The organism is Streptomyces sp. NPDC056373 (assembly GCF_042262425.1).
GTDB lineage: Bacteria > Actinomycetota > Actinomycetes > Streptomycetales > Streptomycetaceae > Streptomyces.
Genome location: NZ_JBHJPX010000010.1, coordinates 66,282 through 177,055 on the forward strand (window position 1 = coordinate 66,282; position 110,774 = coordinate 177,055).

Here is a 110,774-nt window from a genome sequence, read left to right on the forward strand (position 1 = left end):
CGCCCCCCAGAGCGGCGTGGGGGGGGGGGGGCGGCTTTAACTTGTGTTGGTTTTGGTGGGCGCGGGGGGGGCGCCGGGGGGGGGGGGGGGGGCCCCCCCCCACCCCGGGTCACGACTACTTCGCCTCGGAGTCGCCGTCGGTCTTCTTCGGCTCTGCGTCCGTCTTCGCCTGGGTCGCCTCGTCGGCCGGCTCATCGGCCGTGTCCTTCTTGCCGAGGTCGACGGCCTTGTCGTCAGCGGGGGCGTCGGCGGCGGAGTCGCCGGTCTCGGTGAGGGAGGAGGCGTCGTCCGGGACGATGTCGGGGTCGGACTTCAGGTCGTGCTCGACGCCGTGGACGATGCGGTTGTACTCGTCGTCCGTGAGGACGGCACCGATCGCGTTCTTGGCGAAGAGGAGTTCGACGCCGGGACCGGCGTCGACGAGGACGGTGTCCTCATTGACCTCCTTGACCGTGGCGTACATGCCCCCGATGGTGCGGATGCCGCTGCCGGGCTGCATTTGGTTCCGCATGTCCACGGCCTGCTGCTGCTTCTTCTTTGCCGATCGGGTCATCAGGAACATGGCCCCGATGAGCACGATGAACGGGAGGAGGGTCAGGAGACTCACGGGTCGGTACTTCCTTCACACGACCGCGCTGTGAGCGGCCAGATGGTTGGGGGTGTGTACGCCGCCGTCAAAGGCGGCATCGGCGGAGTCTAAGCGAGTCCGCGTGCATGGAACAACGCTCAGCATGGCACCGGGGTTCCTGGTCCGGCCAGTGACCTCGCCGCGAGCGCACCGCCCCGGAGCCGTGGCGGCCGCGTCACGCCCCGAACAGGTCCTGTTGTCCGTTTCCGGAGGTCTGGGAGCGTGGCGGGGTGAGGCCGAGATGCGCCCATGCGGCGGGCGTGGCGACCCGGCCGCGGGGGGTACGGGCCAGCAGCCCCTCCCGTACGAGGAAGGGCTCGGCGACCTCCTCCACGGTCTCACGTTCCTCCCCCACCGCGACAGCGAGCGTGGAGAGGCCGACCGGGCCGCCGCCGAACAGCTTGAGCAGGGCTTCCAGCACGCCGCGGTCGAGGCGGTCAAGGCCGCGCGCGTCCACCTCGTACACCGCGAGGGCGGCCGCCGCGATGTCCCTGGTGATCAGCCCGTCGGCCTTGACCTGCGCGTAGTCGCGGACGCGGCGCAGCAGGCGGTTGGCGATACGGGGCGTGCCGCGGGAGCGTCCGGCGATCTCGGCGGCGCCCTCGGGCCGGACCTCGACGTCCAGGAGGCCGGCCGAGCGGTGGATGACCCGCTCCAGTTCGGCCGGTTCGTAGAACTCCATGTGCGCGGTGAAGCCGAAGCGGTCGCGCAGCGGGGGCGGGAGCAGGCCGGCCCGGGTGGTGGCGCCGACCAGGGTGAAGGGGGGCAGCTCCAGCGGGATGGCCGTGGCACCGGGGCCCTTGCCGACGATGACGTCGACGCGGAAGTCCTCCATGGCCATGTACAGCATCTCCTCGGCGGGCCGGGACATGCGGTGGATCTCGTCGAGGAAGAGGACCTCGCCCTCCTGGAGGGAGGAGAGGATCGCGGCGAGGTCGCCGGCGTGCTGGATGGCGGGGCCCGAGGTGATGCGGATCGGGGCGCCCATCTCGGCCGCGATGATCATGGACAGGGTGGTCTTGCCGAGGCCGGGGGCGCCGGAGAGCAGCACGTGGTCGGCTGTGGCCCCCCGCGCGCGTGCGGCGCGCAGCACGAGGTCGAGCTGTTCGCGGACCTTCTCCTGGCCGATGAACTCGTCCAGGTCCTTGGGGCGCAGGGCTGCCTCGACGGCCTGGTCCTCACGGTCGGCGACAGAGTCCACCAGCCGCTCTCCGGCGGTGGTGTCGGTCGTGTCGTCCCAGTTCATAGATGTGCCTCAGAGAATCGTGGATCAGCGGGCTCGGTTCAGCGTCTGCAGGGCCGCCTTCAGCAGCTGCCCCACCTGGGGCGTGCCCTCGACGGCCTCGGCCTGCGGGGTCACGGCGGCGACGGCCTCGTCGGCCTCCCGGGTCGCGTAGCCGAGGCCGATCAGGGCCGCGTGCAACTGGTCGCGCCAGCCGCTGCTGACCGGCGCGCCGACGGCGGGTGCACCGACCGGCGCGCCGAGCCGGTCCTTCAGCTCCAGGAGCAGTTTCTGCGCTCCCTTCTTGCCGATGCCGGGGACGGCGGTGAGGGCCTTCTCGTCGGCGGTGGCGACGGCCCGGCGCAGCGCGTCCGGGGTGTGCACGGCCAGCATCGCCTGGGCGAGTCTCGGTCCCACGCCGCTCGCGGTCTGGAGCAGCTCGAAGACCTGCCTCTCGTCGTCGTCCGCGAAGCCGTAGAGGGTCAGGGAGTCTTCCCGTACGACCAGGGAGGTGTGCAGCTTGGCCGGCTTGCCCATGCGGAGCGTGGACAGCGTGTTCGGGGTGCACTGGACGGCCATGCCGACGCCGCCGACCTCGACGACGGCGGCGTCCGGAGCGAGTGCGGCCACTGTGCCGCTGACGAAGGCGATCATGCCGTCCGGCCTTTCGGTGCTTTGGCGGTGTGCAGGGCGACGGCCTGCTGAAGGCGGTTCTGCGCGGGGGCGCGCCAGATGTGGCAGATGGCGAGGGCGAGGGCGTCGGCCGCGTCGGCGGGCTTGGGCGGGGCGCTGAGCCGGAGCAGGCGGGTCACCATGGCACCCACCTGTGCCTTGTCGGCCCGGCCGCTGCCGGTGACGGCGGCCTTGACCTCGCTCGGGGTGTGCAGCGCGACGGGGATCCCGCGGCGGGCGGCACAGAGCATGGCGACGGCGCTCGCCTGGGCCGTGCCCATCACGGTACGGACGTTGTGCTGGCTGAAGACGCGCTCGACGGCGACGAACTCGGGGCGGTGCTCGTCGAGCCACTGCTCGATGCCCTGCTCGACGGCGACGAGGCGGTGGCCGAGGTCGGCGTCCGCGGGCGTGCGGACGACGCCGACGCCGATCATCGTGAGCGGCCGCCCGGCGACGCCCTCGACGACGCCGACACCACACCGGGTCAGTCCCGGGTCCACCCCCAGTACGCGCACGCGCCGCCCTCCCTTTCGCTCACCTGTTTGTGCAGGCTATCGGGTGCCACCGACAACGCGACGGGCCGACGGGGTGTGTCCCGTCGGCCCGTTGGCTCGGTGGAGTCCGGAATGTGGAGTCCGGAGTTACGCGTCGACCTTCTCCATGACCTCGTCGCTCACGTCGAAGTTGGCGAAGACGTTCTGCACGTCGTCGCTGTCCTCGAGCGCGTCGATCAGCTTGAAGATCTTCCTGGCGCCCTCCTCGTCCAGCTCCACCTGGACGGACGGCACGAAGCTGGAGTCGGCGGAGTCGTAGTCGATCCCCGCGTCCTGGAGGGCGGTGCGGACCGCGACCAGGTCGGTGGCCTCGCTGATGACCTCGAAGGTCTCACCGAGGTCGTTGACCTCCTCGGCGCCCGCGTCCAGGACGGCCGTGAGGACGTCGTCCTCGCTCAGCTCGCCCTTGGGGACGATGACGACGCCCTTGCGGCTGAACATGTACGACACCGAACCCGGGTCGGCCATCGAGCCGCCGTTGCGGGTCATGGCGACGCGGACGTCGGAGGCCGCGCGGTTGCGGTTGTCGGTGAGGCACTCGATGAGCACCGCGACGCCGTTCGGTCCGTAGCCCTCGTACATGATCGTCTCGTAGTCGGCGCCGCCGGCCTCGAGGCCGCCGCCACGCTTGACCGCGGAGTCGATGTTCTTGTTCGGGACCGACTGCTTCTTGGCCTTCTGGATGGCGTCGTAGAGAGTCGGGTTGCCCTCGATGTCGACGCCGCCCATGCGGGCCGCGACCTCGATGTTCTTGATCAGCTTCGCGAAGAGCTTGCCGCGCTTGGCGTCGATCACGGCCTTCTTGTGCTTCGTCGTAGCCCATTTAGAGTGGCCGGACATCTGCCTGTCTCCTTCGCGTAACCCATCTCAGCAACGAACGCAGGAATCCTACAAGGACTCGGCTGTCCGGTTCCCCCGCACCATGTCGACGAACAGGGCGTGCACCCGGTGGTCGCCGGTCAGTTCCGGGTGGAACGACGTGGCCAGCACGGTGCCCTGGCGGACCGCGACGATATGGCCGTCGTGCTCGGCGAGCACCTCCGCCCGGGCGCCGACGGACTCCACCCAGGGGGCCCGGATGAAGACGCCCTCCACCGGGTCGCCCTCGACGCCCTTGACTCCGACGGCCGCCTCGAAGGACTCGTTCTGCCGCCCGAAGGCGTTACGGCGCACGATCATGTCGATCCCGCCGATGGTCTCCTGCCCGGAGCGCGGGTCGAGGATCTTGTCGGCGAGCATGATCATGCCGGCGCAGGTGCCGTAGACGGGCATGCCGTCCCGCACGCGTGCGCGCAGGGGCTCCATCAGGCCGAACAGGACGGCCAGCTTGGAGATGGTGGTGGACTCGCCACCGGGGATGACGAGGCCGTCGACCTCGGCGAGTTCTTCGGGGCGCCGCACCGGCCTGGCCACGGCATCGGCCGCGGCCAGGGCGACGAGGTGCTCCCGTACGTCGCCCTGGAGGGCCAGGACGCCTATGACGGGGGTGTCGCTCATGGGTTCCTGTGCCTTACCAGCCGCGGTTGGCGTAGCGCTCGGTCTCGGGGAGGGTGTCGCAGTTGATGCCGACCATGGCCTCGCCGAGGTTGCGGGAGGCGTCGGCGATGATCTTCGGGTCGTCGTAGAAGGTGGTGGCCTTCACGATGGCGGCGGCGCGCTTGGCGGGGTCGCCGGACTTGAAGATGCCGGAGCCGACGAAGACGCCCTCGGCGCCGAGCTGGCGCATGAGCGCGGCGTCGGCGGGAGTGGCGACGCCGCCGGCGGAGAACAGCACCACGGGGAGCTTGCCGAGCTCGGAGACTTCCTTGACCAGCTCGTACGGGGCGCGCAGCTCCTTGGCTGCGGCGTACAGCTCGTTGTTGTCGTAGCCGCGCAGGCGGGCGATCTCGTTCTTGATCTGACGCAGGTGGCGGACGGCCTCGACGACGTTGCCGGTGCCGGCCTCCCCCTTGGAGCGGATCATCGCGGCGCCCTCGGCGATGCGGCGCAGGGCCTCGCCCAGGTTGGTGGCGCCGCAGACGAAGGGGGTGGTGAAGGCGAACTTGTCGCTGTGGTTGACCTCGTCGGCCGGGGTGAGGACCTCGGACTCGTCGATGTAGTCGACGCCGAGGGACTGCAGGACCTGGGCCTCGACGAAGTGACCGATGCGGGACTTGGCCATGACCGGGATGGAGACGGCGTCGATGATGCCCTCGATCATGTCCGGGTCGGACATGCGGGCCACGCCGCCGTCCTTGCGGATGTCGGCGGGGACCCGCTCCAGGGCCATGACGGCGACGGCGCCCGCGTCCTCGGCGATCTTCGCCTGCTCCGGCGTGACGACGTCCATGATCACGCCGCCCTTGAGCTGCTCGGCCATGCCGCGCTTCACACGGGCGGTACCGGTCTCGGGAGCCTGGTTTTCGGAGATGGACACGGGTGACCTCGCTGAGGGAAAGGGGGTTTCTGCAGCACCGAGGAAACGTGAGAGGACCAGGCCACAGCAAGGGCCAATGGGAACGCCGTGGATCCTTTTGCGAGCCACGGCCGGGAAACGCCCGGTGGGACGGGGCTCAGGCGGCCCGGTCGACCAGGGCCACCGGAGGCTCGTCGTCCATTTCGAAGGCCATCGGGAAGGGCGCGTGACCGGCCAGGCGGAACCAGCGCACCTTGCGGTGCCGGCGCAGGGCCCGGGCAGCGCGTACGGCGTCGTTGTGGAAGCGCCGGGCCATCGGCACCCTGCGGACGGCCTCGGTGAGTTCCCGGGCCGCTTCCTCTCCCCCGGGTGCCTCCCGCACCGCCTCCACCTGAGGGGCCTCTCCGAAGACGGCCCGCAGCGCCTGGCTCAGTTCGCTCTCGGCGACCTCCCGCTGGTCCTCCTCGGCCTGCCGGGCGGCGTGTGCGGCCTCGTACAGCACGATCGAGGCGGCCGGGTCCAGGACCCCCGAGGTCGCGAGTTCCTGGGCCACCGAGGCCCGGCGCAGCAGCTGCGCGTCCAGGGCGGCCCGGGCGGCGTCGATCCGGGCGTGGAGACGGTCGAGCCGGCCGGCGGTCCAGCTCAGGTAGAGCCCGATCGCGACCAGGGCGACGGCGATCCAGATGAGAGTGGTGGTCACGGGCGGCAAGGCTAGCGGCAGGAGGGTCCCCGCCGTTCGCCCAGCCCCGCCCGTGGTCAGCCGTTGCGGTCCTCCGCCAGGGGCGGGATGGACATGAGGGTCTTGAAGTGTCCCTTGGGGTGGCCCTCGCCGACGAGTTGCCGCTCCGCCTCGACCCAGGCGTGGGCGGCGAAGGGGTGGGTGCGCACCCCGGTGCACCAGGTGGGCCAGGCGCCGCGCATGCGGCACAGCAGGGCGGTGGCGATGGAGCGCTGCAGGCAGCCCTGCCCGGCGCAGCGCAGGCTGACGGACACGACCTCCTCGCGGGCTCTGAGCGCCTGCGCGAGCGTCGCGGGGGCGGCGCCCCGGCGGGCGAACTCCAGGACGGTGCGCAGCCGGGCGGGTCTGACCCTGGCCAGCAGCCGGGCGACGCCCACGGCCAGCAGGGGCAGGAACCTGCGGTGCACAGGCAGACGGCGCCGTTCGGCCAGCGCGACGGGCATGCTCAAGAGATCACCAGTTCCGAGCCTCGCAGCCGCTCGATCACGGCGCTCACGTCGCGTTCGGCCTGCTGGGAGTCGATCCCGTACCGGCTCGCGAGGCCGGTGGCGATGGCGGCGGGCTGCTGCCCGTCGAGCAGTTCGCGCAGCACGTGGGCGCCGGTGTTGTTCAACTGCCAGTAACGGCCGGTTCGTTCGTTGAGCAGCACCGTGCCGTCGTCGGTGTCGGTGGTGCTCACGTCAGGGTGCAGGCGCACGGGCGTCGAACCTCCAGGCAGGGGTGGGGCGGGTGGCGGCGCGCAGCCAGGTCTCGCAGCCGATCAGGGGTTCCAGGGCGATCCTCATGGAGTTGTCCGGCTGGGGTGCGAGCAGCCGGGTGCGCAGTGCCTCGGGGTCGATCAGGCCCCGGGCGGCCAGGGCCGAGTCGTCGAGCATCTCCAGGATCGCGGGCAGGTTGCGGCGCAGCCCGCTGTTGGCCTCGTCGCTGAACTCGCCCTTGGTGGAGCGGCCCAGCACGGGCTGCGGGACGATGCCGCGCATCGCGTCGGCGAGCAGGGGCTTGTAGCGCCAGGGGCCCGCGTGCTCGTGGGTGCGGACCGCCAGGACCGCCTCCACCACGCGGTCGTCGAAGAAGGGCGAGTCGAGCTGTACACCGTCGTCGGCGAACACGCGGGCCAGTTGCCGGTACCAGGGGGCGGCGGTGCGCACGGCGAGGAGCGACTGGTGTTGTGCCAGGTCGCCGGAGAGCGGCTGTACCCGGGTCGCGGTGTCCCGCAGGGCCTCCCGGGCCGCCTCGATCGCGGTGCCGGTGGCCCAGGACGGTGCGCGCAGGGTCCACAGGCCCCACCCGAGTGCGGGGCGGCGTCTGGGCGGGGGCGGGTCGGTGAGCCGGTCGGCCTGGCCGCGCCACCAGGCGGCTTCGTCACCGGGGCGGGTCAGCGCGGCCAGGGTCGGCAGGACGGGCCAGCGGCTCAGCGCGGCGTATCCGCGGACGTGCCGCAGGGCGGTCAGCGGACGGCGGCGGAGCAGTCGGTGGAGGTAGCCGGGGAACGGGGTGAACAGTTCGTCGCCGCCGTGTCCGGCGAGGTGCCTGCGCGATCCGGTGCCGGCCAGCAGGCGGGCCGTGTGCCGGGTGCGGGCGAGGGTGCGGGCGAACGGGTAGGGGCCCTCGGTGTCCACCGGCTCGTCGAAGTCGGTGAACAGGGAGGGGAGTTCACCCGGCGGGACCACGAGGTGCTCGGCGCGGTCGAGGGCGCCGATGGCGTGGCCGGCGAAGGCGGCGTCGTCGTTGCCCGCCTCGGCCTCGCCCCAGCGGAACGTCACCAGCTCGGGCGTGCTCCGGGCGGCGAGGAAGCACAGCGAGGTGGAGTCCATGCCGCCGGACAGGTCGGTGCTCAGCCGGCCTCGCTCGGGCGCGCGGTGTTCGAAGGCCGAGGTGAGAGCCTGCCGCACGGCCTCGGTGCCTGCCGTCAGGGTCAGTTCGGGGGCCGGCGGCCGCCACCAGCGTGTCTCGCGTATCCGCTCGTGTTCCCACACCAGGCAGTGGTCCGGGGCAAGGGCGGATATCCCGGCCCAGAGGGGCCGGTCGCCCAGCGGGGGCGGCAGGAACCCGCCGGTGGCCACGCGCAGGGCCAGGGCCTGTTCGTCGATCCCGGCACCGGTCATCGCGGCGAGGACGTCGGCCCGGTCGGCTGCCACCTCGACCTCGTCCACCCGGGTGCGGAACACCCGGCGCAGTCCGGTGGCGCTGCCCTGGAAGCGGACCTCCCCGTGGGCCGAGACGACCATGTGGCAGGAGCCGGGCAGGGACGTGGCGAGGGCGTCCGCGTCGGACACCGTCCGTATGCGGGCGGCCAGTTCGGAGAGCCGGGCGGCGGGGAGGGGGCAGACCCCGACCACCGCCACCCGCACCGGGCCCGTGGTGACCACCGTGATCTCGCCGGTGGACCAGCGGCCCACGAGCCACGGCCGCCCCGAGGCGTGCGTGTACTCCTGCGGCGACGCCCACGGCACGGCCGCGCGAGCGGCCGCCGCCGCTGCCGTGTCCGGCAGGACCACGAACCCGGTGCTGCTCATCTGCTCATCTCTCCGAGCGTGCTCGTGCCGGCGAGAGCCGGCGCGACGACTGTCAGAAGCCGCCCGAGTAGTGACCGAAGATGTCGTTGCCCCAGCCGATGAAGCCCAGGGTGTCCTCGTTGAACTCTCCGACCTCGGTCAGCGTCGGCGGGGCATAAGGCTCGGCGGTCGTGAGCTCGATCTGCTCGTCCACAACATCTCCTCCCGTTACAAGGGGCAGCCGGTCAGCTACCCATTGCACCGTACATTCGGGAGTGATTCATGATCCATCGGTTTTCACTCAAGTCCCGGCAGTCACTTCGCACACCCGAGCGACACGGAAAGATCACGGGTGATCTGCGCAATCGATCATCCGGCCCAGGGGCACCCGCACGCCCGACCTGCCCCTTCGGCATGGCCTGAAATAGACCCCGACCCGCCCTTTCGGCATGGCCTGAAAAAGACCCGGCGCCCGCCCCGGCGTCCGCCCGTCAGTCCCGGGCGAACCCCAGCCGCCCCCACAGCCCGGTCGTCCGCTCGTCCTCGGCCACCGCCGCCGCTCCCGCCGTGACCGTCTCGTAGACCGACAGGATGTCCGCGCCGACGGTCGACCAGTCGAAGCGCCGCACGTGGGCGCTCCCCCGCTCGCGCAGCTCCGCCAGCCGTTCCGGGTCCGCCAGGAGCCGTACGGCCGCGTCGGCCAGGGCGTCGGCGTCCTCGTTGGGGAACAGCTCGCCGGCCGCTCCCCGGTCCAGGACCTGGGCGAAGGCGTCCAGGTCGGAGGCGAGGACGGGGGCTGACGCGGACATGGCCTCGACGAGGATGATGCCGAAGCTCTCGCCGCCGGTGTTCGGTGCGACGTACAGGTCGACGCTGCGCAGGAAGCGGGCCTTGTCCTCGTCGCTGACCATGCCGAGGAACTCGACGCGGGCGCGCAGCTCGGCCGGCAGGGACTCGACGGCCTCCTTCTCGTCGCCGCGCCCGGCGACCAGCAGCCGGGTCTGCGGACGCGCCGCGAGGATCTTCGGCAGCGCCTTCATCAGCACCGGGAGTCCCTTGCGGGGCTCGTCGATACGCCCGATGAAGCCGATCGTGTCGCCCTGCCACTCGGCCTTGGGCTCGGCGTCGGCGAAGAAGTCGACGTCGACGCCGTTGGGGATCACGACCGCGTCGCCGCCGAGGTGCTCCACCAGCGTGCGGCGGGCGTACTCGCTCACCGCGATGCGGGCGCTGATCTTCTCCAGGGCGGCCTGGAGGATCGAGTACGCGGCGATCATCGCGCGGGAGCGCGGGTTGGACGTGTGGAACGTGGCCACGATCGGCCCCTGGGCGGCCCAGCAGGTCAGCAGCCCCAGGGACGGCGAGGTCGGCTCATGGATGTGGATCACGTCGAACGCACCGTCGTGCAACCAGCGGCGCACCCGGGCGGCGCTCAGGAAGCCGAAGTTCAGCCGGGCCACCGACCCGTTGTACGGCACCGGCACCGCACGTCCGGCCGAGACCACGTACGGCGGCAGCGGGGTGTCGTCGTCGGCCGGGGCCAGGACGGACACCTCGTGGCCGAGGCGGATGAAGTACTCGGCGAGGTCACGGATGTGGAACTGCACGCCGCCCGGGACGTCCCAGGAGTACGGGCAGACGATACCGATCCTCACGTGGATCCCTTCGCTGGATCGAGGTCGGCGAGCCACAGGCGCTGCAGCATGTGCCAGTCCTCCGGATGGTCGGCGATCCCGGTGGCGAAGGCGTCGGCCAGCGCCTGTGTCATGACGGACGTCTTCTCGGCGCGCGTGCCCGGCTCGGGGACCTCGACGGGCGGGTGGACGCGCCCCTGCATCACGGGCGAGTCGTCGTACCAGAGGGTGACGGGCAGCAGCAGGGCGCCGGTCTGCTGGGCGAGCAGGGCGGGCCCGGCCGGCATACGGGCCGTGGCGCCGAAGAAGTCCACCTCGACGCCGGAGGCCGACAGGTCACGGTCGGCGACCAGGCAGACCAGGCCGCCGTCGCGCAGGCGTCGGGCCAGGGTGCCGAAGGCGGTGCCGCCGCTGTGCGGCAGTACCTCCATGCCGAGGCCCTCGCGGTAGGCGACGAACCGGTCGTAGAGCGTCTCGGGCTTCAGGCGCTCGGCGACCGTGGTGAAGGGGATGCCGAGCTTCGTGGTGACCCAGGCGCCGGCGAGGTCCCAGTTGGCGAGGTGCGGCAGGGCGAGTATGACGCCCTTGCCCGCGGCCATGCCCTCGGTGAGGTGGTGCAGGTCCTTCGGCTCGAAACCGCCCTTGATCCGCTCCCTGCTCCAGGCCGGGAGGCGGAAGGACTCCATCCAGTAGCGCAGGTAGGAGCGCATGCCCGCGCGGGACAGCTCGGCGAGGCGCTCGGGGCCGGCGCCGGGCAGCACGCGCGCGTAGTTGCTCTCCAGACGCTGGACGCCCTTGCCGCGCTGCTTCCAGGCCAGGTCGGCGATGCTCCGGCCGAGCCGTGCGGCGACGGGCTCGGGGAGCTTCTTGACCGTGCCCCAGCCGAGGCCGTACAGCGCGTCCGTCAGCCGGTCCTGAGCGCTCACGTGGCCGCCTCGCTCCCGTGAGAGGCGTTCCGCTGCTCGTCCTGGCCGTCGGGCTCGGCCGCCGCCTCGGCCTCCGCGGACTCCCGGCGGACCGTGACGACCCGCTGGATCAGCGTGACGAGGCTGCCCACGGCGACGATCCACAGCGCGACGGGCAGCAGGTACTGGATGCCGGGCACACCGAACTTGTGCAGGCCCGCGAACCCCGCCGCGACCAGGGAGATCACCAGCCGCTCGGCCCGCTCGACGAGCCCGTTGACCGCCACCGGCAGGCCGATCGACTCGCCCCGGGCCTTGGTGTACGACACCACCTGCCCGCTGGCCAGACAGAAGATCGAGACGGCGCACAGGACGAGGTCGTCGCCCCCGCCCGCGTACCAGAGGATGAAGCCGCCGAAGATCGCGCCGTCGGCGACCCGGTCGAGCGTGGAGTCCAGGAAGGCGCCCCAGCGGCTGGAGCGGCCCAGCTGACGGGCCATGTTGCCGTCGACGAGGTCGGAGAACACGAACAGCGTGATCACGACCGTGCCCCAGAAGAACTCGCCCATGGGGTAGAAGACCAGCGCGCCCGCGACCACACCGGCCGTGCCGATGAGCGTGACGGTGTCGGGGCTCACGCCCCGCCGGATCAGAAACGCGGCGAACGGTGTGAGGACACGCGTGAAGAATGCACGCGCGTACTTGTTCAGCATGGCCTTCCCGAGGGTCGGTGTCGCCGTCTGGCCCCTGCTGGCCACCGGCTGGCCCATCGTAGTCACGCGCGCGCGTGGGCGAGGGGCGGGCACCCGGACCCCTTTCGGGGGAACTCGCGAGCCCCCGGCTGGGCGGCGCGCTCACGTCGTTCGTATGGACGCGCCGTGACGGGAGTGGGAAGGTCGAATGACCGCGGGCGTCGCCGGAGCCGCACCGCACGCGGGTTCCGCGTGTCCGCGCCCACAGGGACCTCACCGTGCACGGGAGGCAGGATCATGGGCGACAAGGCACAGACACACCCCGGGGCCGCCGGCAGGGCACAAGCGGCCGACCACCCTCAGTCCGTACGGAATGTGGTGCTGGTCGGCCACTCCGGATCGGGCAAGACCACGTTGGTGGAGGCCCTCGCACTCACGGCGGGGGCGGTGAACCGGGCGGGCCGCGTGGAGGACGGCGGCACCGTCTCCGACTACGACGACATCGAGCACCGGCAGCAGCGCTCGGTGCAGCTTTCCCTGGTGCCCGTCGAGTGGGACGGCATCAAGGTCAATCTCCTCGACACCCCCGGATACGCCGACTTCGTCGGCGAGCTCAGGGCCGGTCTGCGCGCGGCGGACGCGGCCCTCTTCGTCGTCTCGGCCTCGGACGGCGTGGACGGCTCGACCCGCACGGTGTGGGAGGAGTGCGCGGCCGTGGGCATGCCCCGGGCCATCGTCGTCACGCACCTGGAGTCGGCGCGTTCCGACTTCGAGGAGATGACCCGGACCTGCGCGGAGGCCTTCGGCGCGGACGACCCCGACGCGGTCCTGCCGCTCTACCTGCCGCTGCACGGCCCCCAGGCCCCCGACGGGCACGCACCCGTGACCGGGCTGATCGGGCTGCTGTCGCAGAAGCTGTTCGACTACTCGACCGGCGAGCGCAAGGAGTCCGAGCCGGGCGAGGACCAGCTGCCGCTGATCGAGGAGGCCCGCAACCGGCTCATCGAGGGGATCATCTCGGAGAGCGAGGACGAGACCCTCATGGACCGCTACCTCGGCGGGGAGCCCGTCGACGTCAAGACACTCATCGACGACCTGGAGCGGGCCGTCGCGCGCGGGGTCTTCTTCCCCGTCCTGGCCGCCGCCCCCGCGGGTGAGGGCGCCCGGCAGGGGCTCGGCACCCTGGAGCTCCTGGAGCTGATCACGCGGGGCTTCCCGACGCCGCTGGAGCACGAGACGGTGCAGGTCACGACCATCGACGGCAAGCCGCGCGAGCTCAAGCCGTGCGACCCGGACGCCCCGCTGGTCGCGGAGGTCGTGAAGACCTCCTCGGACCCGTACGTCGGCCGGCTGTCGCTGATCCGCCTGTTCTCCGGCACCCTGCGCGCCGACCAGACGGTCCACGTCTCCGGGCACGGTCTCGCCGACCGCGGACACGAGGACCACGACGTCGACGAGCGGATCGGCGCCCTGTCCACGCCGTTCGGCAAGCAGCAGCGCCCGGTGTCGCACGTCATCGCGGGCGACCTGGCCTGTGTGGCGAAGCTGGGCCGCGCCGAGACCGGCGACACCCTGTCCGCCAAGGACGACCCGCTGCTCGTGGAGCCGTGGCGGATGCCCGACCCGCTGCTGCCGCTGGCCATCCAGGCGCACAGCAAACCGGACGAGGACAAGCTCTCCCAGGGCCTGGCGCGGCTGGTGGCCGAGGACCCGACGATGCGGCTGGAACAGAACCAGGACACCCACCAGGTGGTGCTGTGGTGCCTGGGCGAGGCGCACGCCGACGTGGCCCTGGAGCGACTGCGCAGCCGGTACGGCGTCCAGGTCGACGTCGTGCCGCACCGGGTGTCCCTGCGCGAGACGTTCGCGACCAGCTCGGCCGGCCGGGGCAGACACGTCAAGCAGTCCGGCGGGCACGGGCAGTTCGCCATCTGCGAGATCGAGGTGGAGCCGCTGCCCGGCGGGTCCGGCATCGAGTTCGTCGACAAGGTCGTGGGCGGCGCGGTGCCCCGGCAGTTCATCCCGTCGGTGGAGAAGGGCATCCGGGCGCAGGCGGCCCGAGGAGTCGCGGCCGGGTACCCGCTCATCGACGTACGGGTGACCCTCCTGGACGGCAAGGCGCACTCGGTGGACTCCTCCGACGCCGCGTTCCAGACGGCCGGTGCGCTCGCGCTGCGGGAGGCCGCGGCCGACGCGAGGATCCATCTGCTGGAGCCGGTGGCCGAGGTGTCGGTGCTGGTCGGCGACGACTTCGTGGGCACCGTGATGAGCGACCTGTCGGGGCGGCGCGGCCGGGTGCTCGGCACCGAGCAGACACCCGGCGGGCGCACCCTGATCCGGGCCGAGGTGCCCGAGATCGAGATCGGCCGGTACGCCATCGACCTGCGGTCGATGGCGCACGGCACGGCGGGGTTCAGCCGCCGGTACGCGCGGCACGAACCGATGCCCCAGCAGGTCGCGGACCGGGTGCGCGAAGAGGAGCGCAAGGCCTCCTAGTTGGCGCCCGGCGCCACCAAGTGCCCCCCGGTGGGCTCCCCTCCGCGGGGGTGGACGGCTTGACAGGCCGCCCGCCCCCGCACGCCGGTGCGGACGGATACGCTGATGACCTGATCAACAGGTGTGCGCGACGCGGAAGTCGGGAAGGCCGCAGATGCGGATGCGGCAGCGATGGGGGCGGCAGTGACGGACGGATTCGACTTCAGCCCGGGAGCTCAGGTTCCGCTCGCGGGTGCGAGCGGCCAGACGGCGGCGACCTACGCGCTGGCCGCGGCGGCGTACCGGGACGACGAGGTCACCAAGATCCTGGCCGCCGACAACGAGTGGCACCAGTCGAAGGTGACCCCGCCGCGCTCCTGGGCGAAGATCTTCCGCCCCAGGCTCGGCGAGGCCTTCTCGCGCGCGGTGATCGACCGGATGCTGGGTGCCGGGCGCAATCCGGTCATCCAGTCCTTCGGCATCGAGCCCCAGGTCGTCGTGGAGCACTGCCTGGCGGCCCACCGCATCCGTCGCGACCGCGACAACTGGCTGTCGGCGATCACGGTGATCTGCGGGCTCCTGTTCCTGCCGGGCTTCCTCGTGTGGCTGCTGGTGTTCACCCTGCGCACCACCATGGCCAAGCGCGAGGACAAGCGGGCGGGCGCCCTGGCCACGACGCTGCTGGTCGCCGTGAGCGCGCTGGCCGTGCTGTTCCTGGTGCGCATGCCGTTCACGGGGTTCTGGGCCCTGTACGGGCGCGCGGCGGTGATCATGCCCGTCGTCGGCTGGTTCTGGGCCAAGTACATCTGCGAGCGGACCGCCCGTGACCTGCGGGAGCGCTGGTCGAGCCTGCTGTCGGGCGGTGGCGTCGGCGCCAAGATCCCCGAGGCCGTCCCCGGCAACCCCGGTGACGCGGCCGAGCAGGTCCGCAAGGAGCTGGCCCGCCTTGCCGCCGAGCAGCGTTCCAACTCGGTCTTCTACGCCGGCCCCAAGGGCATACTCGGCATGGGCACGCGGTGGGGCAGCTGGCAACTGGCCGAGGAACTGGTCTCCGCCGAACCGGGCAAGGAGTTCCACCCGTTCCGCAGCTGGGACGTCATCGTGGCGATCCAGGGCGGTCTCGGCATGCTGGAGCGTACGTCCATCAACACCGGCGGTTTCCCCAAGCCGTCCATCACGCACTGGGTGGTCACGCCGATCGGCGAGAAGGCGACGGAGGTGTCCCGGCCGAGCGGCACGGACGTCGACGCGTACACGGTCCGCACGCACGCCATACAGGACATCTGCAACAAGCAGCAGTTCGGCAGCGGCGACCGGCACTACCTGGGCGTGCAGTGGACCCTGTGGGACGGCCACCTGGTGATCACCATGCTGATCACGGTGACCGTGCTGCACGACACGCTGCGCATCGAGGTCACCGGGCACGCCCTGGGGCCGGTGAACTCCCTGTTCAACGAGAAGCCCGCCGCCAAGGAGAAGACCGTCCAGAAGTCGCTCCGGTTCTGGGAGACCCGCACGGTGAAGCTCCCGCTGATCGACGCCGACGAGGTCGTACGGCTGGCCGCGCGCGCCCCGCTGACCTGGTATCCGCCGGTGCTGAACTGGCTCGGCGGCAAGCTGACGCTGCCGGAGCCGTTCGGCCTGCGGCACGCGTGGGCCGACCAGCCGTGGCGGCACCGGTTCATGGCCGACGACGCGCTGCGGGCGGCCACGCCGGTGCTGCGGGTGGTGCACACGGCGGCGCTGAAGGTGCTGCGGGAGAACGGGGTGGACGTGGAGAAGTTCGGGTCCAGGTCGGCGGCGCTCAGCGGGGCGGTGCAGGAGGCTTCGCCGAAGAAGGCGGATGTGTACGACGCGTAGTCGATCGTCTGCGGGCCGGTGGGGGCCGGTGTTCCCGGGGGCTGCGCCCCCGGCCCCCTCCCATCGGCCTGAACGGCCTCGTCCTCGAACGCCGGACGGGCTGGGGGGTGCCACCCCCGCCGGAATCAAGCGGTCGGCCAGGCGTCCGCCAGCATCTTCCTCGTGTCGGCCAGGAGCTGTGGCAGCACCCGGGTGTGTCCCACCACCGGCATGAAGTTCGTGTCCCCGCCCCAGCGGGGCACGATGTGCTGGTGCAGGTGTGCCGCGATGCCCGCGCCGGCGACCGTGCCCTGGTTCATGCCGATGTTGAAACCGTGGGCGCCGGACGCCGTGCGCAGGGCCGTCATCGCCTGCTTGGTGAGTTCGCCGAGCTCGGCGGTCTCCCCCGCGGTGAGGTCGGTGTAGTCGGCGACGTGCCGGTAGGGCACGGTCATCAGGTGGCCGCCGTTGTACGGGTAGAGGTTGAGCACCGCGTAGACCTGCTCGCCGCGCCGGACGACGAGCCCGTCCTCGTCGGACTTGGCCGGGATCGAGCAGAAGGGGCAGCCGTCGCCGGCACCCGGGCCGGTGGGCTTGTTCTCGCCCTGGATGTAGGCCATCCGATGCGGCGTCCACAGACGCTGGAACGCGTCCTGCGTCCCCACTCCCAGCTGCTGCTCCGGCTCACTCGTCATGCAGTGCAGCATATGGCGTCGACCTGGGGGGACGGCAAAGGCCCCCGGGATCTCCCCGGGGGCCTTCGCACCGTGTGATCAGACCTGGTCGCGCTCCTCGACGACCTTCAGGATCTTCGCGATGGCCTCGTCGAAGGGGATGCCGTTCTCCTGCGAGCCGTCGCGGTAGCGGAAGGACACGGACTCGTGGGACATGTCCTCGTCGCCCGCGATGACCATGAAGGGCACCTTCTGCTTCTGGGCGTTGCGGATCTTCTTCTGCATGCGGTCGGAGGAGGAGTCGACCTCGACGCGCAGACCCTTCTTCCTGGCCGCAGCGGCGAACTTCTCCAGGTACTCCACGTGCGCGTCGCCGATCGGGATGCCGACGGCCTGGACCGGGGCCAGCCACGCCGGGAAGGCGCCCGCGTAGTGCTCCAGGAGGACCGCGAAGAAGCGCTCGATGGAGCCGAACAGCGCGCGGTGGATCATGACCGGGCGGGTCTTGGTGCCGTCCGCGGCGGTGTACTCCAGGTCGAAGCGCTCGGGCAGGTTGAAGTCGAGCTGGATGGTCGACATCTGCCAGGTGCGGCCGATGGCGTCCTTGGTCTGCACGGAGATCTTCGGGCCGTAGAAGGCGGCGCCGCCCGGGTCGGGGACGAGTGGCAGGCCCTGCTTCTCGGCGACCTGGCGCAGGGTCTCCGTCGCCTCTTCCCAGGCCTCGTCCGAGCCGACGAACTTCTCCGGGTCCTTGGTGGACAGCTCCAGGTAGAAGTCGGTCAGACCGTAGTCGCGCAGCAGGCCGAGGACGAAGGTGAGCGTCTTGTCGAGCTCCTCCGACATCTGCTCGCGGGTGCAGTAGATGTGCGCGTCGTCCTGGGTGAAGCCGCGGGCCCGGGTCAGGCCGTGCACGACACCCGACTTCTCGTACCGGTACACCGTCCCGAACTCGAAGAGACGCAGCGGCAGTTCACGGTAGGAACGCCCGCGCGCGTCGAAGATCAGGTTGTGCATCGGGCAGTTCATGGGCTTGAGGTAGTAGTCCACGCCCTCGTCGAGCTGCATGGGCGGGTACATGCCGTCGGCGTACCAGTCCAGGTGCCCGGACGTCTCGAAGAGCTTCCCCTTCGTCGCGTGCGGGGTGTAGACGAACTCGTAGCCCTCCTCCTCGTGGCGGCGGCGCGAGTAGTCCTCCATGACCCGGCGGATGATGCCGCCCTTGGGGTGGAAGACGGCGAGGCCGGAGCCGATCTGCTCCGGGATCGAGAACAGGTCGAGCTCGGAGCCCAGCTTGCGGTGGTCGCGCTTCTCCGCCTCGGCGAGGAACTCCAGGTGCGCCTTCAGCTCGTCCTTGGTGGGCCAGGCGGTGCCGTAGATGCGCTGGAGCATGGGGTTCTTCTCGCTGCCGCGCCAGTAGGCGGCCGCGTTGCGCATCAGCTTGAACGCCGGGATGTTGCGGGTCGACGGCAGGTGGGGACCGCGGCAGAGGTCCTTCCAGCACAGCTCGCCGGTCTTGGCGTCCAGGTTGTCGTAGATCGTCAGCTCGCCGGCGCCGACCTCGACGTCCGCGCCGTCGTCGTGCGAGGCGGAGCCCTTGAGGCCGATCAGCTCCAGCTTGTACGGCTCGTCGGCGAGCTCCTCGCGGGCGGCCTCGTCGGTGATCACGCGACGGGCGAACTTCTGCCCGCGCTTCTGGATCTCCTGCATCTTCTTCTCGATGGCCTTGAGATCCTCGGGCGTGAACGGCTTCTCGACGTCGAAGTCGTAGTAGAAGCCGTCCTTGACGGGCGGGCCGATGCCGAGCTTGGCCTCGGGGTGGAGCTCCTGCACGGCCTGGGCCATGACGTGCGCGGTGGAGTGGCGCAGGATGTTGAGGCCGTCCTCGGAGGAGATCTCGACGCCCTCGACCTCGTCGCCCTCGGACAGGGCGTACGACAGGTCCTTGAGCTCGCCGGCCACGCGCGCGGCGATGATCGAGCGCTCGCCGGCGAAGAGCTCGGCGGCCGTAGTGCCCGTCGTCACCACGCGTTCTTCCCGCTCGGAATCGCGCTGGATGATCACACGGACGTCTGACACCGGTCTCTCCTGACTGAAGGGGGCTGCGGCGCCATACCCGAGCGCGCGCACGAGTAAGGATCGTACCGACCCGGGACCGCCCGACGCGAAATCAGTCCCGGCAGCCCGCTCCGCGGGCCTCGGCGGTCTCCTGCCGCCGACCTGGGCAGCCCCCTTTCACAGGGCCTCGTCAGTCTCCTTCTCAGGGCCTCGTCAGTCCCCTTCGCAGACGCCCTCGAAGAAGTCGAGGTTCTCGTGGAGCTCCTTCATCAGGCGGTCCCGCTCGGCGTCGTCGACCTGGACGGGCACGACGCCGTGGGCACCGGTGAGGCGGCGGAACCCGCCCCGGCTCTCCAGCCGCCCCTGCACCCGGACCGGCAGCCCCACGAGATGGGCGTGCCCGGCGATCCGGTACGCGTCCTCGTCGAGGGTGATCCGGACGTTCGGGACGTCGGCCCCGGCCAGCACGCGCAGCCGTACGGTGCCGTCGCCGCGCGGCCCGGACCTGCGCAGCCGTACCACCGCTCCCGTGATCCGCACCGGCACGGCGGGTTCCTCACGCAGATAGCGGGCGCCCGCCTCGCGCAGCACGGCCAGGTCGCCGGGCGAGAACTCGACGGGCTCGGCGGCGGGCGCGCAGCCCTCGGGGACACCGGCTGCCGGGGCCCACTCGACGGCGATCCGGGCCCCCTCCGTGCCCTGGACGAGGGTCACCAGGGCCTCGGTGAGCTCGTGGCTCACCCCGGCCTCGACGGCGGTGTCGAAGCCGTCCATGCCACCGGTGGCCCGCTGGTAGTCGATCGCCTCCCGGGCGGCGAACAGCGCCTGGTGGAGGCGTACGGCCAGGGGACGGCCGCCGGTGACCGGCACGAACGCGGTGAGCCGGCCGTCGGTGGCGGAGCCGACGAGGACGTTCTCCAGGGCCGCGGCGGCGGAGCGGCGGTGACGGGCACCGTGGTAGCCGGCCCGGGCGCGGGTCGCGAGGGCCGCGGCGAGCAGCATCCGGCGGGCGGCGCCCCGCAGCCGGTCCTCGACGGTCCAGGACGCCGCGCCGGCGGGCCCGGCGGGGACGTCGTGCCACCAGCGGATCTCGTCGCTGGGCACGGCGAGGGAGACCAGGACCTCACGGGCGGAGGGCGAACCGCTGCGGGTCAGGGCGAGCAGGGCATCGCCGAGCAGCTCGTCGCTGTCGGGGAAGGCACGGCTCTCCGGCACCAGAAGGCTGGTGCCCCTGCCGCCGGGCCCCGGAGGGGTCCAGCGGCCGTATCGTCCGGGGGCGCCGCCGCGCCGTTGCCAGCCGTGCCGGCGCAGCAGGGCGCCCAGCACGGCCGGGTCGACATCGCCGGGCTCGGGCGGCTCGGGCGGTGTGCCGCTCCACGTGGTGTCGACGGGGTGCGGCCGGACCTGCCTGAGTGGCTCGTCGGTCGGGCGGTGCGTCACGGTTTCCCTCCCGTCCCGACCCGCGTCATGATCTCGCACAGGGCCCGGTCGTCGAAGATGCGTGAGGTCGGTATCCGCACGGTGGTGCGGCGGCGGCCGGTGATCGGCTGTCCGGCGAGGTTGGTCCAGTAGCAGCAGTGCCTCAGGTCCAGCCCGTCGTGGCCGGCGCGCAGCCAGTCGTCCCGGGAGCGCGGCACCAGCATCACCACGAGGATCTTGTGCACCGACACGGGTGTGCGGGCGAGCTTCGCCAGGTGGTCGTTGTCGAGGGTGAAGGAGAAGGTGCGGCCGGGTGGGTTGGGCGGCACCTGGTAGGTGGCCTTGAGCTGCACCTTGATGGTGACCTCGTCGTCGACCGTGTGCCCGGGGGCGCTGTGGCTGACGTGCCAGTCGATGCCGTTGTCGGGAAAGGGCTGGGACAGCGAACAACCGGCGGCTGCCGCGACGGCGTGCAGATAGCCGACCTGCAGTGTCTCCATGCAGGCGGTGGTGGCGAGAGTGCCGCGGGAGGGAGCCGTGCGCTCGGGCAGCAGCCCGCCCCGTTCGGGCTGCGCAATGGCCATGGCCAACAGCCTTCCAGAACAAGTGTTTCCCCGTTGCGGGCCGCTGAACTGCAACGACCCGTACTCCTGTTGTCTCCTTCCGGCGTACGGCGCAAACAGCCCGGGTATCACCGGATCGGGCAGCGGACGGTGCGTCAACTGCCGAAGGTGAACGAGGGGTTGTGTGGCTATGACGACGTGCTGGTACGAAGGGCCGCTGGCCGCCTTCGACACGGAGACGACAGGCGTGGACGTCGAGACCGACCGGATCGTGTCGGCCGCCGTCGTGGTCCAGGACGCGCCGGGCATCCGGCCGCGGGTGAGCCGCTGGCTCGTGAACCCGGGGGTTCCGGTGCCCGCAGAGGCGACGGCGGTGCACGGGCTGACGGAGGAACACCTGCAGCGCAGCGGCCGGTGGCCGGCGCCGGTCATGTACGAGATAGCCCAGGCACTCGCGGAGCAGGCGCACGCGGGGCGGCCGGTCGTGGTGATGAACGCGCCGTTCGACCTGACCCTGCTCGACCGGGAGTTGCGCCGCCACCGTGCCTCGGCGCTCGGCCGCTGGTTCGAGTCGGCGTCGCTGTCCGTGCTGGACCCGCGGGTTCTGGACAAGCACCTGGACCGCTACCGCAAGGGCCGCCGCACCTTGACGGACCTGTGCGCGCACTACGGCGTGGACCTGGAGGGCGCGCACGACGCGGCGGCCGACGCCGTGGCGGCGCTGGAGGTCACCCGGGCGGTGGGCCGCCGGTTCGCGTCCCGGCTGGAGCGTCTCGCCCCGGGTGAGCTGCACACCCTGCAGGCGGTGTGGCACGCGGCGCAGGCACGGGGCCTGCAGGCGTGGTTCGCGCGCAGCGGTGTGGACGAGACGGTCGACCCGGCGTGGCCGCTGCGTCCGGACCTGCCGGCGGCGGCCTGAGCCCTGGCGCGAGGTGCGCCAGGGCATGAAAAAAACCGGTCCGTCTGCGACGGACCGGCTGTTTCCGGTGGGCGATACTGGGTTCGAACCAGTGACCTCTTCGGTGTGAACGAAGCGCTCTCCCACTGAGCTAATCGCCCGGGAACGCACTGAACCATACAGGCCCGGGCACGCTTCCTTCAAACCGCTCGGAGGTGCCGGAGGAGTCCGCGCCGCCCGGAGCGCATCATCAGCGCGTGATTGGCGCGGAAGAGGGGACGTCCCGGTACGGCGAGGCGCCGCAGCAGCGGCTTGTGCACGCTGACGACCTGGTCGTACCGCGCGAGGCTGCCCGCCCCGAGCGGTGTCACGGTCCAGCGCGCCCAGCCCTCGATGTCCCCGGACAGGTCGGTCTCCAGCACGCCGGCCGCGGGGTCGTGCCGCACCTCTCTCGCCGTGAAGGTCATGTCGTACGGCAGGAGGGAGCGGATGCGGAGCACCCCGGTGGTGCCGTCGAGCCGGGTCACCTCCCGCACCTGGCGCCACCAGCGCGGGTAGTCCTCCGGGCGTTCCAGCACTCCGTACACGGTGGCGGGGGGTGCGGGCAGGGTCCACAGGCTGCGGAAGCGGTAGTGGTTCCAGTCCATTCCGGCAGTCTGCCCACTCACGGCGCGGACTGTCTGAGTACGCGCCTGAGTACCCGCACTCATGCCGTGCGAGGTGACGCGGACCACACTGCGGTGCATGACCCACCTTCCGCCCCCGGCCGAGGAGTTGCGGCTCCTCGATGCCGAACTCCGGCAACTGGACGCCCGGCGTTCCCAGTTGCTGGCCCGTCGCGCCTGGCTGGTCGCAGCCCTGCACCGGACGCGGCAGCCGTCGCCCGCCCAGGCGTCACCGCAGCCGCCGCACGCCGCACCCGCACCGCCCCGACCGGAGACCGCCGCGCCCGGTGTGCAGAACGTGCTGCTGGTCCTCGGCGGTGTCCTGCTGACGCTCGCAGCGGCCGTGTTCACCCTGGTCAGCTGGGGGCACATGGGGATCGCCGGGCGGGCCCTGGTGCTCGGCGCGGTCACGCTGGCCACGCTCGCCGCGCCCGTGGCCCTGCTGAAGCGGGGGCTGCGGTCGACGGCCGAGTCCGTGGCGGGCCTCGGGCTCGCCCTGACGGTCCTGGACGCCTACGCGCTGCACGCGGCGACCCTCGCCGGGACGGACGGGACCGCGTACGCGGCCGCCGCGACGGCGGTGCTCGCGGCGCTCTGGACGGCGTACGGCCTGCTGCCGGCCACGTCCGCGCTGCGTCTGCCCCTGCCCTGCGCGCTGGCGGCGGCCCAGGCCCCGCTGCTGCTGTGGGCCGTGGCCGCCGACGCGGGTCCCTACCCGGTCACGGCCGCGCTGCTGGTGACCGCCGGGCTCGACGCGGTGGCGGTGGCGCGGTGGACGGCCGGGGCGGTGCGGGTCACCGCCGTCGTCGCGCCTACGGCACAGGTGGCGGGGGCGTACTGGGGGCCGGCTGGCTGTCCCTGACGGCCGGCGGCCCGGGTGACGCCTCCCGCGCCGGGGCGCTGCTCCTGCTCGCGGCGGTGATCGCGGTGGGTTCGGCCCGGCGGGGTCCGGGTGTCGGGCACGCCCTCGGGCTCGCGGTCACGGCCGGGCTGCTCGTCGTGGGCGCCCTCGGCGGCGTGGTGCGTTCCGTGGTGCCGTCGGAGTGGGTGGTCCCGGCTCATCTCGCCGTCGGCATCGCCCTGCCGGCGGCGGTACGGACCGTGCGGCCGCCGGAGGCGCTGCGGCGGGGGTTCGCGTGGGCCTCCGGTGCCGTACAGGCACTGGCCGTGCTGACGACGCTGCCCGTGGTCGTGGTGGTGCTGCTGGGTCCGGCCGGCCGGCTGGCCCGGGTGTGGAGCGGTGCGCCGTCGGACGCCCGTGCGGCGGTGGCCGTCGACGTGCCCTGGCCGCCGCACGCGACGGTGGCTCCGGCGGTGCTGGTGGCCGTGGCGGCGGTGCTCGCCCTGGCGGTCCGTACGCAGGTGTGGCGCCCGCGGGCCCGGCTCGGCGCTCTCGGTCTGCTCTGGGCCACGGCGTTGATCCTCCCGGCGATCCTGGAGGTCCCGTACGCCGCCGGGTTGCTGGTCCTGGGCGTGCTGACGGCGGCGGCCCTGTACGCGTGCCGGATCACGGCGTCGGCCGCGCAGGTCACCGCACTCGTCCTCGCCCTGGTCACGGCCACCGGTCTCACCCTGGTCTCCCTCGCGTCCCAGTCCGCGACCCTCGTCGTGCTGGCCGTGCTGACAGCACTGTTCGCCGGGGCCTCCTGGCGGTCGGACGTCTCCCTTTTCACGGCTCCGGCCGCTCTCGTGACCGCTGCCGCGCTGGCTTCGGCGTCGGGTGCCGCGGCGGACTGGCCCGCTTCCCGAACCGCCCTGCTGGTGATGGCGGTCACGGCTGCCGCCGCACTGCTGGCTGCGCGTCCCGGTACGTCCCGGGCGACGGTGCCGGTCGAGGCCGTGGGAGCCGCCGCCGGGCTGTTCGCCATGACTCTGGCCGTCACCGACCCGCCGATGCTCGCGCTGGTGCTGGCCCTGTGCGGGGTGATCGCCGCGGGTACGGCCCTGCGCGCCGAGCGGCGTCCCGTCGGCTACGCGGCCACGGCCCTGTTCGTGCTGGCGGCCTGGGTCCGCCTGGCCGCCTGGGACGTCGGCACGCCCGAGGCCTACACCCTCCCGGTGACCGTCCCGGCGCTGCTGGTCGGAGCACTGCGCCGGCGCCGCGACCCGCAGGCCTCCTCCTGGGCGGCGTACGGCCCCGGGCTCGCCGCGACCTTCCTGCCGAGCCTGGTCGCGGCCTGGGCCGACCCGATGTGGACCCGGCCGCTGCTGCTGGGCGCCGCGGCGCTGCTGGTCACTCTGCTGGGCGCCCGGTACCGGCTGCGGGCACCGCTGGTGCTCGGCGGCTGGGTGCTGGCGCTGGTGACCCTGCACGAACTCGCTCCGTACGTCGTCCAGGTGACGGGGGCCCTCCCCCGCTGGGCGCCTCCCGCCCTGGCCGGCCTCCTGCTGCTGGCGCTCGGGGCGACGTACGAGCAGCGGATCCGGGACGTCCGGCGGATGCGGGACGTCCTGGGGAGGATGCACTAGGGGGTGTTTTGACAGTCCAGTGCGGTGCCCGCGGTGTCCGGTGCGTGCCCTCGGCGTGCCGGCGAGGGTGCGTGCCGGGCGCCTCGGGTGCTGTGCGGGACTCAAAACACCCCTGGGCGTCGTGACGCCGCGGAGATCCGTCAGAAGCACAGGGGCGCACGGCTCTCCGAGGCGCGCGCCGTCGGCGCCTCCGTGTGCCTCGAAGGCCCCTCGACGGCGGGCCGGGCCCGTGATGTCATACGTGGTCTCCGAACGGCCGCCCCGCAGCGGCACGGTCGGGTCGGGACGGGGAGGCACCGTGACGGGCCTGAGGGAATCGCCGGGCCGCGGCCCGGGCGCCGAGGACGGAGGGACGCTGGAGCGTCTGCTCTCGGTGGTGGGGGCGGGAGCCGTGGAGTTGCACACGGCCCCGGAGGGACTGCGCACGAGGGTCACCGGTGTCCATGTGCTGGACGCCCTGGAACCGGCGATCCGGGCCCGGGAGTTACTGCTCGCGGTGGGAGTGGACCCGCGTTCCGCGCACGCGGTCGACGTGGTGCGCCGGGCCGGTGAGGCCGGTGCGGCGGGCGTGGTGTTCGGCCCGGGCCGGCCGGAGGCCGCCGCGCGGGCGTTGCAGACGGCCGCGGAGGAGAGCGGCACGGCGGTGCTCTTCCGCACCGCCTGGTGCACGTGGGCGCAGCTGGTGGGGGTGCTGAGGGCGGGGCTGGCCGCAGCGGGCGCGCCCGCGGTGCCCACGGCCGGCGAGGTGCGCCTGGGCGATCTGGACTCGCTGGCCGACGCCGTGGCCACCCTGGTGGGAGGCTCGGTGACGATCGAGGACACGGAGTCACGGGTGCTGGCCTACTCCTCCACGGAGGAGAACGTGGACGAGATGCGCCGGCTGACCATCCTCGGCCGTCGCGTGCCGCCCTGGCGGGTGGCGGCCATGCGGGAGGCGGGGTTCTTCCAGGCGCTGTGGGGTGCGGACGACGTGCTGCACCGGCCCGCCCGTGGACAGGATCCGGAGCGTCTGGTCGGTGCCGTGCGGGCGGGCGGCGAGGCGCTCGGGTCCATCTGGGTGGCGGCGGTGGCCGGCCGTCCCCTGTCGCCGAACGCCGCGGAGACGCTGCGCGCGGCGGTCCGGGCCGCCGCCGCCCATCTGCTGCACCATCGCACCCACAGCTCCGACGGCCGGCTGGTGGAGGACGCGGCCCGGGCGCTGCTGGAGGACCGCGGATCGGTCGAGGTGCTCGCGGAGCGGGCCTGGTTGCCGCCCCGGGAGCCCTGTGCGGTCCTGGCGGTGGGGACCGGAACCGGCCGCCCCGCGGACGACGGCCCGGCCGGGCTCCACGGTCTGCTGACCCTGCACTGTGCCGCCCTCGGCCACCGGGTCGTGGTGGTTCCGGCGGGCGGCAGGACCCTGGTGCTGCTGACCGGGCTGGAACGCGATCCGCAGCGGGCCGACGCCCAGGTGAGACGGCTCGGGAACGCCCTGGCGGAGCAGTTGTCGGCGACGATCGGCACGGCGGTGAAGGCGGGGCTCGGTGACGTGGTCCCCGGCCTGGCACGGGCGCCCGAGTCCCGCAGGTCGGCCGAGCAGGCCCTCCAGGCGCTCATCGCGTCGGGCGGGCCGCACACCGTGGCGCGGAGCGAGGACGTCGCGGACACCGTGGGCATTCTGCAAGTCGTCGACGTCCTGCGTGAGTTGGCTTTGCCCGCGCGGACGTCCGTGGCCCGGCTGAGGGAGTTCGACGCCGATCACGGCGGCAGTTGCCTGGTGGAGACCCTGCGCGCCTACCTCGACCACTTCGGTGACGTGTCCGCCGCTTCGCGCGCCCTGGGCGTGCATTCCAACAGCCTGCGCTACCGGTTGCGCCGCATCACGCAGGTGTCCGGGCTGGACCTGGCCGACCCGGACGCCCGGCTGCTGGCCCAGGTGCAGTTGCGTCTGGGCGACGAGGCCGGCGGCACCCGCCTCTGACGCCCTGCCCGACGCCCCACGCACCTGACCGTCCCGCACCGGGGCGCGATCACGTAGGCGGTCCTCGTTCGGCGGTGGCCACCATCCAGGAGCTCTCCTGTTGTCGTATCGGACAACACCTGTGCCCGGAAGCCGAGTTGTTGCCGCCAGTCGTCGTCCGTGCGACCCGCGCCTTTGACGATCCGACGAAGACGCCGACCGGGGACGGGCAGCAGCCTGGTGGTCTGCCCCGGGGCCGTCCCGGGCGCCGCGCCTACGACACGGAAGGGCACACCATGACCGGACTGACCGCCGCCGCAGAGCGACGCGAACGGATCCTCCAGGAGGCGGTACGGCAGGGACTGCTGAATGCCGAGCGGTCCCCGCTGGCCGCCTTCGTCGACCTGGACGGCGTCGCCGCGACCGTCGGGTCCCTGCACCGTGCCTTCCCCTCCTCCCCCGGCGTCCTGCACGCGTTCGCGGCCAAGGCGAACTGTCTGGTGCCGGTTCTGGCGGAGCTGTGCCGGCTCGGCATGGGCTGCGAGGTGGCCACCGCGGGTGAGCTGGCCCGCGCACTGGCCGCCGGATTCACGCCGGAGCGGATCGTCTTCGACTCGCCGGCCAAGACGGAGGCAGAACTGCGCTACGCCCTCGACCTGGGGGTGAACATCAACGTGGACAACTACCAGGAACTGGCGAGGATCGACCGGGCGCTCGGCGGCCGCGTCCCGGTCTCGCGGATCGGGGTGCGCGTCAACTCCCAGCTCGGCGGCGGCAGCATCGCCGCGATGAGCACGGCGACGAGCACCTCGAAGTTCGGCGTGCCCCTGGCGGACCCGGGAAGCCGGCAGCGGTTGCTGCGCGCCTACCACGACCACCCGTGGCTGACCTGGGTGCACACGCACGCCGGTTCGCAGGGCTGCCCGCTCGACCTCATGGCCGGCGGGGTCGGGCAGGCCGTGGCGTTCGCCGAGGAGGTCAACGCCACGCTCGGACGCCAGGTCGTCGGCGTCGACATCGGCGGCGGACTCCCCGTCAACTTCGCCGACGACGAAACCACGCCCACCTTCGACACGTACGCCCGGCAGCTACGCGCCCAGGCGCCCGCCCTGTTCTCCGGCGACTACGAGATCGTCACCGAGTTCGGGCGGTCCGTCCTCGCCAAGAACGGGTTCACCGCCGCGTACGTCGAGTACACCAAGAGCATGGGCGGCCGGCCGATCGCGGTCACCCACGCCGGTGTGCAGGTGGCCACCCGGACGGTGTTCAACCCCGACGCCTGGCCGCTGCGGATCGAGACGCACGACGCGAGCGGCAGGGCCAAGCGGGGCGGACCGGTCCGCCAGGACATCGCGGGGCCCGCCTGCTTCGCCGGGGACCTGCTGGCACGCGACCGCGCCCTGCCCCTTCTGGAACCCGGTGACATCGTCGCCGTCCCGGACACCGGCGCCTACTACTTCTCGACGCCGTTCCACTACAACAGCCTGCCCGAACCCGCCGTGCACGGGGTCCGGACGGACGGTGACGGCGGAGGTGTCCGCTTCGAACTCCTGCGTCCGGCGCAGGACCCGTGGGACGTGCCCGTGCTCCAGCCCGCTGTCGCGATGAAATAGGGAGCGCTCCGGTGGCACAGGCCAACCGTCGGCGCACCGGCCGGGACGGGCCGCTCCTCACCCAGCGCGCCGCCATCGTCTTCCTGCTCGCGGCCCTGGTCGGCATCGGTGCCACCGTCCTGTCGGCCCTGGCCGGCAACACATGGCCCGTCGCGGTGAGCGTCGGCGGCGGGGTGACGGCGCCCGCCGTGCTGTTCTTCCACCAGATCATCGACTAGTCGGGCGGGTTCCGGAGGGCGACGCCCCGGAACCCGCCCGTGCCGGTTCCCGCTAAGGCATCCTGTCGCCGAGCAGCGCCAGGTTCTCGATGGCGGCGAGGCCGTACAGCGCGGTGTCGTTCGTGGACACCCAGGTGGCTTCGCTGCCCGGCACCAGGGCGGCCGGACCGTTCAGCTTCTCCGTCCGCCAGGGCGCCGACTCCTTGTAGCCGTCGGAGTTGTGGAACTTCTCCCAGGCCCGGGCCGCGAGCTTCTCGTCCCCGGTCCTGACGGCGGCGTACGCGTCCAGGCGCGAGTGGCCCTGGAACAGCAGCAGGCTGCCGAAGTCGGAGCCGTAGCGGGTCTTCTGCTCGGCCTTGGTGGCGTTGAAGAACCGGCAGTAGTCGAAGTACGCCTCGTTGAACTTCGGCATGTCGACGAGGTCGATGAGCTCGGCGCACAGCTCGTTGAGGCCGAAGACGGCGGAGAGGTGCGAGACGCTGACGACCGGCTTGTCGGCGACGGCGAACCTGCCGGTGTCGAGGTCGTAGAGCCCGGTGCCCTGCACGAATCCGTTGGGCTGGGCGGCGATGGTCTCCATGGTCGACAGGACGCGCGCCTTGGCCTTCTCCCACTTCGGGCCCTTGCGCTCCCACTCCGTGAGCCAGGCCGACACCAGGCCGCTCCAGTCCGTGCCGAAGCCGATCGACAGGGCGTGCCGGTCGGGCGTGTAGGGCTCGGTGCGGATCTTGCGGATGGGGTCGAGGACGAGGAACGTCTCGTCGGAGTCGACGTTGGCGTGCATGAGGTCGCCGACGCGTTCGTCCGCCGTGAGGAAGTAGTAGTAGCGCCGGTAGGTGGTGTTGGCGATGCGCTGCTGCTTGGCGCTGTCGGCGAAGTGCTGCACACCGTGCCGGGTGCCGAGGCCCGCCCATTTGCCCAGGTGGTAGACGTCGACCTCGCCGGTGTGCCGGGTCATGGCCTCGGCGAAGCGGAAGATGTCGGAGCGGCCGGAGCGCAGGTAGGCGAACCAGAGCCAGAGGTCCGGCGACAGTTCGGAGTTGTCCCAGGCGTAGCCGCCGATGTCGTACCGCCACTGGTGCCGGACGGTGTCGTAGGTGTGCATGATGTCGCCGTAGTCCCAGAAGCCGTACCAACGGCGCTGCTCCACCTGGTCCCTGTAGTAGGTGAAGAGGAAGTCGAGGTGGTCCTCGATCTTCGCCTTGGCGGGGGTGGAGCGGTCGGGCTCGGAGTACAGGCCCGGCCCGAAGACCTTGGCCCCGATGAGCTGCCGGGGCGGGGCGGCCAGCTGCGGCAGCACGCGGACGGCCTCGACCTGTGCGGCGAACCGGTCAGGGCTCGGGGTCGTCTCGTTGGCCCAGAAGAGGAGTTCGGAGGTGCGGGCGATGCCGTACGGGGTGCCGAACTCCGGCTCGTAGTCCTCGTAGGTGATGTTGAGGCCTTCGAGCTGCTCCGGGAAGGTGTCCTGGCCCATGCCGTCGTGGTAGAAGCGCATGTCCATGGGCTGCGCCTCGGGCGACCAGAGCCAGAGGGTCACCTCGGCCTCGTCGGTGTGGGCGTCCCGGATGTCGAGCTGGGCGGGGAACTTCTCCCAGAAGTCGCGCAGCCCGAAGGAGAACCCGCCGCTCGCCCCGCCGACGTAGCCGAAGCCGGAGGCGCGCCGGCCACCGCCCGCGGCGACCCAGCCGTGCCCCTTCTTGGTGCGCTTGCGCAGGGTGAAGCCGTCGGCGGACAGCTGCGCGAGGGTGTAGTCGCCCCACTCGGGGATGTACTGCAGCCGGGTCGTCACCCGCTGGTCCCAGGTGGCGGGGTCAGGCAGCTTGCGGCCTTCGAACTGGGCCGCCTGCACGGCCGCTCCGGGGTCCCGGCGCAGTCCGGTGATGCCCTTGACGGCTTCGCGCAGCAGTCCGGTGCCGTCACCGCCGATCCTGATGTGGCGGTCGTAGGACTGGTCCCGCAGGGGCACGGTGAAACGGACTCCGAGGCCGCGGATGAAGTCGCCACTTGCCTTGCCCGGCTCCTGCGTGCCGTCGTAGGTGATGGTGTGCACCATGCGGAAGGAGTCGGCGCCCGCGTAGAAGTAGAGCCTGATCGAGAAGGGCAGCCAACTTCGGCCGCCCTTGCGGTGCTTTCCGTCGATGCGCACGACCGCGCGGACCGGGCCCGCCTGCTCGACCTCGACCTGCGAGATCGCGCCGTCGAAGCGCTCGGTCCTGACCGCGCCCTGGTCCTCGTCCTCGATCTCGGGCTGGCGGATCAGCACGAGCCGGCCGTTCTTCGCGATCTCCGTGGAGCCCCGGGTGACGGACTTGACGAGGGTGGAGCCGGACGTGCCGATCCTCGCGGTGATGACGCCGGTGGAGATGTCGATGACGCCGCCGCGCTTGTGCACGGTGACCTTCTTCTCGGGTGCGGCGGGCGTCCCGGCGGCGAGGGTGAGCTTGCCGTCGCCCGAGGCGACCGCGTGCGCGGTCCACTTCAGGGAGCCGTCGGGCCAGTAGGCGATCGGCCAGGACTGCACGGGTACGGCCTTGCCGCCGGCGTCCGTCAGCGCGAAGGTCTGGTCCTTCCGGTACGCGCCCTTCGGCCAGGGCACACCGACGGTGGAGCCGGGCGCGGCTCCGAGGCCGCCGTCCTCCAGCCAGTCCAGGGTCACCGGGTCCGCGTCGGCTGCTTCGGCTCCGGGTGCGGCCTGGGCGTCCTGAGCGCCCAGCGCCCAGCTGAACTGGGCGGCGGCTCCGGTGACGGCGGCCGCTGTGAGGAGGGACCTGCGAGGGATGGGAGACATGGCGATGATGCCTTTCCTTGTCCGTGCGGGAAGCGAATCCGTGCGCTGGTCAGGGCATGACGGAGGGAGGTGGCGCCGGGCGCCGGCTCGAACATGAGGGGCCGCCGGTCAGGGGGTGTGGGCGGGACCGCCGGTCAGCGGTGCAGGTAGCGCTCTTCCACGGCGACGGCCGCCGCCGCCACGGCTCCGAGGACGGCGACCGCCAGCGGCGCGGCGAACCAGGCGGACACGGCCACCACGGCCAGCCCGCCGACGATCAGGAAGGACCCTGCCGGATCGAGCACCGTCCGCCGCCCGGCCCCCGCCAGCAGCGTCCGCCAGCGCGCGCCGGGCGCCCAGACCGCCGACGCGCGCAGCCCGGCCACGACGAGCCCGATCAGCGCGACGACACCGACGGCCCCGACGAGCGGCCCGCCGGGAATCCCCGCCCGCGCCGCCTGCACGTCCACCCGGACGGCTGCCACAGCCACCCACCCGGCAAGCCCGGCGAGCCACCCGCCGCGCAGGGCGGCGCGGAAGTCGGCGACGAACTCCCGCCATCCGCCGCCCTCGTGAGCGGTACGGCGCCGCAGATGCCGTGCCCCTGCGGCGAACGCGGCGGGGTAGGTGACGACTCCCAGTGAGGCCACCGCGATCCACACACCGGTCAGCAGACACTCGGCGAACACGGCGAACCTCTCGGCGAACACCGACTCACCTCGTGCCTTCACCCGTGTCCCGGCCATGCCGCCTCAGCCCTTCAGACCCGACGTGGCCATGCCGTCGATCAGATAGCGCTGGAAGGCGAGGAAGAAGGCGAGCACCGGCAGCAGCGCGACCAGCGACATGGCGATCATGCCGCCGTAGTTGGCCAGCCCTTCCTGGTCGACGAACATCTTCAGGCCCAGCGAGACCGTGTACTTGTCGGGCTCGTTGAGGTAGATCAGCGGGCCCATGAAGTCGTTCCAGGAGTTGATGAACGTGAAGATCGCGCTGGTGATCAGGGCCGGCCGGCTCAGCGGCAGCACGATCGACCAGTAGATCCGGACGTGCCCACAGCCGTCGAGGCGGGCCGCCTCGTCCAGTTCCCTGGGCATGTTGCGCATGAACTGCACCATCAGGAAGACGAAGAACGCCTCGGTGGCCAGGTACTTGCCGAGCAGCAGCGGCGTGTAGGTGTTGATCAGCTCCAGATTGCGGAACAGCACGTACTGCGGGATCAGCAGCACGTGGTAGGGCAGCAGGAGCGTCCCGATCATCAGCGTGAACAGCACGTTGCGGCCCGCGAAGCGGATCCTCGCGAAGGCGTAGGCCGTGAGCGAGCAGGACACCAGGATCCCGATCACGGAACCCACCGCGAGGAAGAGCGAGTTGAAGAAGAACGTGGAGATCGAGATGTCGGCGATGCCGTCGGCGAGGCTCGTGTAGTTGGCGGTGACCGGGTCGCCCGGGAAGAGGTCCAGGCTGCCGACGATGTCCTCGCTCTTCTTGAAGGACCCGCCGACGACCCAGATCACCGGGTAGAGGATCACCGCGAGGATCAGCAGGGACCCGATGTGCCAGGCGAGGGAGCCGGGCAGCTTGTGCCGGAGCGCTCCGGCCGTCTTGACGTCGGTGGCCTGCGCACTCATCGGGCGCCCTCCTCGTAGTGCACCCAGCGCTTCTGGGACCAGAACAGCACCGCCGTCACCAGGGCGACCGCGATCAGCAGGAGCCAGGCCATCGCGGAGGCCAGACCCATCCGGCTGTTCTCGAAGCCCTGGACGTAGAGGTAGCAGGTGTAGACCATCGACCCGTCGGCCGGACCGCAGGCGTTGCCACCGGCGCCGCCGCCGACGATGTACGCCGAGCTGAAGATCTGGAACGAGTGGATCGTCTCCAGCAGGACGTTGAAGAAGAGGACCGGGGAGATCATCGGCAGCGTGATGTTCCAGAACCGGCGGAACGTGCCCGCCCCGTCGACCTCGGCCGCCTCGTACAGTTCGCGCGGGACCTGCTTGAGACCGGCCAGGAAGATGACCATGGGGGCGCCGAACTGCCAGACGGTCAGCGCCACCAGGCTGTAGATGATCAGGTCCGGGTCGCCGGTCCACCCTCCGACGTCGATGCCGAAGAGCTTCTGCGTACGGTCGACGATCGCGTCGTCCGAGAAGATCGCCTTCCAGACGATCGCGACGGAGACGCTGGCGCCGATGAGCGACGGAGCGTAGAAGGCGGCCCGGTAGAAGGCCTGCCCACGCCTGCTCTGGGCCAGCAGCAGGGCCACACCGAGGGCGGCGATCAGCTTGAGCGGCGTGCCGACGGCGACGTACCAGAGGGTCACCTGCACCGAGTGGCGCCAGCGCGGATCGCCGAACATCTCCGAGAAGTTGCCGAGGCCGATCCACTTGGGAGCGTCGAAGAGGTTGTAGTCGGTGAAGGCGTAGTAGAGCGAGGCGATCATCGGGCCCGCGGTGAGCAGCAGGAACCCGGCGATCCACGGGGACATGAAGAGATAGCCGGCCAGGTTCTCCCGGCGCCGCCGCCGCTTGAGGGCGGCGGGGCGCTCGGGCTTCACCGGACCGTGCCGCGGCTCGGAGTCCTGGGACAGGCCCTCCATCGCAGGGGCGTGTGTCACGGTGGTTCCCATCAGGTGCCGAGAGCCGTCTTCGACTCGGTGAAGAACTGCTTGACGGCCTCGTCCACCGAGCGCTTGCCCAGGCCGATCTCCTCGCCGATGCGCAGGAAGGCGGCCTCGCAGACGTCGGCGCCGTTCGGGTGCGGGGTGATGGGCTCCAGGACGCCCGCCTTGACGAGGGACTCCTCGTAGGCGGCGATCGCCTTGTTCACCTCGTCGGTCGGCTTGTACGCGTCGTACTGCGCCTGCGTCGCGGGCACGCCACGGTCGTAGCCCATGATCTTGGCGACCTCGGGGTCGTGCACCATGAAGTCGATGAACTGGGCGACTTCCTTGGGGTGCTGGGTGCGCTTGGAGGCGCTCAGCATCAGGGAGCCGAGGTACTGGCCGGTCTTCTTGCCGTCCGTGGTCGGGATGGGGGCCAGGCCGTACTCGCTCTTGCCCTCGGAGGTGTAGCGGACGGTGAAGTTGTCCCAGGTGAACTCACCGCCGGAGATCTCCCCGGCGACCGCCGACTTGGGCTTGATCTGGGCGACCTTCTTCTGGTTGGCGTAGCTGCCGTCCTCGACGCCCTTCTTGGCCTTCGTCCACCAGTCCGTCAGATCCGCCTCGGTGAAGCCGAGCGCGTCCTCGGTGAAGAACGCCTTGCCGTTCTGGCGCAGGTAGAGGTCGTACAGGTACATGATGTTGTACGGCCCGGTGTCACCGGCACGCCCCGTCTTGTCACGGATCGTCTTCATCGCCGCGTGGTAGTCGTCCCAGGTCCAGCCCTGCTCCGGCTTCACCCCGGCCCGCGTGTAGACGGGCTTGTCGATGACCAGGGCCATGGAGTTCGAACCGACCGGAACGCCGAGGAGCTTGCCGTCGACCTCGCCGAACTTCTCGAGGCCCGCGCGGAATCCGTCCATCCGGAGGTTGCCGGCCTTGGCCTGCTCGCTCAGATCGAGCAGCACGTTCTTCGCGTCGTATTTCCGGAGGAAGCCGATCGCATTCTGGAACACGTCCGGCGGATTGCCGCCGGAGGCCTGGGTGTTGAACTTCTTCCAGAAGTCGAGATAAGGCTGGAAGTCCGTTTTCACCTTGATCTTCGGGTACTTCTTCTCGAAGAGCGCGATCGTCTTGTTGATTCGCTCGGCGCGGTCCTCCGCACCCCACCACGCGTAACGGATCGTCACCGTCCCGTCAGCGGAGGTCCCTCCGTCACCCCCGCAGCCGGTCGTCGCGGCCAGCCCCAGCGTGGCTGCCGTGGCTCCGGCCGCCTTCAGGATCGTCCGTCTCTCAACATTCCTGCCGTTCACCACGGTTGGACCTCCCCGCACGTCGTCCCGCTCGCATGAATCGTTTCAAGTAAGCGCTTGCTGGCACAAGTTACGGAGGGGCTGAGAGTGCGTCAATGATTCGGACAAGAATTTCTTACCGAGGCGGTGGATGACGGAGCGGACCGCGGAGGTGGACCCGCGGACCGGGCCGGGCGACATCGCTGGTGACGACGGTGTGGCCGAGACGCCGAACGCAGGGGAGCGAGCCGGGCCCCTTTCGGGCATGACCGAAAAGCGACGCCGGACCCCCGGAGGGAGGGTACGGGAGTGGGGATCTTTTCCGGCCAGGCACGGCGGGACAGGGTGCCGACCCGGGACGGATGCCACCCCGGGGACGTGGTGCCGCGCGAGGACGGGACGAGCCCCGAAGCGGGCGTCCTGACGGACCAGGTCCCCGCGGGCGGATCGATGGCGGCAGGGAACGGGCGAGGGCCCCGAGCGGGCGGAGGTGGCGTCACCAGGGGCCCTGGTGACGCAATGCGGCCACCCGTGCCGACGATCGGCGGGGGCGATGTTCCGGCCACACCGCCGGACCGTCCGCCCGCCTCGGGCGAGGTTTCCGTCAACGCTCTCGCCACCCCGGCCTCGGGCCGCCGGCCGGCCAGGTGGACGACCCCGCGTCCTGCGGCCCGGGCGAGGCCCGGGCCTCGAGGGGCGACAGTGCCCGGCAGACACAACACCGGAAGCCCACCTGCATGATCGCAGGTGGGCTTCCGGTCCGGGTGGGCGATACTGGGTTCGAACCAGTGACCTCTTCGGTGTGAACGAAGCGCTCTCCCACTGAGCTAATCGCCCGGGCGCAGGAAGAACATTACCCCATGTCAGGGGGTGCCTGTGACGCTCACTGGTCCTTGATCTTCCACGGCATGACGATGCCGAACTTCCACAGGTAGACACCGACGATGACGCCCACGATCACCAGCCCGATCGACGTCAGGATGATGTTGCGGCGCCGCACCTTGGGGTCGAGAGCCCGCTGGGCGGCCTCGGTGACCTTCCGCTTGGTCCAGCGGAGCACCAGCTGGGCCCAGACGAACTCCGTCGCCCAGATCGCCATGCCGCCGAAGATCACGACCCAGCCCGGCCCGGGGAGCGGAAGCATGATGATGCCGGCCACCACGACCGCGAGCCCGATGATGAAAACGCCGACCTGCCAGCTCACGTGCAGCGCCCGGCGCGCCTTGATGAATTCCGGCGCACGCGAGCCGAGCCCACGGTCCTGCTCGCCGTGCACCTCGCCCGGCCCCGTCCCGTCCGATGCCACGGCCACCTCGCCCGGCTCGTTACTCCCCGTATTCATACGGCCGAACACTACCCGAGCGAAACCAGTCACCGGAATGGACGCACGACGCGGACGATCTCTCGGCCGGAAGAGTTACGTAAAGGCACGCAAAACACTCAGAGGGGTTTACAACGGCACCGTAGGTGGCATGTCGATTTCGCCGACGTGCGAATCCCCGAGCGCACACTGAGCGAAAGGCCCTGGCGCTTATGAACACCACGGTCAGCTGCGAGCTGCACCTGCGCCTCGTTGTGTCGAGCGAGTCCTCCCTGCCTGTCCCCGCAGGCCTGCGGTACGACACGGCCGACCCCTACGCCGTGCACGCCACCTTCCACACCGGAGCCGAGGAAACCGTCGAGTGGGTGTTCGCCCGCGACCTCCTCGCCGAGGGACTTCACCGCCCTACGGGCACCGGCGACGTCCGCGTCTGGCCGTCGCGCAGTCACGGCCAGGGCGTCGTGTGCATCGCCCTGAGCTCGCCGGAGGGCGAGGCCCTGCTGGAGGCCCCGGCACGGGCCCTGGAGTCCTTCCTGAAGCGGACCGACGCCGCCGTGCCGCCCGGCACGGAACACCGGCACTTCGACCTCGACCAGGAGCTCTCGCACATCCTGGCGGAAAGCTAGCGCGAGGCCCCCACAAAGCCGCCCGGCGCCGTCCACTCGGGGAGACGGCTCGGGCTCGGACAACCGCATACGGGATGACACCGGCGCCGATACCGCGGCTCACGCGGTCCGGCGCCGGTTCGCGTGTGCGCGCCCCCTCCCGGTGCCGGTTGGCGTGTGCGCGCCCTCCCGGTGCCGGTTCGCGCATGCGCCCCTCCCCCGCCCGCCGCACCCGCCGCCGGCCGCCCGGGCAGCGCCGCGGGCCCTGCGGCCCTCGGGAACCGCCGCGGGCCCTGAGGCGTTGTATTCGAAGCCATGTGCGGGCATGTGGAGGGTCCGGCGGTGGCGGAGCCGTTACCATCGGCCAGCATCGGCGGGCGCCCGCCCGACCCTCAGGCCAGGGAGCGAATCGTGCTGATCACCCACGACACCCGGTGCGCCCTCGACACCGTGGTCGATCTGGTGAACACCGCACCGGAGGACGACACGGCGGCGGACGGGCTGCCGGACGTGGCGACCCTCACGGACTTCGTGCGGAACCACGAGATCAGCGATGTCGGGCTGCTCTCGGACTTCGACCTCTCCGCCGTGCGCAAGATCCGCGCACGCTTCGCCGCCGTCTTCGCCGCCCCCGACGCCCGGACCGCCGCAGGGCAGATCAACGACCTGGTCGCGGCCGCCGGCACCACCCCCCGGCTCACGGACCACGACGGCTACGACTGGCACGTGCACTACTTCGCCCCCGGCGCCTCCGTCGCCGATCACCTGGCCGCGGACTGCGGTATGGCGCTGGCATTCTTCGTGGTCGCCGGGGAGCAGGAGCGGCTGCGGCGCTGTGAGGCGCCCGACTGCCGACGCGCCTTCGTCGACCTGTCCCGAAACCGCTCGCGGCGTTACTGCGACAGCCGCACCTGCGGAAACCGCCTGCACGTGGCCGCGTACCGCGCGCGCCGCAAGGAGGCCGCGGGCTGACAGCCGTCGCCGGGCCGCGGGTCCCCGGAGGTGATCGACGACGCGGCCCGTGCGCAGGCCGTCGATGCCGACGCGGCCCCGGCGGGTGGCGCCGGGTACCGCGGGTCAGGCTCACAGCAACAGCAGATCGTGCAACGAGGCCATGAGCAGCAGGCTCCCGATCACCGCCAGGAAGATCATCAGCGGTGGCTGGGAGAGGGCGAAGAGGCAACCGCGCGGCTCGTCCTGCCGGGGACGTGGCTCGTCCTGCGGGAGAAAGGGCTCGTCCCGCGGCGGACATGGCTCGTCCTGCGGCGGTGCGGGGTCGCTCTGTTTCGTCGTGTCCAGCATCTCGCGGCGATGATGACGCAGCCGCCGGGCCGAACGCGATCAGCGCGCTCGTTCCGTGCGGGAGTGCGCCGAATCCGCGAGGTCCCGTTCGGGTTGTGATCACTTCCGCGCGCCGGCGGACTCACTGTGACGATTCAGCCGTGGGCCGGGGCGGCCGTCATATGCCGTGCTTCTTGAGGATGGCCTCGATGTCGCTGAAGTCGTCCTCGCCTCGGGACGCCGACGCGGGCCGGGGAGCGGAGCGGGAGCCCTGCCCCAGCGAGGGCGCAGCGGCGGGTGCCGAGGAGGGTGCCACGGCGTCGGGCCGCTCGGCCGCCCGGGCAGCGGCCCTGCGCTCCTTGCGGGTGCCTCCGCGGCGGCGCTCCACGGCTCGTGTGGTCATGAAGAGCACCCACGCGAGGCCGAGCACCCCGAACCCGGCCCAGGCCGTCGGGCTGAACGCGGTGTCGGCCAGCCACTTGACGACCCCCGTCATCACCAGGCCGATCGGGACGAGGGAGTAGGCCGCGACCCGGACCGCTGTGAGGTAACGCTTGCGGTACGCCGTGACGACCGCGATGCCCAGGCCTGCCGCGGACACGGCGGAGCAGACGGTCTCGGCAATCATCCGGTCCTCCTGGCGTGGCACGGTCGGGTCGGAACGCTTCGTCCCTTCCATCCTGCACCCGCCGCACCCCGGCGGGCCATGCTCCGGGCCCGACATCAGGGACATCTCCGGGTCTCCTCCTCCGCAGGTGCCGATACGGGCTGCGCTCCGGGGCGCACCTGCTGGAAGACTGGGGGCATGAGCGACTCCTCCTCCGACCGTTCCGCCGCCCCCGTCCTCGAGGTCTGGTGCGACCTCCAGTGCCCGGACTGCCGTACCGCGCTGGACGATCTCCGTGCCCTGCGCGCCCGCTACGGAGAGCGTCTGGAGCTGCGGCTGCGGCACTTCCCGCTGGAGAAGAACAAGCACGCCTTCGCCGCCGCCCAGGCGGCGGAGGAGGCGTGGGAGCAGGGCCGGGGCTGGCCGTACACGGAGGCCCTGCTGGGGCGGGTCGAGGAGCTGGCCCGTGCGGGGGAACCCTTCCTGGTCGAACTGGCCCGCGAACTGGACCTGGACGCCGAGGAGTTCGACACCGCGCTGGTCGACGGCCGGCACATCCTGATCGTGGACGCGGACCAGGCCGAGGGCAAGGCGATCGGCGTGACCGGCACCCCGACGTACGTCATCGGCGGTGAGCGGCTCGACGGCGGCAAGAGCCAGGAGGGGCTGCGCGAGCGCATCGAGGAGATCGCGGACCGGCTGCTGGCCGGGCAGCAGCACTGACACCCTCGCCCGCTCCCGGCCGGCGGCTCCCCCGGCTCCCAGCTCCCGGCTCCCAGCCCTCAGCCCTCAGGCTCTCCGGGTCGCGGCTTCGGCCACCGGCTCCCGGGCCGCTAGAGCAGTGGTTTGTACATCGCGTACTGCTCGGGCTCGTAGCCGAGCGACGCGTAGAGCCGCTCGGCCGGGGTGTTGCCGGAGAAGACGTTGAGGCCGAGGACCCTCCTGCCCTCCGCGATCGTCTGGGCCTCGGCCAGCAGCATCAGGGTGCGGCCGTGGCCTTTTCCGCGGTGCGCGGTGTCGGTCTCCACGTCGAAGACGAACGCGTGGTCCGCGCGCACCGCCAGCCACAGCGTGCCCACCGGTGTCCCCAGGTGCTCGACGACGCTGATCAGCATGCCGGGGGTGGCGAGGCCGTCGGGCAGCAGCGTGGCGTGGTCGCGCTCCGACTTGGCCCGGGCCTCGGCCTCCGGGACGCCCCGCTCGATCCAGCTGCGCGCGTAGCCCTCCTTTCCCCTCTCCAGCCAAGGACCGAACTCCGCCTCGGTCATGGGCCGGGCGCGGCTGCCCTCGGGCAGCTCCGGCGGAGTGTCGCCCAGCTGCTTCTCCATGCCGCGGTTGCGGACGACGTAGCCGAGCACCGTGGCGAGCCGGAGGCCCGCCTCGGACGTGGCGGGGACCGCCGCCTCGATGCGGCGGCACCCCCAGCCGCGCGCCACCTCCTCCGCCGCGAGCGCGGCGACCGTGCCGCGGCCCCGCCCGCGGTCCGGTTCGTCGATGTGCAGCTCGGTGATCCGGGCCACCTCCCGGCCGAAAACGGGATGCGTGCCGAGGTGTATCGCCCCCACGGGACGGCTGTTGACGCATACCTGGTAACGGCGTGAGCGCGTCCCGTCGGCGTTCTGCTGTAGCGGCTCGGTCGGCCGCAGGGTCGTGGTCATCAGGGGTGTTCTACCCGCAACCACGGCCCGGTTCAGCCGAATTTCCGGGGGTTGTCAGGGGTCGAGGTCGTTCCCGGCCCGCTCCTCGAAGATCCGCATGGCCTTGGCGGTCACCGGGCCGGGCGCGCCGGGCAGCTCACGGCCGTCGACGCGGTGCACGGCCTGCACGTCCCGCAGGGTCGACGTCAGGAAGATCTCCTCGGCCCGCTCCAGGACGTCCAGCGGCAGGTCGGTCTCCCTCGCGCCGGTCCATTCGGCCGCCAGCGCGCGGGTGATGCCCGCGAGGCAGCCCGAGGCGACCGGCGGAGTGTGGATCTCGCCGTCGAGGACGACGAAGACGTTCGACCCGGTGCCCTCGCACAGCTGTCCCACCGTGTTGGCGAACAGGGCCTCGGAGGCGCCCTGTTCGCGGGCCCGGGCGAGAGCGACGACGTTCTCGGCGTACGAGGTGGTCTTCAGGCCGGTGAGGGCGCCGCGCTCGTTGCGGGTCCAGGGCACGGTGATCACGGCGGTGGAGTCGGGGCGGCGGGTCGTCTCGCCGACGGCGACGACGAGCGTCGGACCGTGATCGCCGCGGTCGGAGCCGAGGGGGCCCTGGCCGCCGGTGTAGGTGATGCGGAGACGGCCGAGCGGCACGGGCTCGGCGTCGAGGACCGCGGCGCAGGCTCGGCGCACCTCCTCGTGGTCCGGGTCCGGCAGCCCCAGGCCGCGCGCGGACCGGGTCAGCCGGTCGAGGTGCCGGGTGAGGGCGAACGGGCGGCCGTGCACGGCCTTCACCGTCTCGAAGACGCCGTCGCCCACGGTCATGCCGTGGTCGAAAACGGAGACGCGGGCGGACGCGCTGTCCTGCAGTCCACCGTCGAGCCAGATCTTCACGTCAGGTCCTCCCGCAGGTCCTCTCCACTCACCTCATACGCTCCCGACGCTATCGCGAGCAGCCGGGACGCCTTCAGCTCGGTCTCCCGCCACTCCCCCTCGGGATCGGAGCCCCAGGTGATGCCGGCACCGGTGCCGAAGCGCAGCGCGCCCTCGGCCCGGTCGATCCAGAAGGTACGGATGCCGACGGCCAGCTCCGCGACCCGCCGGTCGGCGTCGACCCACCCGATCCCGCCGCAGTACGGCCCCCTGGGCGCCGTCTCCAGCGCGTCGATGATCCGCAGCGCGCTGGACTTCGGCGCGCCGGTGACCGAGCCGGGAGGAAAGGCGGCGCCGATCAGTTCGGCCCAGCCGGCCCCGTGGTCCAGCTCGCCGCGGACCGTCGAGACGAGGTGGACGAGCCCCGGATGCTTCTCGACGGCGCACAGGTCGGGCACCGTCACACTGCCCGTGGCGCAGACTCGCCCGATGTCGTTGCGGACGAGGTCCACGATCATCACGTTCTCGGCGTAGTCCTTCTCCAGCAGGTCCGCCTCCGTCCGGCCGGTGCCCTTGATCGGCCCGGACTCGACGATCCGGCCGTCGCGGCGCAGGAACAGCTCGGGGGAGGCGGTGGCGATCTCGACGCCGTGTCCCGGCAGGCGAATCGTTCCCGCATAGGGTGCCGGGTTGCCGCGGGCGAGCAGTGCCGTGAGGGCGTCCACGTCGGCGCCGGGCCGGACGGGCGCCGACAGCACCCGGCACAGGTTCGCCTGGTAGACCTCGCCGGCTGCGATGTGGTCGCGGATCCTCCGCACGGCGGCCGTGTACGCGGCGCGATCGAGCGAGGACGTCCAGTCACCGGCCGCCGGTCCGTGCCATGCGCCGGGCACGGGGGCGGGCACGGGGGCGGTGCGGACCTGCGCGAAGCGTGCGCAGGTCAGCCGGCCCTCGAAGTCGGCGCAGACGGCCCAGAAACCGCTGGACTCCAGGGCCTCGGGGTCGTCTGTGACGTCGAGGAGCCCGGTGGCGACGCGGTCGCCGAAGCGGGCGAGAGGAGGGAGGTCGAGCACGCAGTCGAGTCTATGGCGGGTGCCCCGCGGGCGGCCGGGGGATGTCCCGTCGGGCGGCCCCGTGACAGCCTTGAGCAGGGGAGGCGCAGCACGCTGCGCAAACGCGTTTTTGTGCTGGCCCCGGAATCCGCTAGAGTTCAACACGTCGCCGGGCCGCGCAAGCGGATCGGAAAGACAGGCGAACGTAGCTCAGTTGGTAGAGCGCAACCTTGCCAAGGTTGAGGTCGCGAGTTCGAACCTCGTCGTTCGCTCGAAAGAGCAAGGGGATCTTCCCGAACCCCTACACTCCTGGTGGAGTGGCCGAGAGGCGAGGCAACGGCCTGCAAAGCCGTCTACACGGGTTCAAATCCCGTCTCCACCTCCAAGGACGATTAGCTCAGCGGGAGAGCGCTTCCCTGACACGGAAGAGGTCACTGGTTCAATCCCAGTATCGTCCACTGGATCCTTCAAGATCCCACCCGCGCGATTAGCTCAGCGGGAGAGCGCTTCCCTGACACGGAAGAGGTCACTGGTTCAATCCCAGTATCGCGCACGCAGTGCCCATGAACGGACACAGTCCGTATGCATGGTCCCCGAGGACGATTAGCTCAGCGGGAGAGCGCTTCCCTGACACGGAAGAGGTCACTGGTTCAATCCCAGTATCGTCCACATCACACAGGAGCCCCCGGCCGTTCGAGGCCGGGGGCTCCTTGCGTCTCACGCGTCGTGCCGCGGCGTGCGTCAGGACGAGAACAGCATGTGGCCGAAGCTCTTGCTGCGGTGATGGCCGTGGTGACCGTGATGGCCGTGGCCTCCGTGCGGGGCACCCCAGGCGGGAGCCGGCGGGGCCGGGTAGGCCTGCGGGGCGGGCGGGGGCGGCGGGGCCGGCTGGGACCACTGGGCCTCCAGACGGGTCAGCGACTCCAGCTCGCCGTAGTCGAGAAAGATCCCGCGGCAGCCGCTGCACTGCTCGATCTGGACACCGTTGCGGTTGTACGTGTGCATCGGCGCACGGCACTTCGGACACTGCATGGTCGTTCAACTCCTCGCCGGTCGGTCCTGCTTCACATCTCGCCAGGACAGACTCTGTCCCGCTGCAGTCGGTTGCACCCTACTTCGCGTGCTCCTGCGCCAACTGTGGCGGGACGGTAGCCATTCGGTCACAGGCGTCCACGACCGACTGCTCCACCTCGTCCAGCGGGCGCCCCGCCGCGGCCGCCTTGGCGACGGCCCGGGCCGCGGTCTGCGCGGTGAGGGCGCGGGCGGCGACGTCGAGAGCGGGCCAGGGATCGCCCTCGGCCGGGACGGCGGGGCCGCCGGCCTCGCGGTACGCGGCGAGGAACCGGGTCCATTCCTCGGGCGGGAGCAGGCCGCAGGCGTACCAGGCGGCGGGGCGGGCGAGGTCCCAGGCGGGGACGCCGGTGCCGAGGTCGTCCACGTCTATCAGCAGCCAGGGGCCGTCGACGGGGCGGCGTACGAGCTGGCCGAGGTGGAGGTCGCCGTGGCAGAGGGTGCCGGCGTGCGGCATCGGCGCCTCGGCCCGGGCCCAGGGCGGGAGGGTGGCCCAGGCGCGCAGGACGGGGGCGGCCGCGGGGTGCGGGCCGGCCTCGCGGAGCCGGGTCACCGCTCGGGCCGCCTTCGCGGGGCCACGCATGCAGGGCAGGCCGGGCGGGGCCGGCGTGCGGTGGAGGCGGGCGAGGAGGGTGGCGGCGGCTTCCCAAGGGGCGGCGTCCGGGTCGTCGGGATCCACGGGGGCGCCGTACGGCCAGAACGTCACGAGGCGGCCGTGCAGGGTGGCCGGGGCCCGGCCCAGCGGGGGCAGGAGGATGTCGGGGTGGCGGGCGGCGACGCTGAGGCGGCCGGCCAGTTCGGCCGGTTCGGTGCCCGGGGCGTGAGCCTTGGCGACGGTGTCCGCGTGCCGCACCACCAGGCCGTCGGGGCGGTCGGCGAGCGTGGTCGCGCCGCAAGGGCAGGCCGACGAGCGTGCGTGGGCGGCGGCTCGGGCCTTGGCGGTGAGGCCGGCCAGGAGCGGAACGGCGGCGGAGGTCACCGGCCGAGAGTACGTGCTGAAGGAGATCCGGCCGTGGGGAACGGCCCGTTCCGGGTGCTCGGCGCGCGCGGGACAAAAGCAATGCCGGCGCAGCTCCCCAGCTGCGCCGGCATTTGTGCCGTCCGCCGCACCCCCGTCCCCACGGGGTTTCATGGGTGTGATGTCCCCGCCCGGACCGCTCTTCCGGGCCTGGGGTCGCCGCTCAGCGCCCCAGCATCTCTCCCACGGACGACGCCTGTGTGGCCACTGTCTCCCACCCGTCGAAGACGAGGAGGAGCAGGACCGCCAGGGGAAGGGCCATCAGCGTCGCCACCAGCGGGTGGCGACGGCCCTGGCGGCGGCGGAACGCGGCGGCGTACACCTTGCGTCCCTCCTCGCGGAGCAGCGTCCGCGGAGCCGTCTGGGCCATGGTCCCTCTCCTGACCGTTATCGGTTGTCATTGGCAGCGGCGGGCGTCTGACCTCGGGGGACGAGTGCTGCCACCCGCCGCTTGACTTCAAATCTAGGCGCCCGGCCCCTGCCCGGCGTCATGCCCTCGTACCGATTGCCGGGCCTCCCCGAGGATGAGCCGCCACCTGCGATGTACTCCCCTGGGTGGAGACGGGGGCGTGGGTCTCAGGGTCTTCCCCGACGGGACGCCTGGATCACCCCTCTTTGTCCGAGCTCTCATCGCGCGGAACGGGCTGTTCCACCAGGGCCAGCACCCGATTCGCCATGAAGCGGGCAGTACGTACGACCCTCCCACTACGGGTGACTTCGCTCACTTCCACGACACCTCGGCGTACCGAGGTCTCCACCCTGCGTCCCGCTCTGCTCGCCACGACGTCATAGGTGCGCGTCGTGTCCCCCGCGTCCACGACTATCTCCACACGATCACCCTTCACAGGACCAATCCCCCTTCTGCGACGGGTGGTTGGGATCACTCCGCACGCGAAGTCCGCCTCTTCGCGCCCTCCCTGACCACCCTTCAAGTCTTCCACCCACCACTGACAATCCATCACGCTGAGAGGGCGCGGCCTCTGCGCGCGGGCGGCCGCGGAAACGTAAGCTGTGGCTCGTCACAGGACCGGGCAGCGGGGATGAACATGGCGATGATGCGCCTGAGGCGCGAGGACCCGCGCGTCGTCGGCTCGTTCAAGCTTCACAGACGGCTCGGCGCGGGTGGGATGGGCGTGGTCTACCTGGGCTCCGACAAGAAGGGGCAGCGGGTCGCGCTCAAGGTCATCCGTCCCGACCTGGCGGAGGATCAGGAGTTCCGCTCCCGGTTCGCCCGTGAGGTCTCGGCGGCCCGGCGGATCCGCGGCGGCTGCACGGCCCGGCTGGTGGCCGCCGACCTCGACGCGGACCGCCCCTGGTTCGCCACGCAGTACGTGCCCGGCCCTTCGCTGCACGACAAGGTCGCGGCCGAGGGACCGCTCTGCGCGGCCGATGTCGCGGCCGTCGGCGCCGCCCTCTCGGAGGGCCTGGTCGCGGTGCACGAGGCCGGGGTGGTGCACCGGGACCTGAAGCCGTCCAACATCCTGCTGTCCCCCAAGGGGCCTCGGATCATCGACTTCGGCATCGCCTGGGCCACCGGCGCCTCGACGCTCACCCATGTCGGCACGGCGGTCGGCTCGCCCGGCTTCCTCGCGCCGGAGCAGGTGCGGGGGGCCGCCGTCACCCCGGCCACGGACGTGTTCTCGCTCGGTGCCACGCTCGCGTACTCCTCGATGGGCGACTCGCCCTTCGGGCACGGCAGTTCCGAGGTGATGCTGTACCGCGTGGTGCACGAGGAGCCGCAGCTGCACGGTGTGCCCGACGCGCTGGCTCCGCTCGTCCGGGCGTGTCTGGCGAAGGACCCGGAGGAGCGGCCCAGCACGCTCCAACTGTCGTTGCGGCTGAAGGAGATCGCGGCCCGGGAGTCGCAGGACCTCGGCGGTGTCCGGCCGCCCGCGCCGCGCGGTGCCGACATTGACCGGCCCGTCGACACCTACCCCGAGCGGGCCCGGCGTCCGCAGGGGCAGCAGGGCGGCGGGGCACAGCGGGGCCGGGGCACTCCCCCGCCCCGGGGTTCCGCTCCCTCCCGGGACGGCCATGCCTCGACGGACGGTACGGCTTCGCAGACCGGTGCGCGGGGCGGCGCCCGGGCGACCGGGGGCGGGAACCGGTCGGCGGGGAACGGCAACCGCGGCAGGACGCCGGTGCGTGGGCCCGGCGCCTCGCGGGGCGGCGCCCCTTCGCGGTCGGGGCCGCGGCCGACGCCCACCGGGCGCGAGGGCGCGCGGTCGGGCAGCGGCGGGCGCCCCGCCCCGCACAGCGGCACCGGGCGCCCGGCGTCCAGGAACACGGGGACGAAACTACGGCCCGCCAATCCGAGGTTGCTGCGGCAGCGACTGTTCGTGTTCGTCGTGGTGACGTTGCTGGTGGCGGTCGGTATCGCCCTGGTGCAGGGCTGCCAGGGACCGGCGCGGGGACTCGGCGGCGACGGGGGCGGCGTGCGTCAGGAGCACGTCCAGCGGGACGACCTCCCGCGGAACTTCGAACCGTAGGGATCCTGAGGGCGCGGCTGTGGCCGTGGCGCGACGCCCGGCTTCAGCGGGGTGTCACAGTTCCGGCAGGATCCGCTCGAAGAATTCGCGGTCGCCGTCGAAGACCGGGTCCAGGGCCAGGAACTCCCCCGGCGTGACCCAGCGGGTCTCGGCGACCTCGCGCGGGTCGGGGACCACCTCGCCGGTGTCGGCCCGGGCGGTCCACCAGTGCAGACGGAAACGGTGGTCGTCGGTCTCCGACTCCCAGACCTTCGCCTCCGGTACGACGGTGAGGCCGACCTCCTCGTGGACCTCCCGGACGACCGCCTGCTCCTGGGTCTCGCCCGCCTCCACCTTGCCGCTGAGGGGCTGCCAGTAGCCGGGCCGGGCGACGGCCGGGCCGCGCCGGATCGCGAGGAGGCGCCCGCCGCGCCGGAGCACGGCGACGATCGCCTCGCGCTGCTCCACGGACACCGCTCAGGCCGTGGGCCGGCCGGTGGCCACGGCGTAGAAGGCCACGGCGGCGGCCGCGCCCACGTTGAGGGAGTCGACGCCGTGGGACATGGGGATGCGGACCCACTCGTCGGCGGCGACCAGGGCCTGGGTGGACAGGCCGTCGCCCTCGGCGCCGAGCATGAGGGCCACGCGGTCCATGGTGTGCGGGGCGGCCTCGTCGAGGGACCGGGCCTTCTCGTCGGGGGTGAGGGCGAGAAGGGTGAAGCCCGCCTCGCGGACCGACTCCAGGCCCTTGGGCCAGGTGTCGAGGCGGGCGTAGGGGACGGAGAAGACCGCGCCCATGGAGACCTTCACGCTGCGGCGGTAGAGGGGGTCGGCGCAGTCGGGCGAGAGCAGCACGGCGTCCATGCCGAGGGCGGCGGCCGACCGGAAGATGGCGCCGATGTTGGTGTGGTCGTTGACCGACTCCATGACGACGACGCGGCGGGCGGTCCGGAGCAGGTCGGCGGCCGTGGGCAGGGGTTTGCGCTGCATGGAGGCGAGCGCGCCGCGGTGCACGTGGTACCCGGTGACCTGCTCGGCGAGTTCGGGGCTGACGGCGTAGACCGGGGCGGGCAGTTCGTCGATGACGTCACGCATGACGTCGACCCACTTGGCCGAGAGCAGCATCGACCGCATCTCGTAGCCCGCTTCCTTGGCCCTTCTGATGACCTTCTCGCCCTCGGCGATGAACAGGCCCTCGGCGGGTTCGCGCTTGCGGCGCAGCTCCACGTCGGTCAGGCCGGTGTAGTCGCGCAGACGCGGGTCGTCGGGATCCTCGACGGTGATGAGATCGGCCACAGGGTGATACTGCCTTGTCCTGGGTGCGGTGCCAACGGCTCGGGACGGGTGGGTTACCCGGGGTTACTCTTTTGCCGCCGGGGCCGGGTCCTGGGCGCCGACCTTCACGACCTCGCCGATGACGATGACCGCCGGGGGCTTCACGTCCTCGCTCCGCACGGTCTGCGCCACCGTCGCGAGAGTGGCGTCGACGCGGCGCTGCGCGGCGGTCGTGCCCTCCTGGACGAGGGCGACGGGGGTGTCGGCCGGCTTTCCGTGGGCGACGAGCGTCTCGGCGATCTTTCCGATCTTGTCGACGCCCATGAGGATCACCAGCGTGCCGGTCAGTCGGGCCAGGGACGGCCAGTCGACCAGGGAGCGCTCGTCGTCGGGCGCGACATGGCCGCTGACCACGGTGAACTCGTGGGCGACGCCGCGATGGGTGACCGGAATACCGGCCGCGCCCGGGACGGAGATCGAGCTGGAGATCCCGGGGACGACCGTGCAGCGGATGCCGGCCTCGGCGAGAGCCTGGAGCTCCTCCATGCCGCGGCCGAAGACGTACGGGTCGCCGCCCTTCAGCCGGACGACCGACTTGCCCTGCTTCGCGTGCTCGATCAGCGCGTTGTTGATGGCCTCCTGGGCCATGAAGCGGCCATAGGGGATCTTCGCCGCGTCGATCACCTCGACGTGCGGCGGGAGTTCGGCGAGGAGGTCGCGCGGGCCGAGGCGGTCCGCGATGACGACGTCGGCCTCGGCGAGCAGGCGGCGGCCGCGCACGGTGATGAGGTCCGGGTCGCCGGGACCGCCGCCGACCAGGGCGACTCCGGGGGTGCGGGTGCGGTGATGCGGGGCGACGAGTGTGCCGTCGCGCAGGCCCTCGACGACCGCGTCACGGACGGCCGCGGTGTGGCGGGGGTCGCGCCCCTTGGCGTCGGTGGTCAGGACGGCGACCGTGACGCCCTCGCTGTGCCCGGTCGCCGGGGTCCAGGCCGTGGCCTTGTCGGCGTCGTCGGACCGGACGCACCAGACGCGGTGGCGTTCCGCCTCGGCCGACGCCGTGCCGTTCGCCTCCGTGTCGCTGGTGGCGATCAGGGCGTACCAGGCGTCCGCGAGGTCACCCTCCTGGTACGGGCGCCTTTGCCAGGTGATCTCGCCGGCGTCCGCCATGGCCTCGACCGAGGGGGTCGCCTCGGGGGACACGAGGAGGATGTCCGCACCCGCCGCGATCAGTGCCGGGAGGCGGCGCTGGGCGACCTGGCCGCCGCCGAGGACGACCACACGACGGCCGGTGAGGCGGAGGCCTACGGGGTAGGCGGGATGTTCGGCCATGAGGTGCGGCTCCTGTTGCGGCGGTGTTCAGTGCCCTGACGTGCGGATTTTAGTGGGCGGGAGGGAGAGCGGCTCAGGTGGTCCAGTGGCTGGGCACCCGAGGGTGCCGCCGGTGGGCGGGCGGGGTGGCCGAGGCGGGCCGGGGTGGCCAGGGAGGGCCTGGGCGGGCCGGGGCGGGCGCTCCGCTCTGCGGGGCGCCCGCGCACTGACCCACGGGGGACGGCCAGGGGTCCTACTTCTCCGTCACTCCTGCCGAATCGAACGTCGCCACCTCGTGCATCGCCCGGGCCGTGCTCTGGACCAGCGGCAGGGCGAGCAGGGCACCGGTGCCCTCGCCGAGTCGCAGGTCGAGGTCGACCAGCGGGCGCAGGCCCAGTTTGTTGAGGGCGGCGACGTGGCCCGGCTCGGCGCTGCGGTGGCCCGCGATGCACGCGGCCAGGACCTCGGGGGCGATCGCGCGGGCGACCAGGGCGGCGGCGCCGGCGCTGACGCCGTCCAGGATCACCGGCGTCCGCAAGGACGCACCGCCGAGGAGCAGCCCGACGATGGCGGCGTGCTCGAAACCGCCGATCGCGGCGAGCACGCCGATCGGGTCGGCCGGGTCCGGCTGGTGGAGTTCCAGGGCCCGGCGCACGACCTCGGTCTTGCGGGCGAGGGTCTCGTCGTTGATGCCGGTGCCCCGGCCGGTGACCTCCGCCGGATCCGCACCCGTGAAGACGGAGATCAGGGCGGCGGACGCGGTGGTGTTCGCGATGCCCATCTCACCGGTCAGGAGGGCCTTGTTCCCGGCGGCGACCAGGTCGCGGGCGGTCTCGATGCCGACCTCGATGGCCTGCTTGGCCTCCTCGCGGGTCATCGCGGGGCCGGTCGTCAGGTCGGACGTGCCGGCACGGATCTTGCGGGGCAGCAGGCCCGGGGTGGCGGGGAGGTCGGCGGCGACGCCCACGTCCACGATGCACACCTCGGCACCGACCTGGGTGGCGAAGGCGTTGCACACGGCGCCACCGCCCAGGAAGTTGGCCACCATCTGGGCCGTGACCTCCTGTGGCCAGGGAGTGACGCCCTGGGCGTGCACACCGTGGTCGCCCGCGAAGATGGCGACGGCCGCGGGCTCCGGGATGGGCGGCGGGCACTGGCGGGACAGGCCGGACAGCTGTGCGGAGATGATCTCCAGCATGCCCAGCGCTCCGGCCGGCTTGGTCATACGCTTCTGGCGCTCCCACGCCTCGCCGAGCGCCTTGGCGTCCAGCGGGCGAATCTGCGCGACGGTCTCGGCGAGCAGGTCGTGGGGTTCCTCTCCGGGCAGGGCACGGCGGCCGTATGTCTCTTCGTGCACGACCCACGACAGCGGGCGGCGCTTGGACCAGCCGGCCTGCAACAGCTCGGGCTCGTCCGGGAACTCGTCGACGTAGCCGACGCACAGATAGGCGATGATCTCCAGGTGCTCGGGCAGGCCGAGGGCGCGGACCATCTCGCGCTCGTCGAAGAAGCTGACCCAGCCGACGCCGAGGCCTTCGGCGCGGGCGGCGAGCCAGAGGTTCTCCACGGCCAGGGCGGCCGAGTACGGGGCCATCTGGGGCTGGGTGTGACGGCCGAGGGTGTGACGGCCGCCGCGGGTCGGATCGGCGGTGACCACGATGTTCACCGGTGTGTCGAGGATGGCCTCGATCTTCAGTTCCTTGAACTGCTTCGCCCGGCCCTTGGGGAGGGACTTCGCGTAGGCGTCGCGCTGGCGCATGGCCAGTTCGTGCATCGCGCGCCGGGTGTCGGCGGAACGGATGACGACGAAGTCCCAGGGCTGCGAGTGGCCGACGGAGGGCGCGTGGTGGGCTGCCTCCAGGACGCGGAGCAGCACCTCGTGCGGGATCGGGTCGCTGCGGAAGCCGTTGCGGATGTCACGCCGCTCACGCATGACCTTGAGGACGGCCTCGCGCTCGGCCGGGTCGTAGCCGGGGGCCGCGGGGCCCGTGGACTGTCGGGCTTCTGCCACTGAGGCCGCACTCTCTTCTCGGCGTTCCTGGTCGGCCAGGTCTTCCTGTTCGGCGGCCCGGGTGTCCAGGTCGTCGGCGTTCTGTACGAGTTCGGCGTCGCCGTCGCGGGGGGCCGGGACGGTGACGACGGGTGCGGGGGGCTCCGGCGTCTCGGGCGTCGCCGGACGTGACTGCTGCGGCCCCTGTACCGGCCGGCCGGGCTGCTCCTCCGCGGCGGGGACGGGGAGTACGACGGTGACGTCCTCGGTGGATGCGGCAGCAGCATCGGAGGCGGGGTCGGGCTCGGGCTCGGCGGTCTCGGCGGTCTCGGCGGTCTCGGCGTCGGGGACAGCCGTGGCCGCCTCCGGGGCCCGGGCCGGGTCCACCGCGTCGGCCGTGGGAGCCGTCGCGGCAGGCAGGGGTGCCCCGGGTGCGGGGGCCTCGTCAGGCGCCGCTGTCGCGGAGGGCTGGGCCGGGGCGGTGGCGTCCGGCTCGGGGGCGGGGGCTGGTGTCGCGGCGGGCTCGGCGGCCAGGGCCGCCGATTCCGGGGCCGGGGTGACGGCACCGTCCGCTGCCGGGGCAGGGCCGCCTTCGGCGCTCGGGACCGGGCCGGGAGCGGCGGCGGCCTCGACGGACGGTGCGGTTGCCTCCGGGCCGACCTGCTCGGTGGATCGGGCAGCGTCGACCTGGCCGGGTGTCTCGGGGTGAGGGCCGGGAGGGGTGGGCTGCGGAGCCGCGGCCTCGGGGTCCTGCGCGGCCGGCGCGTCAATCACCGCCTGGGGCTGAGGCTGGGGCCCAGCTTCTTCGGCGCCGGCCTCCGGCTCCGGCTCCGCGGCCTCGGAGGCGGTGAGGCCCGCACCGGCTCCGGCGGCCTCGTCCGAGCCTGGTGCGGCGGGCTCGGGGGCAACGCCCGGGGCCGGCATCTGCGCTACGTCCTCCGGGGCCAGGGCCACTGCGTCGGGCGCGGGCGCGGCAGCGCCGGGGACTGCCTCGTCCGGTACCTGGGCGGCGACTTCTGCGCCGGTGGGCTCGGACGGCGTGACGGCCGAGTGCTCCGGGGCGGCGGCATCCGGGAAGGGGGCCGCTTCGGGGACCTGGCCGGTCTGCGGAACCCGGCCCGCCTGCGGAACCTGGCCGGTCTGAGGGACCTGATCGGTCTGCGGAGCATGCTCCGGCCCCACGGCCTCCAGAACCGCGTCCGCCTGCGAAGCCTGATCGGTCTGCGGAGCGGGAGCAGGCGCCGCCGTCTGCGGAGTCGCGTCGGCTTGCGGAGCCGCATCGGTCTGCGGAGCAAAGTCGGCCTGCGGGGCCTGGCCGGCCTGCGGGGCAGGCTCCGGCGCCACGGCCTCCAGAACCGCGTCGGCCTGCGAAGCCTGATCGGTCTGCGGAGCAGGAGCAGGCGCCGCCGTCTGCGGAGTCGCGTCGGCTTGCGGAGCCGCATCGGTCTGCGGAGCAAAGTCGGCCTGCGGGGCAGGCTCCGGCGCCACGGCCTGCGGAGCCGCGTCGGTCTGCGGAACCTGGCCGGCCTGCGGGGCAGGAGCCACCACGGCCTGCTCGGCAGCGGGTGTCGGGGGCTGTTCGCCGGAGGCGTCCGGCGCGGGAGCCTCCGGAGACCCTCCGACGGGTTCACCGTTCTGCGCAGGGCCGTTCAGGACCGGTCCCGGCTCCGTGGCCGGTGGCTCGACCACTTCCGGAGCAGCCACGGCCCCCGCGTCGGCGGCAGTCACCTGGCCCGGTTCGGGAACGGCACCGGCAGGGTCGCCGGCGACGGCCTCGGCCTGCTCGGGAGCCGCGTACCCGGCCTCGGTCACCTGAGCTTCGGCCACACCGGCGGAACCACCGGCAGCAACCAGGCCGGCCTGGGCGGCGGTCACTCGGCCCACCGCCGCGTCCACGTCCAGGACCGCGGGAGCTGCCGCAGGCGCGGCCAGGACCTGCTCCGGGGCGACGACTTGGGCCCCGTCCGGGCCGGCACCCGCACCAGCGGGGACTGCCACACCGACGGGAACACCCACAGGAGCCTGAGCGGCCTCGGCCGGAGCCGGCTCGCCCTCCGCCGGGTCCACTCCCGGCACCGCGCCCGGAACCACGGGGTCACCTGCGGCTGCCGCGTCGGCCTCGGGGACGACCTGCTCGGGCTCGGGGGCAGCCGGGGGTGTGCCCGCGAGCTGCTCGGCCTGGACGGGCTGCGCGGGAGCGGCCGGAGCCGACGGTGTCGCGCCGTCCGTCTCCGTCTGCACCTGGGTCGCGACCGCCTGGGCCGTGCCCATCGGTTCCGCTGCCGGGACAACCGTTTCCGCAGGCGCCGCCCCGGCGCTCATCTGGGCCGGGTGCGGGGCCGGTACGCCCCAGGGCGTGGCGGGCTGCGTCTGTGCCTCGGGGGTACGGGGGCCGTCGAGGTACTCGGGGCCCGAGGACGGTGACGGCTGGCGTACCGGCGCGTCGGCGGGGCCGCGGTCGGCGAGGGAGCGTACGGGGCTCGCCGAGCTGTCGGGCAGCGGCGGACCGAGGTGCAGGGGGCGGCGCGGGGTGATGGGCGGGATCGGCGGCGGGTCGGGCAGCCGGACGCCGCCCAGGTCGACCGAGCCGCTGTCGCGGCCGGAGATCTCGTGCGGGCCGGGCTGGTGCACGGTCTCCTGGACCGGCTCCGGCGCGGGCGGCGGGGCCTCGTTGCCCCAGGCCCCCTGGGCACCCGGCAACAGCAGCAGGTCTTCGTCCTCGGCGTCGGTCTCGGAGAGGTAGGGGTACGCACCGGGCGCGGGGGCGTCCGGCTGCTCCACCATGCCTGCGCTCTCCGGCAGTCCCTCGCCCGGGACCTGGCCGGTGTCGGTCATGCGTACCCCTCGCCCATCGGTTAGTGCTCCTACGACCAGCTCGCCCGGAACGGCGCACCGACCGCCCCGCAGTGAAGAACGAGCGTGCGTCCCCAGCGGCACGAACGGTCCGCCCGGAAAAGGCGACAAAGCCATTCACTGGCATTGTCGCGGTCGAACCACCCCCACGGCAGCTTGATCCGCGACGGTTCCGCTGTGGACTGCGCCACGTTGCGCGTCCTCCGGTTCTGCCGTACCACACACACCCCAAAACGGGCGGGTTTTCCGGACATTGGCCGACGAAGCGCCGGGCGTCCTTGTGCGGTGCAGCGATCGGCCAGCCTACCGCGCGCAGTACGACAAACCGATCACGGGGACGGTCGCGGGGGTGGTCGCGGGGTCAGGCGCCGCGCTTCGGCAATACGCCGCTGAGCAGGAACGCGACGCTCCGTTCCTTCTCCGTCCAGGCCCTGGTGTCGAGTTCGACGGACTGGAGGAGTGCGCACTCGACGCCGTAGCCGTGCTCGGTCAGGTCGCGGCCGATCAGTTCGGCGGCGTCACGGGTGGCGGCGTGCGTGACGATGCGCTGCGGGCGGCGGTCGGCGACCGCCGAGACGACGGCCGCTCCCCCGCCGCCGACGCGGACGACGTCCGGCTCGGGGAGGTTCTCCAGGATGTGCGGGGCGGTGCCGTGCACGATCTGGAGCTGGACTCCGAGGCGGCGCGCGGCGGCATCGGTGCGGACGCAGGCGGTCCGGTCGGCGTCGACGGCGAGGACGGCGGCACCGGCCCGGGCGGCCTCGACGGCGAAGGCGCCACTGCCGCAGCCGATGTCCCATACGAGGTCGCCGACGCGGGGCCCCAGACGGGCGAGTTGGGAGGCCCGCAGCAGCCGGGTCTCGCCCTCGCCGAGGTCCGTGCCGTAGGCGTCGGCGGGCAGGGTCCAGCCGCGCGGTCCGGCGGACGGGTCGCGGCCGGAGATCCAGCCGCCGGTCTCCCCCGCCGTGTCCGGCCGGGTCGGGCCGCCGAGGACGATGACGACGTTGGGGTCGCGCCAGGTGTGGTCGGCGGCCTTGTCGGAGGTGACGACGGAGACGCGTTCGCGGGCGGTGCCGAGTTCCTCGCAGATGACGAAGGAGCGGTGGACTCCTTCGAGGAGCAGGCCGAGTTCGGCGGGGCCCGCGCCGGGTGAGGTGAGGACCGCCACCTTGGTGTGGGCGCGGCATACGTTGACCGCGCGCCGCAGGGTGCGGGGATGTGCGACGACCACCTGTGCGTCGTCCCAGGGCATGCCCGCGCGGGCGAAGGCGGCGGCGACGGAGGAGACGGCGGGGACGACCTCCACCTCGAGGCCGAACTCGGGGGCCCGCAGGGTGCGTACGACACCGAAGAAGCCCGGGTCGCCGTCGGCGAGGACCACGGCCGTGCCGCGATGGGCGGCGATACGGCGGGCGGCGAGGGCGACACTGCCGAGGCGGATGCGCTCGGCGCCGGCGGGTACCTCGGGGAGCGCCAGGTGGTGGGCGGCGCCGGCCACCAGCGTGGCGGCGCCCAGGGCGGCGCTCGCGGCGGCGGTCAGCGGTGAACCGTCCCAGCCGATCACCGTGACGCGGTCGGCCATCGTCGTCAGTCTCCAGGGGTTTTCGCAGGTCGTCTGCGTGGCGTGGTGGGGAGCAGCCCGGGGGCGGGCTCCGTGAGGGTACCCGGTGGAGATGTCGGAGGGGGTTTCGGTGTCGTCGTCACCGGCGTCCTCCGGGTGGTTCCGGTCAGTTCCAGTCGCCGAAGGACGTGAAGCCGTCGCGGAGCTGCTCCCCGACGCCCTCCAGGTCCTCGGGGAGCAGGCTCCAGACGATGAAGTCGGTGCGTACGTCGGTCCATGTGCCGTCCTCGGCACGGGTCCGGGCTATACAGGCGTTGCGCAGCACGCCCTCGCTGATACAGCCGATCTTCTGAGCGACCTGCTGGGAGGCGGTGTTGTCGGCCGCCGTGCGCAGTTCGATGCGCTCGAACTTCTGGTCCCCGAAGAGCCACTGGGCGGTGGCCAGGGCGGCCTCGGAGGCGTAGCCCTCACCGCGGGCCCAGGGGGCGATGATGTACGACAGTTCGGCGGAGCGCACGTGCCAGTTGGTCTTGCCGAGCTGGACGACGCCGACCAGGCGCTGGGTGAGGAACTCGGTGACGGCGAAGTCGATTCCGTGTCCCTCGGTGCGCTGCGTGGGGGCGTACTCGGTGATCCAGGTGCGGGCGCCGCGCTCCGTGAAGGGCTGGGGCACGGACGTCCAGGCCGCCACCTGTTCGTCGTTCATCATCGCGGCCAGGGAGGCGACGTCGTCCTCGTCAAGGGGACGCAGCACCAACCGCTCCGTGCTGATGGAGATGTTGGGGAAGGTGCTCGTCATGCGCCGCTCCGTAACCTTCTGTGAACCTTCAGGGCATGCTGAACTGCCCAGCATGCAGCATGAAAGCACTGATCCGCACCACGGGGCCCTTCCCACCGGGTGGGGGAAGAACCCCGTGCGCGGGTGCCGGACGAGGGCTCAGAAGGAGGCGAGCACCGAGCCGGCGTACTTGTCCTGGATGAACTTCTTGACCTCGGGAGAGGTGAGGAGCTTGGCGAGCTTCTTCACGCGCGGGTCGTCCTCGTTGCCCTTCTTCACGGCGAGGAAGTTGCCGTAGGGGTTGTTCTTCGGGGACTCCAGGACGAGGGCGTCCTTGGACGGCTTGAGGTCGGACTCGATGGCGTAGTTGCCGTTGACGACGGCGGCGTCCACGTCGTCGAGGGAGCGCGGCGTCTGGGCCGCCTCCAGCTCCTTGAACTTCAGGTTCTTGGGGTTCTCGGCGACGTCCGAGGGGGTCGCCTCGTTGCCGACGCCCGCCTTGAGGGTGATGAGCCCGTTGGCGGCGAGGAGCTTGAGGGCGCGGGCCTCGTTGACCGTGTCGTTGGGGATGGCGACGGTCGCACCGCTCTTCAGGTCGTCGGCCTTCTTGACCTTGTGGGAGTAGAGGCCGAGCGGTTCCAGGTGGACCGTGACGACGGGCACGATGTCCGTGCCGTTCTTCTTGTTGAAGTCGTCGAGGTACGGCTTGTTCTGGAAGTAGTTGGCGCCGACGGAGCCGTCCTGCGTCGCCGTGTTCGGCGTGACGTAGTCGGTGAACTCCTTGACCTGCAGGTCGAGGCCCTCCTTCTTCGCCAGGTTGTCCTTGACGAAGTTCAGGATCTCGGCGTGCGGGACGGGGCTGGCGGCGACGATCAGGGGTCCGTCGGTGTCGGAGCTGTCCGCGCCGCAGGCGCTGAGCCCGAGGGTGAGGGCTCCGGCGGCGAGTACGGCGGTGGTGATCTTGGCGGTGTTACGCACGAAAAGTGCCTTTCCTTATGACCTTGCGGGTGGTGCGACCCCGTGTGGGTGTCCGGGGAGTTCAGGACGCGGCTTTGAGGAGCCGCAGTTTGGGGGCGGGGCCGGAGTGGGCGCCGCGGCGGTGCAGGGAGCGGGCCGCGTAGTCGCCGGCGAACTGGATGGCCGAGATGACGACGGCGAGGATCGCGACGGTGATCCACATCAGCTGGGTCTCGAAGCGCTGGTAGCCGTAGCGGATGGCGATGTCTCCGAGGCCTCCGGCGCCGACGGTTCCGGCCATGGCCGAGTAGCCGATGAGGGCGACGATCGTGGTGGTGGTGCTGGAGATCAGCGACGGCAGCGACTCGGGGACGAGGACCTTGCGGACGACGGTCCAGGTGTTGCCGCCCATGGCCTGCACGGCCTCGACGAGCCCGTGGTCCACTTCGCGGACGGCCGTCTCGACCAGGCGCGCGAAGAAGGGGATGGCGCCGACGGCGAGCGGCACGATGGCCGCCTCGACGCCGATGGTCGTCCCGGTGATCGAGCGGGTGAAGCCCATCAGCGCGACCATCAGGATGATGAACGGCAGGGAGCGGGCGATGTTCACGACCTGCCCGATGACCTTGTTGGCGGCGAGGTTCTGCAGGAGGCCGCCGCGGTCGGTGAGGACCAGCAGGATGCCGAGCGGCAGTCCGCCGACCACGGCGATGAGCGTGGACCAGCCGACCATGTAGAGCGTGTCCCAACACGCCTGCTCCAGCAGGGGCTGCATCTCGGACCAGGTCACTTGGCACCTTCCTTCACCGGTTCGGAGTCGTGGTCCAGGAGGTCGATCTGGAGGCCCTTTTCGCGCAGGAAGCCGATGGGCACGACGTTGTCCTCGTAGCGGCCGGGCAGTTCGATGCGCATCCGGCCGACCTGGAGGCCGCCGACGGTGTCGATGGCGGCGCCGAGGATCGATATGTCGATGTTGTAGGTGCGGGCGAGCTGCGAGATGACGGGCTGGGTGGCGCTCTCGCCCTGGAAGGTGACGTCGATGACGGTGCGGTCCTCGCCGGAGGCCTCACCGCCGAGCGGGAACAGCGCCGAGGCCAGTTCCGAGCCGGGGGTCGCGAGGAGTTCGCTGACGGTGCCGGACTCGACGATGCGCCCGTTCTCCATGAGGGCGGCCGAGTCGCAGACCGACTTCACGACGTCCATCTCGTGGGTGATGAGCAGGACGGTCAGGCCGAGCTGCCGGTTGAGGTCGCGCAGCAGCGCCAGGATGGAGCGGGTGGTCTCCGGGTCGAGGGCGCTGGTGGCCTCGTCGGACAGCAGGACCTTCGGGTCGCCGGCGAGGGCGCGGGCGATGCCGACGCGCTGCTTCTGGCCGCCGGAGAGCTGTGCCGGGTAGGACTTCGCCTTGTCGGCGAGACCGACCAGGTCGAGCAGTTCCAGCGCCTTGCGGGAGCGTTCCTGCCCGGACTTCCCGAGGATCTCCAGCGGCAGCTCGACGTTGTCCTGGACGGTCCGGGAGGACAGCAGGTTGAAGTGCTGGAAGACCATGCCGATACGGCTGCGCGCCTGACGGAGTTCCTTTCCGGCGCGCGGGCCGCGGCCGGCCAGGGCGGTCAGGTCCTGCCCGGCGACGGTCACGGTGCCGGCGGTGGGGCGCTCCAGCAGGTTGACGCAGCGGATGAGCGAGGACTTGCCGGCGCCGGACTGGCCGATGACGCCGTACACCTCGCCCTCGCGGACGTGCAGGTCGACGCCGTCCAGGGCGGTGACCTCACGGCCGCGTGCACGGTAGACCTTGGTCAGGCCCGAGGTGGTGATCACTGGGATTCCGTCACTGTCGAGTGCGCGGGCGTGGGTGTGCCCGGACACAGGTGCATTCGGTCAGGGACGCGACACGGTTCTCGCTGGGGAGTGGAACCGGGGAGAACATGTGCGCGGGGCGGCTTCGGGTCACGCGACGCTCAGGGCGTGCGGACACGCCGCGTCTCGCTTCGGGGCGCGAGCTCGGGGGTGGTGCAGGGGCCCTCTAGAAGGCGCACATTCGACACATACAACGAGCACCGGGCGTCATGGTCGCCTCGGTCGCGGGGATGCGGTCGCTCGTCGTGGTCATGTCGTCAGTAAAACATGCGTACGGTCATGACCGACCCTCCGCTGTCCGGATGCTGGACAGCGGTGGACGGGGGCCGGGATCGTCAGCCGCGTACGGAGATCTCCACGCCCTGCTCGGTGACCAGCGCGGACAGGGCCGACAGATTCTCGACGACGAGATCGGCCCGGAGTTCGTGGGCCCGATGGGTTGTGGTCAACGCCACGGTGGTCATGCCCGCGGCGCGGCCGGCCGCGAGACCCGCCGGGGCGTCCTCGAAGACGACGCAGTGCTCCGGGTCGACACCGAGCGCGCGGGCTGCGAGCAGGTAGGGCTCGGGGTCGGGCTTGCCGCGGGTGATGTCGTCGGCGGCGACGAGGGTCTTGGGCAGGATGCCGACGGCGTCGAGCCGGGCCTCGGCGAGACGCCGGGTGGCGGAGGTGACGACGGCCCAGCGCTCGGCGGGCAGCACGTCGAGGAAGGCCCGGGTGCCCGGCAGCAGGTGCACCCCGTCGTTGGGCACGTCCTCCACCTCCAGGTCCTCGATCCGCGCGACGGCGGCCGGGACGACCTCGGCGGGCAGCAGGTCGGCGGCTATCTCGGCGGCCGGCCGGCCGTGCAGTTCGACGCGCGCGAACTCCTCGGCCGTGATCCCGTACTCCCCGGCCCACCGCGTCCAGCAGCGGTCCACCGAGGCGAGGGAGGAGACGAGGGTTCCGTCGTTGTCGAACAGCAGGGCCTGCGCGTGGATCGTCATGCCCTCGACCCTACGGTGCAGGCCAGGGCCGGAAGCAGGGGGCCTTTTCGGCCGTAATAAGGTCGCTGCATGCTGAATGCCCTGACGCTGGTGACCGGCGTCGCCGCGCTGCTGCTGGCCGCCTGGTGCGGCTGGGCGGCCTACCGCGACCAGCCGACGAAGGACTGGCACTTCATCGGGATGGCCGTGGTCACGCTGCTGTCGCTGGTCCAGCTGGTCGTGGGGATCGTGCTGCTCGCACAGGGCGAGAAGCCGGAGCAGGGCACGACCATCTTCGTGGCGTATCTGCTGGGGGCGTTCGCGTGTGTCCCGGCGGCGGGGTTCATGTCGCTGGCCGAGCGGACCCGGTGGGGTTCGGTGACGGTGGCCGCCGGCGGTGTGGTGCTGGCGGTGCTGGAGGTGCGGCTCTATGACATCTGGGGAGGCTGAGGTGAGCAGGCGCCGGCTGATCAGCGGACCGGGCACGCTGCTGGTGTGGCTGTACGGCGTGATGGTCGTGGGGGCGGTGTCGCGGTCCGCGTTCCAGATCGCGACGGAGTTCGACCGGGCGCCGCTCGCCTACTCGCTGTCGGCCGTGGCCGGTGTCGTGTACGGGTTCATCACGTACTCGTTGGTGCGGGGTGGGGAGACGGCGCGGAAGGCGGCGCTGGCGTGCTGTGCCGCCGAGTTGGTGGGTGTGCTGACGGTGGGGACCTGGACGCTGGTCGAGCCCTCGGCGTTTCCCGACGCGACCGTGTGGTCGGACTTCGGGATGGGGTATCTGTTCATCCCCGTGATCTTGCCGGTGTCCGCCATCTACTGGTTGCGGAAGGGTGCGCCCCGGGAGGGTGCCGCCTGAGGTTCGTCAGGCGGCTGCGGGCCGTATGTGGCTCGTCGCGCAGTTCCCCGCGCCCCTGAAGGGCGACATCAAGCCGTCGCCGCGTACGTGCTCGCCGGCTTCTCCAGGACGATCATCGGGACGCCGTCGGGGCCCTGGGACGTGCCCACCGTCTCGTAGCCGACCTTGCGGTAGAGGCGGAGGTTGCCCTCGCTGCGGTGGCCGGTGTGGAGGCGGAAGCGGGTGGCGCCGTGGCGGTCGGCGAGGACCGATTCGGCTGCCCTGAGGAGGCGGGCGCCGATGCCGTGGCCCTGGAGGCGGGGGTGGACGCAGAGCTTGCCGATCGCGGCGGCGCCGTCCTCGGTGACCGAGCCCCGGACGTAGCCGACGACCTCCTCGCCGAGCCTGGCCACGAAGACGCAGTCGCGGGTGACCTCCTCGCGGACCGAGTCGAGGGTTTGGACGAGCGGGTCGATGCGGTAGTTCCCGTACAGCGCCGCCTCCGACTGGAAGCACAGGTACTGCAGCCTGAAGATCTGCTCCGCGTCCTGCCCGGTCGCCGCAGAGATGGTCACACTCATGCCCATGTGCGCACGCCTCCCGCTCATCTGATCACCTGTCGTCCCCACTCCTATCCCCGTCCCCAGCGGGCCGCAACCTCCGGCGTCAGTAATCTCCTGAGACATCCCAGGCATCTGGAACGTTCCGGGCCAAGACTGCCCTGTGAGATACCCAACTCCCCTGCGATTTCCCGGTATGTCAGGTCATCCGGCGAGAGCAGGGCCTCCATCAGCCGGGGGCAGCGGCCCGGGAGGCGGCGCACGGCCTCGCGCAGGGCCCGGCCACGGGCCGCGGCGAGGGCGAGCTGTTCGGGGTCGCGGTCCCCCTCGTCGACCGGTTCACCGGAGTACGGCCGTTCGAGGCGGCTCGTACGACGGGTGCGGCGCGCCTCGGAGCGGACGGCGCGGCGGAGCCATTGCTCGGGATCGAGCGGCGGCCCTTCGGTCTCGAGCCGCTCCAGCAGCCGGAGCCAGACCGCCTGTTCCAGGTCACCCGGCTCGGTACCGGCGGAACATGCCTCGGCGGAGGCCTCTGCGGTGAGCAGCGGGCGCAGGGCGGCGACCAGGTCGTGCGTCATATGCGGAGCGACGCGGCCGCCCGGGCGGCGGGTTGCCCGGGCGGCCGAAGCTCACTCGACCGGGGGGTGTGAGGCCGGCCGTTTACGCGCCTCAGCCGGTGAAGTCCTCACGGGCCAGCAGGCCCGTGTCGGGCTGGTCCGTGAAGACGCCGTCGATGCCCGTCGCGAAGTACGCCTTGTAGGCGGCGAAGACATCACCGTAGGCGTCCGGGTCCGTGCCCTTGCGGAAGTCGGCGGGCAGGAAGGGGTTCTCGTTGCGCATCGTGTAGGGGTGCAGGATCAGGCCGACCTTGTGCGCGTCGGAGACGAGCGTCGTCGGCTCGGTGAGCCTGCCCTGGGCGTCGCGCGGGACGACCAGGTCCAGGGTCGGGCCGATGCCCTGCGCGTAGGAGGCGATCTCCCTGAGGCCGGCCGGCTTGACCAGGTCGGCGACCGTGCGCGGGTCGCCGGTCTCCACGAAGTCCCAGGGGCGGGAGTCCGCCGAGGACAGCAGGACGACCAGCGGGTTGTCGACGAGCTTGTGCATGCGCTGGATGCTCGTCGGCTCGAAGGACTGGAGGATGACCGGGGAGGTGCGCCGGTCCTTGCGGTACTTGCCCAGCAGCTTGGCGACGCGCTCCTCCAGGGGCAGTCCCTGCTTGCGGAAGTAGGTGGGGTGCTTGAGCTCGGGGTAGATCCACACCTGCTTGCCGCGCTTGCGGGTCTGCTCGTCCTGCCACCTGAGGACCTCTTCGAAGGTGGGGATCTCCCAGCGGCCGTTGTAGAGCGTGTTGTGCGGGCGGTTGGCCGGGATGCGCTCCACCGCGCGCAGCGTCTTCAGCTCGGCGAGCGTGAAGTCCTCGGTGAACCAGCCGGTGGTGGAGACGCCGTCGAGCAGCTTCGTCTTCTTGCGGCCGGCGAACTCGGGGTGGTCGGCGACGTCCGTGGTGCCGCCGATCTCCGGTTCGTGACGGCAGACCAGGTGCCCGTCCCTGGTGGGCACCAGGTCGCCCGCCTCGACGATGTCGGCGCCCAGGTCGAGGGCCAGCTGGTACGAACCGAAGGTGTGCTCGGGGCGGTAGCCGCTGGCGCCGCGGTGGCCGATGATCGTCGGCTTGGGCAGGCTCTTGACCCCGCCGTGTCCGCCGCCGTGCCGGGCGCTGTCGGCGCGCGCCGTGCCGGCCATGCCGAGGACGGCTCCGCCGGCGCCCAGCACCGCCGCGCCGAGCAGGGACCGCCGTCCGGTACCACTCGTTTCTTCGTTCGACTCCCGCGTTCCCATGAGGGGCCCTCTCTGCCGTTCGGCTCGTCCGTGCGCGCCGATCGTAGGGGCGCGTACATGACCAGGGGGAGACCTCGGGCGGAACACGCGGGTGACCTCGGATGTCGTAGTGGCTGGTGAGACGGATGAGTTGACGGTTCGTCGCGTCTGTTCGATTCGGTCCGGCCGTTCTGGGAACGCGTGCGGTGGGCTCCGGGGCGACGTGTGTCACAGCATGTCGGCCGCGTTTCGTGTCGTCGCCGGTGTGCCACCGCAGGTAAACGCGCGTCAACAGTGCGTAAGGCCTCGGTGAAGTCGCCGTGCCCGATGTGCGCGATGGGCGGAGCCACGAGTATCGTCCTCACCTGCACAGACTCATACAGAACCCCTTGACACCGGAGGGTCCGTTGTCCCGCTTCGTGCTCATCAAGGCAGTGCTCGGCCCGATCATGCGCCTGATGTTCCGCCCACAGGTGGAGGGTGCGGAGCACATTCCCGGTGACGGCCCGGTCATCCTGGCCGGCAACCACCTGACGTTCATCGACTCGATGATCCTGCCGCTGGTCTGCGACCGTCAGGTCGTCTTCATCGGCAAGGACGAGTACGTCACCGGCAAGGGGCTCAAGGGCCGGCTGATGGCCTGGTTCTTCATTGGCGTCGGCATGATCCCGGTGGACCGCGACGGTGGCCGGGGCGGTGTCGCCGCGCTGATGACCGGGCGGCGCGTGCTGGAGGAGGGCCGCGTGTTCGGCATCTACCCGGAGGGGACGCGGTCGCCCGACGGGCGGCTGTACCGGGGGCGGACGGGGATCGCCCGGCTGACGCTGATGACGGGGGCGCCGGTGGTGCCGTTCGCCATGATCGGCACGGACAAGCTGCAGCCGGGTGGGGCGGGACTGCCCCGGCCCGGCAAGGTCACGGTGCGGTTCGGTGAGGCGATGGAGTTCTCCCGGTACGAGGGGATGGACCGGGATCGCTACGTGCTGCGGGCCGTGACGGACTCGGTGATGGCCGAGGTGATGCGGTTGTCGGGGCAGGAGTACGTGGACATGTACGCCAGCAAGGCGAAGGAAGCGGCGTAGGTTTTTCGGGGCGCGGTGGGCTCGGGCTGCTGGGGAGCGTGGGCGGCTGCGGGTGAGCGGGGACTTGTCGCGCAGTTCCCCGCTCACCCGAGGGCGTGGTTCCTACGCGTCTTCCAGCTTCTGGCCCCTCAGCAGGAACCACGCTGCCGCCGCCGCTGCCAGCAGGACCGCCGCGCCTGCGCCGGCTGCCAGGGCCAGGCCGTCGACGAAGGACGTGCGGGCCGCGTCCAGCATCGTGACGGCGGTGTGGGCGGGCATGTGCGCCGCCGCCTCGACGGCACCGCCCAGCGACTCGTGGGCCGCGGCCGGTGTGCCCGCGGGGCCGGTGAAGTCGCGGTAGACGCCGGTCACGATGGAGCCCAGCGCGGCGATACCGAGCGCGGCACCGAGTTCGTACGCCGTCTCCGACACGGCGGACGCGGAGCCCGCGTGCTCCTTGGGCACGCTGGAGAGGATCACGTCGGCGGTCACGGTGAACGAGAAGCCGGCGCCGACGCCGACCACCAGCAGCGCGGCCCCGAGCAGCGGGTAGCCGGTCGACCGGTCGAGCAGCGTGAGCACGGCCAGAGCCAGGCCTATCGCCGCCAGGCCGCCGGAGACCACGGCCCGCACCGAGAAGCGCCGGGCCACGCGCCCCGCGACCAGTCCGGCCACCACCGCGCCGATCGCCGCGGGCAGCTCGGCGAGCCCGGCCTCGAACGGCCGTCGGCCCTGGACGAGTTGCAGGTACTGGGACAGGAAGAACACCAGCCCGGACAGGCCGAGGATGGTCAGCAGATCGGCGAGCACCGCTCCGCTGAAGCCGCGGTGACGGAACAACCGCATGTCCAGCAGCGGCGTCGGCAGCCTGAGCTGACGGCGTACGAATCCGTACAGGGCGGCCGCGCCCAGCAGGCCGGCCGCAAGGGTGCTCCATCCGAAGCCGTGGGTGGCGGCCTCCTTGATCGCGTACACGACACCGATCATGCCGACCAGTGACAGTACGACGCTGACCAGGTCCCAGGGGCCGGGGTTCGCGGTGCGCGACTCTGGCAGCAGCTTGATGCCGACGAGGACCAGGACGGCCATCACGGGCAGGTTGATCAGGAAGACCGAGCCCCACCAGAAGTGCTCCAGCAGGAACCCGCCGACGATCGGCCCGACGGCCGTACCGGCCGAGGCGGTGGCGCCCCAGATGCCGACGGCGAGGCTGCGCTCGCGCGGGTCGTGGAACAGGTTGCGGATCAGGGCGAGCGTGGCCGGCATCAGGGTCGCTCCGGCGACGCCGAGCAGAGCCCGCGCGACGATCATCATCTCCGGTGTCGTGGCGTAGGCGTTGACCACGGACATCGCGCCGAACGCCGTCGCACCGATCAGCAGGATCCGCTTGCGGCCGATCCGGTCGCCGAGGCTGCCCATGGAGACGAGCAGACCGGCGATGACGAACGAGTAGACGTCGCCGATCCACAGCAACTGGGTGCCGGAGGGCTTCAGGTCCTCGCTGATGTAGGGGGTCGCGAGACCGAGGACGGTCGCGTCGACGGCCACCAGCAGCACGGCGAGCACGAGGACGGCGAGCGCGAGCCAGCGGCCCGGGCGCTCCACCGCCTCGGTGGTCTTCGCCGGCTGCAGAGTGCTGGTCATGATTCCTCTCTCCTGAGTGCGCCGCCGAGCAACAGCTCGACGATCATGTGCTGGAAGTCCTTGGGAGCGCCCTTGCCGCTGTGCACCATCCAGGCGCCGGAGGCCATCAGGCCGTACAGGGCCTCGGTGAGCCAAACGGGCGTGAGGTCGATGCGGAACTCACCGCCGAGCTGGCCGCGCCGGAACAGCGCGGAGATCCGGTCGTCGATCGTGGCCCAGCCGGCGTTCTGCTCCTCGCCCTCGAACAGCTGGTTCTCGGTGTACAGGAACGCGAGCAGTCCGGCGGCGGGCTCGATGGCCCCGACCAGTCGGCGTACGGCGTCACTCGCCGGCCCCTCGTCGAGCCGGGCCTCGTCCAGAGCGGCTTCGCACTCCGCGATGCCGAGCGCCTCCAGGGCCCGGACGAGGGCGTCACGTCCGGCGAAGTGCCGGTGCAGCGTGGCCCGGCTGATTCCGGCGGCCTTGGCGACCTCGTCCATGGTCGCGGTGGATTTGCGGGTCAGCAGGGCCGCGGCGGCGCGCAGCATGTGCTCAGGATCGACAGCCATGAGACAAGCATAGGCCACATGAGACATTGATGTCTCACTCGGGGCATGCGTGACTCAGAGCTGCCGTGTCGGTGCGGCTGCGGGGGTGATCAGTGCCAGGGCAGCTGTGCGCGCCCCTCCCAGTACGCACGGGGCTCCTCCACCAGCGCGGCGAGGCGGGTGAGCTGCTCGTCGTCGAGGTCGACGACCGCCGCGTGCAGGTTCGAGGCGAGCTGGTTGGTGGTGGCCGCGCCGGACAGGACGACACCGGCCCAGGGCTGCCGCAGGATGACGGCCAGGGCGACGGCGTCGCAGCCCAGCCCGGTTCGCTCGGCGATCTCCCGCACGGCGTCCGGGGCGTGCGGCCCGGCGAGCCGGCCGTTGGCCATGCCCTCCTTGACGATCACGGTGAGCCCGGCGTCGTGCGCCTCGGCGAGGGCGGGACCGGCAGAGGTCTCCAGCGCGTTGTACGTGGACTGCACGGTACGGAAGAGGGGTTCGCCGTCGACCGTCACGGCGAGGGCGGCGCGGATGGCGTCCGCCTGGGCGGGGCCGCTGGTGGAGAAGCCGACGGTGAGGCCCTGAGCGGCGGCCTCTCCGAGCTTCGCGTGCAGTTCCTTGTCGGTCAGGGCCGGGCTGTCCGGAGTCACCGAGTGGATCTGGTAGAGGTCGAGCCGGTCGCCGAGCAGGGCGTCGCTCTCCGCGCGCTGCCGTTCGTAGGTGGCGAGGGTGTGGTCCTTGACCTCGTGCTTCTCGGCGTCGGTGGACCAGTCCGCGGTGTAGGTGTAGCCCCACTTGCTGCCTACGACGATGTCGTCGAGGCCGGGCCTGTCCTTCAGCCAGCCGGCGAGGAACTCCTCGGAGCGGCCGTAGGAGCGGGCCGCGTCGAAGTACCGGACGCCCTGGGCGTAGGCGGCGTCGAGGAGTTCGTGGGTGCGGGTGCGCAGCGTTTCCACGCTGCGGTCCTCTCCGAGGTCTTCGTCCCGGCCGAGGTTGATGTAGCCGGGGCGCCCTACGGCGGCGAGGCCCAGTCCGATGTGGCAGGTGGGGGTGGTGGCGTTCGCGAGACGGGCGAAGGGCATCGCTGGCTCCGTTCGGTCGGCGGCTGACGACCAACGTAACCCGCGATGACCTTCGCCTCTGAGCTCGACCGTTGCGGTGTTTCGGCGAGTGCGGGCCGCGGGCGCTTGTTCGCGCCCACGCGGCGAAGCCGCAATCGATACAGCCCCGCGCCCCTGAGGGCGATGCCTCAGGCCTGCTTCTTGGCCACCGCCCACTCGTGCTGGGCCGCCACGTCGGCCTTCACCTCTGCCAGCTGGACGGCGACGGCGCTCGGGGCCGTGCCGCCCCTGCCGTTGCGGGAGGCGAGGGCGCCGGGGACGTTCAGGACCGTCCGCACCTCGGGAGTGAGGTGTGCGGAGATCTTGGCGAACTGCTCGTCCGTCAGGGCGTCCAGTTCCTTGCCCTCGGACTCGGCGACCTTCACGCACTCGCCCGCCACCTCGTGGGCCACGCGGAACGGCACGCCCTGCTTCACCAGCCACTCGGCGATGTCCGTGGCGAGGGAGAAGCCTGCCGGAGCCAGTTCCTCCATGCGCTCGCGGTGGACGGTGAGGGTGGCCATCATGCCGGTGAAGGCCGGGAGCAGGACCTCCAGCTGGTCGATGGAGTCGAAGACCGGCTCCTTGTCCTCCTGGAGGTCGCGGTTGTACGCGAGCGGGAGGGCCTTGAGCGTGGCCATCAGGCCCGTCAGGTTGCCGATGAGGCGGCCCGACTTGCCACGGGCCAGCTCCGCGATGTCGGGGTTCTTCTTCTGCGGCATGATCGACGAGCCCGTCGAGAACGCGTCGTGCAGGGTCACGAAGGAGAACTCCTTCGTGTTCCAGATGATGACCTCCTCGGCGATCCGGGAGAGGTTCACGCCGATCATCGCCGTGATGAAGGCGAACTCGGCGACGAAGTCCCGGGAGGCCGTGCCGTCGATGGAGTTGCCGGCCGAGCCGTGTTCGAAGCCGAGGTCCTTGGCCACCGCCTCCGGGTCCAGCCCGAGGGAGGAGCCGGCCAGGGCGCCCGAGCCGTAGGGCGAGACGGCCGTGCGGGCGTCCCACTGGCGCAGCCGCTCCGCGTCCCGGGAGAGGGACTGGACGTGGGCCAGGACGTGGTGGGCGAACAGGACGGGCTGGGCGTGCTGGAGGTGCGTGCGGCCGGGCATCGCCACGTCGGGGTGGGCCTCGGCCAGGCCGATCAACGCATCCTGGAGCTCGGCGATCAGGCCGCCGACGATCCGGGCGTGGTCGCGCAGGTACATGCGGAAGAGCGTCGCGACCTGGTCGTTGCGGGAGCGGCCCGCGCGCAGCTTGCCGCCGAGGTCGGCGCCGAGGCGCTCCAGGAGGCCGCGCTCCAGGGCGGTGTGGACGTCCTCGTCGGCGATCGTGCCCACGAAGGAGCCGTCGGCGACGTCCGCCTCGAGCTGGTCGAGACCGGCGATCATGCGGGTCAGCTCGTCCTCCGTGAGCAGGCCCGCATTGTGCAGCACGCGCGCGTGGGCACGCGAACCGGCGATGTCGTACGGCGCGAGCCGCCAGTCGAAGTGGACGGACGCGGACAGCTTCGCCAGGGCCTCGGCGGGACCGTCGGCGAAACGTCCGCCCCAGAGCCGGACGTCACCGCTGTTGCTGCTCACCTGCGCGCTCCTCAAGGGGTGTGGATGTGCCTCACCGTCATGCATGAGTATGCAGACCGCTGCATGATTCGTCAATTCGACGGGGCGGACGGGTGGTTTCCGGCCACGTGAAAGGAATTTGAAGATCCCTTGAACGCGGGAAACCGCTTACCCGTACCTCTCGCCGAACGCAGGCGCCGCGTTACGACACCGACGACACACCGACCCCCTAGTGAGGCATCCGCATGTCCAGGGCTCTTCCGAAGTACAACAAGCGTCGCGTCACGTTCATCGGCGGCGCCGCCGCGGTGGCTCTGTCCGGCACGGTCATCGCCGGCTTCGCCCTCGCCGGGGAGACGCCCGACAGCGGCGCCAAGAACGCCCGGACGCTGGCGGGCCCCGGCACGATCACGTGCCCGGACGTCCGCTCCAAGCTCCCGGCGGTCCCCGCCTCCGCCAAGGCCGAGGTCGACCGCAACCTCACCCTGCTCAACACGCAGATCCAGGAAGCCAACAAGCGCCTGGTCGACACCGTGGGCCAGGGCGGCCCCAACTTCGTCCAGAACGCCATCCTCGGCCCCCTCAAGGACAAGCGCGTCTCGACCGTCAACCGCATCGCCACCGCCATCGGCCGCACCGCCGCCAAGCCCCAGGGCCTGGACGCCCTCGCCGGCTGCACCCTGAACGGCGCGGGCACCAACGCGGGCGGCGGCGCGGCCGGCAAGCCGCAGGCGGGCGGCAACGCGGGCAATGCCGGGAACGCAGGCAATGCAGGTAACGCGGGCAACGCAGGTAACGCCGGCAATGCGGGTAACGCAGGCAATGCCGGAAACGCGGGCAACGCCGCCGCCGGCACGATCACGTGCCCGGACGTCCGCTCCAAGCTCCCGGCGGTCCCCGCCTCCGCCAAGGCCGAGGTCGACCGCAACCTCACCCTGCTCAACACGCAGATCCAGGAAGCCAACAAGCGCCTGGTCGACACCGTGGGCCAGGGCGGCCCCAACTTCGTCCAGAACGCCATCCTCGGCCCCCTCAAGGACAAGCGCGTCTCGACCGTCAACCGCATCGCCACCGCCATCGGCCGCACCGCCGCCAAGCCCCAGGGCCTGGACGCCCTGGCCGCCTGCACGCTCAACAAGTGAGGTGACAGGCGCTGCGGCCGCCCCGTGGGAGCGCCCGCCGGGGCGGCCGCGGCACGTCCGCACGCGGGGTCCGGCAGAGGTGACCGGACCCCGCAATTAATCGGACCGCCGAAAGGTCTGTGGCCATAATCGTTCGACATGGGAAAGACTTATGAGCGCATAGACGGCCGGCTCCGCACCTTCATCGAGGCACAGCCGGTCTTCTTCACCGCCACCGCACCCCTGGCCGCCGACGGCACGGTCAACCTCTCCCCCAAGGGCCTCACGGGCTCCTTCGCGGTGCTCGACGAGCTGACGGTGGCCTACCTCGACTTCGCCGGTTCCAACGCCGAGACCATCGCCCACCTGCGGGAGAACGGGCGGATCACCCTGATGTGGTGCGCTTTCCAGGGCCCGCCGAACATCGTCCGCGTGCACGGCAGGGGCGAGCCGGTCTTCCGTGACGATCCCCGCTTCCGGGAACTGCTCGCGCGCTTCCCCGACATCGACCCGGCGCGGCACGGCCTGCGCGCGATCATCGTCGTCACCGCCGAGCTCGTCCGCGACACCTGCGGTTACGGGGTCCCCTTCATGGCGTACGAGGAGGACCGGGACCTGCACGGCAAGCGGTTCGCCCGGGAGGACGACGCCTCGCTCAGCGCGTACTTCGGCAAGAAGGAGCACATCGCCACCAGCCTGGACGGACTACCCGGGCTGCCGTTGCCGCTGCCGCCCTCTACCGTCTGAGACATGCGCCCCGGTGCCGTCGCCCTCGCCGTCTCCTCCCTGGTCGTGCTCGGCGCCGGTCCGGCCGCCCCCTCGCCGCCGCTGCCGGCCCGGATGGCGCACACCGGCGGTGGCACCCAGCTGATCACCGCGGTGGCCCCGAAGCGGGCCTCGACGACGGGCACGGTCACCTGGTGGGACCGCGAGGACGGGCGCTGGGTGAAGAGGGGCTCCGCACCCGCCCGTTTCGGGGCGAACGGACTCGTCGCGGGCGCCACCCGCAAGCAGGGCACGAACACCACACCCACCGGCCTCTACGGCCTGCCGTACGCCTTCGGGATCAAGGCGGCGCCGAGCGGGACGGCGTACCCCTACCGCAGGGTGCACCAGGACTCCTGGTGGTGCCAGGACAACGACTCCCGGTCCTACAACCGCTGGAGCGAGCCGCGTGCGGCCGACTGCCGGGCCGCCGAGGCCGAGCACCTGATCACCTACTCCGCGCAGTACGCGCACGCGCTCGTCATCGGCTTCAACTACGAGCGGCCCGTGCGGGGGCGCGGTGCGGGCATCTTCCTCCATGTCAACGGGCGGGGGGCGACGGCCGGGTGCGTCTCCGTGCCCGAGGACGCGATGCGCCAGATCCTCGGGTGGGCCGACCCCGCGCGGCGGCCGCACATCGCCGTGGGCACGCGCAGCGGGAGCACGGCCGTCACCCGACTGTGAACGGGGCGGGGCCGGGTGAGCGTGACCAGCGCTCACTCCCTTCCGCACGCGACTCGGTGCACGACTGAACACTCCCGTGTCGCGGTCCGTATCTGTGGGCCAAGGGTCAAGTCCCCACGGAGGAACCGTGACCACCACGCTCGCAGGCGGACGTGCCGCCCGCCGCCAGACGATGCGCCGCATCCGCCCGCGCCGCTCCCCGGCCGTCCCGCTGCTGATCGCCCTGTGGGCCGGTGCGGCGGCCGTGCTGTGGCTGTGGTGGGACAACACACCGTCCCTCGCCGACGACACGAGCAAGATCCTGGCCGCGGGCCGGATCACCGGTCTGCTCGCCGGCTACCTCATGGCGCTGGTGGTGCTCCAGATGGCCCGGGTGCCCGCGCTGGAGCGCCGGGTGGGCACCGACCGGGTGGCGCGCTGGCACGCGATGACCGGCCGCTACACGCTCTGTCTGGTACTGGCCCACGTCTTCCTCACCATGTGGGGCTACGCGCTCCAGGCGGGCAAGGGGCTCGGCGACATCGTCCAGCAGACGACCGACTCCATCAACCAGCTGCCGGACATGGGCAAGGCCGCCATCGGCACGGGCCTGCTGTTCCTCATCGGGATCCTGTCGATCGGCGGGGTGCGGCGCCTGATCGGCTACGACACCTGGTACCACGTGCATCTGCTCACGTACGCGTCGGTGTACATGACGTTCTGGCACCAGATCACGACCGGCAACGAGTTCGCCGTCGAGCCCGCCGCGAAGACCTTCTGGTACGGGCTGTACGGCGTGGTGACCGCGCTGGTCGTCTGGTACCGGATCCTCACCCCGATCCGGCTGAACCTGCGGCACCGCATGCGGGTCGCGGCGGTCATCGAGGAGACCCCGGGGATCGTGTCCGTGCTGATCAGCGGGCGCAAGCTGCACCGGATGGGCGCGGAGCCCGGGCACTTCTTCCGCTGGCGGTTCAAGGCGCCGGGCATGCGCTTCAGCTCGCATCCGTACTCGCTGTCGGCGGCCCCCCGCCCGGACATGCTGCGCATCACGGTCAAGGCGATCGGCGACCACACCTCCCGGCTGCGGGATCTCGAGCCCGGCACCAAGGTGTGGGCCGAGGGCCCCTACGGCGCGATGACCGCGCAGCGCCGCAGCCGCGGCAAGGTCCTGCTGGTCGCGGGCGGTGTCGGCATCACGCCGATGCGGGCGCTGTTCGAGACGCTGCCGGGCGCGTCCGGCGACATCACCCTCCTCTACCGGGCCAACACCACCCAGGACCTGGCGCTGTGGGGCGAGCTCGCCAAGATCGCCGACGAGCGCGGTGCCCGGCTGATGTACGCGGTCAACAGCCCGGAGGGGGAACGCCCGGACATCTCCGCGGAGTCCCTCCAGCGGAAGATCCCGGACATCGACGACCACGACGTCTTCATGTGCGGGCCGCCCGGTTTCGCGCAGTCGGTCTACGAGGCACTGCGCGGAGCGGGAGTACCCGCCCGCCGCATCCACCACGAGTCGTTCGAGATGTGAGCGACGGGACACCAACGGCCCTTCAGGAGTTTGGGAAACGATGAGGAAGTCTCACCCCGTCCGGCGTGCCGTGCTCGCCGGCGCAGCCACCGTCTCCGGAATCGTGCTGCTGCTGTCCCTGAAGCCGGCCTCCGACCCGGGGTCCGCCCAGGCGGCGGGGCAGGCGCCCCCCGCGGCGGCCGGGCAGGCACCGCAGGGCGGCGTGAACGGCGCGGTCACCGGTGACGCGGCGCAGACGCAGTACGGCGCGGTGCAGGTCCGCCTGACCATGAGCAACGGCAAGATCACCCAGGCCGACGCGGTCCAGGCCCCCAAGGGCGGCCGCAGCGACCAGATCACGGCGAGCTCGGTGCCGCGGCTGAACCAAGCCGTGGTGGCGGCGCAGAGCGCGGAGATCGACGCGGTCTCCGGGGCGACGTACACCAGCGCCGGGTACAAGAAGTCGCTCCAGTCCGCCCTGGACAAGGCGAAGGCGTCCGCCGGAGCGCAGCAGGGCTCGGGCGGCGCGCAGACGCTGACCGGCGATGTCGCGCAGACGCAGTACGGGCCGGTCCAGGTGCGCGTGACCGTCGCGGGCGGGAAGATCACCAAGGCGGAGGCGGTCCAGGCCCCCAAGGGCGGCCGCAGCGACCAGATCACCTCCTCCTCCGTCCCCCGCCTCAACCAGGCGGCCGTAGCGGCCGGAAACGCGGACATCGACGCGGTGTCGGGTGCCACGTACACGAGCGCCGGCTACAAGAAGTCGCTCCAGTCGGCGCTCGACAAGGCGCCGGCCCAGGGCGGCTCCTCGCAGGCCGCGGGCTCGGGGGGCGGCCAGGCGGCGGGTTCCGGGGGCGGACAGGCGGCTGCGCAGACCCTGACCGGCAGCGTGGCGCAGACGCAGTACGGGCCGGTGCAGGTGCGGGTGACCGTCGCCGGTGGCAAGATCACCAAGGCCGAGGCGGTCCAGGCCCCCAAGGGCGGCCGCAGCGACCAGATCACCTCCTCCTCCGTCCCCCGCCTCAACCAGGCGGCCGTGGCGGCCGGAAACGCGCAGATCGACGCCGTGTCCGGGGCGACGTACACCAGCGCCGGCTACAAGCAGTCCCTCCAGTCCGCGCTGGACCAGGCCGGTGGCTGACACGGTGGCCGACTCCGCACAGGCTCCCGCCGCGGTACGTCATGCCGAGGAGACGATGGGGACCGTCTTCTCCTTCGACGTCCGCGGCGGGGAACCGGCCGCCGTGCGCGCGGCCCTGGACGAGGCCGTCGCCGGGCTGCACCGGGTGGACGAGGTGTTCAGCACATACCGCGCGGACAGCCAGATCTCACGGTTGCAGCGCGGCGAGGTGACCGTCGCGGAGTGCGATCCCGAGGTCGCCGAGGTGCTGGAACTGGCCGCCGAGGCGGAGCATCTGAGCGAGGGCTGGTTCAGCACGTCGTACCAGGGCCGCCTCGACCCGACCGGCATCGTGAAGGGCTGGGCGGTCGAGCGGGCGGCTCGGCTGCTGGCGGACGTGCCCGGGGTGTGCGGGGTGAACCTGAACGGCGGCGGCGATGTGCAGCTGCTCGGGACACCGGGTGGGCAGCGGCCGTGGCGCGTGGGGGTGGCCGACCCGTTGCGTCCTGGAGGTCTCGCGGCGGTCGTCTCGGCGGCCGGGGTGGAGGAACTGTCCGTGGCCACGTCCGGGACGGCGGAGCGGGGGGATCACATCGTCGACCCCCGTACGGGGCGTTCCGCCGTGACCGACCTGGTGGCGGTGACAGTGGTGGGCCCCCGTCTGACGTGGGTCGACTGCTGGGCGACGGCCGCGTTCGCGATGGGCTCCCGGGAGGGGCTGGCCTGGCTGGAGTCCCTGCCGGGTGTCGAGGCGCTGCTGATCACGGCCGGCGACGAGGTGCGGTGTACGGGGGGCTTGGCTGCGAGGCTGGGGTGAGGTGCGGCCGGGGCCGGGTGGGTCCGCAGCCCGGCGGCGCGGGGACCTTGCCGGACCCGTGGGGGCGTCACCCGGAGGACGGAGCGGGGCGGCCGGACCGACGTCCTCCGCGATGACGGCGCCGCGCATCACCTCTGTGCTACGACCCCGCCCGGTGCGTGATCACAGTCCTCAACTCCGCTGAAGCATGTGGCTGCCTCGCGGGGTACGGGCGGTCGCCCGTACCCCGCAGCGGTTCGTCCGAGGCCGTGCCGAGGCCTCAGGGCATCATCTCGTACGCCCCCGACAGCGCCTCGACGCGCTGCCAGACGCGCTCCGAACGCGCCTCGTCCACCGCCGGGCGCCGGACGGCGCCGAGGGCCCAGAGCTGCTGCTCCTCGGTTGCGGAGTCCTTGCCGTGCAACTCGACGGCGTGTGCGGAGAAGTCACGCACGAGAACGGCGAACAGTTCGTCGAGGACGTCCTCCTCGACGCCGGCCGGCGCAGCCTGCTCCAGGACCAGCTGCCCGTGGACGACCAGTGCGAAGAGCTGTCCGACGGCGAGCAGGAGGTCGAGGTCCCGGCTCTGCTCCTCGTCGGGAGCGGCCGTGCGTACGAACTCGCACAACGCGTCGGCCTGTTCCCAGAACCGGGCTACGTTGGGCAGGTGGGCGTAGGTGTCGAAGGCCGGCCGCCAGTCGTGGAAGCGCACCGAGCCGAGGCCGCGGGCAGGGCCCTGCCGGAAGAGGAAGTCGTCGTCGGCCGCGTCGAGACGGGCCGGGACGGGCTCGTACTCGACCGGGTCGAGGAGGTGGTTGCGCATGAACTTGAGGATCAGCGCCAGGTTGACGTGGACGGTGCCCTCCAGCTTCGGCAGGCCGCGGATCTCGACGGCGGCCTGGGCAAAGTAGTTGTCCTTCTCGAAGCCCTTGGCGGCGATGACGTCCCACATCAGGTCGATGACCTTCTCGCCCTCGGTGGTCACCTTCATCTTCGTCATCGGGTTGAAGAGGAGGTAGCGGCGGTCGTCGGGGCCCGCGGTGCGGAAGTAGTCGACGGCGCGGTCGCTGAACAGCTTCATGCCGACGAGCCGGACATACGCGTCGGCGAGCTCGCGCCGCACGTGCGGGAAGGCGGTGACGGGGCGGCCGTAGAGGATGCGGTTCCGCGCGTGGGTGACGGCCTCGTACATCGCGTGTTCGCAGATGCCGATCGAGGCGGTGCACAGGTTGAACTTGCCCACGTTGACGGTGTTCAGGGCGGCGTCGAAGGCTGCTCGGCCGGTGTGCAGGACGTCTTCGGCAGCTACGGGGTAGTCCTCGAGGCGGAACTCGCTGACGTACTTCGACGAGTCGACGACGTTCTTGACCAGGTCGTACGCCGGGTGACGGCTGTCGGCGGCGAAGAAGACGTAGCCGTCGGGGCCCTCGATGTCGGTGCGGCGGCCGAAGACGGAGACGAGCCCGGCGGCGTTGCCGTTGCCGATGTAGTACTTGGAGCCGGTCGCCCGGAAGCCGCCTTCGCCGTCAGGCTCCAGGAGCATGTCGGTGGAGTAGATGTCGGCTCCGTGCGCCTTCTCGGACAGGCCGAAGGCGAACACCTCGCCCTGGGAGAGCAGTTCGGCGGCGCGGGCACGGGCGGCGGGGTTGTCGCTCTGCCAGACGGGGCCGAGTCCGAGGATGGTGACCTGCCAGGCGTACCAGTAGTCGAGGCCGTAGAAGCCGAGTATCTCGTTGAGGGCGGCGATGCGAGCGGTGTCCCAGCGCTTGTCGCCCTCGCCCTCCGCGGCGGCGGACGCGGGGGTGAGGAAGGTCGCAAAGAGCCCCTCCTTGGCGGCGAAGGCGAGGAAATCGCCGAGCCAGGCGCGGGTCCGGTAGTCCTCGATCAGCCGGCGCTTGCCGCGCTCTTCGAACCAGTCGACGGTGGCGCGCAGCAGCCTGCGGGTCTCCGGGTCGAAGTGCGCGGGGTCGTAGGTGCGCGGGTTGAAGAGCAGCGCGTCGGTCACGGGTGCCGCCTTTCGGCTGGGATGGATGAGGGTCGGTCCGGGCACGGTCACGGTCCGGTGAGTGCCCGCTCGGCAGGTCAGTGTTCGGCGCCGAAGCGGGCGAGTGTGGCGAGGACGTCGTCGAGCCAGGCGATCATCATGCGTTCGTACGCGATGCCGCCACGCAGCACGACGTGCTGGAGTTCCCGCTCGGCGTCGATCGGACCGTCCGCCGAAGGCTCCCCGAAGTCACGGGCCTCGCCCGCGAGGTAGTGAGCGAGGCGGCCGGTGTGCGCCTGCCGGTGCCGCTCGACCTCACTGATCAGGGCTGCCGGATCGTCGAAGGCGGCTCCCCGGATCTTGACGGCCAGGTCGTGCCGTACGCTCTCCGGCTCGGTTGGTTCGCTCAACCACATGGAAAGCGCTTCTCGTCCGGGAGGGGCGACGGAGTACTCCTTCTTGTCCGGACGCCCGTACTGCGGGACGTCCCGGACGTCGACCCAGCGGTCGCTCTCCATCCGCCTGAGCACGCGGTAGATCTGCTGGTGGGTGGCGGTCCAGAAGTATCCGATGGACCGCTCGAACCGCCGGGCCAGCTCATAGCCGGAGCCCGGCTTTTCCAGCAGGGAAACGAGGATCGCGTGCTCGAGCGCCATGCAGCGATCCTGCTATGCACCTCGTTGCATAACAACGCTTCCGCCATGAGACACGGCTCACCCGGGGCGGGTCGCGCAGATCACTGCCGCCGGCAGTGTCCGGGGGCAGGGAAGGAGTGTGACCGGGATACGCGCCAACGGGGCAACGGGGCAACGGGGCAACGGGGCAACGGGGCAACGGGGTGATCTTGAAGCCCTGATCCGCTCGGATTTACGGGCGGCGTCGTGCAGCGGGGTCGCGTTCGGCGACGTGCCGGGCAACCGAGTCGACGCGCGCCCGTAGCCGGCACGGCCCGGTCTGGCCGTGAGGCGGGCGGAGAGGCCTGGGCCTAGTGGCCGTTCTGCGCCAGCCTCAGCAGATGATCCGCCAGGGCCTGCCCACCCGTAGGCTCCCGGCTGATCAACATCAGCGTGTCGTCCCCGGCGATCGTCCCCAGGATGTCGTGCAGCTCGGCCTGGTCGATCGCCGAGGCCAGGAACTGCGCCGCCCCCGGAGGGGTCCGCAGGACCACGAGATTCGCCGAAGCCTCCGCGGAGATCAGCAGCTCCTGCGACAGCCGCCGCATCCGCTCCTCCTTCGCCGACCCGCCCAGCGGCGCCCGGGGCGTACGGAACCCGCCCTCGCTGGGCACCGCGTAGATCAGGTCGCCGTCGTCGTTGCGGATCTTCACCGCGTTCAGCTCGTCCAGGTCCCGGCTGAGCGTCGCCTGCGTGACGCTCAGCCCGTCGTCGGCGAGCAGCTTCGCCAGCTGGCTCTGCGACCGGACCGGCTGCCGGTTGAGGATGTCCACGATCCGGCGGTGGCGGGCGGTGCGGGTCTGCGGCACGGCGGGCCCGTTCGCCCCCGGCTGCTCATGGTCCTGCGCCTGGCTCATCGTCGTCTCATTCCCCGGATCGTCCGTCCCCGCTCACTGCCTGGAGGATGCCGGGCAGCGCCCCGAGGAACGCGTCCACCTCGTCGTCGCTCAGGTTCAGCGGCGGCATCAGCCGGACGACGTCGGGGGCGGGCACGTTCACCAGGAATCCGGCCTCCTGAGCCGCCTGGCGCACCTGGGGCGCGAGCGGCTCGGTGAGCACGATACCCAGGAGGAGTCCCGTACCCCGGACGAAATCGATCAACTGATGGCCGAGGCCCTCGATTCCGTCCCGCAACCTCTCGCTCTGCCGCTTGACGTTCTCCAGCAACGCCTCGTTCTCGATGGTGTCGAGGACGGCGAGCCCGGCGGCGCAGGCGACGGGGTTGCCGCCGAAGGTCGTGCCGTGCTGGCCGGGCTGGAGCAGGTCGGCGGCCCGCCCGAAGGCGACGGTCGCGCCGAGCGGCAGGCCGCCGCCCAGCTGCTTGGCGAGGGTGACGACGTCGGGCAGGACACCCTCATGGGCCTGGTATTCGAACCAGTGCCCGGTCCGGCCGATGCCGGTCTGCACCTCGTCGAGGACGAGCAGCGCCCCGGTCGCGGCGGTGATGGCCCGGGCTGCCTTGAGGTAGCCGGCGGGCGGGACGACGACACCGAGCTCGCCCTGGATCGGCTCCAGGATGACGAGCGCAGTCTCGTCGGTGACCGCGGCGGCCAGCGCCTGCGCGTCACCGAACGGCACATGCGTGACGTCACCGGGCAGCGGCAGGAACGGCTCGCGCTTGCCCTGCTGGCCGGTCAGCGCCAGGGCGCCCATGGTCCGCCCGTGGAAGGCGCCCTCGGTGGCCACGACGTGGGTCCGCCCGGTCAGCCGGCCGATCTTGAAGGCGGCCTCGTTGGCCTCGGCGCCGGAGTTGCAGAAGAAGACCTTGCCGTCCCGGCCGAAGAGGGTGAGCAGCCGCTCGGCGAGGGCGACGGTCGGCTCGGCCATGAAGAAGTTGGAGATGTGGCCGAGGGAGCCGATCTGCCGGCTGACGGCCTCGACGATCGCCGGGTGGGCGTGACCGAGGGCGTTGGTGGCGATGCCGCCGACGAAGTCGAGGTAGGCGTTGCCGTCGGCGTCCCACACCTTGGTGCCCGCGCCGCGCTCCAGGGCCAGCAGCGGGGTGCCGTAGTTGTTCATGAGCGCGCCCTGCCACCGCCCGGCGTACTCCTGCTGCGCGGTCATACGGCGTCCCCCTCGTGCTCGTCGGGCACGACCATCGTGCCGATGCCCTCGTCGGTGAAGATCTCCAGCAGGATCGAGTGCTGGACCCGGCCGTCGATGACGCGGGCTGTGGTGACGCCGTTGCGTACGGCGTGCAGGCAGCCCTCCATCTTCGGCACCATGCCGGACGACAGGTCCGGCAGCAGCCGCTCCAGCTCGGTCGCGGTGAGGCGGCTGATCACCTCGTCGCTGTGCGGCCAGTCCTCGTAGAGGCCCTCGACGTCCGTGAGGACCATGAGGGTTTCGGCGTCCAGAGCAGCAGCGAGTGCCGCAGCCGCCGTATCAGCATTGACGTTGTAGACATGTCCGTCGTCCTGGGAGCGGGCGATCGAGGAGACGACCGGGATGCGGCCGTCGGCGAGCAGGGCCTCGATGGCGCCGGTGTCGATCGCGGTGATCTCGCCGACGCGCCCGATGTCGACCAGCTCGCCGTCGATCTCGGGCTGGTGCTTGGTGGCGGTGATGGTGTGGGCGTCCTCGCCGGTCAGGCCCACGGCGAGCGGCCCGTGCTGGTTGAGCAGCCCGACCAGTTCGCGCTGGACCTGCCCGGCCAGCACCATCCGTACGACGTCCATGGCGTCCTCGGTGGTCACCCGCAGGCCGGCCTTGAACTCGCTGACGATGCCGTGCTGGTCGAGGGCGGCGCTGATCTGCGGGCCGCCGCCGTGCACGACGACGGGCTTGAGGCCGGCGTGGTGCAGGAACACCACGTCCTGGGCGAAGGCGGCCTTGAGGTCCTCGTCGATCATGGCGTTGCCGCCGAACTTGATGACGACCGTCTTGCCGTTGTGCCGGACCAGCCAGGGCAGGGCCTCGATGAGGATCTGCGCCTTGGGCAGCGCGGTGTGCTTGCGCGTCGCTCCACTGCTCATGACGAGTACGCGCTGTTCTCGTGGACGTAGTCGGCGGTGAGGTCGTTGGTCCAGATGGTGGCCGTCTCGGACCCGGCGGCGAGGTCGGCGACGATGTGCACCTCGCGGTAGCGCATGTCGACCTTGTCGCGGTCCTCGCCGACCCCGCCGTTCTTGCAGACCCAGACGCCGTTGATGGCGACGTTCAGCCGGTCGGGCTCGAAGGCGGCGCTCGTCGTGCCGATCGCGGAGAGCACGCGGCCCCAGTTGGGGTCCTCGCCGTGGATGGCGCACTTGAGGAGGTTGTTGCGGGCGATGGAGCGGCCCACGTCGACGGCGTCGTCCTCGGTCGCGGCGTTGATCACCTCGACCTTGATGTCCTTGCTGGCGCCCTCCGCGTCCCGGATGAGCTGCTGTCCGAGGTCGTCGCAGACCTGCCGTACGGCCTCGGCGAACTCCTCGTACTGCGGGGTGACTTCGGCGGATCCGGAGGCGAGCAGCAGCACGGTGTCGTTGGTGGACATGCAGCCGTCGGAGTCCACCCGGTCGAAGGTGGTGCGGGTGGCCGCGCGCAGGGCCTTGTCGAGCACGTCGTTGTCCAGGGCCGCGTCGGTGGTGAGGACGACGAGCATGGTGGCGAGGCCGGGGGCGAGCATGCCCGCGCCCTTGGCCATGCCACCGACGGTCCAGCCGTCCTTGGTGACGACGGACGTCTTGTGGACGGTGTCGGTGGTCTTGATGGCGATGGCGGCCTTCTCACCGCCGTGCTCGCTCAGGGACCCGGCGGCCGTCTCGATGCCCGGGAGCAGTTTGTCCATGGGGAGCAGGAGGCCGATGAGGCCGGTCGAGCAGACGGCCACCTCGATGGCGCCGCGACCGAGGACCTCGGCGACCTTCTCGGCCGTCGCGTGCGCGTCCTGGAAGCCCTTCGGCCCCGTGCAGGCGTTGGCGCCACCGGAGTTGAGGACGACGGCGGACACCTGGCCGCTCTTCAGCACCTGCTCGGACCACAGGACCGGCGCGGCCTTCACACGGTTGGAGGTGAACACGGCCGCGGCGGCACGGCGGGGGCCGGTGTTGACCACGAGGGCCAGGTCGGGGTTGCCGTTCTCCTTGATCCCGGCGGCGATGCCCGCCGCCGTGAATCCCTTTGCTGCCGTCACACTCACGGCGCAACTCCGATCGTCGTCAGTCCGGTGGTCTCGTCGAGACCCAGGGCGATGTTCATGCTCTGGACGGCACCGCCCGCGGTGCCCTTGGTGAGGTTGTCGATGGCGCTGATCACGATGATCCGGCCGGCGTCCGCGTCGTACGCGACCTGCACCTGAACGGCGTTCGAACCGTGGACGGACGCCGTGGCGGGCCACTGGCCCTCGGGCAGCAGGTGCACGAACGCCTCGTCGGCGAAGGCCTTCTCGTAGGCCGCGCGCAGGGACTCGCCCGTGACGCCGTCGGCGGCCTTGGCGCTGCAGGTGGCGAGGATGCCGCGGGGCATCGGCGCGAGGGTCGGGGTGAAGGACACGGTGACCGGCGCACCGGCGGCCGCGCTGAGGTTCTGGGTGATCTCGGGGGTGTGGCGGTGCCCGCCGCCGACGCCGTAGGGGGACATCGACCCCATGACCTCACTGCCCAGCAGGTGCGGCTTGGGCGCCTTGCCCGCGCCGGACGTGCCGGACGCGGCGACGATCACGGCTTCGGGCTCCGCGAGGCCGGCCGCGTACGCCGGGAAAAGGGCCAGGGAGACGGCGGTCGGGTAGCAACCGGGCACCGCGATGCGCTTGGACCCCTCCAGCGCAGCGCGGGCGCCCGGCAGTTCGGGAAGGCCGTAGGGCCAGGTGCCGGCGTGCGGCGAACCGTAGAACCGCTCCCAGGCGGCGGGGTCCGTCAGGCGGAAGTCGGCGCCCATGTCGACGACGAGCACGTCCGGTCCGAGCTGCTCGGCGACGGCGGCGGACTGCCCGTGCGGCAGCGCGAGGAAGACGACGTCATGGCCGGCGAGGACCTCCGGGGTGGTCTCCTGGAGCACTCGGCCGGCCAGGGGCAGCAGGTGCGGCTGGAGCGCACCGAGCTTCTGCCCCGCGTTGGAGTTGCCGGTCAGGGCGCCGACCTCGACCTCGGGGTGGGCCAGGAGCAGACGCAGCAGTTCTCCGCCCGCGTACCCACTCGCTCCGGCCACTGCCGCACGTACCGCCATGGAACCTCCTCCTAGAGGGCATGACTATACGTTTCGCTGCACGTTTATGCAATCCCATGCGCGGACCGCGCGGCGGTTGCGGCTGAGCGCCTCAGGTGGCGGGCGCCAACGGGCGGACTCCGCCCCTCCAACTCGCCGCCGAGGGGTCTCCGCTGGTCAGCCCGCTGCCGGGCGCCACGGAACCCCCGCACGCGTGAACCCGCTGCTCCGTTCCACTTTCGCCACATGCAGTGTGTAGCTCTGGTACCACTCGGCTCGCCCGCGCTGCTGCGCCGCGCGGTGCTCCACCTCGGTCCGCCACTGAGTGAGGGCGTCGGCGTCACGGAAGTAGCTGACGGTGATGCCCAGCCCGCCAGGAGTCTGCGCATGGTCCATCCCCAGGTACCCGGGGACTTCCTGCACCAGGTCTTCCATACGTGCGTCGGTCTCGCTGTAGCCGCTCTGGTCCTGGGTTCGCACCGTCGAGAAAAAAGCTGCGTAGTACGGGGGTTCATACGCCCCGACGGGCGCAACAGGCGCTTGAGAGTGATCGCTCATGGCATCACCGTGAGGCGGGACGCGCCGCCGAGCGTCCACCTCCACTTCGATCTTCATCCGCGGGTCGGCGAGACCGCACATGAGCATCGTGGCGGCCGGCTGAACGTCGCCGAAGCAGCGGCGCAGGACCGGCCAGCAGGGTTCGAAGTCTTCGCGGTCGGGCAGCAGGTAGCGCACGCGCACCACGTCGGCGAACGTGCACTGCGCCTCGGCCAGTGCGGCCTCGATGTTGCGCATGCACTGCTCGGCCTGCTCCACCACGTCGCCGGAGATCGTCATGGTGGCGTAGTCGAACCCGGTCGTCCCGGACACATGCACCCAGTCGCCGTCGACGACGGCACGGGCGTAGCCGATCTGCTCCTCGAAGGTCGAGCCGCTGAGAATCGCGTGTCGCTCTGTCATGCGCCGACGCTAGATGACCAGCACTGATACGTCTAATACGACCGCATGCATGATCTGATATCTCTAGGCATATGGACCGCCCCGAACTCCCCCTGCCGCAACTGCACGCCTTCGTCGTGCTCGCAGAGGAACTCCACTTCGGCCACGCGGCCACCCGCCTGGGCATCGCCCAGCCGCCGCTGAGCCAGCAGATACGCCGCCTGGAGGACAAGGTCGGCCACGCGCTGTTCACCCGCGCCCCGGGACGTGTCACCCTCACCCCGGTCGGCAGCGAACTGCTGCCCGCCGCCCGGCGGGCCCTCACCGGCCTCGCGGACGGTCTGGCCGCAGCCCGCGCCGTCGGCAGTGGCCGGGCAGGCCGCCTACGGATCGGCTTCGCCGCCTCCCTCGCCCTGACGATCCTGCCCGGCCTGCTGCGCACCTTCCGTGACCGGTTTCCCGACGTGCACCTGGACATCCACGAGATGACCAGCGCCCCGCAGATCGCCGCCCTGCATGACAAGACCATCGACATCGGTCTACTGCGCGAACCCCCCACCGACGAGACAGAGCTCGGCTTCAGGACGGTCCTCAGCGAGCCTTTCGTCGCCGTGCTGCCGGCCACCCACCCTCTTGCCGCCCAACGGACCGTGCGGCTTGCGCAGTTGGCGGACTCGCCCTTCGTGCCGCTGCCCCGCACGGTCGGCCCCACACTGCACGACCAGATCATCGGCCTGTGCACCGCAGCAGGCTTCTCACCGCAGGTGGTCCAGCAAGCGGTGGAGTGGCAAACCGTGTGCGCCCTCGTGGAAACGGGACTGGGCGTCTCCCTGGCCCCGGCGAGCATCCAACGCATCCGCCTCAAAGGCGTCGCCTTCCGCAGGATCGAACCCGGCACCGCCCGCACTCGCGTGGCCGTCGCCTGGCGCGAGAGCGACGATAACCCCCTGGTCACACGCCTGCTGGCGACCATCAGCCAAGATCCGCCGGACAATCCCTAGCGACGCCCGCCAACTCGGCCACTCACCCGCCACCTGAAACGCTCGGTCACACCGGTCGGTGCCTGCGCGGGCCAGGTCAGGAGCGTGCAGGGTCTTCGGTGCGGACCTGTCCGTGTTCGGTGGCGGCCCAGGAGGCGAGCAGGTGGAGGGCGTCATGGGCGGGGGTGCCGGGTTCGGCGCTGTAGGCGGTCAGGGTGAGGCCGGGGTGGGCCGGTAGTTCCATGGCGTCGAAGTCCAGGGTGATCTCGCCGATGGCCGGGTGCCGGAATGCCTTGCGGCCACCGTGGTGCAGGCGCACGTTGTGCTTGGCCCAGGCAGCGCGGAACTCGTCGCTGCGGGTGACGAGTTCGCCGATCAGACCGGTCAGTTCGGCGTCCTGCGGAGCGCGGCCGGCTTCGGTGCGCAGCAGGGAGACGGTGGTGTTGACGGAGTCGTTCCAGGCGGGGAAGAAGTCCCGGCTCGTGGGATCGAGGAACTGGAAGCGCGCGATGTTCACGGGGCGGGCCGAGCCGGTGAACAGAGGTGCGTAGAGGGCACGTCCGAGTGGGTTGACGGCGAGAATGTCGAGCCGGCCGTTGCGAATGAAAGCCGGCGCTTCGGTCATGGAGTCCAGGACGCGGGTGAGGCTGGCCGGAACGGCGGTCTTGCGCTTGCGGGCGGCACGACGGGGCGGACGCCGGCGCTGGGCGGCGGCCAGGTCGCGGAGGTGGGCGCGTTCGGCGTCGTCGAGCTGGAGGGCCTGGCCGAGGGCGTCGAGGACCTCCTCGGAGGCGCCGGCGAGCTGGCCGCGCTCCAGACGGACGTAGTAGTCGATGCTGACACCGGCGAGCATGGCGACTTCCTCGCGGCGCAGTCCGGGGACCCTGCGCTTGCCGTTCCCGAAGGCGGGCAGGCCCGCCTGCTGTGGAGTGATCTTGGCGCGGCGGGTGGCGAGGAACTCTCGGATCTCGTGGGCGGTGTCCATGCTCTCCAGGCTAGGAGGAGGGGGGCGCAGCTGGGAGGTTCTGCCAGTACCTGTAATGGCAGTGCCTTCCGCACGCCTGTGAGCTGCCGTTTCCTCGATGCTGTCAGCGGATGCGGCCCTGGTTCCGGACGGCGGGCACCCTCTGGGATGCCTGCCGACCCCGGATGCCGACGGGGGACGGCGCCGCACCCTCGTTCTCGTTCCATCACAAGGAGTTACCTCGTGGCGAAGCAGTCTGCGCCTCAGGAGCTGGCCGGCCTCGCGCCGAAGCTCGTCGAGCTCACCGACGAAGTCCTGTTCCAGGACGTGTGGGAGCGCCCCGGGCTCTCTCCGCGGGACCGCAGCCTGGTCACGGTCAGTGTGCTGGCCGCCCTCTACCGCAGCGAGCAGTTGCCGTACCACCTGGGTGTGGCCCTGGACAACGGGCTCACGGTGGCGGAGCTGTCCGAAGCGATCACGCATCTGGCGTTCTACGCCGGATGGCCCAACGCGATGACCGCGATCACCCTGCTGAAGAGGATCGCGGACGAGCGCTCCGCTTGATCCCCGGCGCGAGCCGCGAACCGGCCCCCTCGCGATCAGCGGGGCCTACCGAACCGAAGAACGTACTGAACCGAAGAACAGGAACAAGGATGGCAGGCAACGGATTCGACCAGATCTTCCCGCTCGGAGAGAAGAACGACGCGTTCGCGCAGTACTTCATCGGCCAGAGCTACCTGGCTCCGCTCGCCTCGGGCAGCGTTCCCGTCATGAACGTCTCCTTCGAGCCGGGCTGCCGCAACAACTGGCACATCCACCACGGCACGGACGGCGGCGGAGACCAGATCCTGCTGTGCACGGCGGGCAGCGGCTGGTACCAGGCCGCGGGCGAGGACCCCGTCAGCATGGAGCCGGGGACCGTGGTCCGCGTCCCGGCGGGCACGAAGCACTGGCACGGTGCGAAGGCCGACTCGTGGTTCTCCCACCTCGCCTGCATCACGCCGGGCGAAGGCGTCGGCAACGAATGGCTCGAGCCGGTCACCGACGACGTGTACGGCACGCTGCCGAAGAACGGAGCAAACCCATGACCGTCCTGAACGAGACCTGCACCCTGTCCAACGGCGTCGAGATCCCCAAGCTGGGGCTCGGCACCTGGTTCATCGACGACGGCAAGGCGGCCGAGGCGGTCCGCGCGGCCGTGGAGATCGGCTACCGCAACATCGACACCGCCCAGGCCTACGGCAACGAGCGCGGCGTCGGCGAGGGCGTGCGCACCGCCGCGGTACCCCGCGAAGAGCTGTTCGTCTCGACGCACAGCGCCTTCCCCGTCTACAGCGGCAAGTGACGCCGGACGGCAGCCGGAACCGGTTTTGTCCTGGCCATGACGACAGGTTAAGGTCCGCGGGCACATTTCAGGGGATCACCGCGGGTGGGGGAACATGACCGGGGACATCGACGCACCGATGAAGAGCGTGAACGCGTGGGGGCAGGCGCTCGCGGCAGTGGTGCTGGTGGGGGCGCTCGGCGCCGGTTTCTGGGGGCTCGCGAAGACGTCGGCGGCAAAGAGCGAGCCGAAGCCGGCCGCCTGCTCCGACGGTGCCACCCCGGCCACCAAGGGCAAGCACCTCTCCGGAGCGCAGTTGTGCGAGGCGCTGAACCGGTCGGACCTGGCCGCGCTGCTGGGCACGCCGACGGAGATCGCGAAGACCGCCTCCGGCAGCGACAGCTCCATCGGGAAGATCGCCACTCCGCAGGCCCAGGTCGAGTTCGAGACGTACACCGTGACGCTCTCGGCGACCTACGACGGCCTGCCGGTGGCCGGGTCGGAGACTCTCCTCGGACCCGACGCCCGCCCGCGGAAGACACTGGGCCGCCCCGGTGTCCTCTATTCGACCCGCACCATCAGCATCAGCTTCCGGCTCGACGGCGGGGACGCCGACAGCGGGCCCGGCGTTCCGGCCCGGGCCCTGACCGTGGCCCGGGACAGCAAGGACCGCGGCGGCTCCCTCGACGTCACCCTGTGGCGCGCGGACGGAGTGGTACCGGACGACGCGGTGCTGCTGCGCGTCGCCGAGAAGGTGCTGCCGACGGTCCCGGAATGGAAGTCCGGCGCGTGACACGCACGCGGTGACGGCGCTGTGCGGCCGTCGCCCCGGGGACGGCGGCCGCACAGCGGGATGTCACCTCTGCTCGATCCTCAGGAACGTCACGGAGTTCGCGGGGAAGGTGTAGGTGAACTTCTTCGCCACACCCCGGAACGTCGACGTCACCGGTGTCACCGGGGTGTCCGTCTCGGTGTTCACGGCGCCCTCGTCGGCGGCCAGCGTGGTGACGCGGGCCGTGGAGGCGACCCTGGCGGCACCGAGGTCGACGGCCGTACGGGCCTCGGCCGACCGGGCGTTGACGACCTTGACGATCAGGTCACCGGTCTTCGCGTCCCTGGTGACGACCTGGCGGAACGGCTCGGCCGGCTTGTCGTCCTTGAAACTGCCCCACTCCTTGCCGTCGAGGAACAGGGTGACCTGGCGGCCGCGCACCTTGATGTCGATGTCGTAGGCACGGCCGGTCTCGACCGACCCGGGCTTCGTCATCAGGGTGCCCTTGCCGCCGTCCACGGCCTGTTCGATCGCCGACTGGGTGTTGTTCCAGCCGCCCAGGTTCCACCAGTAGTAGTTGCCGGTGTCCTTGACGCCGAAGGCGACGAGGAAGCCCTCCTTTCCGGACTTCTTGGTGGCCTTCACATGCAGGTCGTAGTCCTTCCAGGCCGGGTCGCCCGCCGTGACCATGGTGTTCTCGGCGGCGGTGTCGCTCTGGACGTAACTCCCGTCCTGGACACTCCAGCTGCCACGGCCGCTGGTCGTCCACTTCGAGGCGTCACCGGAGAAGTCGTCGCTGAGCAGGGTCGAGCCGTCCGCCGAGGTGACCTTCACGTCGTCGTACGCGGCGCTGGTCGCCCACGTCGACAGGCCCACGGCGCCGGTGATGGGGCCGCTGACGTTCGGGGTCGTGGTGGCCCTGGACGGCACGACGCGGTCGCCGACGTTGTTCATGAACAGCTTCTGGACCTCGTAGTTGGCCGAGTTCCATGAAGCCCGGTTGTTGAACCAGATCAGGTCCGGCCGCCACTGGACGTAGTCCTCGTTGGCGAGCAGCGGGGCGTACGAGGCGAGCTTGACGACGTCCGCGTTGCGCTCCAGGCCGGTCATGAAGGCGGCTTCGGACAGGCCGTTCTTCCAGGCGTTGCCCTGGGAGGCGTACTCACCGAGGAAGACCTTGGGTCCGTTCCGGTCGTAGGAGTCGTAGCGGTCGTTGTTCTGCAGGAACCAGTTCGGGCTGTTGTAGTAGTGCTCGTCGACCATGTCGACCTTGGCGTCGCGGTTCAGCTGCCAGGCGGTGTCGAAGGTCGAACCGGCGTCGTCGGGGCCCGAGTTGGAGATGACGGTGACGTCCGGGTACTTCGCCTCGATGGCGGCCCGGAACTGCTGGAAGCGGGCGAAGAACTCCTTGGGGAGGTTCTCCTCGTTGCCGACCTCGATGTGGGTGAGGTGGAAGGGCTTGGGGTGGCCCATCCGCGCGCGGACCCTGCCCCACTCGGAGGTCGCCGGTCCGTTGGCGAACTGGATCAGGTCCAGGGCGTCCTGGATGTGCCGCTCGAGCAGCGCCTCGTCGTCGGTGGCCTTGTTCTGTCCGCAGCCGGTGACCAGGGCGGGGACGACGGGCAGCGGCATGGCGCCGATGTCCTCGGCGAAGCGGAAGTACTCGTAGTAGCCCAGGCCGTAGCTCTGGTTGTAGCCCCAGACGTTGGCGTTGGTGGCGCGCTCCTCGACCGGGCCGATGGTGTCCTTCCACTGGTAGCTGCGCTTGCGCTGCCAGTTCGAGGCCGCGCTGTAGTCCTCCATGGAGCCGGTGTTGACCAGGCAGCCGCCGGGGAAGCGCACGAAGCCCGGCTTCAGGGCGGCGATCTTCTCGGCGAGGTCCTTGCGCAGGCCGTTCGGCTGGTTCTTGTACGTCTCGCGGGGGAACAGCGACACCTCGTCGAGCGCGGCGGCGCCCGTCGAGGCGACGGCGAGCCGGCCGCGGTTGCTGGTGCGGGTCGCCGTGAACGTGGCCCGGTACTTGGCCCAGCCGCCCTTCACGGCGACCTGGCGTGCGGTGGCCAGGGCGCCCGCCGCATCCTTCAGCGAGACGGTGAGGGTGCCGCCGCTCCCGGCCCGGGCCCACACGGAGAAGTCGTACCGCTTGCCCTGCTCGACGCGGATGCCGGTGTTGTAGCCCGCGTTCGTGACGGACGAACCGGCACCCAGGGAGAGGTAGTTGCGGTTGCGCTCGTCGAGGCGGCCCGAGTCGTTCACGACCTGCGCAGTGCCGCCGACCGTCCACGCGGTCAGGGGCGTGTAGGAGCCGTTGTCGGCGGTGGAGTACTCGAAGGACCTGTTCTGCACGAGCTCGGCGTAGAGACCGCCGTCGGCGGCGCGGTTGATGTCCTCGAAGAAGACGCCGTACATCGTCTCGTCGATCTTGGCGCCCTGGGCGGACGGGTCGACGGTGATCGCGTAGTCGGTCACGTCCTCGGCGTGCGCGGGGGCAGGTACGAGGGCTGCTGCCGTCAGGAGGGCGGTCGTCGTGAGACCGAGTCTCCATCGGGTGCGGGCGTCGGTGCGTGGCATGAATACTCCGCGGCTCTCTGCTAGAGGGAGGTGTTCGAAATATCAGACGCTGGTCAGTAATTCGAACGGCAACATAGGGAGGGGGCGGATGCGCGTCAATGGGTCGCACGCAACGGCCGGGACGGAGAGCGAGGCAGGATGGGCGACTTCTGGCCAGTGCCGGACGTACTGGCGTTTCTGGCCGGGCGCTGGAGGGTGTCGCGGTCGGTGCGGGATCTCGCGAGCGGTGCGGAAGGGGAGTTCACCGGGACGACGGAGTTCCGTGCGGACGGGGAGAGGCCCGGCGGGCTGCTGCACCACGAGTCGGGCACCTTCGTCTGGCAGGGCGTCGCCCGGCCCGCCGAGCGGACCCTGCGGTTCCTGCCGGGCCCGGGCGGCACGGCGGACGTGCGGTTCGCCGACGGGCGGCCGTTCCACGACCTGGACCTGACGTCCGGTCGGCATGTCGCCGACCATCCCTGTGCGGCGGACCTCTACCGCGGCGAGTTCGCCGTCCGCGACAGCGACCACTGGCGGACGGTGTGGCGCGTCCGCGGTCCCGCCAAGGACCTGGTCCTGCGGACCGGCTACGTGCGCGAGAGCTGAGCAGGCGCCCGGCCGTCGAACTACGCGCCCGCGGGCTGAGCCGGCGCCCCGCCGTCGAAACGCAGGTTCCAGCGGCCGGCCCGGCCGGTCACGGCGGTCGTCGACAGCGGGCGGACGTCGATGTTCCAGTACGTCGACGGCGGTGCCTTCAAGGCGTACACCAGCGCCGCCCGGATCACGGAGGGCTCGGCCACCGCCACGATCCGGCAGCCGTCCTCGACGGGCCGGGTGTCGAGCCAGCCGCCGACGCGGGTGATGAAGTCGACCAGCGACTCACCCCCGTGCGGTGTGGCACGGGGGTCGGCGAGCCAGGCGTCCACGGCGTCCGGCTCCCTGGCCATCGCCTCGCCCAGGGTCAGCCCGCGCCAGCGGCCCATGTCGCAGTCGCGCAGGCCGAGCTGCACCAGCGGTGCGTAACCGAGCCCCTCCCCCGTCGCCCGGCTGCGCGGAGTCGGCGAGCAGTAGCGCAGTTCGGCCGCGGCGAGCGGCAGCAGTTCCCGGGCGGCGCGCTCCACCTCGCCCCAGCCGGCCTGGTCCAGCGGCCGGTCGTCCTCGAAACGCTCGGCGAGCAGCGGGGAGCTGCGCGCGGCGGCTACGAAGGTGACCCGAAGTGGCATGCGGCGATCGTGGGCGCAGCAAGTGCGCAGGTCAAGAGCCGTTACCTACGAGTTACCCAGGGTGTCCCGGTCCTCACCGGCCGAAGATGAGCGCCATCCAGTGCTCAGGCCGCTCCAGCGGTGCGAATCCGAACTTCGCGTACACCCCGTGCGCGTCATGCGTGGCGAGCAGCACCCGTCGCACCCCGTAGGACCGCGTCTCCTCCCGTACCGCGCCGACGAGTGCGCTGCCGACGCCCTTGCCGCGCACGGACGGGTCGACGTACACGTCGCACAGCCAGGCGAAGGTCGCCCGGTCGGTGATCACCCGGGCACAGGCGACCTGCTCCCCCGACACCGTGTCGTACACACCGAAGTTGAGCGAGCCCTCGATCGCCCGGTCCTGCTTCTCCCGCGAACGCCCGAGCGCCCAGTACGCGTCCGTGGTCAGCCAGTGGTGCACGCGCTCGCGGTCGACGCGGGCGGGGTCGGTGGAGATCTCGTAGCCCTCGGGCAGGCTCGGTGTGTCGGTCATGCCCGCGATGCTCGCAGTCCGCCCGAAGGCACGTCGAGCGGTTATCCCAGCACCTCGTCGCAGGCCGTACGCAGCCGCCGTACGCCCTCCGCGATCTCCCCGGTCCCGGCGACCGCGGCGAAGCTCAGCCGGACGTGCGCGGCCGGGGGTTCGGCGCTGAAGTACGGGCGGCCGGGTGCGAGGGCGACACCGGCGCGCAGGGCCGCGGAGGTCAGGGCCGGCTCGTCCGTGCCGTCGGGCAGGCGCGGCCACAGGTGGTAGCCGCCTGAGGGGATGTGCGGCAGGGCCAGCTCCGGCAGGTGCAGGGCGAGGGCGCCGGTCATCGCGTCCCGGCGCGCCTTCAACTCGGCGGAGACGGCCCGCAGATGACGTGGCCAGGCAGGCGAGCCGACGAGTTCGAGGGCGGCCTCCTGGAGGGGGCGCGGCACGAAGAACGTGTCGACGACCTGGATCGCGCGCAGCCGTTCCAGGACCGGACCGCGGGCGGCCAGGGCGCTCACCCGGAAGCTCGGCGAGGTCGCCTTGGTCAGCGAGGAGACGTGGACGACGACGCCGTCGGGGTCGTCGGCGGCCAGCGGGCGCGGCAGCGGCCCCGCGTCCTCGTGCACGAGCCGCCGCACGAAGTCGTCCTCGACGACGAACGCGCTCGCCTCCCGGGCGATGCGCAGCACCTCGGCGCGCCGCTCGGGGGCGAGCACCGCGCCCGTGGGGTTCTGGAAGAGCGGCTGGCAGACGAAGGCCGGGGCGCCGGTGGCCCGGAACGCGTCCGCGAGCAGCGCCGGACGCACGCCGTCGGCGTCCACCGGGACGGGCACCGGGCGCAGGCCGGCGGCGCGGGCGATGGCGAGCATGCCGGGGTAGGTGGGCGACTCGACCAGGACGGGTGCCCCGGGCGGGGCGAGGGCGCGCAGCGCGGTGGTGAGCGCGGACTGCCCGCCGGAGGTGACCAGCACCTCGGCGGCCGTGACCGGCCCGCCGATGCTCCGCGCGAACCACTCGCGCAGCTCCGGCAGCCCTTCCATGGGCGGTCGCCCCCAGGCACCGGGTCGGCGCCCGGCGCGCGAGAGGGCGGCGGCCATCGCCCGCTCGGGCTGCAGGGACGGGTGCAGATAGCCGCCGTTGAACTCGATCACGCCGGGCGGCGGGGCGGCCAGCGACACCAGCACCCCGGAGGCGTCGACCGAGCGCGGCACGAGGTCGGCGGCGCCGTCGGCGCTGAGCGCGACCTCCTGCCAGGAGGTGTCACCGGTGGGGGCCGGTGCCGTCCGGGCCTCGGCGCGGAACGCACCCGCGCCGGGCCGGGTGACCACCAGCCCCTCGGCGGCCAGCTGCGCCAGGGCCCGCGACACCGTCACCGGGCTCACCCGGAACCGCTCGACCAAGACCCGACTCGACGGCAGCTTTCCACCGGGCGAGTAGCGGTCGAGCTCTCGCCGCAGCAGTTTCGCCAGTTCACCCACACTGCTACGCTCTTGCATGAGAGCACAGAGTAGCGCTACTGCGCCGCCCGCGATAGCAGTCGCCACCCCGGGCCGGGAGAGTCACGGCTTCGGCACCCTTCAGGCGGCCCTCGGCGTCGTCGCGTTCTCCCTCACGTTCCCCGCGACCGCCTGGGGACTGGAGGGGTTCGGGCCCTGGTCGCTCGTCGCCGTGCGAAGCGTCCTGGCCGCGCTGATCGCGGGCTCGGCCCTCCTGGCACTGCGGGTGCCGCTGCCCGCGCGGCGGCACCGGCCGGGCCTCACGGTCGTAGGAGCCGGCGTCGTCCTCGGCTTCCCGCTGCTGACCACGCTGGCGCTGGAGACCTCCACCACCGCGCACGCGGCCGTCGTGGTCGGCCTGCTCCCCCTCACCACGGCGCTCTTCTCGGCCCTGCGCGTCGGCACCCGCCCCTCGCGCACCTTCTGGATCGCCGCCTTCGCGGGCGCGGCCGCTGTGCTGGCCTTCACCGTGCAGCAGAGCGGCGGCGCCCTGACCACCGCCGACCTGTACCTGTTCGCCGCACTGCTGGTCTGCGCGGCCGGCTACACCGAGGGCGGCCGGCTGGCCCGGGTCATGCCGGGCTGGCAGGTGATCGGCTGGGCGCTGGTGCTCTGCCTGCCGCTGACCGTGCCGGTCGCCTCGATCGCCCTGGCGCACGAACCCGTGCAGCTGAGCGCGCACAGCGTCACCGGTCTGCTGTGGGTCGCGGCGGGGTCGCAGTTCGTCGGGCTGGTCGTCTGGTACCGCGGCATGGCGGCCATCGGCATCCCCAAGGCCAGCCAGTTGCAGCTCGCCCAGCCGCTGCTCACACTGGTGTGGTCGGTGCTGCTGCTGGGCGAACACCTCACGGTCGCCGCCCCGCTGACGGCCGCGGCGGTGCTGGTCTGCATCGCCGTCACACAGCGATCACGGGGCTGAGCGGGGAGCGTGCACGGCCACTGCCGACGGGCGCACCCCACCGTAGACTCAAGGCCACGGACCGCTGCTCCGCACATCGTGAGGAGGCCCCAGATGCGCGCAACCGTGGGCGACCAGCTTGTCCAGCACGGCAGGGTGGTCGGTCAGCACGACAAGATCGGCGAGATCGTCGAAGTGCTCGGCCAGGAGGGCAACCCCCCGTACCGCGTCCGGTTCGAGGACGGGCACGAGGGCGTGTGCTCCCCGGGACCCGACACGGAGATCAGGCACAGGGAGACCATGACCGGGCCCTGACCGGGCGCGGGTGCGACGCGGGCCGTCCGCAGGGGCGGTGTCCCGGCGCGGGCCGAGCCGCCACCGGGCACAGCGCGAGACGACTCGGCGCAGCGAGCCCCACCGCTGTGGCAACCCGGCGGGACGCGGGTCAGCGCGGGGTGCCCCTGCGGCAACTCGGCGGGACGCGGGTCAGCGGGGCGTGCGCCTGCGGCAACCCGGCGGGACGCGGGTCAGCGCGGCGTGCGCCTGCGGCAACTCGGCGGGACGCGGGTCAGCGGGGAGGCGACGCGGGCTGCCCGTAGTGGTCGGCGACCACCCGAGCCATGGCCCCGATCCGGTCGGCAGCCACGTCCCGGGCGGCGAAATAGACGTGCCCGCGCACCTGCGCGTACTTCCCGGCCAGTGTCAGATGCCGGGACAGCTCGGCCGTCTCCTGCCACGCCGCGGGCTGCGCCGGGTCGCCGGCCTTGTACAGCGCCTCCCCCACGTACAGCTGCGTCGGGCTGTCGCGCGCGACCTTCGCCCACCAGGCCACCAGCTTCGCGTAGTCGGCGGCGGCGAAGCCGATGTTCCAGTACAGCTGCGGGACGATGTAGTCGATCCAGCCCTCGCGCACCCACTTACGGGTGTCCGCGTGCAGATCGTCGTACGTCTCCACACCCGCCGTCGTGTCCGAGCCGAGCGGGTCGGTCCCGGCGTTGCGCCACACGCCGAACGGGCTGATGCCGAAGTGGGCGCTCGGCCGCACCTCCTTCACCCGGTCCGCGGTCTCACGCACCAGCCGGTCGATGTTGTCCCGCCGCCAGGCGGCCCGGTCCGGGAAGCCGTCACCGTGTTCGTCGTAGGCGTCGTCGTCGTCGAAGGTCTGCCCAGCGACGGGGTAGGGGTAGAAGTAGTCGTCGAAGTGGACGCCGTCCACCGGGTACTTCGCCACCGCGTGGAGCATCGCGTCCTCCACGAAGGCACGGACCTCGGGCAGCCCAGGGTTGTAGAAGAGTTTCCCGCCGTAGGTCACCACCCAGTCCGGGTTCTTGCGCGCCGGGTGGGAGGCGGCGAGCCGGGCCGGGTCGGCGTGGGTGGCGATCCGGTACGGGTTGAACCACGCGTGCAGCCGAAGACCCCGGGCATGCGCCTCCTTGACGGCCGTGCCCAGCGGATCCCACCCGGGGTCCTTGCCCTGGGTGCCGGTGAGGTACTGCGACCACGGCTCGTACGGTGAGGGCCACAGGGCGTCCGCCGTGGGCCGGACCTGGAAGAACACGGTGTTGAGCCGGTTGCGGACCGCCGTGTCGAGATGGGTGAGCAGTTCGGCGCGCTGCTGCGAGGCGGTCAGCCCCGACTTGGACGGCCAGTCCCGGTTGGCCACGGACGCGATCCAGACGCCCCGCATCTCGGGGTCCGGCGCCCCGCCCCGGCGCCGGCCCGCGGCCGACGCCTGAGGCATCATCGTGAAAGCCGACAGCGCCGCGACCGCCAGCGCCCTGCGTGAGACTCGTCCCATCCGCATGCTCCCAAAAGCCGCTGATCCGCCTCGTCGCGGATCGCTCCGGGGCCAGCATGCCCGATGCGGACCCGCCCCCCACGATCGATCATCAATACTTCGGAGTAACGTGCACGAACGGAGCAGGCGCCGGGACCCGGCCGGTCTGCCCGGACGTAGATCAGCAGCGAAAGGGACGATGTGACGGACACCCCAGCGGGAGACATTGCACGCGTCGGAGTCGTGGGCTGCGGGCAGATGGGCGCTGGCATCGCCGAGGTGTGCGCCCGGGCCGGCCTGGACGTCATGGTCGCCGAGACCACCGGCGAGGCCCTGGAGATCGGCCGCACCCGGCTGTTCACCTCCCTGGCCAAGGCAGCCGAGCGCGGCAAGATCACCGAGGAGGAGCAGGAGGCCACGCTGGCCCGCCTGAGCTTCACCACGGACCTCGGCGAGTTCGCCGACCGTGATCTGGTGATCGAGGCCGTCGTCGAGAACGAGCAGGTCAAGACCGAGATCTTCCAGGTGCTCGACCAGGTCGTGACCCGGCCGGACGCGATCCTGGCCTCCAACACCTCCTCGATCCCGCTGGTGAAGCTGGCGGTCGCGACCTCGCGCCCCGACCAGGTCATCGGCATCCACTTCTTCAACCCGGCCCCGGTGCAGAAGCTCGTCGAGCTGATCCCGGCGCTCACCACGTCCGAGGGCACGATCAGCCGCGCCCAGATGTTCACCGAGAAGCTGCTCGGCAAGCACGCGATCCGTGCGCAGGACCGCTCCGGCTTCGTGGTCAACGCACTGCTGATCCCGTACCTGCTCTCCGCGATCCGGATGTTCGAGACGGGCATCGCCAGCCGCGAGGACATCGACAACGGCATGGAGATGGGCTGCGCCCACCCGATGGGCCCCCTGAAGCTGTCCGACCTGATCGGCCTCGACACGGTCGCCTCGGTCGCGCAGTCCATGTACGAGGAGTTCAAGGAGCCCCTGTACGCCGCTCCCCCGCTCCTGCAGCGCATGGTCGACGCGGGCCGGCTGGGCCGCAAGACGGGCTCGGGCTTCTACACGTACGCCTGATCCGATCCACTTCGCCGCGCGGCGCGCCCCCGCGGCCGATTACGGACGGTCAGATTTCGGCCATACAGCGGGCCCGGCACCGGAGTTGGTGCCGGGCCCGCTGCATTCACACACCGTGTGCGCGGCGGGCTCGCATATGCCCTACGCACACTCTCCCCAGGCGCCCACCAGGCGAGTTGACTCCTCATGCGCATGCAAGGGATGTGAAACGACTACGGAAAGGAGCGGACTCGTGACCGCCGAGCCCGAGCATCCCGTCGTCCATGGAGAACTCGCAGAGTTACGGCGCCGCCTCGATGTGGCCTACGCCCGCGTCGAGGGCGGACTGGCTCTGCTCAGCCACCGCACCGAGGAGACCGCCAAGGAACTCGACGAGCTCAACACCCGGATCAACTCGCTGGAACACGCGCGCTGGCCGCTGCCCGCGGTAGCCGCCCTCACCGCCGTGGGTGCCCTCGTCGTGACGATCTGGCAGGCACTGGGACGCTAGCCGCAACAGGCACTTGATCAGGGCAGCGTGTCCTGACCGAGCCTGAGATGGTGCAGCAGGAGTAACGCGGCCGCCATGTTGGCGGCCGGGACCTCGCCCCGGGCGACCATGTCGGGGACGAGCTTGAGGGACACCCATTCCCGGCGGTCCGACTCGAAGTCGTCCACGGGGTGCCCGACGTACTCGCCCTCGTCGGCCCAGTACACATGGTGCCGGGCGTCGGTGAGCCCGTTGGACGGCTCCACGCTCATGAGGTGGTGCAGGGGCCCCGGCCGCCAGCCGGTCTCCTCCTCCAGTTCCCTGGCGGCCGCACGGGCGATGTCCTCACCGTCCTCGACCACTCCTGCCGCGAGTTCCCACCCCCAGCTGTCGGTGATGAAGCGGTGCCGCCAGAGCAGCAGCACCTCGTTCGCCTCGTTCACGACCGTGGCCACCGCAACGGGCCGCAGTCGTATGAGGAAGTGGTCCAGATGCCTGCCGTTCGGCAGTTCGACATCCGCGAGATTGACGCTGAACCAGCGGTTTGAGTACACAGTTTGCTCGTTGTGTTTCGTCCACTGCACGGTTCTGCCACCTTCCGTCGAGTAAGGGGCAATATCGCAGCAGGGACGGACGGGTAGCAGGCGCACGGGAAGCGCCTCGGAGCGATCCGGGCACCGGGGCCCGGATCTACAACGGTACGCGCAGTGCTCCGTCGATGAGTTCGGCGGCTTCGGCGGTGCCCGCGCAGCCACTGCGCACCAGGTGCTCCCGCACCGCGCGCAGCCGGTCACGCAGCCGCTGGGACTCCATGCCCCGGGCCTGCTCCGCCATCTGCACGGCGATGGCCACCGCCTTGTCGGCGTTGCCCTGCCGCAGCTCGATGGTGCTGAGCATGGCCAACCGGTGCACCCGGCCGCGGTCGTGCGCCGGGTTGCCGACGGCTGCCGCGGCATGCTCCCCGGCGGCCGCGATCTCGCCCAGGCTCAGCAGCGCCTCCGCGACCTGGACGTTCACGAGTCCGGGCTGGACATAGCCGGTCTCGTCCGGCTCGTGGCCGCGCCGGATGCGCTCGGCCGCCTGCTCGGCCCGCCGGATGCGGGACAGGGCGCTCGTGCCGTCGCCGAGGTGTGCGTACGCCTTGGCCTGCATCGCGTACAGGTCGGAGGCGAGCGCCGGGGTGATGTGCTTGCCGGCGGCCCGCAGCGCGGCCTCCGCGAAGGCGACGGCCTGCCGGTACTCCCGCATGAACAGCGACTGGTTGACCAGCAGCGCTATGACGTACGCCCCGAGCCCCCGGTCACCGCTGGCCTTCGCCAGCCGCAGCGCCTGGTGGAAGTAGCGCTGGGCCAGCCCGTGCGCGTCGGAGTCGTAGGCGCAGATGCCGGCGACCGCCACCAGCCCGCCGGTGGCCCGGTGCAGTTGGCGGCCGGTCTCGTCGGTGTAACTGCCGCGCAGCAGCGGGGCGGCCTCGGCGTTGAGGAAGCCGACGATCCGGGCCCGGGTGGCGATGCCCCCGGCCTTGCGGTACATCTGCTCGTAGTGCGTACGGGCGGCCCGCAGCATCTCCAGGTCGCCCGCGGTGACCCGGTGTCTGCCGCCCCGCGAGACGTCCACGTCCTCGGGCGGGTTCTCCCACTCCCACACCGGCATCACCGCGGGCGTGCCGGTGAGGGCGGGCGCGCCCAGGATGTGCGGGCGCTGCTGCTGGTCGCAGCGCCACAGGGCGGTGGCCCGCTCGACGAACCCGGACAGCGTGCCGGTGTGCGGGGCGGACGGTTCGCCGGGCACGCCGAGGCCGATGTCGTCGAGGGTGACGTGCCGTTGCAGCCGGGCGGCGAGCACCTCGCAGATCAGATCGGGCACTTGGCCCCGGGGGCGCTGCCCCTTCAGCCACCGGGCGACGGCGGTGTGTTCGTACCTCAGGGACAGGCCACGGGCCCGCCCTGCCTGATTGACGTGTGCGGCCAGCCCCGCGTGCGAGATCCCGGCCTCGTCCAGGATCGCGTCGAGCAGAGTGTTGGGCTGCATGTGGGCCCCCCGGTGGCTCGGTGCCGACAGAGTAGTGGTTCCGCCTTCACACGGGGTGTGAACGGAGTGCTCGAATCCGCAGGGTGCGCGCACTGTCGCTCAGAGTCGCCGGCCGGTTGACTGAACTCCCTCGAAAGAGGCCGGCCGGGCCGCCGGCTCCCCCTCGTACAGTGCGGCGGCTCGCTACCGCCGTCCGCCCGGCTGCCTGCCCGACACTCCGTGGCGGGGCGGACGGCTCCGCCGGCCGGGCCGGGCGAGTCATCGCCGTTGTGTCAGCTGTGTGCCGTCGACTGCGGGCGCGTCGTGGTTGTTCGCGCAGTTCCCCGCGCCCCTGAGGGACATGTGCCGGCCGTTAGTGAGGATCAGCAGGGCGATGTCGTCCGCCGGTTCGCCCCGTGTGTGGTGCCGGAGGGCGGTGGAAACCCTGCCGAGGACCGTAGGCGATGAGTCCGGCTCATCCCGTACCGCGTCTTCCAGAACAGTCGCCAGGGGGAAGAACCGGCCACGCGCGTCCCGTGCGTCCTGGGCTCCGTCCGTGTAGAGGAACAGGGTGTCGTCGGGTTCCAGACAGCCAAGGTGCAGCGTCGGCAGAGCAGTCGGGAGGGGGAACAGGCCCAGGGGCGGGTGCGGGTCACATGGGGCCAGTTGCTCCACCCGGCCACCGCTCAGCCGGTACGGCCACGGGTGCCCGCAGTTCAGGGCGAGCATCTCCCCGTCGGGCCGGATCTCCACGAGCAGCAGCGTCACGAACTCCTCGGCGGCGCTCGCGGGATGCTCCTGGCGCAAGTGACGGTCCAGGGCCCGTTCCAGCCGGCGCAGCACCCCGCCGAGGTCCGCCTCGTCGTGGGCCGCCTCGCGGAAACAGCCGAGCACGGCGGCGACGGTCCCGAACGCGCCGATCCCGTGCCCGCGCACGTCACCCATCACGGCCCGGACGCCGTGCTCGGTGGCGACGACCTCGTACAGGTCGCCCCCGACCGCGGCGCCACGCTCCGCCGACACCTGGACGGCCGCCACGTCCAGCCCCTCGACCCGTGAGGGCAACGGCCGCAGCAGCGCGCGCTGCGCTGCACCGGCGACCCGGCGCATCTGCCGCAGCTCACGCATCAGCGCGTGCCGTACCTGAAGGATCAGCCCGGTCCCCACCGCGAAGAAGACCGCACTGGAGACGATGCGCGCCTGGAGACCGGTCTCCTGGGCGAGCGGACAGGCCAGCTTGTACGCGACGGCCGCCGCGCCCCACACGATGGGAAGGCCGAGGCTGCGTACCCGGCCCCTGACGCGGATCATGCCGATGGCCCCCCAATAGGCCCTGACGCACAGAATCGGACCGGCCCAAGAAGGCCGGTCCGATTCTGTCGACAGCACGCCGGGAATGGGGGAGATCACCCGCCTTTACCACTCAAACGAGTGAGGTGACCCGCCCCTTGGGCACTCAGCTCCGCAGCTCCGCACCCACCCGCTCACCCGCGAGGGCGACCGCCGCGTCCCGGGCAGCGGAAGCCTCGTCCACGGTCAGCGTCCGGTCGGGGGCGCGGAACCGCAGCGCGTACGCCAGCGACTTCCGCCCCTCGCCCAGCTGCTCGGCGTTCTCGTACACGTCGAACAGCCGGATGGACTCCAGCAGTTCCCCGGCACCGTCCCGCAGCGCCGCCTCGACGTCCACGGCCGGCACGAACGCGTCGACGACGAGGGCGACGTCCTGCGTGGCGACGGGGAACGTGGAGATCCGGGGCGCCGCGGCCGTGGCGTCACCGGCGGTCTCCACCGCGTCCAGGTCGATCTCCATCGCGCAGGTGCGCGCCGGAAGACCGAGCGCCTTCACGACCCGCGGGTGCAGCTCGCCCGCGTGCCCCACGATCCGCTCGGCCCCGTCCGCGGTGACCGCCAGTTCGGCGCACCGCCCCGGGTGCCACGGGCCGTACTGGCCCTTGCGGATGACGAGCTCGGCGCCGGCCTCACGGGCGACGGACCGTGCGGCCTCGACCGCGTCGGCCCAGTCGGCCGGGCGGCCCTTGCCCCACCAGCCGGCCTGCTCGCGCGCACCGGCGAGGACCACGGCCACGTGCCGCGGCTGCTCGGGCAGCGCCGCGTTCAGCTCGGCGAGCTCCTCGTCGGTCGGGCGGCCCTCGACGGGCAGTACGGCCGCGATCCGCTGCTCCTCACGCGGCAGGAAGACCAGGCCGGTCTCGAACAGCGCGAGGTCGTGCGAGCCCCGGCCGTCGTTGCGGCGCAGGGCGGCGAGCAGCCCCGGCAGCAGCGAGGTGCGCAGCGCGGGCTCCTCGTCGCTCAGCGGGTTGCTGAGCTTCACGACGCGGCGGGCCGGGTCGTCCCTCTCCAGGCCGAGCTGGTCGAAGACCTGCTCACCGATGAACGGGTAGTTCAGCGCCTCGACGTAGCCGGCACCGGCCAGGGCGCGGCCGACGCGGCGGTGCAGCCGCTGCCGGTCCGTCAGGCCGAGGCCGGCCGGCGGCTTGGGCAGCGTGGAGGGCAGGTTCTCGTAGCCCTCCAGCCGGATGACCTCTTCGGCGAGGTCGTTCGGGTCGGTGAGGTCGGGCCGCCAGGACGGGACGGTGACGATCAGCTCGTCCTGCCCGACCACGTCGCAGCCGACCTCCTGGAGGCGGCGCACGACGGTCTCGCGGCCGTAGGCGACGCCCGCGACCTTGTCCGGATGGTCGGCCGGGACGGTGATGGTGCGCGGCGCGGACGGGGCGAGGACCTCGGTGACGCCGGCCTCGGCGGTGCCGCCCGCGAGCAGGACCAGCAGGTCGACGGTGCGCTGCGCGGCGGCCGCCGCGGCCTGCGGGTCGACGCCGCGCTCGAAGCGCCGGGACGCCTCGGAGGACAGCTTGTGGCGGCGGGCCGTACGCGCGATGGTGACCGCGTCGAAGTGCGCCGCCTCGATGACGACGTCCGCCGTGGCGTTCTCGACGTCGTCGTGGTCGGCGATCTCCGTGTCGGCGCCGCCCATGACACCGGCGAGCCCGATCGGGCCGCGGTCGTCGGTGATGACCAGGTCCTCGGCGTCCAGCGTGCGCTCGGTGCCGTCGAGGGTGGTGAGCTTCTCGCCCGCCTCGGCCCGGCGCACCCCGATGGTGCCCTGGACCAGACCGCGGTCGTAGGCGTGCAGCGGCTGGCCGAGCTCCATCATCACGTAGTTCGTGACGTCGACGGCGAGGGAGATCGGGCGCATGCCGACCTTCTGCAGCCGGCGCCGGAGCCAGATCGGGGAGCGGGCCTCGGCGCTGAGGCCGGTCACCGTGCGGGCGGTGAAGCGGTCGCAGCCGGTGGGGTCCGTGATCTGCACCGGGTAGCCGTAGGCGTTCGGGGCGGGCACGTCGATCAGCGCCGGGTCGCGCAGCGGCAGGCCGTAGGCGGTGGCCGTCTCACGGGCCACGCCGCGCAGCGACAGGCAGTAGCCGCGGTCGGGCGTGACCGCGATGTCGAGGACCTCGTCGACCAGTTCCAGCAGTTCGACGGCGTCCTTGCCGATCTCGGTCTCCGGCGGCAGGACGATGATGCCCTTGGTGCCGTCGTCGCCCATGTTCAGCTCGTCGCTGGAGCAGATCATGCCGCGCGACATCCGGCCGTAGGTCTTGCGCTCGGCGATCTGGAAGTCGCCGGGCAGGACGGCGCCGGGCAGGGCCACGACGACCTTGTCGCCCACGGCGAAGTTGCGGGCGCCGCAGATGATCTCCTGCGGCTCACCCGTGCCGTTGGCCTGGCCGACGTCGACGGTGCAGAAGCGGATCGGCTTCTTGAAGTCCGTCAGCTCCTCGATCGTCGCCACCTGGCCGACGACCAGCGGACCCTTGAGGTCGGCGCCGAGCTGCTCGACGGTCTCGACCTCCAGACCGGCCGAAATGAGCTTGGCCTGCACGTCACGACCGGTCTCCGTCTCCGGCAGGTCGACGTACTCCCGCAGCCAAGAAAGCGGGACCCGCATCAGATCTCCATCCCGAACGGCCGGGTGAACCGGACGTCACCCTCGACCATGTCTCGCATGTCCTCGACGTTGTGGCGGAACATCAGCATCCGCTCGATGCCGAACCCGAAGGCGAACCCGCTGTACTTCTCGGGGTCGACGCCGCAGGCGGTGAGCACCCGCGGGTTGACCATGCCGCAGCCGCCGAGCTCGATCCAGCCTTCGGAGGAGCAGGTGCGGCAGGGACGGTCGGGGTTGCCGATGGACTCGCCCTTGCAGACGTAGCAGAGCATGTCCATCTCGGCGCTCGGCTCGGTGAACGGGAAGAAGTTCGGCCGCAGCCTGGTCTTCATGTCCGCGCCGAACAGGGCCTGGACCATGTGGTCCAGGGTGCCCTTGAGGTCGGCCATCGTCAGGCCCTCGTCGACCGCCAGCAGCTCGATCTGGTGGAAGACGGGCGTGTGCGTGGCGTCCAGCTCGTCGGTGCGGAACACCCGGCCGGGGCAGACGATGTAGACCGGCAGCTCACGGTCGAGCAGCGCGCGGGCCTGCACCGGGGAGGTGTGCGTGCGCAGCACGACCCCGGACCCGGACTCGTCGGTGCCCTCGGGGCCCTGGACGAAGAAGGTGTCCTGCATCTGCCGGGCCGGGTGGTCGGGCAGGAAGTTCAGGGCGTCGAAGTTGAACCACTCCGCCTCGGCCTCCGGCCCCTCGGCGACCTCGTAGCCCATGGCCACGAAGACGTCCGCGACGCGCTCCATCATGGTGGTGAGCGGGTGCCGGGCGCCGGACGGTACGCGGTCGTAGGGCAGCGTGACGTCCACCGCCTCCTCGACGAGCACGCGCGCGTCCCGCTCGGCCTCGAGCTCCACCTGGCGGGCGGCGAGGGCCTTGTTCACGGCACCACGGGCCTGGCCGACGCGCTTGCCGGCCTCGGCCTTGGCGTGCGGGGGCAGGGCGCCGATCTCGCGGTTGGCGAGGGCCAGCGGGGAGGTGGGGCCGGTCTGGGCGACCTTGGCCTCGTGGAGCGCGTCGAGGGAGTCCGCGGCGGCGAAGGCGGCGAGCGCCTCGTCCCGCATGCGCTCGATCTCTTCCGGTTTCAACGTCTCGACCTCGACAGGGTCGTACGACTTATTCGGTGCCGACATCTCTTCCCGTGCTTCCGATTGGCTGGCTGGAGGTCCCCGTCTCGGACTCGGACGGCCGCCTGAAGGGACACAAAGGTGCCAATGGCCGAGTCTAACGGGGTGGAGGGTCCCTCCAGGACGCCCGGTCCCAGAGGGGTTCCTCAGGTACAGGAATGCGCCCGCGGGCTCAGGCGAGATAGGCCGGAGCGCTCACGGGCAACGTAAATCGGAACTCGGCGCCGGCGCCGGGGGCGCGGCCGACCGTGATGGTGCCGCCGTGGGCTTCGACGATGCCCTTGACGATGTAGAGCCCGAGGCCCGTCCCGCCGCGCTTGCTGCCCCGCCAGAAGCGGGTGAAGACGCGGTTCATGGACTCCTCCGGGATACCGGGCCCCTCGTCGCTCACCGTGACCGACGTAGCTGCGTTCTCGGCGTACTCGCCCTCGCGGAGGGACGCCGTGGCCGTGACGTCGATCGTGACAGTTCCCTCGCCGTGCCGCACGGCATTTTCCAGGAGGTTGCTGAGCACCTGGTCGATCTTGTCGGGGTCGGCCCACAGGTCGGGCAGCGGCTGCTGGACGCGCAGCAGGAACCGGCCGGCGGGCTGTCCGGAGGCGACGTAGGCCTGGATGTGCCGGCCGACGGCGGCGCCGATGTCGACGGGCTGGCGGCGCACCTCCAGGCGGCCGGAGTCGATCCGGGAGATGTCGAGCAGCTCGGCGATGAGCCGGGTGACCCGGTCGGCGTCGGCGTCGACGGTCTCCAGCATCAGCCGTTTCTGGTCGTCGGTGAAGCGTTCCCACTTGGCGAGCAGCGTGGCGGTGAAGCCCTTGACCGAGGTGAGGGGGGAGCGCAGTTCGTGGGCGACGGTGGCGATCAGCTCGGCGTGGCTGCGCTCGGTGCGCCGGCGGGCCTCGGTGTCGCGCAGGGTGACGACCAGGCGCCGGACGGGTCCGGTCGGGCGGGTGCGTACGTAGCGCGCGGAGACCAGCACCTCGCGGCCGCCGGGCAGGAGCAGATTGCGCTCGGGCTGTCCAACGCGGATGGCGAGGCCGCCGTACGGGTCGGTCAGCTGCCACCAGCGCCGTCCCTCCAGGTCCTCTAACGGCAGGGCCTTCTCCAGACGCTGCCCGAGGGCGTCCCGGGCGCGGACGGCGGTGATGCGCTCGGCTGCCGTGTTGAAGCAGATGACACGGCCCTGCTCGTCGGCTACGACGAGCCCGTCGGGCAGCTGGTCGGGGTCGATGCCGAGGCCGGCGTGGTCACCGGATGGCCGGGACGCGGCGGGCGGGCTCCCGGCGTCCTGGGCTCCCGGTGCGCTGCTCGTGCCGACGGTCATCCCCGTACCCCACCTCCAAGGCTCGCAGAGGGGTCCCTGAGCTGGTCACCCTACTAGTTCCCGGTGACGGAGCGGCACCCTCCGGAGGCGCGCTGTGCACGCGCCGACGCATAGAGACATACGGCGGCGGCGGTGGCGAGGTTCAGGCTCTCGGCCTTCCCGTGGATCGGAACGCGCACGACGGCGTCCGTGAGGGCACGGGTTTCCTCCGGCAGACCCCAGGCCTCGTTGCCGAAGACCCAGGCGGTGGGCCCGCCCATGGTGCCCTTGTCGAGCTCCTCGTCGAGATCGCGGTCGCCCGCCCCGTCGGCGGCCAGGACCCGGACACCGGCGTCCCGCAGCGCGCCGACGGCCTGCTCCACGGGCACACCGACGGCGACCGGCAGGTGGAACAGGGAGCCGACGGAGGCGCGGACGGCCTTGGGGTTGTACACGTCGACGGAGGCGTCGGTCAGGACGACGGCCTCGGCCCCGGCGGCGTCGGCGCAGCGCAGCACGGTCCCGGCGTTGCCGGGGTCGCGGACGTTGGCGAGCAGGGCGACGAGCCGCGGCCGGGCCGCGAGGACCTCCTCGAAGGGCGTGTCCAGGAACCGGCAGACACCGACGAGCCCCTGCGGGGTGACGGTGGTGGAGATGTCGGCGATGACCTGCTCGGCGGCGAGGTGCACCCGGGCTCCGGCGTCCCGGGCCGCTCCCACGATGTCGGCGTAGCGCTCGGCGGCCTCCGTCGTGGCGAACAGCTCCACGAGTGTCGCCGCGTCCCCGGCCCGGTGCCCGGCGGCTTCCCGCACGGCCTGCGGCCCCTCCGCGAGGAACAGCCGGTCCTTCCCCCGGAAGTTCCGCTTGGCCAGCCGCCGCGCGGCCAGGACGCGGGGAGAGCGGGGGGAGATGAGCTCGGGGGTGGCGGGAGGCATCCGGTTCGCTTTCTCGGTAGCTGCACAGCAGGACCCGCAGACCATCAGGCCTGCGGGTCCTTCAGTCACATCGGCTCGGAGCCGGCGTCACGCAGCCTTCGGCGCGTTCACGTCGCTCGGCAGCGCCTTCTGGGCGACCTCGACGAGGGCGGCGAACGCACCGGCGTCGTTGACGGCCAGCTCGGCCAGGATCTTGCGGTCGACCTCGACGTTGGCGGCCTTCAGACCCTGGATGAAGCGGTTGTAGGTCATGCCGTTGGCGCGGGCAGCGGCGTTGATGCGCTGGATCCACAGCTGACGGAAGTCGCCCTTGCGCTTCTTGCGGTCGTTGTAGTTGTAGACCAGCGAGTGGGTGACCTGCTCCTTGGCCTTGCGGTACAGGCGCGAGCGCTGACCGCGGTAGCCGGAAGCCTGCTCGAGGATCGCCCGGCGCTTCTTGTGGGCGTTGACTGCCCGCTTGACGCGTGCCACTTGTTAACTCCTTGTAGCGGGGTCGTGGGGGTGCTCACACGACCCGAAATCGATTGGGTCCCGGTCTGACGTACGTCCGGCGCTCACGCGCCCGGACGTCACTTGCCGAGAAGCTTCTTGATCTTCGCGGCGTCGCCCGGGGCCATCTCGGCGTTGCCGGTGAGGCGACGCGTCACACGGGACGACTTGTGCTCGAGCAGGTGGCGCTTGCCGGCGCGCTCGCGCAGCACCTTGCCGGAGCCGGTGATCTTGAAGCGCTTGCTGGCACCGCTGTGCGACTTGTTCTTCGGCATAGCGCCGTACTCTCCTCGTCGGTGGCGCTCCGGTGCCCGGTCGTGAAACCGGGCACAGGTGGAGCGTCGTCTTGTATCGGTTGCTTCCTGGGACTGGCGTCCCGGGAGTCACGCCTCGGCGGGCTCCTCGGCGGGCTCTTCAGCCGGCGCCTCGTTCTCCGCGGCGTTCTGCGACTTGCCGGGGTTGGCCTTCGCTTCCGCCTTGCGGGCTTCCTGCGCCTGGCGCGCCTCGGCCATCGCCTCGGTCTTCTTCTTGTGCGGACCGAGAACCATGATCATGTTCCGGCCGTCCTGCTTCGGGTTCGACTCGACGAAACCGAGGTCCTGGACGTCCTCCGCGAGACGCTGCAGCAGTCGGTAGCCCAGCTCGGGACGGGACTGCTCGCGACCACGGAACATGATCGTGATCTTGACCTTGTCGCCCTGCTTGAGGAACCGGACGACGTGACCCTTCTTGGTGTCATAGTCGTGCGGGTCGATCTTCGGCCGGAGCTTCATCTCCTTGATGACCGTGTGCGCCTGGTTCTTGCGCGCCTCACGGGCCTTCATGGCCGACTCGTACTTGAACTTCCCGTAGTCCATGAGCTTGCACACGGGCGGACGGGCGTTCGCCGCGACCTCGACCAGGTCCAGGTCGTACTCCTGCGCAAGCTCCAGTGCCTTGGCCAGGGGGACGATGCCCACCTGCTCGCCACTGGGACCGACAAGTCGCACCTCGGGAACGCGAATCCGGTCGTTGATGCGGGGCTCGGCGCTGATGGATCCTCCTCGGTAGCACCACGCGACGGTCTGGCGGACGGCCGCGTAACGTCTTGTATCGATAGACCTAACCGCGCCGAAGCAATAAAAATGCCCCGGACGATCCCAGGCGGGGCTCCTCGAACTACCGGAGCACCGCCGCGGGGGGCCGCGGGGCGCGCTTTCGGACGGATCGCCGCCACTGGGACGGGACCGCCTGACCGGTGACCCGCCGCCCTGAGGGTGATCGGGTGGGAGTTCGAAAGCCTCCACTTGTGGGTCGGTCTCGCGGGCTGTGAGGCACACGTGTCCGACCGGTCGTTACACGAGATTACCAGCCGTGGCCAGGAACGGCCAATCGGTGCGTGCCGGGGTCACGTGGGAGCCGGCCGCGCACTGCGCCTATCGTGTGGGGCATGAGTGAGACCCCTCCTGAGTCCCCCGACTTCGACGCCATGGCCCGTGACATCGCCGAGGTCCCCGCGGTCGAGGTGATCGTGACGGTCGCCGTCAACCTGATGAGCGCCGCCGCCGTGAAGCTCGGTCTGACCGAGGAGGGCGAGAAGCACAAGGACCTGGACGAGGCCCGCAAGCTGGTGCACGCCCTGGCCGGTCTGCTGGACGCCACCGCGACCGAGATCAGCTCCTTCCACGCGGCTCCCCTGCGCGACGGCCTGAAGTCGCTGCAGCTGGCGTTCCGCGAGGCCTCTCTCGTGCCGGACGAGCCGGGCCAGGGGCCGGGCGAGAAGTACACGGGCCCGGTCTACGGCTAGGGCTCGTCCCAGCGCGTACTTCAGCGCACGAAAAGGGGCTCGCCCGGTGGCGCCGCCTCGGCCGGCAGCAGTGCCAGGTCGAGTCCGCGCACCAGGCGGGCCCTCAGTGTTTCGTCGGCCGAGAGCCGCCGGGCGACCGCCCGGGCGGCTTCGGCCGGGACCGCGGACGGGTCGAGGACCAGGGCGAGGGTGCCGTCGGCCTGTCCGGGGCCGAGGTGGGCGCGCACGACGGCGGGCTCGGCGGCGACGGCGTCCCGTACGGCCCCGACGACGGCCGGGTCGGCGAGCGGGTCGGTGCTCGCGCGGCCCTCGGCGAGGGCGAGCAGGGCCGGGCCGGCCAGCTCGAAGGGCACCGGTCCGGCCAGGTCGAGCACGATCGTGTCCGCCTTCTCGTGCGCGGCGGCCTGCAGGG

106 protein-coding genes, 7 tRNA genes and 3 pseudogenes (1 of these 116 only partly in view) are annotated in these 110,774 nt (G+C 71.6%); 36 read left to right on the top strand and 80 right to left on the bottom strand.

Annotated elements, in window-relative coordinates; all coding sequences use genetic code 11:
- Window positions 1–115: 115 nt before the first annotated feature.
- The 15 genes from yajC to pgsA form a co-directional block, all read right to left on the bottom strand.
- Window positions 116–607 carry a preprotein translocase subunit YajC gene (gene yajC / locus ACFCXS_RS22015; RefSeq protein ID WP_376645048.1) on the bottom strand — a complete coding sequence of 164 codons (492 nt, stop codon included), beginning with the start codon at window positions 605–607 and terminating at the stop codon, window positions 116–118.
- Between the two features lie 196 nt (window positions 608–803).
- Window positions 804–1,874, bottom strand: a complete 1,071-nt coding sequence (ruvB, locus tag ACFCXS_RS22020; protein ID WP_376645049.1) for a Holliday junction branch migration DNA helicase RuvB — start codon at window positions 1,872–1,874, stop codon at window positions 804–806.
- 24 nt (window positions 1,875–1,898) lie between these two features.
- Window positions 1,899–2,504 (bottom strand): Holliday junction branch migration protein RuvA, encoded by a 606-nt coding sequence (gene ruvA / locus ACFCXS_RS22025; RefSeq protein ID WP_376645050.1) that lies wholly within the window; start codon window positions 2,502–2,504, stop codon window positions 1,899–1,901.
- The gene (gene ruvC, locus ACFCXS_RS22030; RefSeq protein WP_175431467.1) at window positions 2,501–3,040 is read right to left on the bottom strand and encodes a crossover junction endodeoxyribonuclease RuvC; all 540 of its coding nucleotides are present in this window, start codon (window positions 3,038–3,040) and stop codon (window positions 2,501–2,503) included. The genes ruvA and ruvC overlap by 4 nt, the downstream gene beginning before the upstream one ends.
- Window positions 3,041–3,166: 126 nt before the next feature.
- Window positions 3,167–3,919 carry a YebC/PmpR family DNA-binding transcriptional regulator gene (locus ACFCXS_RS22035; RefSeq protein ID WP_376645051.1) on the bottom strand — a complete coding sequence of 251 codons (753 nt, stop codon included), beginning with the start codon at window positions 3,917–3,919 and terminating at the stop codon, window positions 3,167–3,169.
- 48 nt (window positions 3,920–3,967) lie between these two features.
- Window positions 3,968–4,576, bottom strand: coding sequence for a pyridoxal 5'-phosphate synthase glutaminase subunit PdxT (pdxT, locus tag ACFCXS_RS22040; RefSeq protein ID WP_376645052.1), 609 nt, complete (start codon window positions 4,574–4,576; stop codon window positions 3,968–3,970).
- Between the two features lie 13 nt (window positions 4,577–4,589).
- Window positions 4,590–5,495, bottom strand: a complete 906-nt coding sequence (pdxS, locus tag ACFCXS_RS22045) for a pyridoxal 5'-phosphate synthase lyase subunit PdxS (RefSeq protein WP_358570179.1) — start codon at window positions 5,493–5,495, stop codon at window positions 4,590–4,592.
- Window positions 5,496–5,631: 136 nt separating this feature from the next.
- Window positions 5,632–6,174, bottom strand: a complete 543-nt coding sequence (locus tag ACFCXS_RS22050) for a hypothetical protein (protein ID WP_376645053.1) — start codon at window positions 6,172–6,174, stop codon at window positions 5,632–5,634.
- Between the two features lie 56 nt (window positions 6,175–6,230).
- Window positions 6,231–6,662: a lasso peptide biosynthesis B2 protein gene (locus ACFCXS_RS22055; protein ID WP_376645054.1), complete on the bottom strand. Its 432-nt coding sequence runs from the start codon at window positions 6,660–6,662 to the stop codon at window positions 6,231–6,233.
- Window positions 6,659–6,892, bottom strand: a complete 234-nt coding sequence (locus tag ACFCXS_RS22060; protein ID WP_376645055.1) for a lasso peptide biosynthesis PqqD family chaperone — start codon at window positions 6,890–6,892, stop codon at window positions 6,659–6,661. Before ACFCXS_RS22060 ends, ACFCXS_RS22055 begins: the two co-directional genes overlap by 4 nt.
- A gap of 1 nt (window position 6,893) precedes the next feature.
- Complete coding sequence (locus ACFCXS_RS22065; protein ID WP_376645056.1) at window positions 6,894–8,729, bottom strand: lasso peptide isopeptide bond-forming cyclase; 1,836 nt, start codon at window positions 8,727–8,729, stop codon at window positions 6,894–6,896.
- A 52-nt stretch (window positions 8,730–8,781) separates the two neighbouring features.
- Window positions 8,782–8,922, bottom strand: a complete 141-nt coding sequence (locus tag ACFCXS_RS22070; protein WP_158761618.1) for a lasso RiPP family leader peptide-containing protein — start codon at window positions 8,920–8,922, stop codon at window positions 8,782–8,784.
- 277 nt (window positions 8,923–9,199) lie between these two features.
- Window positions 9,200–10,363, bottom strand: a complete 1,164-nt coding sequence (locus ACFCXS_RS22075) for a glycosyltransferase family 4 protein (RefSeq protein WP_376645057.1) — start codon at window positions 10,361–10,363, stop codon at window positions 9,200–9,202.
- The gene (locus ACFCXS_RS22080) at window positions 10,360–11,268 is read right to left on the bottom strand and encodes a phosphatidylinositol mannoside acyltransferase (protein WP_376645058.1); all 909 of its coding nucleotides are present in this window, start codon (window positions 11,266–11,268) and stop codon (window positions 10,360–10,362) included. The genes ACFCXS_RS22075 and ACFCXS_RS22080 overlap by 4 nt, the downstream gene beginning before the upstream one ends.
- Window positions 11,265–12,017: a phosphatidylinositol phosphate synthase gene (gene pgsA, locus ACFCXS_RS22085; protein ID WP_376645282.1), complete on the bottom strand. Its 753-nt coding sequence runs from the start codon at window positions 12,015–12,017 to the stop codon at window positions 11,265–11,267. Before pgsA ends, ACFCXS_RS22080 begins: the two co-directional genes overlap by 4 nt.
- A 219-nt stretch (window positions 12,018–12,236) precedes the next feature.
- On the opposite strand from pgsA, the gene ACFCXS_RS22090 reads away from it, so the two are divergent.
- Both ACFCXS_RS22090 and ACFCXS_RS22095 read left to right on the top strand, forming a co-directional pair.
- The gene (locus ACFCXS_RS22090) at window positions 12,237–14,435 is read left to right on the top strand and encodes an elongation factor G-like protein EF-G2 (RefSeq protein ID WP_376645059.1); all 2,199 of its coding nucleotides are present in this window, start codon (window positions 12,237–12,239) and stop codon (window positions 14,433–14,435) included.
- A 171-nt stretch (window positions 14,436–14,606) separates the two neighbouring features.
- Window positions 14,607–16,274, top strand: a complete 1,668-nt coding sequence (locus ACFCXS_RS22095; protein WP_376645060.1) for a hypothetical protein — start codon at window positions 14,607–14,609, stop codon at window positions 16,272–16,274.
- Window positions 16,275–16,399: 125 nt separating this feature from the next.
- Here ACFCXS_RS22095 and ACFCXS_RS22100 read toward each other — a convergent pair whose 3' ends face one another.
- The 4 genes from ACFCXS_RS22100 to ACFCXS_RS22115 form a co-directional block, all read right to left on the bottom strand.
- The gene (locus tag ACFCXS_RS22100) at window positions 16,400–16,960 is read right to left on the bottom strand and encodes an HIT domain-containing protein (RefSeq protein ID WP_376645061.1); all 561 of its coding nucleotides are present in this window, start codon (window positions 16,958–16,960) and stop codon (window positions 16,400–16,402) included.
- Window positions 16,961–17,026: 66 nt separating this feature from the next.
- Window positions 17,027–19,003, bottom strand: a complete 1,977-nt coding sequence (thrS, locus tag ACFCXS_RS22105) for a threonine--tRNA ligase (RefSeq protein ID WP_376645062.1) — start codon at window positions 19,001–19,003, stop codon at window positions 17,027–17,029.
- 192 nt (window positions 19,004–19,195) lie between these two features.
- A complete protein-coding gene (locus ACFCXS_RS22110; protein WP_376645063.1) occupies window positions 19,196–20,422 on the bottom strand; it encodes a hypothetical protein in 1,227 nt (408 codons plus the stop codon).
- Entirely contained in the window at window positions 20,419–20,985 is a 567-nt protein-coding gene (locus ACFCXS_RS22115) for a DUF4365 domain-containing protein (protein ID WP_376645064.1), read from the bottom strand. Before ACFCXS_RS22115 ends, ACFCXS_RS22110 begins: the two co-directional genes overlap by 4 nt.
- Window positions 20,986–21,154: 169 nt before the next feature.
- On the opposite strand from ACFCXS_RS22115, the gene ACFCXS_RS22120 reads away from it, so the two are divergent.
- Window positions 21,155–21,883 (top strand): 3'-5' exonuclease, encoded by a 729-nt coding sequence (locus ACFCXS_RS22120; RefSeq protein WP_376645283.1) that lies wholly within the window; start codon window positions 21,155–21,157, stop codon window positions 21,881–21,883.
- A gap of 68 nt (window positions 21,884–21,951) precedes the next feature.
- On the opposite strand, the gene ACFCXS_RS22125 is transcribed toward ACFCXS_RS22120, so the two are convergent.
- Window positions 21,952–22,023: transfer RNA gene (locus ACFCXS_RS22125), tRNA-Val, on the bottom strand.
- 39 nt (window positions 22,024–22,062) lie between these two features.
- A complete protein-coding gene (locus tag ACFCXS_RS22130) occupies window positions 22,063–22,509 on the bottom strand; it encodes an SRPBCC family protein (RefSeq protein WP_376645284.1) in 447 nt (148 codons plus the stop codon).
- Between the two features lie 61 nt (window positions 22,510–22,570).
- Between ACFCXS_RS22130 and ACFCXS_RS22135 the strand changes: the two are divergent.
- The 4 genes and pseudogenes from ACFCXS_RS22135 to ACFCXS_RS22150 all read left to right on the top strand — a co-directional run bounded on the left by ACFCXS_RS22135 (window position 22,571) and on the right by ACFCXS_RS22150 (window position 28,766).
- Window positions 22,571–24,996: pseudogene (locus ACFCXS_RS22135) on the top strand (SCO7613 C-terminal domain-containing membrane protein).
- A 298-nt stretch (window positions 24,997–25,294) separates the two neighbouring features.
- Window positions 25,295–26,956 carry a helix-turn-helix domain-containing protein gene (locus ACFCXS_RS22140; protein WP_376645065.1) on the top strand — a complete coding sequence of 554 codons (1,662 nt, stop codon included), beginning with the start codon at window positions 25,295–25,297 and terminating at the stop codon, window positions 26,954–26,956.
- Window positions 26,957–27,231: 275 nt separating this feature from the next.
- Window positions 27,232–28,548, top strand: coding sequence for a diaminopimelate decarboxylase (locus tag ACFCXS_RS22145; protein ID WP_376645066.1), 1,317 nt, complete (start codon window positions 27,232–27,234; stop codon window positions 28,546–28,548).
- An 11-nt stretch (window positions 28,549–28,559) separates the two neighbouring features.
- Entirely contained in the window at window positions 28,560–28,766 is a 207-nt protein-coding gene (locus ACFCXS_RS22150) for a hypothetical protein (protein ID WP_053668272.1), read from the top strand.
- A 52-nt stretch (window positions 28,767–28,818) separates the two neighbouring features.
- Here ACFCXS_RS22150 and ACFCXS_RS22155 read toward each other — a convergent pair whose 3' ends face one another.
- The 7 genes from ACFCXS_RS22155 to ACFCXS_RS22185 form a co-directional block, all read right to left on the bottom strand.
- Entirely contained in the window at window positions 28,819–31,554 is a 2,736-nt protein-coding gene (locus ACFCXS_RS22155; RefSeq protein ID WP_376645067.1) for a Tat pathway signal sequence domain protein, read from the bottom strand.
- Window positions 31,555–31,688: 134 nt separating this feature from the next.
- Window positions 31,689–32,279: a hypothetical protein gene (locus tag ACFCXS_RS22160; RefSeq protein WP_376645068.1), complete on the bottom strand. Its 591-nt coding sequence runs from the start codon at window positions 32,277–32,279 to the stop codon at window positions 31,689–31,691.
- A gap of 6 nt (window positions 32,280–32,285) precedes the next feature.
- Window positions 32,286–33,164 (bottom strand): carbohydrate ABC transporter permease, encoded by an 879-nt coding sequence (locus tag ACFCXS_RS22165; protein ID WP_376645069.1) that lies wholly within the window; start codon window positions 33,162–33,164, stop codon window positions 32,286–32,288.
- Window positions 33,161–34,162 (bottom strand): carbohydrate ABC transporter permease, encoded by a 1,002-nt coding sequence (locus ACFCXS_RS22170; RefSeq protein ID WP_376645070.1) that lies wholly within the window; start codon window positions 34,160–34,162, stop codon window positions 33,161–33,163. The genes ACFCXS_RS22165 and ACFCXS_RS22170 overlap by 4 nt, the downstream gene beginning before the upstream one ends.
- Complete coding sequence (locus ACFCXS_RS22175; RefSeq protein WP_376645071.1) at window positions 34,162–35,451, bottom strand: ABC transporter substrate-binding protein; 1,290 nt, start codon at window positions 35,449–35,451, stop codon at window positions 34,162–34,164. Before ACFCXS_RS22175 ends, ACFCXS_RS22170 begins: the two co-directional genes overlap by 1 nt.
- A 741-nt stretch (window positions 35,452–36,192) precedes the next feature.
- Window positions 36,193–36,264: transfer RNA gene (locus tag ACFCXS_RS22180), tRNA-Val, on the bottom strand.
- A 46-nt stretch (window positions 36,265–36,310) separates the two neighbouring features.
- Window positions 36,311–36,769: a TIGR02611 family protein gene (locus ACFCXS_RS22185; protein WP_376645072.1), complete on the bottom strand. Its 459-nt coding sequence runs from the start codon at window positions 36,767–36,769 to the stop codon at window positions 36,311–36,313.
- A gap of 191 nt (window positions 36,770–36,960) precedes the next feature.
- Between ACFCXS_RS22185 and ACFCXS_RS22190 the strand changes: the two genes are divergently transcribed.
- Both ACFCXS_RS22190 and ACFCXS_RS22195 read left to right on the top strand, forming a co-directional pair.
- Entirely contained in the window at window positions 36,961–37,374 is a 414-nt protein-coding gene (locus ACFCXS_RS22190) for an SsgA family sporulation/cell division regulator (RefSeq protein WP_004002642.1), read from the top strand.
- A 390-nt stretch (window positions 37,375–37,764) separates the two neighbouring features.
- A complete protein-coding gene (locus ACFCXS_RS22195) occupies window positions 37,765–38,325 on the top strand; it encodes a CGNR zinc finger domain-containing protein (RefSeq protein ID WP_376645073.1) in 561 nt (186 codons plus the stop codon).
- A 111-nt stretch (window positions 38,326–38,436) separates the two neighbouring features.
- Here ACFCXS_RS22195 and ACFCXS_RS22200 read toward each other — a convergent pair whose 3' ends face one another.
- The gene (locus ACFCXS_RS22200) at window positions 38,437–38,655 is read right to left on the bottom strand and encodes a hypothetical protein (RefSeq protein WP_104778740.1); all 219 of its coding nucleotides are present in this window, start codon (window positions 38,653–38,655) and stop codon (window positions 38,437–38,439) included.
- Between the two features lie 157 nt (window positions 38,656–38,812).
- The gene (locus ACFCXS_RS22205; protein ID WP_376645074.1) at window positions 38,813–39,262 is read right to left on the bottom strand and encodes a hypothetical protein; all 450 of its coding nucleotides are present in this window, start codon (window positions 39,260–39,262) and stop codon (window positions 38,813–38,815) included.
- A gap of 177 nt (window positions 39,263–39,439) precedes the next feature.
- On the opposite strand from ACFCXS_RS22205, the gene ACFCXS_RS22210 reads away from it, so the two are divergent.
- Entirely contained in the window at window positions 39,440–39,964 is a 525-nt protein-coding gene (locus ACFCXS_RS22210; RefSeq protein ID WP_376645075.1) for a DsbA family protein, read from the top strand.
- A gap of 110 nt (window positions 39,965–40,074) precedes the next feature.
- Here the strand turns inward: ACFCXS_RS22210 and ACFCXS_RS22215 are convergent, their stop codons facing one another.
- Genes ACFCXS_RS22215 through ACFCXS_RS22225 form a run of 3 tightly spaced genes read right to left on the bottom strand, consistent with a single transcriptional unit; the run spans window position 40,075 to window position 42,827 of the window.
- Window positions 40,075–40,899 (bottom strand): GNAT family N-acetyltransferase, encoded by an 825-nt coding sequence (locus ACFCXS_RS22215; protein WP_376645076.1) that lies wholly within the window; start codon window positions 40,897–40,899, stop codon window positions 40,075–40,077.
- A gap of 54 nt (window positions 40,900–40,953) precedes the next feature.
- Window positions 40,954–41,775: an aminotransferase class IV gene (locus ACFCXS_RS22220; protein ID WP_376645077.1), complete on the bottom strand. Its 822-nt coding sequence runs from the start codon at window positions 41,773–41,775 to the stop codon at window positions 40,954–40,956.
- Complete coding sequence (locus ACFCXS_RS22225; RefSeq protein WP_376645078.1) at window positions 41,772–42,827, bottom strand: chorismate-binding protein; 1,056 nt, start codon at window positions 42,825–42,827, stop codon at window positions 41,772–41,774. The genes ACFCXS_RS22220 and ACFCXS_RS22225 overlap by 4 nt, the downstream gene beginning before the upstream one ends.
- A 178-nt stretch (window positions 42,828–43,005) precedes the next feature.
- Here ACFCXS_RS22225 and ACFCXS_RS22230 point away from each other — a divergent pair.
- The 5 genes from ACFCXS_RS22230 (at window position 43,006) to ACFCXS_RS22250 (ending at window position 43,475) form a co-directional block, all read left to right on the top strand.
- Window positions 43,006–43,078 (top strand) — tRNA-Gly (locus tag ACFCXS_RS22230).
- Between the two features lie 39 nt (window positions 43,079–43,117).
- Window positions 43,118–43,191: transfer RNA gene (locus ACFCXS_RS22235), tRNA-Cys, on the top strand.
- Between the two features lies 1 nt (window position 43,192).
- Window positions 43,193–43,264: transfer RNA gene (locus ACFCXS_RS22240), tRNA-Val, on the top strand.
- Between the two features lie 23 nt (window positions 43,265–43,287).
- A tRNA-Val gene (locus tag ACFCXS_RS22245) sits at window positions 43,288–43,359 on the top strand.
- A gap of 44 nt (window positions 43,360–43,403) precedes the next feature.
- Window positions 43,404–43,475 (top strand) — tRNA-Val (locus ACFCXS_RS22250).
- Between the two features lie 72 nt (window positions 43,476–43,547).
- Here ACFCXS_RS22250 and ACFCXS_RS22255 read toward each other — a convergent pair.
- The 4 genes from ACFCXS_RS22255 to ACFCXS_RS22270 all read right to left on the bottom strand — a co-directional run bounded on the left by ACFCXS_RS22255 (window position 43,548) and on the right by ACFCXS_RS22270 (window position 45,740).
- Window positions 43,548–43,838 (bottom strand): zf-TFIIB domain-containing protein, encoded by a 291-nt coding sequence (locus ACFCXS_RS22255; protein WP_344454529.1) that lies wholly within the window; start codon window positions 43,836–43,838, stop codon window positions 43,548–43,550.
- A gap of 79 nt (window positions 43,839–43,917) precedes the next feature.
- Window positions 43,918–44,856, bottom strand: coding sequence for a phosphotransferase (locus tag ACFCXS_RS22260; RefSeq protein ID WP_376645079.1), 939 nt, complete (start codon window positions 44,854–44,856; stop codon window positions 43,918–43,920).
- 202 nt (window positions 44,857–45,058) lie between these two features.
- Complete coding sequence (locus ACFCXS_RS22265; protein ID WP_376645080.1) at window positions 45,059–45,265, bottom strand: hypothetical protein; 207 nt, start codon at window positions 45,263–45,265, stop codon at window positions 45,059–45,061.
- 235 nt (window positions 45,266–45,500) lie between these two features.
- On the bottom strand, window positions 45,501–45,740 hold the full coding sequence (locus ACFCXS_RS22270) for a hypothetical protein (protein ID WP_376645081.1): 240 nt from the start codon (window positions 45,738–45,740) through the stop codon (window positions 45,501–45,503).
- A gap of 195 nt (window positions 45,741–45,935) precedes the next feature.
- Between ACFCXS_RS22270 and ACFCXS_RS22275 the strand changes: the two genes are divergently transcribed.
- Window positions 45,936–47,384: a serine/threonine-protein kinase gene (locus tag ACFCXS_RS22275; RefSeq protein ID WP_376645082.1), complete on the top strand. Its 1,449-nt coding sequence runs from the start codon at window positions 45,936–45,938 to the stop codon at window positions 47,382–47,384.
- A 54-nt stretch (window positions 47,385–47,438) separates the two neighbouring features.
- Here the strand turns inward: ACFCXS_RS22275 and ACFCXS_RS22280 are convergent, their stop codons facing one another.
- From ACFCXS_RS22280 to ACFCXS_RS22325, 10 genes are all read right to left on the bottom strand, one after another.
- Window positions 47,439–47,837, bottom strand: coding sequence for an NUDIX domain-containing protein (locus ACFCXS_RS22280; protein WP_376645083.1), 399 nt, complete (start codon window positions 47,835–47,837; stop codon window positions 47,439–47,441).
- 3 nt (window positions 47,838–47,840) lie between these two features.
- Window positions 47,841–48,659, bottom strand: a complete 819-nt coding sequence (locus ACFCXS_RS22285; protein ID WP_352098133.1) for an RNA methyltransferase — start codon at window positions 48,657–48,659, stop codon at window positions 47,841–47,843.
- Between the two features lie 63 nt (window positions 48,660–48,722).
- On the bottom strand, window positions 48,723–49,970 hold the full coding sequence (gene cobA, locus ACFCXS_RS22290) for a uroporphyrinogen-III C-methyltransferase (protein ID WP_376645084.1): 1,248 nt from the start codon (window positions 49,968–49,970) through the stop codon (window positions 48,723–48,725).
- Window positions 49,971–50,202: 232 nt separating this feature from the next.
- Window positions 50,203–54,774: a nicotinate-nucleotide--dimethylbenzimidazole phosphoribosyltransferase gene (gene cobT / locus ACFCXS_RS22295; protein WP_376645085.1), complete on the bottom strand. Its 4,572-nt coding sequence runs from the start codon at window positions 54,772–54,774 to the stop codon at window positions 50,203–50,205.
- 379 nt (window positions 54,775–55,153) lie between these two features.
- Window positions 55,154–56,374 carry a precorrin-6y C5,15-methyltransferase (decarboxylating) subunit CbiE gene (cbiE, locus tag ACFCXS_RS22300; protein ID WP_376645086.1) on the bottom strand — a complete coding sequence of 407 codons (1,221 nt, stop codon included), beginning with the start codon at window positions 56,372–56,374 and terminating at the stop codon, window positions 55,154–55,156.
- A 145-nt stretch (window positions 56,375–56,519) separates the two neighbouring features.
- A complete protein-coding gene (locus ACFCXS_RS22305; protein WP_376645087.1) occupies window positions 56,520–57,152 on the bottom strand; it encodes a GNAT family N-acetyltransferase in 633 nt (210 codons plus the stop codon).
- A gap of 138 nt (window positions 57,153–57,290) precedes the next feature.
- A complete protein-coding gene (locus tag ACFCXS_RS22310; protein ID WP_376645088.1) occupies window positions 57,291–58,109 on the bottom strand; it encodes a MetQ/NlpA family ABC transporter substrate-binding protein in 819 nt (272 codons plus the stop codon).
- A 61-nt stretch (window positions 58,110–58,170) separates the two neighbouring features.
- On the bottom strand, window positions 58,171–58,878 hold the full coding sequence (locus tag ACFCXS_RS22315) for a methionine ABC transporter permease (protein ID WP_376645089.1): 708 nt from the start codon (window positions 58,876–58,878) through the stop codon (window positions 58,171–58,173).
- A complete protein-coding gene (locus ACFCXS_RS22320) occupies window positions 58,875–59,909 on the bottom strand; it encodes a methionine ABC transporter ATP-binding protein (protein ID WP_376645090.1) in 1,035 nt (344 codons plus the stop codon). The genes ACFCXS_RS22315 and ACFCXS_RS22320 overlap by 4 nt, the downstream gene beginning before the upstream one ends.
- Window positions 59,910–60,283: 374 nt before the next feature.
- Window positions 60,284–60,934 carry an HAD-IA family hydrolase gene (locus ACFCXS_RS22325; RefSeq protein WP_376645091.1) on the bottom strand — a complete coding sequence of 217 codons (651 nt, stop codon included), beginning with the start codon at window positions 60,932–60,934 and terminating at the stop codon, window positions 60,284–60,286.
- Between the two features lie 69 nt (window positions 60,935–61,003).
- On the opposite strand from ACFCXS_RS22325, the gene ACFCXS_RS22330 reads away from it, so the two are divergent.
- Together ACFCXS_RS22330 and ACFCXS_RS22335 are read left to right on the top strand one after the other, a co-directional pair.
- Entirely contained in the window at window positions 61,004–61,363 is a 360-nt protein-coding gene (locus ACFCXS_RS22330) for a hypothetical protein (RefSeq protein WP_053668244.1), read from the top strand.
- A complete protein-coding gene (locus ACFCXS_RS22335; protein ID WP_376645092.1) occupies window positions 61,344–61,772 on the top strand; it encodes a hypothetical protein in 429 nt (142 codons plus the stop codon). The genes ACFCXS_RS22330 and ACFCXS_RS22335 overlap by 20 nt, the downstream gene beginning before the upstream one ends.
- 68 nt (window positions 61,773–61,840) lie before the next feature.
- On the opposite strand, the gene ACFCXS_RS22340 is transcribed toward ACFCXS_RS22335, so the two are convergent.
- From ACFCXS_RS22340 to ACFCXS_RS22350, 3 genes are all read right to left on the bottom strand, one after another.
- Window positions 61,841–62,338: a GNAT family N-acetyltransferase gene (locus ACFCXS_RS22340; RefSeq protein ID WP_376645285.1), complete on the bottom strand. Its 498-nt coding sequence runs from the start codon at window positions 62,336–62,338 to the stop codon at window positions 61,841–61,843.
- A 44-nt stretch (window positions 62,339–62,382) separates the two neighbouring features.
- Window positions 62,383–62,889, bottom strand: coding sequence for an RNA polymerase sigma factor (locus ACFCXS_RS22345; RefSeq protein ID WP_376645093.1), 507 nt, complete (start codon window positions 62,887–62,889; stop codon window positions 62,383–62,385).
- A gap of 91 nt (window positions 62,890–62,980) precedes the next feature.
- Window positions 62,981–64,150: a glycerophosphodiester phosphodiesterase gene (locus ACFCXS_RS22350; RefSeq protein ID WP_376645094.1), complete on the bottom strand. Its 1,170-nt coding sequence runs from the start codon at window positions 64,148–64,150 to the stop codon at window positions 62,981–62,983.
- Between the two features lie 386 nt (window positions 64,151–64,536).
- Here ACFCXS_RS22350 and ACFCXS_RS22355 point away from each other — a divergent pair, with 386 nt between their 5' ends.
- On the top strand, window positions 64,537–65,211 hold the full coding sequence (locus ACFCXS_RS22355; protein ID WP_376645095.1) for a lysophospholipid acyltransferase family protein: 675 nt from the start codon (window positions 64,537–64,539) through the stop codon (window positions 65,209–65,211).
- Window positions 65,212–65,313: 102 nt separating this feature from the next.
- Here the strand turns inward: ACFCXS_RS22355 and ACFCXS_RS22360 are convergent, their stop codons facing one another.
- The 4 genes from ACFCXS_RS22360 to argH all read right to left on the bottom strand — a co-directional run bounded on the left by ACFCXS_RS22360 (window position 65,314) and on the right by argH (window position 70,044).
- On the bottom strand, window positions 65,314–66,834 hold the full coding sequence (locus tag ACFCXS_RS22360) for an MFS transporter (protein ID WP_376645096.1): 1,521 nt from the start codon (window positions 66,832–66,834) through the stop codon (window positions 65,314–65,316).
- Window positions 66,831–67,382 (bottom strand): TetR/AcrR family transcriptional regulator, encoded by a 552-nt coding sequence (locus tag ACFCXS_RS22365; RefSeq protein ID WP_376645097.1) that lies wholly within the window; start codon window positions 67,380–67,382, stop codon window positions 66,831–66,833. Before ACFCXS_RS22365 ends, ACFCXS_RS22360 begins: the two co-directional genes overlap by 4 nt.
- An 89-nt stretch (window positions 67,383–67,471) precedes the next feature.
- The gene (locus ACFCXS_RS22370; protein ID WP_376645098.1) at window positions 67,472–68,443 is read right to left on the bottom strand and encodes an aldo/keto reductase; all 972 of its coding nucleotides are present in this window, start codon (window positions 68,441–68,443) and stop codon (window positions 67,472–67,474) included.
- Between the two features lie 167 nt (window positions 68,444–68,610).
- Window positions 68,611–70,044, bottom strand: coding sequence for an argininosuccinate lyase (gene argH / locus ACFCXS_RS22375; protein ID WP_376645099.1), 1,434 nt, complete (start codon window positions 70,042–70,044; stop codon window positions 68,611–68,613).
- 224 nt (window positions 70,045–70,268) lie between these two features.
- Here argH and ACFCXS_RS22380 point away from each other — a divergent pair, with 224 nt between their 5' ends.
- From ACFCXS_RS22380 to ACFCXS_RS22405, 6 genes are all read left to right on the top strand, one after another.
- The gene (locus tag ACFCXS_RS22380; protein WP_376645100.1) at window positions 70,269–71,165 is read left to right on the top strand and encodes a hypothetical protein; all 897 of its coding nucleotides are present in this window, start codon (window positions 70,269–70,271) and stop codon (window positions 71,163–71,165) included.
- 138 nt (window positions 71,166–71,303) lie between these two features.
- A complete protein-coding gene (locus tag ACFCXS_RS22385; RefSeq protein ID WP_376645101.1) occupies window positions 71,304–71,891 on the top strand; it encodes a pyridoxamine 5'-phosphate oxidase family protein in 588 nt (195 codons plus the stop codon).
- Window positions 71,892–71,894: 3 nt separating this feature from the next.
- Window positions 71,895–72,593: a L,D-transpeptidase gene (locus ACFCXS_RS22390; RefSeq protein WP_376645102.1), complete on the top strand. Its 699-nt coding sequence runs from the start codon at window positions 71,895–71,897 to the stop codon at window positions 72,591–72,593.
- Window positions 72,594–72,720: 127 nt separating this feature from the next.
- Window positions 72,721–74,103 carry a ferric reductase-like transmembrane domain-containing protein gene (locus ACFCXS_RS22395; RefSeq protein ID WP_376645103.1) on the top strand — a complete coding sequence of 461 codons (1,383 nt, stop codon included), beginning with the start codon at window positions 72,721–72,723 and terminating at the stop codon, window positions 74,101–74,103.
- A gap of 40 nt (window positions 74,104–74,143) precedes the next feature.
- On the top strand, window positions 74,144–75,223 hold the full coding sequence (locus ACFCXS_RS22400; RefSeq protein ID WP_376645104.1) for an FMN-binding protein: 1,080 nt from the start codon (window positions 74,144–74,146) through the stop codon (window positions 75,221–75,223).
- Window positions 75,216–76,019, top strand: a complete 804-nt coding sequence (locus ACFCXS_RS22405) for an FAD:protein FMN transferase (RefSeq protein WP_376645105.1) — start codon at window positions 75,216–75,218, stop codon at window positions 76,017–76,019. The genes ACFCXS_RS22400 and ACFCXS_RS22405 overlap by 8 nt, the downstream gene beginning before the upstream one ends.
- A gap of 259 nt (window positions 76,020–76,278) precedes the next feature.
- Here ACFCXS_RS22405 and ACFCXS_RS22410 read toward each other — a convergent pair whose 3' ends face one another.
- The 9 genes and pseudogenes from ACFCXS_RS22410 to ACFCXS_RS22450 form a co-directional block, all read right to left on the bottom strand.
- Window positions 76,279–78,003 carry an acyl-CoA dehydrogenase family protein gene (locus ACFCXS_RS22410; protein ID WP_376645106.1) on the bottom strand — a complete coding sequence of 575 codons (1,725 nt, stop codon included), beginning with the start codon at window positions 78,001–78,003 and terminating at the stop codon, window positions 76,279–76,281.
- A 77-nt stretch (window positions 78,004–78,080) separates the two neighbouring features.
- Window positions 78,081–78,638 carry a PadR family transcriptional regulator gene (locus tag ACFCXS_RS22415; protein ID WP_376645107.1) on the bottom strand — a complete coding sequence of 186 codons (558 nt, stop codon included), beginning with the start codon at window positions 78,636–78,638 and terminating at the stop codon, window positions 78,081–78,083.
- 329 nt (window positions 78,639–78,967) lie between these two features.
- Complete coding sequence (locus tag ACFCXS_RS22420) at window positions 78,968–79,513, bottom strand: arginine repressor (RefSeq protein WP_376645108.1); 546 nt, start codon at window positions 79,511–79,513, stop codon at window positions 78,968–78,970.
- Window positions 79,514–79,520: 7 nt separating this feature from the next.
- Complete coding sequence (locus ACFCXS_RS22425) at window positions 79,521–80,720, bottom strand: acetylornithine transaminase (protein ID WP_376645109.1); 1,200 nt, start codon at window positions 80,718–80,720, stop codon at window positions 79,521–79,523.
- Window positions 80,717–81,631 (bottom strand): acetylglutamate kinase, encoded by a 915-nt coding sequence (gene argB / locus ACFCXS_RS22430; RefSeq protein ID WP_359637527.1) that lies wholly within the window; start codon window positions 81,629–81,631, stop codon window positions 80,717–80,719. The genes ACFCXS_RS22425 and argB overlap by 4 nt, the downstream gene beginning before the upstream one ends.
- Complete coding sequence (argJ, locus tag ACFCXS_RS22435; RefSeq protein ID WP_376645110.1) at window positions 81,628–82,779, bottom strand: bifunctional glutamate N-acetyltransferase/amino-acid acetyltransferase ArgJ; 1,152 nt, start codon at window positions 82,777–82,779, stop codon at window positions 81,628–81,630. Before argJ ends, argB begins: the two co-directional genes overlap by 4 nt.
- Window positions 82,776–83,804 (bottom strand): N-acetyl-gamma-glutamyl-phosphate reductase, encoded by a 1,029-nt coding sequence (gene argC / locus ACFCXS_RS22440; RefSeq protein ID WP_376645111.1) that lies wholly within the window; start codon window positions 83,802–83,804, stop codon window positions 82,776–82,778. Before argC ends, argJ begins: the two co-directional genes overlap by 4 nt.
- Before the next feature lie 156 nt (window positions 83,805–83,960).
- Window positions 83,961–84,341 (bottom strand): antibiotic biosynthesis monooxygenase family protein, encoded by a 381-nt coding sequence (locus ACFCXS_RS22445; protein ID WP_376645286.1) that lies wholly within the window; start codon window positions 84,339–84,341, stop codon window positions 83,961–83,963.
- Between the two features lie 24 nt (window positions 84,342–84,365).
- Window positions 84,366–84,743: pseudogene (locus ACFCXS_RS22450) on the bottom strand (RidA family protein); the annotation flags it as partial.
- A gap of 71 nt (window positions 84,744–84,814) precedes the next feature.
- Between ACFCXS_RS22450 and ACFCXS_RS22455 the strand changes: the two are divergent.
- On the top strand, window positions 84,815–85,723 hold the full coding sequence (locus ACFCXS_RS22455; RefSeq protein WP_376645112.1) for a LysR substrate-binding domain-containing protein: 909 nt from the start codon (window positions 84,815–84,817) through the stop codon (window positions 85,721–85,723).
- Between the two features lie 76 nt (window positions 85,724–85,799).
- Here the strand turns inward: ACFCXS_RS22455 and ACFCXS_RS22460 are convergent, their stop codons facing one another.
- Window positions 85,800–86,687, bottom strand: a complete 888-nt coding sequence (locus tag ACFCXS_RS22460; protein WP_376645113.1) for a helix-turn-helix transcriptional regulator — start codon at window positions 86,685–86,687, stop codon at window positions 85,800–85,802.
- 222 nt (window positions 86,688–86,909) lie between these two features.
- Here ACFCXS_RS22460 and ACFCXS_RS22465 point away from each other — a divergent pair, with 222 nt between their 5' ends.
- The 4 genes and pseudogenes from ACFCXS_RS22465 to ACFCXS_RS22480 all read left to right on the top strand — a co-directional run bounded on the left by ACFCXS_RS22465 (window position 86,910) and on the right by ACFCXS_RS22480 (window position 88,783).
- On the top strand, window positions 86,910–87,230 hold the full coding sequence (locus ACFCXS_RS22465; RefSeq protein WP_376645114.1) for a carboxymuconolactone decarboxylase family protein: 321 nt from the start codon (window positions 86,910–86,912) through the stop codon (window positions 87,228–87,230).
- A gap of 89 nt (window positions 87,231–87,319) precedes the next feature.
- Window positions 87,320–87,754: a cupin domain-containing protein gene (locus ACFCXS_RS22470; RefSeq protein WP_376645115.1), complete on the top strand. Its 435-nt coding sequence runs from the start codon at window positions 87,320–87,322 to the stop codon at window positions 87,752–87,754.
- A pseudogene (locus ACFCXS_RS22475) lies at window positions 87,751–87,987 on the top strand (aldo/keto reductase); the annotation flags it as partial. The gene ACFCXS_RS22470 and the pseudogene ACFCXS_RS22475, both read left to right, overlap by 4 nt.
- 118 nt (window positions 87,988–88,105) lie before the next feature.
- Complete coding sequence (locus tag ACFCXS_RS22480) at window positions 88,106–88,783, top strand: DUF6215 domain-containing protein (RefSeq protein WP_376645116.1); 678 nt, start codon at window positions 88,106–88,108, stop codon at window positions 88,781–88,783.
- A 63-nt stretch (window positions 88,784–88,846) separates the two neighbouring features.
- Here the strand turns inward: ACFCXS_RS22480 and ACFCXS_RS22485 are convergent, their stop codons facing one another.
- On the bottom strand, window positions 88,847–91,333 hold the full coding sequence (locus tag ACFCXS_RS22485; RefSeq protein ID WP_376645117.1) for an alpha-L-arabinofuranosidase C-terminal domain-containing protein: 2,487 nt from the start codon (window positions 91,331–91,333) through the stop codon (window positions 88,847–88,849).
- Window positions 91,334–91,471: 138 nt separating this feature from the next.
- Between ACFCXS_RS22485 and ACFCXS_RS22490 the strand changes: the two genes are divergently transcribed.
- A complete protein-coding gene (locus tag ACFCXS_RS22490) occupies window positions 91,472–91,918 on the top strand; it encodes a DUF6314 family protein (protein ID WP_376645118.1) in 447 nt (148 codons plus the stop codon).
- 20 nt (window positions 91,919–91,938) lie between these two features.
- Here ACFCXS_RS22490 and ACFCXS_RS22495 read toward each other — a convergent pair whose 3' ends face one another.
- The 3 genes from ACFCXS_RS22495 to ACFCXS_RS22505 form a co-directional block, all read right to left on the bottom strand.
- Window positions 91,939–92,535 carry a histidine phosphatase family protein gene (locus tag ACFCXS_RS22495; RefSeq protein ID WP_376645119.1) on the bottom strand — a complete coding sequence of 199 codons (597 nt, stop codon included), beginning with the start codon at window positions 92,533–92,535 and terminating at the stop codon, window positions 91,939–91,941.
- Between the two features lie 73 nt (window positions 92,536–92,608).
- Window positions 92,609–93,049 (bottom strand): GNAT family N-acetyltransferase, encoded by a 441-nt coding sequence (locus tag ACFCXS_RS22500; RefSeq protein ID WP_376645120.1) that lies wholly within the window; start codon window positions 93,047–93,049, stop codon window positions 92,609–92,611.
- Window positions 93,050–93,090: 41 nt separating this feature from the next.
- Window positions 93,091–94,527 (bottom strand): PLP-dependent aminotransferase family protein, encoded by a 1,437-nt coding sequence (locus ACFCXS_RS22505; protein WP_376645121.1) that lies wholly within the window; start codon window positions 94,525–94,527, stop codon window positions 93,091–93,093.
- Between ACFCXS_RS22505 and ACFCXS_RS22510 the strand changes: the two genes are divergently transcribed.
- Both ACFCXS_RS22510 and ACFCXS_RS22515 read left to right on the top strand, forming a co-directional pair.
- Entirely contained in the window at window positions 94,526–95,446 is a 921-nt protein-coding gene (locus ACFCXS_RS22510; RefSeq protein ID WP_376645122.1) for a DMT family transporter, read from the top strand. The two genes, ACFCXS_RS22505 and ACFCXS_RS22510, sit on opposite strands and share 2 nt — an antisense overlap.
- Window positions 95,447–95,539: 93 nt before the next feature.
- Window positions 95,540–95,740: a DUF1918 domain-containing protein gene (locus ACFCXS_RS22515; protein ID WP_104778697.1), complete on the top strand. Its 201-nt coding sequence runs from the start codon at window positions 95,540–95,542 to the stop codon at window positions 95,738–95,740.
- 253 nt (window positions 95,741–95,993) lie between these two features.
- Here ACFCXS_RS22515 and ACFCXS_RS22520 read toward each other — a convergent pair whose 3' ends face one another.
- A complete protein-coding gene (locus tag ACFCXS_RS22520) occupies window positions 95,994–97,223 on the bottom strand; it encodes a glycoside hydrolase family 10 protein (RefSeq protein WP_376645123.1) in 1,230 nt (409 codons plus the stop codon).
- A gap of 180 nt (window positions 97,224–97,403) precedes the next feature.
- Here ACFCXS_RS22520 and ACFCXS_RS22525 point away from each other — a divergent pair, with 180 nt between their 5' ends.
- Window positions 97,404–98,279 carry a 3-hydroxybutyryl-CoA dehydrogenase gene (locus ACFCXS_RS22525; protein ID WP_376645124.1) on the top strand — a complete coding sequence of 292 codons (876 nt, stop codon included), beginning with the start codon at window positions 97,404–97,406 and terminating at the stop codon, window positions 98,277–98,279.
- A gap of 232 nt (window positions 98,280–98,511) precedes the next feature.
- On the top strand, window positions 98,512–98,769 hold the full coding sequence (locus tag ACFCXS_RS22530) for a hypothetical protein (RefSeq protein WP_053668213.1): 258 nt from the start codon (window positions 98,512–98,514) through the stop codon (window positions 98,767–98,769).
- A gap of 17 nt (window positions 98,770–98,786) precedes the next feature.
- Here ACFCXS_RS22530 and ACFCXS_RS22535 read toward each other — a convergent pair whose 3' ends face one another.
- The 10 genes from ACFCXS_RS22535 to infC form a co-directional block, all read right to left on the bottom strand.
- Window positions 98,787–99,332: an NUDIX hydrolase gene (locus ACFCXS_RS22535; RefSeq protein WP_376645125.1), complete on the bottom strand. Its 546-nt coding sequence runs from the start codon at window positions 99,330–99,332 to the stop codon at window positions 98,787–98,789.
- A gap of 106 nt (window positions 99,333–99,438) precedes the next feature.
- Window positions 99,439–100,779 (bottom strand): transcriptional regulator, encoded by a 1,341-nt coding sequence (locus ACFCXS_RS22540; protein WP_376645126.1) that lies wholly within the window; start codon window positions 100,777–100,779, stop codon window positions 99,439–99,441.
- A 258-nt stretch (window positions 100,780–101,037) separates the two neighbouring features.
- Complete coding sequence (locus ACFCXS_RS22545) at window positions 101,038–102,069, bottom strand: PP2C family protein-serine/threonine phosphatase (protein WP_376645127.1); 1,032 nt, start codon at window positions 102,067–102,069, stop codon at window positions 101,038–101,040.
- A 145-nt stretch (window positions 102,070–102,214) separates the two neighbouring features.
- The gene (gene pheT, locus ACFCXS_RS22550) at window positions 102,215–104,728 is read right to left on the bottom strand and encodes a phenylalanine--tRNA ligase subunit beta (RefSeq protein ID WP_376645128.1); all 2,514 of its coding nucleotides are present in this window, start codon (window positions 104,726–104,728) and stop codon (window positions 102,215–102,217) included.
- A complete protein-coding gene (gene pheS, locus ACFCXS_RS22555; protein ID WP_189589464.1) occupies window positions 104,728–105,855 on the bottom strand; it encodes a phenylalanine--tRNA ligase subunit alpha in 1,128 nt (375 codons plus the stop codon). Before pheS ends, pheT begins: the two co-directional genes overlap by 1 nt.
- A 166-nt stretch (window positions 105,856–106,021) precedes the next feature.
- Entirely contained in the window at window positions 106,022–107,173 is a 1,152-nt protein-coding gene (locus ACFCXS_RS22560) for an ATP-binding protein (protein WP_376645129.1), read from the bottom strand.
- 53 nt (window positions 107,174–107,226) lie between these two features.
- The gene (locus tag ACFCXS_RS22565; RefSeq protein ID WP_376645130.1) at window positions 107,227–108,087 is read right to left on the bottom strand and encodes a TrmH family RNA methyltransferase; all 861 of its coding nucleotides are present in this window, start codon (window positions 108,085–108,087) and stop codon (window positions 107,227–107,229) included.
- Window positions 108,088–108,174: 87 nt separating this feature from the next.
- Window positions 108,175–108,558, bottom strand: a complete 384-nt coding sequence (rplT, locus tag ACFCXS_RS22570; protein WP_003989074.1) for a 50S ribosomal protein L20 — start codon at window positions 108,556–108,558, stop codon at window positions 108,175–108,177.
- A gap of 98 nt (window positions 108,559–108,656) precedes the next feature.
- Window positions 108,657–108,851, bottom strand: coding sequence for a 50S ribosomal protein L35 (rpmI, locus tag ACFCXS_RS22575; protein ID WP_003977225.1), 195 nt, complete (start codon window positions 108,849–108,851; stop codon window positions 108,657–108,659).
- A 108-nt stretch (window positions 108,852–108,959) separates the two neighbouring features.
- Window positions 108,960–109,610: a translation initiation factor IF-3 gene (gene infC, locus ACFCXS_RS22580; protein ID WP_221760418.1), complete on the bottom strand. Its 651-nt coding sequence runs from the start codon at window positions 109,608–109,610 to the stop codon at window positions 108,960–108,962.
- Between the two features lie 395 nt (window positions 109,611–110,005).
- Between infC and ACFCXS_RS22585 the strand changes: the two genes are divergently transcribed.
- Window positions 110,006–110,362 carry a DUF1844 domain-containing protein gene (locus ACFCXS_RS22585; protein ID WP_062925865.1) on the top strand — a complete coding sequence of 119 codons (357 nt, stop codon included), beginning with the start codon at window positions 110,006–110,008 and terminating at the stop codon, window positions 110,360–110,362.
- A 20-nt stretch (window positions 110,363–110,382) separates the two neighbouring features.
- Here ACFCXS_RS22585 and ACFCXS_RS22590 read toward each other — a convergent pair whose 3' ends face one another.
- A protein-coding gene (locus ACFCXS_RS22590) for an SseB family protein (protein ID WP_376645131.1) crosses the window boundary here: on the bottom strand, window positions 110,383–110,774 show its 3' portion. It continues 337 nt past the right edge of the window; 392 of the gene's 729 nt are visible here — the last part of the coding sequence; its start codon lies off the right edge, out of view; its stop codon occupies window positions 110,383–110,385.

Coding starts and splice junctions, on each gene's coding strand:
- ruvB (WP_376645049.1), bottom strand. CDS start 1,874: ATGAACTGGGACGACACGACCGACACCACCGCCGGAGAGCGGCTGGTG.
- ruvA (WP_376645050.1), bottom strand. CDS start 2,504: ATGATCGCCTTCGTCAGCGGCACAGTGGCCGCACTCGCTCCGGACGCC.
- ACFCXS_RS22035 (WP_376645051.1), bottom strand. CDS start 3,919: ATGTCCGGCCACTCTAAATGGGCTACGACGAAGCACAAGAAGGCCGTG.
- pdxT (WP_376645052.1), bottom strand. CDS start 4,576: ATGAGCGACACCCCCGTCATAGGCGTCCTGGCCCTCCAGGGCGACGTA.
- ACFCXS_RS22065 (WP_376645056.1), bottom strand. CDS start 8,729: ATGAGCAGCACCGGGTTCGTGGTCCTGCCGGACACGGCAGCGGCGGCG.
- pgsA (WP_376645282.1), bottom strand. CDS start 12,017: ATGGGCCAGCCGGTGGCCAGCAGGGGCCAGACGGCGACACCGACCCTC.
- ACFCXS_RS22090 (WP_376645059.1), top strand. CDS start 12,237: ATGGGCGACAAGGCACAGACACACCCCGGGGCCGCCGGCAGGGCACAA.
- ACFCXS_RS22095 (WP_376645060.1), top strand. CDS start 14,607: ATGGGGGCGGCAGTGACGGACGGATTCGACTTCAGCCCGGGAGCTCAG.
- ACFCXS_RS22100 (WP_376645061.1), bottom strand. CDS start 16,960: ATGCTGCACTGCATGACGAGTGAGCCGGAGCAGCAGCTGGGAGTGGGG.
- ACFCXS_RS22115 (WP_376645064.1), bottom strand. CDS start 20,985: ATGGCCATTGCGCAGCCCGAACGGGGCGGGCTGCTGCCCGAGCGCACG.
- ACFCXS_RS22120 (WP_376645283.1), top strand. CDS start 21,155: ATGACGACGTGCTGGTACGAAGGGCCGCTGGCCGCCTTCGACACGGAG.
- ACFCXS_RS22130 (WP_376645284.1), bottom strand. CDS start 22,509: ATGGACTGGAACCACTACCGCTTCCGCAGCCTGTGGACCCTGCCCGCA.
- ACFCXS_RS22145 (WP_376645066.1), top strand. CDS start 27,232: ATGACCGGACTGACCGCCGCCGCAGAGCGACGCGAACGGATCCTCCAG.
- ACFCXS_RS22155 (WP_376645067.1), bottom strand. CDS start 31,554: ATGTCTCCCATCCCTCGCAGGTCCCTCCTCACAGCGGCCGCCGTCACC.
- ACFCXS_RS22160 (WP_376645068.1), bottom strand. CDS start 32,279: ATGGCCGGGACACGGGTGAAGGCACGAGGTGAGTCGGTGTTCGCCGAG.
- ACFCXS_RS22165 (WP_376645069.1), bottom strand. CDS start 33,164: ATGAGTGCGCAGGCCACCGACGTCAAGACGGCCGGAGCGCTCCGGCAC.
- ACFCXS_RS22170 (WP_376645070.1), bottom strand. CDS start 34,162: ATGGGAACCACCGTGACACACGCCCCTGCGATGGAGGGCCTGTCCCAG.
- ACFCXS_RS22185 (WP_376645072.1), bottom strand. CDS start 36,769: ATGAATACGGGGAGTAACGAGCCGGGCGAGGTGGCCGTGGCATCGGAC.
- ACFCXS_RS22190 (WP_004002642.1), top strand. CDS start 36,961: ATGAACACCACGGTCAGCTGCGAGCTGCACCTGCGCCTCGTTGTGTCG.
- ACFCXS_RS22200 (WP_104778740.1), bottom strand. CDS start 38,655: ATGCTGGACACGACGAAACAGAGCGACCCCGCACCGCCGCAGGACGAG.
- ACFCXS_RS22205 (WP_376645074.1), bottom strand. CDS start 39,262: ATGATTGCCGAGACCGTCTGCTCCGCCGTGTCCGCGGCAGGCCTGGGC.
- ACFCXS_RS22210 (WP_376645075.1), top strand. CDS start 39,440: ATGAGCGACTCCTCCTCCGACCGTTCCGCCGCCCCCGTCCTCGAGGTC.
- ACFCXS_RS22215 (WP_376645076.1), bottom strand. CDS start 40,899: ATGACCACGACCCTGCGGCCGACCGAGCCGCTACAGCAGAACGCCGAC.
- ACFCXS_RS22255 (WP_344454529.1), bottom strand. CDS start 43,838: ATGCAGTGTCCGAAGTGCCGTGCGCCGATGCACACGTACAACCGCAAC.
- ACFCXS_RS22265 (WP_376645080.1), bottom strand. CDS start 45,265: ATGGCCCAGACGGCTCCGCGGACGCTGCTCCGCGAGGAGGGACGCAAG.
- ACFCXS_RS22275 (WP_376645082.1), top strand. CDS start 45,936: ATGAACATGGCGATGATGCGCCTGAGGCGCGAGGACCCGCGCGTCGTC.
- cobA (WP_376645084.1), bottom strand. CDS start 49,970: ATGGCCGAACATCCCGCCTACCCCGTAGGCCTCCGCCTCACCGGCCGT.
- cobT (WP_376645085.1), bottom strand. CDS start 54,774: ATGACCGACACCGGCCAGGTCCCGGGCGAGGGACTGCCGGAGAGCGCA.
- cbiE (WP_376645086.1), bottom strand. CDS start 56,374: ATGGCCGACCGCGTCACGGTGATCGGCTGGGACGGTTCACCGCTGACC.
- ACFCXS_RS22305 (WP_376645087.1), bottom strand. CDS start 57,152: ATGACGAGCACCTTCCCCAACATCTCCATCAGCACGGAGCGGTTGGTG.
- ACFCXS_RS22325 (WP_376645091.1), bottom strand. CDS start 60,934: ATGACGATCCACGCGCAGGCCCTGCTGTTCGACAACGACGGAACCCTC.
- ACFCXS_RS22330 (WP_053668244.1), top strand. CDS start 61,004: ATGCTGAATGCCCTGACGCTGGTGACCGGCGTCGCCGCGCTGCTGCTG.
- ACFCXS_RS22335 (WP_376645092.1), top strand. CDS start 61,344: ATGACATCTGGGGAGGCTGAGGTGAGCAGGCGCCGGCTGATCAGCGGA.
- ACFCXS_RS22340 (WP_376645285.1), bottom strand. CDS start 62,338: ATGGGCATGAGTGTGACCATCTCTGCGGCGACCGGGCAGGACGCGGAG.
- ACFCXS_RS22345 (WP_376645093.1), bottom strand. CDS start 62,889: ATGACGCACGACCTGGTCGCCGCCCTGCGCCCGCTGCTCACCGCAGAG.
- ACFCXS_RS22350 (WP_376645094.1), bottom strand. CDS start 64,150: ATGGGAACGCGGGAGTCGAACGAAGAAACGAGTGGTACCGGACGGCGG.
- ACFCXS_RS22360 (WP_376645096.1), bottom strand. CDS start 66,834: ATGACCAGCACTCTGCAGCCGGCGAAGACCACCGAGGCGGTGGAGCGC.
- ACFCXS_RS22365 (WP_376645097.1), bottom strand. CDS start 67,382: ATGGCTGTCGATCCTGAGCACATGCTGCGCGCCGCCGCGGCCCTGCTG.
- ACFCXS_RS22370 (WP_376645098.1), bottom strand. CDS start 68,443: ATGCCCTTCGCCCGTCTCGCGAACGCCACCACCCCCACCTGCCACATC.
- ACFCXS_RS22380 (WP_376645100.1), top strand. CDS start 70,269: ATGTCCAGGGCTCTTCCGAAGTACAACAAGCGTCGCGTCACGTTCATC.
- ACFCXS_RS22385 (WP_376645101.1), top strand. CDS start 71,304: ATGGGAAAGACTTATGAGCGCATAGACGGCCGGCTCCGCACCTTCATC.
- ACFCXS_RS22390 (WP_376645102.1), top strand. CDS start 71,895: ATGCGCCCCGGTGCCGTCGCCCTCGCCGTCTCCTCCCTGGTCGTGCTC.
- ACFCXS_RS22400 (WP_376645104.1), top strand. CDS start 74,144: ATGAGGAAGTCTCACCCCGTCCGGCGTGCCGTGCTCGCCGGCGCAGCC.
- ACFCXS_RS22415 (WP_376645107.1), bottom strand. CDS start 78,638: ATGGCGCTCGAGCACGCGATCCTCGTTTCCCTGCTGGAAAAGCCGGGC.
- ACFCXS_RS22420 (WP_376645108.1), bottom strand. CDS start 79,513: ATGAGCCAGGCGCAGGACCATGAGCAGCCGGGGGCGAACGGGCCCGCC.
- ACFCXS_RS22425 (WP_376645109.1), bottom strand. CDS start 80,720: ATGACCGCGCAGCAGGAGTACGCCGGGCGGTGGCAGGGCGCGCTCATG.
- argB (WP_359637527.1), bottom strand. CDS start 81,631: ATGAGCAGTGGAGCGACGCGCAAGCACACCGCGCTGCCCAAGGCGCAG.
- argC (WP_376645111.1), bottom strand. CDS start 83,804: ATGGCGGTACGTGCGGCAGTGGCCGGAGCGAGTGGGTACGCGGGCGGA.
- ACFCXS_RS22445 (WP_376645286.1), bottom strand. CDS start 84,341: ATGAGCGATCACTCTCAAGCGCCTGTTGCGCCCGTCGGGGCGTATGAA.
- ACFCXS_RS22455 (WP_376645112.1), top strand. CDS start 84,815: ATGGACCGCCCCGAACTCCCCCTGCCGCAACTGCACGCCTTCGTCGTG.
- ACFCXS_RS22460 (WP_376645113.1), bottom strand. CDS start 86,687: ATGGACACCGCCCACGAGATCCGAGAGTTCCTCGCCACCCGCCGCGCC.
- ACFCXS_RS22470 (WP_376645115.1), top strand. CDS start 87,320: ATGGCAGGCAACGGATTCGACCAGATCTTCCCGCTCGGAGAGAAGAAC.
- ACFCXS_RS22480 (WP_376645116.1), top strand. CDS start 88,106: ATGACCGGGGACATCGACGCACCGATGAAGAGCGTGAACGCGTGGGGG.
- ACFCXS_RS22485 (WP_376645117.1), bottom strand. CDS start 91,333: ATGCCACGCACCGACGCCCGCACCCGATGGAGACTCGGTCTCACGACG.
- ACFCXS_RS22490 (WP_376645118.1), top strand. CDS start 91,472: ATGGGCGACTTCTGGCCAGTGCCGGACGTACTGGCGTTTCTGGCCGGG.
- ACFCXS_RS22495 (WP_376645119.1), bottom strand. CDS start 92,535: ATGCCACTTCGGGTCACCTTCGTAGCCGCCGCGCGCAGCTCCCCGCTG.
- ACFCXS_RS22500 (WP_376645120.1), bottom strand. CDS start 93,049: ATGACCGACACACCGAGCCTGCCCGAGGGCTACGAGATCTCCACCGAC.
- ACFCXS_RS22510 (WP_376645122.1), top strand. CDS start 94,526: ATGAGAGCACAGAGTAGCGCTACTGCGCCGCCCGCGATAGCAGTCGCC.
- ACFCXS_RS22505 (WP_376645121.1), bottom strand. CDS start 94,527: ATGCAAGAGCGTAGCAGTGTGGGTGAACTGGCGAAACTGCTGCGGCGA.
- ACFCXS_RS22515 (WP_104778697.1), top strand. CDS start 95,540: ATGCGCGCAACCGTGGGCGACCAGCTTGTCCAGCACGGCAGGGTGGTC.
- ACFCXS_RS22520 (WP_376645123.1), bottom strand. CDS start 97,223: ATGGGACGAGTCTCACGCAGGGCGCTGGCGGTCGCGGCGCTGTCGGCT.
- ACFCXS_RS22540 (WP_376645126.1), bottom strand. CDS start 100,779: ATGCAGCCCAACACTCTGCTCGACGCGATCCTGGACGAGGCCGGGATC.
- ACFCXS_RS22545 (WP_376645127.1), bottom strand. CDS start 102,069: ATGATCCGCGTCAGGGGCCGGGTACGCAGCCTCGGCCTTCCCATCGTG.
- pheT (WP_376645128.1), bottom strand. CDS start 104,728: ATGCGGGTCCCGCTTTCTTGGCTGCGGGAGTACGTCGACCTGCCGGAG.
- pheS (WP_189589464.1), bottom strand. CDS start 105,855: ATGTCGGCACCGAATAAGTCGTACGACCCTGTCGAGGTCGAGACGTTG.
- ACFCXS_RS22560 (WP_376645129.1), bottom strand. CDS start 107,173: ATGACCGTCGGCACGAGCAGCGCACCGGGAGCCCAGGACGCCGGGAGC.
- ACFCXS_RS22565 (WP_376645130.1), bottom strand. CDS start 108,087: ATGCCTCCCGCCACCCCCGAGCTCATCTCCCCCCGCTCTCCCCGCGTC.
- rpmI (WP_003977225.1), bottom strand. CDS start 108,851: ATGCCGAAGAACAAGTCGCACAGCGGTGCCAGCAAGCGCTTCAAGATC.
- ACFCXS_RS22585 (WP_062925865.1), top strand. CDS start 110,006: ATGAGTGAGACCCCTCCTGAGTCCCCCGACTTCGACGCCATGGCCCGT.